Genomic DNA, 109,758 nt, shown 5'->3' with positions numbered 1-109,758 from the left:
CATTGACCCGGTCGGGCTGACCCGCGATGACTGGCTGGATCTGCTGATGACCCACCGTATCCAGCCGCGCTTCGATGGCGATGTCATGACCGTGGTCCACGACTGGCCGGCCAGCCAGGCAGCATTGGCCCGCATCCGCCCGGGCACGCCCCCGCTGGCCGAACGTTTCGAGCTGTACCTGGGCGCGGTGGAACTGGCCAACGGCTACCACGAACTGAACGACGCTGACGAGCAGCGCGCGCGCTTCCAGTGCGATCTGCAGCGCCGCCACGAGCGCGGCCAGGTGCTACCGGCCGTGGACGAGGCGCTGCTGTTGGCGCTGCCGTCGATGCCCGCCTGCGCCGGGGTGGCGGTGGGTGTCGACCGCCTGTTGATGGCGATGAACCGCACGCCGCGGATTGCTGATGTGCTGGCCTACGACTTTGCCCACGCGTGAGCGCGGCGCATGTTCCTGAACGTTGAAGACTGAACGGATTGCCGCGTTTCCGCGCTTGCTTCGGTAAGCGGGATGATGCTCTTATCACGGCAGATGCGGGACACTGGCATCGGAATTCGTCCACTCCTGTTGGGGAAGGCATTGGTCAAGTGGTTTGCGGTCGTGGCGGCACCGGTGTACTCCATCGCGCTTTGGGGTGCCTGGCTGCCGTCATCGGCGTCGGCCCAGCAGGCAGGCTATGACGGCGAAGTGGTGACCTGCGAATCGCGCGACATGGGCTGGGTGCACTGCGATATCGATGTGGACAACGGCGTCGATCTGGTGCGCCAGCTGTCGAGCAACAGCTGCATCCGCGGCAGCGAGTGGGGCACCGACCGCAGCGGCGTGTGGGTCACCCTCGGCTGCCGCGCCGAGTTCCGGGCGCGCCGTGCGCAGGGTGCGGCGCCTGCGGCAACGGAAGGCAAGCGCCTGGTGCGCCGCGTGGTGCGCTGCGAATCCAATGGCCGTCCGCAGAGTTGCCCGGTACGCCTGGATGGCGCGCCGGTGCGCCTGCTTCGCCAGTTGTCGGTGCTGCCGTGCCGCGAAGGCCAGGGATGGGGCTACAAGCGCAATGAAGTCTGGACCAGCCGTGGCTGCCAGGGCGATTTCGAGGTGGCCGACGAGGAGGGCCGCTTCGTCGATGTGCCGCGCCGCCTGACCTGCGAATCGAAGTCGAAGAAGCGCCGCTTCTGCGGCGCCAGCATCTCGGTGGGTGCTGTGGTCTCCGAGCAGCTGTCCAGCACGCCCTGCGAGGAAGGCAGCACCTGGGGCTGGAACCGCAACGGGATCTGGGTGGACGGCGGCTGCCGCGCCGAATTCTCGGTGAATTGAGCCGGGGCAGGCTCCAACCACGCGGGGCGTGGCCCTACAATGGGCCCATGAACACTGCCTCCGACATCGACTACGCCCGTTACGACCACATCCGCCCGATCCTGTGGACCGGCGATGCCTTGCAACTGCTGGACCAGCGCAAGCTGCCGTTCGTGGTCGAGCACGTGGTCTGCCATGACAGTGACGAGGTTGCCAGCGCCATCCACGCGCTGACCGTGCGTGGTGCGCCGGCGATCGGTATTGCCGCCGCGTGGGGCGTGGTGCTGGCGGCACGCGAGGTGCAGGCCGCCGATGGCGCGCATGCGCTGCAGCAGCTGGAGCCAGCCCTGCAGCGCCTCAATGCGTCGCGCCCGACGGCGGTCAACCTGGCCTGGGCGCTGGCGCGCATGCGCCGTTGCCTGAACGCCGCCGGCGCAGACTGGAAGGCGTTGCTGGAGGCGGAAGCGCAGGCGATTGCCGATGAAGACCTGGCCGCCAACCGCCACATGGGGGCGCTGGGTGCTGGCCTGATCGAGGCCGGCAGCGGCGTGCTGACCCATTGCAATACCGGCTCGCTGGCCACCGCAGGCTTCGGCACGGCGCTGGGCGTGATCCGCGCTGGCATGGCCCAGCACCGCATCGCCCGCGTGTTTGCCGGCGAGACCCGGCCCTGGCTGCAGGGCGCCCGCCTGACCGTGTGGGAACTGCAGCAGGATGGCATCGACGCTACCCTGATCGCCGATTCGGCTGCCTCGCACCTGATGAAGACCGGCGCCGTGCAGTGGGTGATCGTCGGCGCAGACCGCATCTGCGCCAATGGCGATACCGCCAACAAGATCGGCACCTACCAGCTGGCCATCGCGGCCCGCCATCACGGCGTGAAGTTCATGGTCGTAGCGCCGTCCTCGACGGTGGACATGGACACCGTGGACGGCAGCCAGATCGAGATCGAGCAGCGCGATCCGGGCGAACTGTACGGCGTGGGCGGGACCCGCACCGTGGCCGAGGGCATCGCCGCCTGGAACCCGGTGTTCGACGTCACTCCGGGCGAGCTGATCGATGCCATCGTGACCGAGCGCGGGGTGATCCTGAACCCGACCGCCCACAATATGCGCACCGCCTTCGACGGCTGAGGCGGGACAGGATCGAGGATGTCTGTAGAGCCGAGCCCATGCTCGGCTCAGCCAGCGAATCCGCCGCAGCCGAGCATGGGCTCGGCTTTACAGGGCGGTATGGGGCCCTAAGTTCCTGATTTGTGCCGGTAAAATCCCCATGAAGGGAGGCGGAAAACGGCCTGTTGTGGTAGTATCCACAGGTTGAATCGAGGTTCCGGCGCGACCCCCTCCCGCAGAGGGCTGCGCCGGACTGGACCGCTACCAGACAACGGAACCCGAATGGCAGAAACCGCCAAGGAAATCATCCAGGTCAACCTGGAAGACGAGATGCGCAAGAGCTACCTCGATTACGCCATGAGCGTGATCGTGGGCCGCGCGCTCCCGGATGCGCGCGACGGCCTCAAGCCGGTGCATCGTCGCGTGCTGTTCGCGATGAACGAGTTGAACGCGCACAGCAACAAGCCTTACTTCAAGTCGGCGCGTATCGTCGGTGATGTCATCGGTAAGTACCACCCGCATGGCGATCAGTCGGTATACGACACGCTGGTGCGCCTGGCTCAGCCGTTCTCGCTGCGCTACATGCTGGTCGACGGCCAGGGTAACTTCGGTTCGATCGACGGCGACTCCGCTGCGGCGATGCGATACACCGAGGCGCGCATGTCGCGCCTGGCGCATGAGCTGATGGCGGACATCGACAAGGAAACCGTCGATTTCCAGCCCAACTACGATGAAAAGGAACTGGAGCCGACGGTCATGCCGACCCGGTTCCCGAACCTGCTGGTCAACGGTTCGGCCGGTATCGCGGTGGGCATGGCGACCAACATCCCGCCGCACAACCTGAGCGAATCGATCAACGCCTGCATCGCGCTGATCGACAACCCGGACATCGACGTCGACGGCCTGATGGAATACATCCCGGGCCCGGATTTCCCGACTGCCGGCATCATCAACGGCACTGCCGGCATCGTCGCCGGCTACCGCACCGGCCGTGGCCGCGTGCGCATCCGTGCCAAGGCCGATATCGAAGTGGCCGACAACGGCCGCGAATCGATCATCGTCACCGAAATTCCTTACCAGGTGAACAAGGCGCGTCTGATCGAGAAGATCGCCGAGCTGGTCAAGGAAAAGAAGATCGAAGGCATCAGCGAGCTGCGCGATGAGTCCGACAAGGACGGCATGCGCATCTACATCGAGATCAAGCGCGGCGAATCTGCCGAGGTTGTGCTGAACAACCTGTACCAGCAGACGCAGATGGAATCGGTGTTCGGCATCAACATGGTGGCGCTGGTCGACGGCCGCCCGCAGTTGATGAACCTCAAGCAGATGCTGGAGGCGTTCGTCCGCCACCGTCGCGAAGTGGTCACCCGCCGCACCGTGTTCGAGCTGCGCAAGGCGCGCGCCCGTGCCCATGTGCTGGAAGGCCTGACCGTCGCACTGGCCAACATCGACGAGATGATCGAACTGATCAAGACCTCGCCGAACCCGAATGAAGCCCGCGAGCGCATGCTGGCACGCGTGTGGGAGCCGGGCCTGGTCGGTGCGATGCTGGGTGCCGCCGGTGCCGAAGCATCGCGTCCTGAAGACCTGCCCAAGGGCGTCGGCCTGGTCGAGGGCGGCTACCAGCTGACCGAGATCCAAGCCACCCAGATCCTGGAAATGCGCCTGCACCGCCTGACCGGGCTGGAGCAGGACCGCCTGACCGACGAGTACAAGCAGCTGCTGGAAGTGATCGCCGGGCTGATCCACATCCTGGAAGATCCCGATCGCCTGCTGCAGGTCATCCGCGAGGAGCTGGTCAACGTCAAGGCCGAGTTCGGCGACGAACGTCGCACCGAAATCCGCCACAGCGAAGAAGACCTGGACATCCTGGACCTGATCGCGCCGGAAGACGTGGTGGTCACCGTGTCCCACGCCGGCTACGTGAAGCGCCAGCCGGTCAGCGTGTACCGCGCGCAGCGCCGCGGCGGCCGTGGTCGCAGTGCGGCGGCGACCAAGGAAGAGGATTTCATCGAACAGCTGTGGCTGGTCAACACGCACGATACGCTGCTGACTTTCACCAGTTCGGGCAAGGTGTTCTGGCTGCCGGTCTACCAGCTGCCGGAAGCGGGTTCCAACGCCCGTGGCCGTCCGATCATCAACTGGATTCCGCTGGAACCGGGCGAACGCGTGCAGGCCGTGCTGCCGGTGCGCGAGTACGCCGATGGCCAGTTCGTGTTCTTTGCCACGAAGAACGGTACGGTCAAGAAGACCCCGCTGGGCGAGTTCGCCTTCCGCCTGGCCCGCGGCAAGATCGCGATCAATCTCGATGAGGGCGATGCCCTGGTCGGCGTCGGCCTGACCGACGGCCAGCGCGACATCCTGCTGTTCGCCTCCAATGGCAAGACCGTGCGCTTCGGCGAGGACAAAGTCCGCTCGATGGGCCGTACCGCAACCGGCGTGCGTGGCATCAAGATGCCGGCCGGCGAGGAAGTGGTCAGCCTGATCGTGGCCGAAAGTGCCGGTGGCATCGAGGACGAGAACGAGGACGACAACGGTGTCGAGGAAGCCACCGCCAATGGCGATGCGGTAATCGATAGTGCCGATGACGCCAGCGTGCAGTACATCCTGACCGCCACCGAGAACGGCTACGGCAAGCGCACCCCGCTGCCGGACTACCCGCGCAAGGGCCGTGGCACCCAGGGCGTGATCGGCATCCAGACCACCGAGCGCAACGGCAAGCTGGTCGCTGCGGTGCTGATGGGCTCGAATGACGAAGTCCTGCTGATCTCCGATGGCGGCACCCTGGTGCGTACGCGTGGCTCGGAAATCAGCCGCGTCGGCCGCAACACCCAGGGCGTCACCCTGATCCGCCTGTCCAAGGATGAGAAGCTGCAGGCGGTTGAGCGCTTGGATGCCTCGATCGATGAGGACGAGGACGAGGTGGCGGTCGCCACCCCCGCCACGACCGACGGCGCACCGGCTGCGGCCAGCAGCGAGGACGCCGCGCAGGAATGACCCTGCCGCGAGCCTGAGGTACCCGACGACGCCGGCCCTGTGCCGGCGTCGTCATTTCTGCGGATCTTCGTGGTGGATTCTCCGATCGCTGCGGTAGAGTCGACTGTCAGTCGACTGCTCTGCGCAGGGCGATGAAAAGCCCGCGCTGCGCGCGATAGTCGACCAACAGTCGACTCTACCCAGCCGACAATCACCCAGCCGACAATCACCCAGTCGGCAACCACCCAGCCGACGATCACCCCGTCAGGTCCACCCAGAAAATACGCGCGCGCTTCACATCGGCGGTGGGATAAGGGCGCATGCTGCCCCCGGAGATCGACGATGTCCGCCACGCCGCAGTCCGCTCCCGCCCGCGCCTCCCGGCATCCCCTTGTCACCGTGCTGTCGCTGCTGCTGGTCGTGCTCGGCCTGGTCATCGGCGGCTTGGGGGCGTGGCTGCTCAGTCTCGGGGGCTCGGCCTACTACGCCATCGCCGGGGCCGGCCTGCTGGCCAGCGGCCTCCTGCTGTTCGGCAACCGTCGCAGCGGCGCGCTGCTGTACGCGCTGGTGTTCATCGGCACACTGCTGTGGACCTGGTGGGAGTCGGGCAGCGACTACTGGCGTTGGGTGCCGCGCCTGGGCCTCGTTACGGCCCTGGGCATCGTGGTGGCGCTGCTGGCACCGACCCTGCGCGAACCGGTGTCCAAGCGCCTGTCGCGCAGCGTGGCGGGCGTGCTGATGCTGGTGTTCGTAGCTGCCTTCGGCCTGGCCTTTGCGCCGCATGGTGAAGTGGACGGGCACCTGCCGTTCCCGGAAGGCGCGGTCAGCGCCGGACTGGAACCTACGCGCGATACCACTGGCCTGCAGCCGGCTGACCAGCCCGCCGAAGGCGACTGGCCGGCCTGGGGGCGCAGCAATGCCGGCGCCCGCTACTCGCCGCTGCAGCAGATCACCCCGGCCAACGTGGCCACGTTGCAGCTGGCCTGGCAGTTCCGTACTGGCGACATGCCGAACAAGCGCTGGGGTGCGGAAACCACGCCGCTGAAGGTCGGCGACCGCCTGTACCTGTGCACCGCGCGCAACCGCCTGATCGCACTCGACGCCGCCAGTGGCAAGGAACTGTGGCGGTTCGATCCAAAGGTGAGGGATGCTTCGATTCCGTATACCGCCGCCTGTCGTGGCGTGAGCTATTACGAGCAGCCCAGCACGCCGACCATTGCCGATGCGGCGTTGGCCGATGCCGCTGCGGATCTGGCCCTTCCCGAGCCACCGCCAACGGTCACCCGCAGCGCCGCACCCGGCAGCCGTCCGGCGTGCTGGGCGCGCATCATCGAAGGCACGCTGGACGGGCGCATCATTGCAGTGGACGCGGACAGCGGCCGTCCGTGCGTGAATTTCGGCAACAACGGCCAGGTCGACATCACCCTGGGCATGGGCGAGGTCCCACCGGGCTATGTTTCGATCACCTCGCCACCGGCCATCGTGCGTGGAGTGATCGTCACGGGTCACCAGGTGCTGGATGGGCAGCGCCGCGATGCGCCGTCGGGCGTGATCCAGGCCTACGACGCGGTCAGCGGCAAGCTGCGCTGGGCGTGGGACATGGACCAGCCCGAGCGCAGCGGACTGCCGCCACGCGAGCAGACCTATACGCGTGGCACCCCGAACATGTGGACCACGGCCACCGGTGATGAGGCGCTCGGGCTGGTCTACCTGCCGCTGGGCAATTCAGCCGGCGACTACTGGAGTGGCTCACGCACGGAAAACCAGAACCGCTACTCGACCTCGCTGGTGGCGATCGACGTTAGCACTGGCAAGCCGGCCTGGCATTTCCAGGCCGTGCGCAAGGATGTGTGGGACTACGACCTCGGTTCGCAGGCCAGCCTGATCGACTACCCGACGGCTGCAGGCAAGGTGCCGGCGATCCTGCTGCCGACCAAGCAGGGTGACATCTACATTCTCGACCGCCGCAACGGCCAGCTGCTGACCGCTGCCGAAGAGCGCAAGGTACCGGTGGGTGGCGTCGAGCCCGAGCAGCGTTCACCCACCCAGCTGTTCTCGCTGTACCACACGCTGCGTCGCGAGCATGACCTGACCGAGCGTGACATGTGGGGCATCACCCCGATCGACCAGCTGGTCTGCCGCATCCAGTTCCGCAAGGCGTACTACGAAGGCTTCTACACGCCGCCGAGCAGCGAGCGCCATTCCATCGAATACCCCGGCTACAACGGCGGCTCGGACTGGGGCAGCGTGTCCATCGACACGCGACGCGGCGTGATCGTAGCCAACTACAACGACATGCCCAACTACAACCGGCTGGTGCCACGCGCGGAGGCCGACCGGCTGGGCTGGTTGCCGCGCGAGAAGATCCGCGCCGACAAGGGCGGTGGCGAGGGCGCCGGCGATCCGCAGGTCGGCACGCCGTATGCCATCGACGTCAACGCCGGTTGGCGCCTGCCATTCACCGGCCTGCTGTGCAAGCAGCCGCCCTATGGCGGCATCCGTGCCATCGACCTGCGCACCGGCAAGCTGCTATGGGACCGCCCGTTCGGCAGTGCGCGCGGCAATGGTCCGTTCGGCATCCGTTCCGGCCTGCCGATCGAGATCGGCACGCCGAACAACGGTGGTTCGGTAGTGACCGCCAGCGGCCTGATCTTCATCGCCGCCGCCACCGATGACCTGCTGCGCGCCATCGACCTGAAGACCGGCAAGGAGCTTTGGCATGCCAAGCTGCCTGCCGGCGGCCAGGCCAACCCGATGGTGTACGAGCAGGGTGGGCGCCAGTACGTGGTGATCATGGCCGGGGGCCACCATTTCATGGAAACCCCGAACGGCGATTACGTGATGGCGTTTGCGCTGCCCAGGTAGGGCCGACAGGTATGACCGGCTGGGTAGAGCCGACCGGGTAGCGTCGACTGTTGGTCGACTGCTCTTCTCTCCCACGCTGGAAAGCCCGCGCTTCGCGCGATAGTCGACTAACAGTCGACTCTACCCAGGCGACTCCACATCCCCGGACGCTGTATCGAGAGGATCCCTGATTCTGGCATTGGTAGTGAACCGATGCCGGAAATCCATGCGGGCGGGCATTCTCGAACTCATGCCAAGTCCCCAACTGCTTTCCGGGCGGCGATCCATCGCGGGCAATGTCTACACCATCACCATGGTGTGCCGGAACCGCCATCGCGTCTTCGATTGTCCTGCCAATGCCGACCTTGCCATGCAGCTCCTCGGATCGATGGATCGGGAAGGCCTGGCTGCATCACTTGCCTGGATCATCATGCCGGATCATCTTCACTGGCTGGCTCAACTTCGTGGTCAATCGCTGGGCTACTGCGTGCAGCGTTTCAAGGCACGCAGCAGCTTTCTAATAAACCGACGGCGAGGGAGCCGGGGGGCAATCTGGCAGGCGGGTTATTGCGATCATGCGATCCGCAGTGACGCGTCGCTGCACAGGCACGCTTGCTACATTCTGGCAAATCCCGTTCAAGCCGGTCTTGCCGCGCAGATCAGTGACGATCCGTATGGATGGTGCCGCTGGCCGTTGAGCGAGCTTGAGCCGGCAGGCGAGCGCGAATGGTGATGGCACCGGCCGGGTGGCGTCTACCGGGTAGAGTCGACTGTTAGTCGACTGCCATTCTAACCACAGCCAAAGAGCCCACGCTGCGCGCGTTAGTCGGCTAACAGTCGACTCTACCCGATCGACGTTACTCGGATGGTGCCGGTACCCGCACCATCTTCGTCATCAAGTGTTCCACCACGCCCGCCGGGTCCGCCGTGCGGCCCACATGCGTGCTCGACATCTGCACAACCGAACTGCGCTTGGCGGTAAGGAAATGGAAGCGCGCTCGCGCGGGCAGCTGCGCGATGGGGCCGGCGCTGGCGTCGCCGCGGCAGATGGCCACGATCGCATCCAGCCACGGCTGCAGCGCCTCCTGGTCCAGCGCCGGCGCGAAGGCGCGCAGGCGCGCAGGATCGATCTCGATGGCCGCCTCCAGATGACGCGCGCCAGGACAGGAGACGATCACCCCGACGTTGATGAATTCCTCGCGTTCCACCCGCGGTACCACGCGGATGACCGCATAGTCATACGTGTGCAGCGTGGGCACGGATGGCCTCCTGCACGAACACCGCACGCACTTTCAGGCGATGCTTGAGATAGTCGATGTAGCCTTGGCGATAGGCCTGCGGGCTTTCGAATGCCGGCTCGTTGACCAGCCAGCTGTCCGGCACCAGGCCGACGATGCGCTCGATCTCGGCATCGGTCAGGCGCGCGGCCAGTTCGGCATCCACCTCGGCGACGCGGCTGGCGAACGACAGCAGCACGTGGTCGCGGATCAGCACGAACGGCTTTTCGCAGGCATCGCCGGCGTTGGCCCAGTCGTGATGGAAATACATGGCGGCACCGTGATCGATCAGGTACAGCTTTCGATGCCACACCATCAGGTTGGGATTGCGCGTGGTGCGATCGACGTTGCTGGTGAACGCATCGAACCAGACGATGCGCGAGGCGAGGTCTGGATCCACCGGCATTGCCGCCGGATCGTAATTGATCGCGCCGGGCAAATAGTCCAGGCCCAGATTCAGGCCCTCGCTGGCGCGGATCAGCTCCTGGATCTCCGGGTCGGGCTCAGTGCGGGCGAACTCGCGGTCCAGCTCGACGAACAGGATTTCCGGAATCGGCAGGCCCAGCGTGCGTGCCATCTCGCCGGCGATCAGCTCGGCGATCAACGCTTTCGGGCCCTGGCCGGCGCCACGAAACTTCAGCACGGCCATGCCGTCGTCGTCGGTCTCGACCACGGCCGGCAGGGAGCCACCTTCCCGCAAGGGCGTGATGTAGCGGAGGGCATGTACGGTGCGCATGCGTGCATTCTAGCGTGGGTGCAGGTGCAACCCTCTGATCGGCGAGGACCGATTTCGGCCTTCACCTGTCCCTTCCGCCTGCGATGGCAGCATCGTGCTCCAGGAACCCTTGGGTTCATGGGCGTACTGGCACTCTCGATGCAGAGGCTCCAGGCTGGGTACCTGCTCGGCTGCCAGCGACGCGCACTGCGAAGCGGAAACCTCATCCACGATGTCCTGCAGGCTACGGAGGTGCACCGATGAGCGACGAATTCACTCCCATTCTGCCGGCCTTGGACGATGCCAAGGCGGAAGAAATGATCGGCAAGGTCGTACTGGTCGGGGTCACCCGCTATGGTGGGGACGGCCAGGTGAAGGGGCTGGAGCAGTACGCCGGCACGGTGCTGCGCATCAGCGCCGACGAGGGCGTGGTGCTGGCCGACGAGAATGATGGCCACGAGCGCTACCTGCCACCGATGCTGGACCAGTACCAACCGGCCGAGCCCGGCGAGTACCGCATGCGCACCAGCGGCATGATCGTGGTCGATCCCGATTACCTGGCCACCTGGGACCTGCACGCGCAGCAGTAGTGCCAGGCCACGCCCGGCAGGTGCCGGCAGTTCCGCGGCACCTGCCGGGGCCGCACTTTGCCCCATCCGGCCACTAGCCCTTCCGGCCCATTCACGACAACCCCTGCGGTGCTAGATTCGGGTTCATGCCCGATTCCGGGTACCCATTCACACCCAGGGGATAAGGATGCTGATCCGTCGAACCTCTCTGGCGGCGGCCGTTGCCGTTGCCACCGTCGGCCTGCTGGCCGCTGGCCCGGCGCTTGCCGACTACGCCAAGCCGCCGGAATACCTGCTCAAGGTGCTGAAGGCACCGCCGCCGCCGGCGCCGAACGTGGCCCCGGGCGGCCAGCGCCTGCTGTTGACTACCGCGCAGACCTACCCGTCGATCAGCCGTGTCGCCCAGCCTTACCTGAAGCTGGCCGGCGTGCGCCTGGAGCCGAAGAACCGCAGCCGCCATGACACCCCCGGTGGCTACGGCATTCCGGCCTGCGTGGCCGACTTCACCCTGGTCGATATCGGCAGCGGCAAGGAGACCAAGGTCAACCTGCCGCAGGGCTGCGCCACCGGCGCGCTGTGGTCGGCCGATGGCAGCCACTTCGCCTTCCAGAATGCGGTCGATACCAGCGTGCAGCTGTGGGTGGGCGATGCGGCCACCGGCCAGGTGAAGCAGGTGCCGAACGTGCAACTGAACCCGATCTTCGGCTACACCGTGCAGTGGCTGGGCGGCAGCCAGAATCTGCTGGTGAAGCTGGTGCCGGCCAACCAGGGCCCAGCACCGTCCAACGGTGGCGTACCGACCGGCCCGGACGCGCAGGAGTCGCTGGGCAGCAGCGGCGAAAGCAGCACCTACGAAGCCCGCGACACGCTGACCAGCGTGCATGACGAGAAGCTGTTCGCTTATTACGGTGCCTCGCAGCTGGCCGTGGTCGATACCGCCGCCAACAGCGTGCGTCCGGTCGGGCAGCCGGCGCTGTTCAACGAAATCAGCGCCGCACCCGATGGCGTGCACGTGCTGACCGAATCGATCAAGGCGCCATACTCGCATGCGGTGACCTACCAGCGTTTCGCCAACGACGTGGCCGTGCTGGACATCGCCAGCGGCAAATCCACGCCGATTGCCAGCCTGCCGCTGGCCGACCGCGTGCCGGTGCACGGCGTACCGGAAGGCCCGCGCGGTTTCGACTGGCGTGCCACCGATCCGGCCACCCTGGTCTATGCCGAGGCACTGGACAAGGGCGACTGGAAGGTCAACGTGCCGCACCGCGACCGCGTGCTGATGCTGAAGGCCCCGTTCAACGGCAAGCCGACCGAAATCACCCGTACCGCGCAGCGATTTGAGGGCTTCGCATGGACTGCCGATCCGGCCGTGGCGTTCCAGTTCGAGAACGACGAGAACCGCCACTGGATGCAGACCCGCATCGTCGATGTGGACCAGCCGAAGAAGGAAGGCCGCCTGCTGTGGGACATGTCCAGCGATGAGCTGTACGGCAACCCCGGCAACCTGGTCTTTACCCGCCTGCCGAACGGCGCACAGGTCGTGCGCCAGGAGGGTAATCACGTGTTCCTGAGCGGCCGTGGCGCCTCGCCGCAGGGCGACCGTCCGTTCCTGGACCGCCTCGACCTGGGCACGCTGAAAAGCGAGCGCCTGTTCCGCAGCAGCGCCGATGCCTACGAGCAGTTCCTCGGTTTCAGCAACACGCCGGGGCGCTACCTGACCTGGCACCAGTCGGTGATCGATCCTCCGAACGCCTTCATCCGGCAGCAGGGTGAGGCAGTGGCTGATGCGAAGACCGGCGAGGCGCAGTTCGCGTCCACCGCGACCGCGCTGACCAAGCTGGTCGACCCGACCCCGGAGGTGCGCCAGATCAAGAAGCAGCTGGTGACCTACAAGCGTGCCGACGGCGTGGACCTGTCGTTCACCCTGTACACGCCGCCGGGCTACAAGGAAGGCCAGCGCGTGCCGGCGATCCTGTATGCGTACCCGGCCGACTTCGCCAATGCCGCGCAGGCCGGCCAGGTGTCCGGTTCGCAGCAGACCTTCACCCGCCTGCAGCCGTACCGCCTGATGCTGCTGGCCGGCTACGCGATCATCGACAACGCCTCGTTCCCGATCGTGGGTGACCCGAAGAACGCCTACGACACCTACCTGGAGCAGCTGGAAGCCGACGCCAAGGCGGCGGTGGACAAGGCCGTGGACATGGGCGTGGTCGACCGCAACCGCATCGGCGTGACCGGTCACAGCCATGGTGGCCTGATGACCGCCAACCTGATTGCGCACACCAACCTGTTCAAGGCTGGCGTGGCGACCAGCGGTTCGTACAACAAGACCTTTACCCCGTTCGGCTTCCAGAACGAACGCCGCTCGGTCTGGCAGGCGCAGGACGTGTACCTGAAGGCCTCGCCGTTCTTCTATGCCGACAAGATCAAGCTGCCGCTGCTGCTGGTCCACGGCGAGGACGACGCCAACCCGGGCACCGAGCCGTTCCAGTCGCGCAAGCTCTACCAGGCGATCCGCGGCAACGGCGGCACCACCCGCCTGGTGATGCTGCCGAACGAACCGCACTGGTACACCGCATTGGAATCGAACGAGCAGCTGGTGGCGGAAATGCTGAACTGGTTCGACACCTACGTGAAGAACGCCAAGTAAGGGAACAGAAAGGCCACCTCCGGGTGGCCTTTCTGTCTCGGGATGTGAGTGGGCAGACGGCCTGGATCCGGATGCGCAATCGGGAATCGGGAAGCCACCTGCCATGCGGCATGCGGGGCCACCCGGGCTGCTAAGCTGGGAATGGAAACGGACCAGGAGACATCGATGCATCGCAATGGAATGCGCGCCATCACTTTTGTCATCGCGACGCTGTTGGCCGGGATGACACACGGAGTCGAAGCGCAGGCTCTGCGGGCAGATGACCGCAGCTACTTTGGCAGCGCCTCCCTTGAACGTGAGGCATGGCAGAACCTCGAGCGCAGCACCGATGCCCTCAAGGCCCTTCAGGCGCCGCCAGACGTGCGGTTCCAGCAGGCCGAGCAGCTGTATGGCGAGTGCCTCCGGCACCATGGCTACCTGCATCTTCAGGCAGCGCGCAATGCTGATGATGCCCGGCTGGCCAACACCCAGGGCGAAGTGGCCGGCACATGTGGACGCATCGCGGCGATTGCCAAGCAGGCATTACGTGATGCGCCCGCGCAGGCTGCCTGGATCGAGCCGCATGCCGACCTGCGTGAACGGGCGTTGCGGGAGGGTGTGCAGCCGGCCAATGCAGCGCTGGTGGATGCGGTCGACACGTTGGCCGACCCGGCGCTGGACAGCTTCGGGCGACTGCACCGGCAGCTGCTGCAATCGGCGCCCTTTGCGCGCTTCGAACATGAAGGCGGCACGTTTGACAGCCGCACCGATGCGCGAGCCCTTTCCCGCCTGCCGGACCGTTCACTGCGCGAAGCGGCATGGCGTGCTTACTGGCAGGGAATGGCGTCGCGGCGCAGCGAAATGGCAACGGTGCTGCTGGGCCTGGTCCGCCTCAACGAGCAAGCGTCGGAACTGCAGGGCGATGGAACTGCGCCTGACCGCAGCTACCGGCACATGGGCCTGGATCAGGCCGCCGTCGACGCGACACTGGCGGCGGTAGCGCGCCACGCGCCGCTGCGACGCAACTACCAACAGATGCAGTTGACCCATCTTGAGCGCATGGGCCAAGCCTCCCCAAGGATCTGGGACATGGGCCTGCCTGATGCGGGCTATATCCCTCCGCCGCTTGACCTGGCGCAATTGCGTGATGCGGCAGCGGCATCGATGCAGGTGCTGGGGCCGGACTACGTGACAGGGCTGCGCGGGCTGCTCGATCCTGCGGGCGGACACATGGATCTGGGTGGATCGGCAGGGCGGCGCGCGATGGATGCGTTTTCGATCAGCGCCCCTGGCGCGCCTTCGCTGCTGTTCGTTGGTCATCGACAGGGCGATCTGGAGGGGGATGTCCAGATCGCTCACGAAGCCGGCCATGCCATGCATGGGCAGTGGATGCAGCGCGGTGGCGCATCCTCGTTCCAGCGCAACGGCAACAAGTGGTTGACCGAGGCCTTCGCCATCTACAACGAACTGAAGTTCCGCGATCAGCTCTATCGGCAGGCCAGCGATCCACGTGCCAAGGCGTATTACCTGAAGTCGTTGCTCGATGACATCATCCTGCAGCTGTTCGTATCGTCTGAAGAGGCCGATCTGGAACAGTCCATCTATCAGCAAGTGGCCGCCGATGAGGTTGGCAACGCAGACGCGCTTGATGCGATGACGGTGAAGGTACTGGGCCGGTATGGCGGCGCATCGGAGCAGTATCCCGAGCTGCGCAGCACCTGGGTATCCAAGCGGCTGATGTATGAGGATCCGCTTTACCTGGCCAATTACCTGTATGCCGGATTGATTGCGGTGCAGCTCTTCGCACAGGACCAGCAGGATCCGGAGGGATTCAGGGAGCGCTACCTGGCCGTCCTGGGCGAAGGGTTTGATCGCCCGCCGCAGCAGCAGGTCGAGCAGTTGCTGAATGCGAAGCCCGACTGGCCACGCCTGGTCGAGCAGGATCTGGGCCTCTTCCAGCAGTACCTGGCGCAGCTGCAGGTACTGCACGCGGAAATCGAGCGCCAGCGCGGTCGCTGAACAGGCGACAGCCTGCTGCTGACCGGCACCCGGGTGATGTACGCGGTGCGCAGCGAGCCGGACGCGCTTTCCGCGGTCCTCGACTCGGCCAGCAATGCGCCGGCCGCGCGCGAAGCGAACCGGATGGTGCCCCAGGGTGACCTCGTGTCATTGGCCGTTGCGATCGCGTAACCGTATGTGATGCGGGTGCAATGGCGTGCGGAAGCTGCGATACGCTGCAGGCCTGTTGCTGTCTGCCATGGGTTTCACCAATGAAGTCCAAACGTATCGCCGCAGTGTTGGCGCTGGTGATGACGCCGATCCTGCATGCGCAATCACTCCCCTCCGAACTGGCGCAGCTGGGCATTGTTGCCGGCATGCCTTATGCCAAGGCCAAGCGCCTGATGGATGCGGCAGGGTGGCAGGCGAGTCCGGTCCAGGGCGCGCCTGAGTCACTCGAGGGCTTTCCGGAAGTTGGATGCCAGAAGGGCGCCAAGCAATGCGCAACAACCTTCGAAAAGGGCGGGCAGCAGGTCGCGATGCGGCTGGGCACTACCCTGGCAGGGCAGCCGTTCGTGCAGGGCGCTGATTGAGCGCCTGCTGCGCTCACGCCAGCGGCAGACTGTGCTGCGCGTGCGACAGGCGGTCGTGCAGCGCACGCACGTGCTCGGCCTTGGCATGGATGCGCGCGGTATCACCGAAACTGCGCAGGTAGGTGCACGCGGCAAAGCCAGCGCTCTTCTTTTCGTATTCGGCAATCCAGGCCAGACGGTCCGGGTTGTTGGCCTGTTCGGCTGACCACGCGGCCACCGGTGGGCGGATGCGGTATTTCAGGCCGACGCGCCAGGGCTTCGGTGTCAGTCGCGCACGGAAGCAATGCTGCAGCCGGCACATGCGCGCGTACAGGGCGTCGGTACCCAGCGCCTTGAAGAAGGCCTGCAGTTGCTCGTCCTCGGGCGAGAACGTGGCATGCATGACCAGCACGCGTAGTCCGGCTGGCGTGCGGTAGGCGCGCAGATGCCAGTCCGGATGCTGTTCGCTGAAGGCCGCGACCCGCTGCAGCGCCACACCTTCGGCGCCACCGGCGGCGGCCAGCCGCCGCCTGCGCTGCATCAGCATCGCGGCATTCACCAGCACTACGGCCGCCACGCCCCATACCAGTCCCACCAGCCAGTGCCACAGCAGGGTGCCGACGATGGCGCCAGCAAACAGCAGCGCTGCGGCGATGACAGCGGGCATCACGCAACCCGCCGGTGGCTGCGCATGGTCGATATCGGCGAACAGCACGTCAGGGGTATTGAGGCAGAGCGCACCGTAGCTGTTGCGGGTGATGATGACGTCGCCGTCGCGCTGCACGATCTGCTCGCGGATCGGAACGCCCTCCACGCCGTAGTTGCTGCGCACTTCGCGTCGCGGAAGCGCCTGCCCGGCGAGGATGGCATTGAGGGCTTCGTTGGCGCGGCGGTCGGCGTGCACCTGCGCCTCGGCAGGGCCTTCGTCGGACCAGCCGAAGCGGCGCACGACCACCGGCCGGCCACGGAAACGGGCCTGCAGGCGGGCTTCGGCCCAGTACGCGGGAACGATCATCATCGTGCGGTGCTCCATCTTCCATGGCAGGTGCCGAAGCGAGTCTGGCACAGCGCCGGTGCGCCCGCATCCGCCTGCTGCAGTGGGCCGGGCGGAGTGATAGATTGCGCGCTTCGCATGCACTCCACCAAGGACGGAGCGATGTTCATGATCCTGCGCGGCCTGTTGGCCCTGGCCTGTGCCGGGGCGGTAGGCGTGGCCACCGCAGCGGTACCTGCAGGGCCGCAGATCCTCACCGAGGATGTCAGCCGTTTCTATGCACTTTATGACAGCGCTGGCTGCAAGCCCAGCGTTGCGCAGCTGCGTGGATACCTGGCCGAGGGTTCGGCCGGCCTGGCCGAACTGGCGAAGGCGCGCCGGGTCACCCCCGAGCGCATTGCCGAGTCCATCGCCAACCAGCCGGAACTGTATGCGCAGGGACGAAGCTGCCTGGCCGAACTGCCAGCGGTGAAGCAACGCCTGACGCAGGTGTTTTCCAACCTGCAGGCGATCTACCCGCAGACCCGGTTCCCGCCGGTGACCATCACGGTGGGCCGCGGCCGGCCGGTCGGGCTGACCTCGAAAAGCGGCGTGATCATTGGCCTGGAAGCGCTGTGCGTGGCCGACTTCATGAATGCCAATGTGCAGGATCGCTTCGTGCATGTGATCGCACACGAATACGTGCACATCCAGCAGACCGGCCTGATCGACTTCGAGCCGGGTGACCCGCGCGCGACAGTGCTGCGTGTTTCGCTGGGCGAGGGCATCGCCGAGTTCATCGCCGAGCTGATTTCCGGCAACGTCGGCAACGGGCGCCACGCGGCCTGGACCCGTGGCCGGGAAGTGCATATCGAAAGCGCGTTCGCGCTGGATCTGGACAGCACCGATCTGTCGCCATGGCTGTACAACTACAAGCCGGGCTCGCAGGAGCCCTATGACCTGGGCTACTGGGTGGGCTACCGCATCGCCAAAGCCTACTACCTGCAGGCCAAGGACAAGCGTGACGCGGTGCGCGCGCTGATCCAGCAGGACAACCCCAAGGCGATCCTGGCTGCCAGTGGCTGGACGCCCGGCATGTGGATGCCGGCCAAGGTGACCGGCGTGGCAGCGCGCGCGGCAGCACGCTGATTGCAGGCCGGGGCGCTAGACTGCCACCGTGAACCGGGAGAGTCTCCATGCGTACTCCTGTAGTGCTTGCCGGAACGTTGGCCATCGCCTTCAGCATTGGCTTGACCGTTCCGACCGCGGCTGCTGAAACGGGCGCGGTCAATCCGATGCTGCTCAAGCCCGTAGAGCAGCTGCGCCCTGATGAGATTCGTTTCATGCAGCAGCGCCTGGCTGATTGGCCGCAGCTGCAGCACTATCGTGATGCCAACGCGCGACTGCCCGCGGCGGCGCCGGGCCAGCCACGCGTGGTCTTCTTCGGCGACTCCATCACCGAAGGCTGGGGCAGGGAAGGCAGCGCGGCTTTCTTCCCCGGCAAGGGCTGGCTCAACCGCGGTATCAGCGGCCAGACCACGGCACAGATGCTGGTGCGCTTCCCGCAAGACGTGCTGGCGCTGAAGCCACAGGTGGTGGTGATCCTGGCCGGTACCAACGATATTGCAGGCAACACCGGTCCATCCACGCAGGCGATGATCGAAGACAACCTGCACGCGATGGTGGACCTGGCCCGCGCACATGGCATCGCCGTGGTGCTGGCATCGGTGCTGCCGGTCAGCGATTACCCATGGATGCCCGGGATCGCGCCTGCGCCCAAGGTGCGTGCGCTGAACACGGCGTTGAAGCGCCATGCCGATGCACAGCAGCTGGTCTATCTGGACTACCACACGCCGATGGCCAATGCCGCCGGCGGACTCGATCCGCAGCTGGCCGAGGATGGCGTGCATCCTACGGCGAAGGGCTATGCGGTGATGGCGCCGCTGGCCGAAGCGGCAGTCAAGCGCGCGCTGCAGCAGAGGTCGCAGCGGCAGGCAGGCTTGTCGACCACCACGTATCGAAACTGATCAGCAGCGGATCTACCGCCCTGTACTGGGGCATCAGCCTACTGCGGCGCGGCGGAAAGCGCCCCATGCAGGTCGCCCCCATCTGTGCCTCAGGCATCGTCCTGCTTCAACGCCGCATCGGCCGCCAGCAGCGCCTCGGCGGCTGCACTGAGCGACGGCGACGGTGGGGCGACCACGCCGATGGCTTCCATCATCTTCGGCATGCCCAGGAACTGGCGCGCGCGACGGTCGTAGATGCCGGTGACCAGCAGCGCACGTGTGGCGATCTTCTGCTCGGACCCGATCAGCACGCGCTGCTCCATGATGCCGCGCGAGCCGACCCAGCCCACCAGGCGAGTTTCCAGGGTAAAGCGCTGGAACGGCTTGAGTTCGCGGCGGAACTGGATGGTGCCGGCACCAACAATCGGCGCCCACTTCTCGCGCAGCGCCACCCGCCCCAGGCCCATGCGCAGGATCAGGTCCAGCCGGCCCAGATCGAAGATGTTCCAGTAGCGGCCGTTGGTCATGTGCAGGTTGCTGTCCAGATCGTTGGGCAGCACACGGAACTGCAGGCGCGAGACCCCGAACGGGGCCTCCAGCTTCGGCCGGGACAGGCTGCAAAGCAGTAGATGGAGCAGGCGGAACCAGAGATTCATGGCTATGACGACTGTTATAGAACGGCCGGTACGCTAATCTATGACGACTGTCTTAGCAAGGCGATCGCCGTGAGTCCACGACCCTCTGATGCCCCGCAACGGGTGATTGATGCCGCAGCACTGATGCTGGCGCGGGTAGGCCTCAATGCCACCAGCATCCGTGAGGTGACCAAGCTGGCCGAGGCGCCGTTGGGCTCCACCTACCACCATTTTCCTGGCGGCAAGCAGGAGCTTCTGGCGCGCGCCACCTACATGGCTGGCGACAAGGTGGAGGCGCTTCTCGTTGAACTGTTGAAAGGCGGAGCCGTGCAGGGCCTGCAGCAGTTCCTGGCGATGTGGCGCGAGCGCCTGCTGCGCTCCGGGTTCCGGGCGGGCTGTCCGGTACTGGCCGCTGCCGTGGAGGAGCCGGTGGAGGCAGTGCCGAGCCAGCCCCGTGCAGCAGCTGCTGAAGTGTTCGCACGTTGGCAGGGGCATCTGGCCGCAGCCTTCATTGCCGACGGCCACGATCTGGTCGCCGCGGGTGGGCTGGCCAATCTGGTGATTGCCAGTGTGGAAGGTGCGGTGGCGATGTGCCGCGCACTGCAGGACATCGCCCCGTTCGACCAGGTCGCAGCGCAGTTGCTGAAGGCCGCCGCGCCACCTGAGCGCTAGAATGCACCCGAACGCGCTACTGCGTGCCCGGCAAGGATGTCCGCATGTTGCACCACCTTTCCCTCGGCGTTCGTGACCTTGATATCGCAGGCCGCTTTTATGACGCCGCGCTCGCCGCACTCGGGTACCGCCGGGTGTTCGAGGACGAGACCGCGATCGGCTATGGGGTGGCCGATGATGAAGACGCGTTGTGCCTGAAGCTGCGTGATGACGCCGCAGCGCCGGGCCCCGGCTTCCACCTGGCGTTCGCTGCAGCGTCCGCAGCGGCGGTGGATGCCTTCCACGCAGCAGCCATCGCCAACGGAGGCGCTGACAATGGAGCGCCCGGACTGCGCCCCGATTACGGTGACTTCTACTACGCCGCGTTCGTGGTCGACCCCGAGGGCCATCGCATCGAGGCGGTGACCAAGGCGCGGCCGGCGTGAAGCAGCCGGGCATTCCGGCGCCAGCCCGCTGAAGCTGCCAATCGCATGCCGTAGCCCGGCATGGCCCATACCAGGCCGACGATCGGCCAGCGCCCGTCCGCCCCTGGTACTCCCCAAGCTGTAGAGGCACGCGCAGTTTTCGATCCTGCCCGACTCTGCGCTATTATCCGCCGGGGGCCTCGGAACGTGGCCCGGCTTCAACCAACCCTGACAAGGACAAGCGCATGGATGTCGCTGCACGCAGGAACAGGACGTTGTTTCGTTGGATCATGGTGGCACTGCTGGCGGTACTGATGCCGTTTGCAGCGCTGGCACAGCCCGCAGCCGGGCAGGCCGATGGCGCCGAAGCCGCCACTGCCACGGAAGAGGCGCAATGTCGCGCCTGCAGCTATGAACGCATCGGGCCCAAAGTCGATATCGGGCTGGTTGCATTAGTGTCGTTGCTGGTGGTGGGTCTGCTGATCGCAGCGTCGCGGGAATGGGGCAGCACGTCGCAGCGCTGGACCTGCCGCACGCTGGCTCTGTTGCTGGTGGGCATCGGCCTGGCGTTGTTGTGGTGGGCTGGCAGCGTCGTCTACCTGGGCTACAACCCGTGGCAGGAAATGGCCGCCCCCGTCGGTGGCTCGCTCACCTCGACACTGCTCACTACCTCACCGAAGTGGCTGGCGGCGCTGGTGTTGATTGGTTTCGCGCCTTCCATCTGGAAGCGCAGCGAACGCCTGCCGGCCTGGCGTATCGGCTGACCCTGGAACGACGGCGCCGGGTCAGACCCGGCGCCGCCTGCGGCCATCAGTCAAAGCGCCAGCGCACGCCCGCATAGACGCCACGGCCTTCGCCTGGCGTCGAGCGCGCGACATCCTTGCCGGCGTCGTCGTAGCCCGGCGTGACCGTGGCCGCGTAGTGGCGGTTGCCGATGTTGCGCATCTCCGCCCAGGCCTGCCAGCGACCACCGGGTGCCTCGTAGCCGATGCGGCTGCCGAAGATCACGTGGCTATCGGCCCAGTAGCTGTTGGCGTAGTCCACCGCGATGCGCGAGGCGTATTCGCTGTTCAGCGCGGCGTACAGGCCGGAGGCATGATCGAAGCGCAGCTCGGCCTGGTAGCTGTGGCGCGGCAGGCCCGGCAGGCGGTTGCTGCCGAAGCGCGCATCGTGGCGGTAACCGAAATCACTGAAGGTGTACGCCTGGCGCAACGACAGGCGCCCCGGCGCGGCCCGCCACAGTGTGCTGTCCAATCCGGCTTCGATGCCACGGTGCACGGTGGGGCTGGCGTTGTTCTCTGCGATGAACAGGTTCGGTACCGGCTGCAGCTCCACGCTCAACAATTCATGGTTCACGTGGGCGTAGTAGCCGGTCAGTTCCCAGCGACCCAGCGCCGCGTCACCGCGCGCGCCCAGTTCCAGCGTGGTGGCGGTCTGGTTCTGCATCGGCACCGGCGCGCGCTGGCGGCCGGTAGACGGGCCATTGCCCGGCCCGAAGTACTGGTTCGAGCCCCAGATCATCGACCACGGGTGCGGCGCCTCCACCGAACGGCTGAGGTTGCCGAACCACTGCGTCTGCGCGCTGTGCTGCCAGGTGAAGCCCAGTCGCGGCGCGTAGTCCCAGTCGTGGTCGCGCAGGCGGCCTCCGCTGCTCGGCCAGGTCACCCGCACGTCGCGGCGGGTGCTGATCAGTGCCAGCCCGGTCTGCATGCGCAGGCGGTCGTTGAAGGTGAGGGTATTGCCGACGTGCAGCGTGCTGTCGGTGCCGTGGTGGCGGAAGTCACGCGTGCGCGTACCGGCGGCATAGCCGTTGCTGGCAAAGCGCAGCGACTCGCGCACATCGGCGTCCAGATCGTGGGTGACGCGCAGACCGATCGTGGTTTGGCTGTCCAGGCCGAACAGCCGGTGGCGGTGGTGGTAGTCCAGCGTGGCGTTGAGGTTGGCGTAGTCCAGCTGCTGGCGGTACAGGCTCTCGTTCAAGTCCATCGGGTACGTGTGGTAGACCAGCCCGGCCTGCAGCGAAGAATCCTCGTCGATCTGCAGCGTGGTGACATTGGCCACCCAGGTGCTGCCCGGCTGCGGGCGGCGCGCATCGATGGCCAGGTTGGCCGCGTTTGCCGCATGCGGATCGTTGCGGATCTGATCGCGGGTCAAGCGACCGGGCGTTTCGTGATTGGTTTCGCGGTAGCGCACGAAGAAACGTGTCTGCAGGTCGGGCGTGATCTGCCAGCCGATGTTGGCCATCGCGCCCTTGCCGTCGCCGCGCGCATGGTGCTGATAACCATCGAACTCGGTATCGGTGTAAGCTAGGAAGTAGTCGACATCACCACTGGCGCCGCCCCAACTGATGCCGCGCTTCTGGTAGCCACGGCTGCCGGCTTCGTAGTGCAGCTGCACGCCCGCCGAATCACGTCCGCTGCGGCTGACGTAGTCGATGGCGCCGCCCAGCGCGAGCGCGCCGCGCTCGAAACCATTGGCGCCCCGCAGCACTTCCACGCGTGAAAGCCACAGCGGTTCGAGCAGCTCGTAGGGCGTGCCGCCCGGGCCGGTCAGTGGCAGGCCGTCGATCGACACCGCAATGCCTGAGGCATGCGCGCCGGGGCCCCGGTTGATGCCCGAGCCCCGGATCGAGATCCTGGTGCCCTCGTTGCCCGGCGACTGCGCACTGATGCCCGGCTGGTAGGCCAGCACATCCGCGCTGGAGGACAGGCGGCTATCGGCCTTGGCCACGTCGATGACGTTGCCGGCGCCGGGTACGCGCTTCAGCGCCTCGCGCGCCTGCGCGCTGGCATCGGCAGCAGCGGAGACCTGCACAGCATCCAGCGTGGTGGCCTGCGGGGCTGCGGCGGCGGTGGAGGAAAGGCCGAGGGAAACGGCCAGGAACAACTGCGACGGGGTGGGGCGGTACGACGAGAGCGACATGCGGAAATGCTGTAAACCACAAAAGTTGTGCGAAAGTTAACAGGTCGGCGGCGTCACGTCACCCGTCGCTCGCGTATGGCCGCCCGCAACATCCATGTAGAGCCGAGCCCATGCTCGGCTATCGCGCGCAGCGCGGGTCTCCTGCGATCGCAACGAAGAGCAGCCAAGCATGGGCTCGGCTCTACAGCAGGGTTTAGGGCGAGGGCTTCGCCAGCGCCTTGGCCTTCGCATACAGCCGATCAGCCGCTTCCCTTTCGCCCAATGCCGCATGGCACTCGGCCAGGCTGTCCCACGCGTTGGCCGAATCCGGATACAGCTCGGTGTTGAGCGTGAACACTTTCAGCGCCTTGCCAGCACCAAGGCTTTCGCGAATGGCATAGCCATCGGCATTGATCGCGCGCTCCAGTTCGCCGGTGGGAACGCCATTACTGTCGCGCAGCCAGCTACGCATCAGCGGCTTCGCATCGGCGCTGTCATCCAGCGCATAGCCGATCAACCGCTCGGACAGCACAGCGTGCGGAAACTCCTGCGGCGCGGCCACCGCCATCGCGCTCTCCACCAGCGTGCTCGACCAGACATTACGGGCGCTGCCGTTGGTCAGGTAAACGAATACCCAGTAGCCGCTGGCCAGCGTGCCCTTGTAGGCCAATCGCGCACGTACACGGGTGCCGCCATCATGGCCGACCTGGGTGTAGCCGTCACTGCGGGTGGTGTCCCAGCCGGTGGAGAAGAAATTGCTGCCGCCACCGCTCAGTTTCTGCGGCTGCCAGAGTTCTTCCAAGATCGCCGTGCGCACCAGCTTGCCGGTGGCCAGTGCCTGCAGGAAGCGGTTCATGTCGCCCACGGTGGTCTGCAGGTCGGCATGGCCCCAGCCGTAGTCCGGCCAAGGGTCTTCATTGGCCGGCTGCAGTTGGCCGTCCTTGCCGATGTACGGCACCGCCGCGCGCGTGGCTGGCACGCTGGTGACACCCCACGAGGTGCTGGCCATCTTCAAAGGCTGCAGGATGCGTTCGCGTGCGATGGCCGGGTAGGGCTTGCGATAGTGCGCTTCCAGCAACGCCGTCAGCACCAGGTAGTTCGCCTGGGTGTACTGCACGCGGCTGCCGGTGGCGAACTGCATCGGCGCCGCGCCGGCCACCTTCAGTGCAGCGGCAAGATTAGGCGCCACACCGGTGTAGCCCTTGCTGACCCAGCGGTTCTCCACCCGGTCGTAGTACTCGCCGATGCCCGAACTGTGGTTGAGGAAGTCGCGCACCGGGATCGTCCGCCAGGCGGCCGGCAGGTCCGGAACATAACGGCTGGCCGGCGCGTCAAGATCCACCTTGCCTTGATCCACCAACTGCATCACCAGCGTGCTGGTCAGCAATTTAGCCATGGACTGCGCGGCGAAGATGGAATCGACGGCGGCAGGTGTGTGCGTAGCGCGATCACGTTCGCCGCTGGCGCCCTGGTACAGCACCTGGTCGTTGTGTGCGACCAGCACCGCCTGGCCGGCAATGCCGTAACGTTCACGGTTGGTCTGCAGCTGGGGGGCAGAGTGCAAACTCAAATTCCCATGAGCTGCTTCTGCCATGTCCAATGGGAAGCACAGGGCAACTAGGAGGATTCCATGAACTATCTTCACTTCGAAGTTCTTCCGTATGGGGTGGTGCAGTTTCGAAGTGGGGCCATAATTCGCTGTGTGATATCAGATGGGTGTTAAATTAGTGACTATCCTGATGGTGTTAGATTCTTGAGATCGGGTGTGTGCTAATCGATCAACCCGTGGCTTGGGCTGAGATTTCCCCATAAAGCACGCCTGCGTCTGAGGCGATTTTTGTTCGAGTCCAGAATACATTCTGTAGGGTGGCAAAGAAATCTTGGTCAATATTTGAGTTGTCGAATTTTAGGAGGCCCTTGGATTTGAGTCGGCTCACTATCGCTCTCCACATAAAAGAACTGTATGCTCTGACAAGGTTCTGGCAGATTCCGCAGATCTCATCAAACGCATCATAACTCGGCGAAACCATGACGCCGCTGGCTTGCCTAAGGCCAAGCTCCATAACATTCTTTCCGCCTAGGCGGCCGAACGAATGCACAGCGGCGTGGCGAAGGATGCATACTTTATGGAATTCGCTCAATGCATTCTTCACGGATTCTGAGTCATTTACATCTATGCCGGTGAGCTTTTTGGTCTCCGATGCGATTGTGGTTGAATTTGAAAAAACTAAACTGTCCACTAGTGATCGTGCGATCGATCGCGGAGAGTAGTAACGGGCGCTGGCAAAATTTACGTCAAATTTTGAGCATAGAGAGTGGGATTCTGGGCAGGATCGAAGTGTGTCTGAAAGGATGATCCTAAAATAGTTCTCAGTCAGTGATACGAGGCCAAGTAATGCAAGGCGAATAATTTCTCTATCTTTATAATTGGTCGCCGTGAATTTTATTAGCTCCTTTAGATTGTCTTCAAAGAAGTCTATTCCGGAGATATTGACCTCATCTTCAACCTCAATGCATCGGCTTACATCTAAATTTTGATGCTGTTCGCTCTCATTTGGCGTTCCGTACGGATCAGACACCTACATATTCCTCCGCAATATTTCGAATTCTGGCGCTCCATATTTTTCCGATGCGTGGAACCTTTAGAAGGGTCTGTGCCTCGTCCAGAATGATGTCTTGAATATAACGAATCTTAGTGGTCTTGATGATTCCGTCTATCTTCTTTCGCGGTATTGGAAGGATTTCTATTGGCTTCTTGAGGAGCTCCTCGTAGAGTGAGGCCTCGGTCAATCTGGAGCCGCAATTCATGCAGAACTTTTGCTCTGCAGCTGCTCGCTCCGTGCCGCAGGTGGCACAGGGAGGCAGGTCAAGTGACAAGTCGTTTACTACATCTTTCAACAAGCGAGAGGGGGAGATCTTGCAATACTCGTGAGCGTCAAAATTTGAAAGTGATCGAGTCAGCTCGGCTGTTGTGAAATTTTGTCCCAGTCCAAGGCCGCCGCCAGAGAAGATTACGGCGGAGTGCAGTTGGTAGCGCTGATAAACGCCAATCTTTCCTCTTGAGTGACTCTTGATTCTTCGTGCGAGTCCCGCGTACTCATAGAACTGAAGAATCTTCTCAAGATTTGCATTGAGTGGTTCCTTGATTCCAACGATCTGAGTGCGCTTCTCTGCTGGCTTTCCTCGATTGTAATCATTGGCTATTGAGATAAGTTCGCTCTTGACGCGCTCCCCTGCAGTTACAAATCTCTTGTAACGAGGGAGTCGATCTGCCAATGCAAGGAAGACGCCATCCACATATGAGGCGTATCCCTCGATTGCGCTGAGGACTCGGCGGCGAGTTATGCTCTTTGCTGTGCTTGCATCACCGATCACATCGGATAGCATGTTAAGGAAGCCGCGTGGTTGCCCGAACGCAGCGAGGGCAATTACATTTATATATTCCTCAAAGCTTGAGCCGAGCCGGACTATTATGGCGTCCCCTAGACGCTTCCTCACAATTTCCTGCATCAGAGGAAGGTAATACTCTTCTGAAGGGTCGTACCAAGCTTCTATGATTTCCGCTTCATGACCAACATTGAAGCTGTGGGAGAAAGATGTGATGCCGGGGTAGATTGCGGCCTTGCCGGCTACCTTGCGTGAACGCAGCTGGCGGAATATTTCGAAGAATTCTCGCTGCTGCTCTAATGAGAACGCGTGAGCCGCGTCGTCCATAAGAAGGACACACCTGGATCGACCGATTCGCAGGATGGTTGCCTCAAGGAATTCAATCATCTCGGACGGAGATGTCTCAATTTCCAGGGACTCAGGCACCACCCCACGCTCCAGATCCCGGATTGCCGATTTTGCAGCGTTGGCTTTGTAGGAAACTTCTTCGTTCGCAGGGACCTTCAGCTCACGTAGTGTTTCGCTAACTCCGACTAAGATCTTGAGAAGCACCCATTGTCGAAAAAGGCGGAGTGCATTCGCTTGAGTGTGGAAAAGGGGCTCAAGAGCTAGCGAGTGGGAATAATTGATGTAGACAGGCAGTGCGTGTTCGGATTCAAGGGTCTCATAATACGCAAGTTTCATGAGGGTCGACTTGCCGGAGCCTCTGGGGCCGAGGAGGAGCTTAACTCCAGGCCCCTTCAGCTTTTCAATTACACCCCTATCGAGATCAGTGAGGGCAGTCCATTGGTGAAGTTCATGTCTAGAAAGGCGCTCGGCGCGCTCTTCGAAAACATTCTGCTCAATCAAATCCTGGTTGGTGAAATTCAATTTGCTACCCAGTTATATTGAAGGCGTGCACAGATGTGCGCTTATTTCAAAGAAGACTGAACGATATATCTCTTCACGCGCCTTGTCATCTCTGTGACGCGATCAGCCCAGAATCCCCGGCAGATCCAGCCCCTTCTCCTTCGCGCACTCAACCGCGATCTCATACCTAGCATCGGCATGGCGCATCACGCCGGTGGCCGGATCGTTCCACAGCACGCGGCCAATCCGCTTGGCCGCCGCCTCGGTGCCGTCGCAGACGATCACCATGCCGGCGTGCTGCGAGAAGCCCATGCCGACGCCGCCACCGTGGTGCAGCGACACCCAGGTTGCGCCACTGGCGGTGTTGAGCAGGGCGTTCAGCAGCGGCCAGTCGGACACCGCGTCGGAGCCATCGGCCATCGCTTCGGTTTCGCGGTTTGGCGAGGCCACGCTGCCGCTGTCCAGGTGGTCACGTCCGATCACCACCGGCGCCTTCAGTTCGCCGTTGGCGACCATCTCGTTGAACGCCAGTCCGAGTCGATCGCGATCACCCAGGCCGACCCAGCAGATGCGCGCCGGCAGGCCCTGGAACTTGATCTTCTCGGCGGCCATGTCCAGCCAGCGGTGCAGGTGGGGATTGTCCGGAATCAGTTCCTTCACCTTGGCATCGGTCTTGGCGATGTCTTCCGGGTCGCCACTCAGTGCCGCCCAGCGGAACGGGCCGATGCCGCGGCAGAACAGCGGGCGGATGTAGGCCGGCACGAAGCCGGGGAAGTCGAACGCGTTCTCCACGCCTTCTTCCAGCGCCATCTGCCGCAGGTTGTTGCCGTAATCCACGGTGGGCACGCCCAGTGCGTGGAAGCCGAGCATGGCGCGGATGTGATTGGCCATCGAAGCACGCGCGGCCTTTTCCACTTCCTTCGGTGCAGAGACACGCTTCTCGTCCCATTGCTCGACGGTCCAGCCCTGCGGCAGGTAGCCGTTCACCGGGTCGTGCGCGGAGGTCTGGTCGGTCAGCAGGTCCGGCTTCACGCCGCGCTTGAGCAGTTCGGCCAGCACGTCGGCAACGTTGCCGAGCAGGCCCACCGACTTCGGCGTTCCGGCCTTGCACGACTCCTCGATCATGCGCAGCGCTTCGTCAAGATTGTCGGTCCAGGTATCCAGATAGCCGGTGCGCAGGCGCATGTCGATGCTGCTCTTGCGGCACTCGACGGCCAGGCAGGAGGCGCCGGCCATCACGGCAGCCAGCGGCTGTGCACCGCCCATGCCGCCGAGGCCGCCGGTGAACAGCCACTTCCCGGTCAGGTCGCCACCGAAGTGCTGGCGGCCCATTTCCACGAAAGTCTCGTAGGTGCCCTGCACGATGCCCTGCGCGCCGATGTAGATCCAGCTGCCGGCAGTCATCTGGCCGTACATGGCCAGGCCCTTCTTGTCCAGTTCGTTGAAGTGGTCCCAGTTGGCCCAGCGCGGCACCAGGTTGGAATTGGCGATCAGCACGCGCGGTGCATCGGCGTGGGTACGGAACACGCCCACCGGCTTGCCGGACTGCACCAGCAGGGTCTGGTCGTCGTCCAGGCGCTTGAGTGTTTCGACGATAGCATCGAAGCTCTCCCAGTCGCGCGCGGCACGACCGATGCCGCCATACACCACCAGTTCCTGCGGGCGCTCGGCCACATCGGGGTGCAGGTTGTTCATCAGCATGCGCAGCGGTGCTTCGGTCAGCCAGCTCTTGGCGTTGAGCGTGGTGCCGGTCGGCGCGGCGATGGTGCGGGACGGGTCGTTGCGGGTCATGCGGCGCTCCGGTTCGTAGCGAATTCAAGGCAGGCGTTGAGCACCTGCGCCAGGGTGTGGCGCAACGGTGCGGCGTGGTCGGGGTCGAGCGGGGTGGGCCAGCTGTGTTCGTCCACCTGGTCCGGCAGGGGCTCGTGCATGTAGCCACGGCAGGCAAGTTCCATCTGCAGGCTGTGCACGCCGCCGGCGATGTTGCTGTAGTGGCGGGTGATCCAGCCGCCCTTGAAGCGGCCGTTGCGCACCTGGCTCATGCCACTGATCTTCAGCAGGTTCTCCACCACGTCGCTCAAGGCGTTGTCGCAGGACGTGTCCGGTGCACCGGAGGGGCCAGCGGTGCCCAAATTGAACTGCGGCAGCTCACCGTCGAACAGGTGCGGGATGTGCGAGCGGATCGAGTGCGCGTCGTACACCACCACGGTGCCGTGGCGTGCACGCAGACGCGTGATCTGCGAAGCCAGCGCATCGTGATAGGGCAGGAAATACGTGTCGCGGCGACGGGCGATTTCTGCGTCGTCCGGCTCGCGCCCGGCGTTGTACAGCGGCTGGTTGTCGAAGGTGGTCAGCGGGCACAGGCCGGTGGTGTTCTGGCCCGGGTACAGCGACACGCCGCTGGGATCGCGGTTGAGGTCGATCACCGAACGTGAGATCGCCGAGCGCACCGTGGTTGCGCCCATGCCGCGCACGAAGTCGTACAGCTCATGCACCCACCAATCGGCATCGCGGCGCGCCAGCCACGGCGAGTGGTAGTCGCCGATCAGGTCGTGCGGCAGCTCGGTGCCGGTATGTGGAAAGCTGACGATCAACGGGGCGTCGCCCTCGTGCACCGTCAACCATTCGGGAAGGGGTGTCATGCCTGGGGCTCCACGGTCGGCAACAGATCGGACAAACCCTGCGCCAGCGCGCCGCTGCGCACAAGATTCGTGGCGGTCACCATGTCCGGATGGAAATAGCGGTCCTCTTCCAGCGTCGGCACCTGCGCACGCAGGGTGGCGCGCACGCTTTCCAGCGCGGCGCTGGAGCGCAGCGGCGCGTGGAAGTCGCAGCCCTGCGCAGCGGCCAGCAGTTCGATGCCGATCACGTTGGCGGCGTTCTCGGCCATCTGCATCAGCCGGCGTGCGCCATGCGCGGCCATCGACACATGGTCTTCCTGGTTGGCCGAGGTCGGGATCGAATCAACACTGGCCGGGTAGGCGCGCTGCTTGTTTTCCGAGACCAGCGCGGCAGCAGTCACCTGCGGAATCATGAAACCGGAATTCAAACCGGGACGCGGGGTCAGGAAGGCGGGCAGGCCGGACAGCGCCGGATCGACCAGCATCGCCAGGCGGCGCTCGCTGATCGAACCGATCTCGCACACCGCCATCGCCAGCATGTCGGCGGCGAAGGCCACCGGCTCGGCGTGGAAGTTGCCGCCGGACAGCGCTTCGCCGGTATCGGTGAACACCAGCGGATTGTCGGACACGCCGTTGGCTTCGATTTCCAGCGTGGTCGCGGCCTGGCGCAGGATGTCCAGCGCCGCCCCCATCACCTGCGGCTGGCAGCGCAGGCAGTACGGGTCCTGCACGCGCACGTCGTTGTCACGGTGTGATTCGCGGATGCCTGAGCCCTGCATCAGCGTGCGCAGGGTGGCGGCGGTGGCGATCTGCCCGCGCTGGCCACGGATGGCATGGATGCGCGGGTCGAAGGGCGTGTCGGAACCCTTGGCTGCTTCCACCGACAGCGCGCCGGTCACCAGTGCCGCCTGGAACACGGTCTCGATCTCGAACAGGCCGGCCAGCGCATAGGCGGTGGAGAACTGGGTGCCGTTGAGCAGGGCCAGACCTTCCTTTGCGCCCAGATCAATCGGCTGCAGGCCGGCACGCGCCAGTGCGTCGGTTGCGGGCAGGCGTTCGTCACCGATGTAGGCTTCGCCCACGCCCAGCATCACGCTGGCCAGGTGCGAAAGCGGTGCCAGATCGCCGGAAGCACCCACCGAGCCTTGTGCCGGCACCACGGGCAATACGCCCTTGACCAGCATCGCTTCGAGCAGCAGCAGGGTTTCCTCGCGAATGCCCGATGCGCCTTGCGCCAGGCTGACCAGCTTCAGCGCCATCATCAACCGCACCACGCTGGCCGGCATCGGTTCGCCCACGCCAGCAGCGTGCGAGAGCACGATATTGCGCTGCAGGGTGGCCAGGTCTTCGCGCTCGATGCGCACGCTGGCCAGCTTGCCGAAGCCGGTGTTGATGCCATACACCGGTGCGCCTTTGGCGACGATGGCGGCCACCGCCGCAGCGCTGGCGCGCACCACCGGCAGCGCGGCCGGGTCCAGTGCAAGCGGCGCACCGCGATAGACCTGCCGCCACTGGGCGAGAGTGACATGGCCGGGGCGAAGAACCAGGGTGTTGCTCATGTGTTGCTCCAGGAGGCAGGCAGGTCGGGCTGTCCGCGCACCACGCGCGCGTGCAGCGGGTTGAATCCAATGCGATAGACCAGGTCGGCGGGGGCATCGATGTCCCAGATCGCCAGGTCGCAGTCCAGGCCCACGGCGAGGCGGCCGATGCGGTCGCTGCGTCCGAGCGCGCGCGCCGCTTCACGGGTGAAGCCGGCGATGCACTCGTCCACGGTCAGGCGGAACAGGGTGGCGCCCATGTTCATCGCCAGCAGCGGGCTGGTCAGCGGCGAAGTGCCGGGGTTGCTGTCGGTGGCCAGCGCCAGCGGCACGCCGGCCGCGCGCAATGCAGCGATCGGCGGCAGGGTGGTATCGCGGGTGAAGTAGAAGGCGCCCGGCAGCAGCACGGCCACGGTGCCGGCGGCGGCCATCGCGGCGATGCCGGCGTCATCCAGATGTTCAATATGGTCGGCCGACAGTGCTCCTAAGCTGGCGGCCAGTTCGGCGCCATGCTGGTTGCTCAGCTGTTCGGCGTGGATCTTCACTGGCAGCCCATGCGCGCGCGCCGCTTCGAAGACCTGCCGCGCCTGCGCCGGCGAGAAGGCGATGTTTTCGCAGAACACATCCACCGCTTCGGCCAGGCCTTCCGCGGCGATGGCCGGAATCATCACGTCGCACACCTCGTCGGTGTACTCCTGTGCCTCGCGGCCCGGCGGAATCGCGTGTGCACCGAGGAAGGTGGTCACCACGTTGACCCGGCATTGCTCGCCCAGCGTGCGTGCAACCTGCAGCTGCTTGCGTTCGTCGGGCAGGGTCAGGCCGTAGCCGGACTTGATCTCGATCGTGGTCACGCCCTCGGCGCGCATCGCCAGCAGGCGCGGGCGGCTCTCGCTGGCCAGTTGCTCGGGCGTGGCAGCGCGGGTGGCGCGCACGGTGGAGACGATGCCGCCGCCGGCACGGGCGATCTCGGCATAGCTCACGCCCTGCAGGCGCTGCTCGAATTCGTTGGCGCGGTTGCCGGCGTAGACCAGGTGGGTGTGGCAGTCGATCAGGCCGGGCGAAATCCAGCGGCCTTCGCCATCGATGCGGGTGGTCGGCTTCAGGTGAGCGTCGCTGCCGGCCGGGCCAACGTGGACGATGCGGCCGTCGGCGCAGGCCAGTACGCCATCGCGGATGACACCCAGGCCGTCGCCGTCGAGGGTGATCAGGTGGACGTTGGACCAGAGGGTATCGACGTGCATGGCATCCACAACGCGGCTGTGCTTATATGTCTATACAATATAGGCGTCCATTTCGGGTTGTCCAGCCATGTCCGATTCGCGTTCCCCGCACAGTTTCCATGCTGCCCACGCCTTGCTGGCCGAGGGATGGGCCCGCGATGTCCGCCTGCAGGTGCAGGACGGCCGCGTCACGGCGATCCACACGGGGCAGGGCGCCCAGCACGACGACACCCGCGTCGGCATCCTGGTGCCCGGCCTGCCCAACCTGCACAGCCATGCCTTCCAGCGCGGCATGGCCGGCCTGACCGAGATCGGCGGCGGTGACGGTGACAGCTTCTGGAGCTGGCGCGAGCTGATGTACCGCTTCCTGGCCCACCTGCGACCGGACGCGGTGCAGGCCATCGCCGCCCAGGCCTACATGGAAATGCTCGAAAGCGGCTTTACCCGCGTCGGTGAATTCCACTACCTGCACCACGACGCCGATGGTCGCGCCTATGCCAACCGCGCCGAGATGAGTGCACGGATCGCGGCGGCAGCCGAGCAGACCGGCATCGGCCTGACCCTGCTGCCGGTGTTCTATGCGCATGCCGATTTCGGCGGGGCGGCGCCGAATCCAGCGCAGCGGCGCCTGATCCACGACGTGGAGGGTTTCGCGCAGCTGCTGGAGGCCGCCAAGCCGGCATTGGCCGCGCTGCCCGACGCGGTGCTCGGCATCGCACCGCACAGCCTGCGTGCGGTCACCGGCGAGGAACTGAGTGCGTTGCTGCCGCTAACCGACGGCCCGGTGCACATCCATATCGCCGAGCAGGTGCGCGAAGTGGAGGCCTGCCTGGCCTGGAGCGGCCAGCGCCCGGTGCAGTGGCTGTACAACCATGCGCCGGTGGATGCGCGCTGGTGCCTGGTGCATGCCACCCACATCACCGACGACGAGCGTGCCGCCATCGTGGCCAGCCAGGCGGTGGCCGGCCTGTGCCCGATCACCGAAGCCAACCTGGGCGACGGTCTGTTCCCGATGCAGGCGTTCGCGCGCGAGGGTGGCCGTTTCGGTGTCGGCTCCGATTCCAATGTGCTGATCGATGCGGCCGAAGAACTGCGCCTGCTTGAATACGGCCAGCGGCTGACCCTGCGCGGTCGCAACGTGCTGGCGCCGGATGCCACCCGCAGCACCGGTCGCTTCCTGTTCGAAGGCGCACTGCACGGTGGTGCACAGGCGCTGGGCGTGCCCGCTGGCCTCCAGGTCGGCGCCAGTGCCGACCTGGTCGAACTGGATGCCGGGCATCCCGCGCTGCAGGCGCGACAGGATGACGCATGGCTTGACAGCTGGGTGTTCGCCGCACGTAATGGCGCGCTGCGATCGGTCTGGCGCCATGGCCGCCAATGCGTGGCCGGGGGCCGCCACCTGCAGCGCGAGGCGATCACCACCGCCTTCGCCGCCGCCCTGCGCGGCGTGCTGGGCTGATCGCCTCCCGCTACCGAGACCCCATTACGTGAAGGCCAGCAAGTCCGCCACGCTCAACCAGCGTATCCGCAGCGATCTGGAAAGCCGCATCCTCAGTGGAGAGTGGGCGCCGGGCTTCCGGATTCCATACGAGCACGAGCTGATGGAGCAGTACGGCTGCTCGCGGATGACGGTGAACAAAGTGCTGACCGCGCTGGCCGAGAGCGGCATGATCGAACGTCGCCGTCGTGCGGGTTCGTTCGTGGCGCGGCAACCCCCGCACCTTGAGCAGGTGGCGCTGGAGATTCCCGATATCGCGATGGAGGTGGGCTCGCGCGGCCATCAGTACGCCTATCGCCTGCTGCAACGGGAACTGCGCCTGGCCGATCCCGGCAATGCCGGCGAGGTAGAGCTGGCGGGCCGCGAGAAACTGCTGGCGATGCGCTGCCTGCATCTGGCCGACGGCCGCCCGCTGGCGCTGGAGCATCGGCTGATCAGCCCGGTGGGGGTGCCCGAGGTGCTGGAGGTCGATTTCAGTACCACCGCGCCGGGCAGCTGGCTGCTGCAGAACGTATCGTGGACCCGCGCCCAGCACCGCATCAGCGCCTGGGGGGCGGACACTGCCACCGCCAGGCTGCTGGACGTGAAGCCCGGTACCGCCTGCCTGGTGATCGAACGCCTGACCTGGCGTGGCGAACAGCCGATCACCCGCGTGCGCCAGATGTTCCTCGGCGACGCCTGGGACCTGGTCGCGCGCTTCGCGCCGGGGGCTCGGTAGGGCGTATCCACGCATGTCGTGCAACACTGAATCCCGGTTGGGATTACGTGATGCGTGAGAACCTTCGGTCGATCCACGCCATGCGTGGATGCTGCCCCATCAATACGTAGCGCACTGCCGCCAGCGCACCGGCTCGTCCACACCGGGGCGGGCATTGAGCTGGATGCGCACGTTGCGCAGGGCGGGATAGTGCAGCACTTCCTCGCAGACCAGCGGCCACACCGCGTCCAGTTCGCCGGTGCGGTTGATCGCCAGCGTCTGCCGGGTCAGCCAGACACCGCTGGCGATGCCGGGCTTGCCAGCCAGGGCGCGGGCCAGATCGGCCTGGTAGCGATCCAGGGTGGCCGCATCCGGGTTGGGATTGCTGCGTGGGTCGGCCGCCGGCGCGGCCACACCCTGCGGCGACGAGGTCGCGGTGGCGGGCGTGCTCGGGGATGCTCCGGGGGCAGGTGCAGCGGTAGCGGCCGGAGCAGGGGCCGGCGCTGGCACTGGCGCTGGCGCTGGCACTACCGATGCGTCGGCAGTGGGTGCGGCGTCGTCCGCGCGCAGGCCCTGCAGGCCCAGGCCGACCAGCAGCCCCAGCGTGATTGATCCCAGGCCGGCGATGGCGATGCGGCGCAGGGCTTCATGGCGGGCAGTGGCGCGCACACGCATTTCAATGTCACCCGGCAGGTAGGGCTGCAGCAGCGGCCACAGGCGCGGGCCGTCCAGTACCTCGACCGCCTGCTTCTCGGCAGCTGCCCGGCCATCGCGCTCAATCCGGCCTTCCGTGAGCAGCACGCCACCTTTCGCACCGGCCAGGCGCGCGGCCGCCCCCAGTTCGTTCACTGCGGCAGTGCCGATACGGTAGGCCAGGCCGTGCTTGCATGACACCAGCCACTGGTTGGGACCGTCGCTGAGCAGGAAGTCGCTGCTCGGCTCGCGGGCATCTTCGGCCGGATCGACCAGCTCGCGCAGGCCACGCTGCTCGCGCAGCATGCGCTTGACGAGTACCGAAAATTCTCGCCAGTGCATCCCCGCCAGGGCCTGCAGGCCAAGTTGCATCTCCTTCTGCCGCCGCTTGATCCACCACAGATAGACAACAGCCAGGGAACAGGTAAGCAGGGCCGACAGCAGGGCCAGGATCCAGGGGAGCATGCAGGAGTAGGGCGGAAGGGGCGAAAGCGGAGAACGACAGTGTAAAGGTCGCGGTACCTGGCCGGGTCAGGAGGTTCCTGACAGGAAGCGTGATGGAACGCCCAGTTCGGAATACAGCAGGCACGAAAAACCCGCCAATCCTGAAGCCGTGAGGGGAGGGAACAAACGGCAGCCGAAGCGATTGGCGGGTTGCTCGCGATTGTCAATCAAAGTTTATTGCATTGCAACAATTGCGCTCAGGGAATGCTGTCCGGCGACTGATGGCTGCCCGGTGCAGGGGCGTCGGTACCCGACGCTGCCCGGTTTTCCAGCCTGGCCAGGCGCGCGTGCAGGGCATCGATGCGGGCTTCGAGCGCCGTCACTTCGTCGGCGGTGGGTACATGTAACCGCTTGAGCACGCCCTGCACCTGGTCATCAAAGGCCTTCTCGACCTTGTTCCAGGTGCCCGAGGCCTTCTCGCGGGCTTCGTCCAGCGAGCTCTCGACGTTATCACGCCAGCCCGGGCCCTGTTCGCTGCTGCGCTCACGGCGGCGGGCTTCCCAGGCTTCGCCTTCCTTCACCAGGCCGTCAAAGAAGCGGCTGCCTTCGGCCTGTGCACGGCCGAGAGCGCCAAGACCGGCCAGCCACACCTGCTGCGCCGAGTCACTCAGCTTGCGCGAAAAGCGCTCGGCCTGGTCACCGAAAGAGGCGTCGTCGTTGCGGCGGTCGTCGTTCTCGTAGTGGTTCATCGCAGTTCCCGTGGGAGTTGGGCCTGCCCCGAGAGTAGCGCGCCGTGGCGTTGCACGGCCGTGATGGCCGCGGCCGGGGTTCAGCCCAGCTTTTCCTTCAGAACGCGCTGTATCTCGCCTTCGACCATGCCCTTCATCGCCGACAGCAGGAAGCCCAGCTTGGCCGTCACGCGCACGGCGCCTGGCTGCAGTTCGATCGCGCCGTCCACGCCGCTGCCGGAGAAGTTCAGTACATCGGCGGTCCACGACGACTTCAGGCCGAAGCGCTCGGACAGCTTGGCGGCGACCTGCTCGATCGCGGCGCGCGCCTGCGCGTCGGGCAGGCCGTGGGCGTGGCGGACATCGATGGTGGACATGCAGGCTCCTGGCGCAGGGCGGGGATGATCAATGAGGGCGAGCATTGTGCGCATCGAGGGCCTCCGCGCCAAGCACTCATCCTGGGTTCTTCTTCGTTGGCGACCAACCTGCTAGGCTGCGCCGCGTGCAGAACCTGCTTGTTCACTTCAGCCAACAACAACAGCCCGACCAGCCGCTGCGGCCCGGGGTGCAACGCATCGTGCGCCAGGCCAACGGCAGTGTGCGGCTCGGCGATGCCGGCCATGGTGCCCTGTTGCTGGCGCAGTTCTGCCTGGATGATCGCGGCCTGTGGCTGCAGGTCGGCAACGGGATCCGCGGCATTCATGTGAACGGTCGACCGGTGCGGCGCATGGCGCTGCTGCGTGCGGGCGATGCGGTGTATGTGGACGGCGTGGAGATGGTCCTGCAAGGTGAAGTCGAGAGCCTGCTGCAGGCGCCTGCGCCGAAGAACGAGGAAGGCAGCGACGAGCAGCAGCGGCTGTTGCGCGGAGTTGGCGGCCTGCACCACGGCCGCAGCTTCACCCTGTCGCGGGCCCGCCTGATCGGCCGCGGCGGCGACGCTGACATCGCTATTGACGATCCGGCCTTCGCAGAACGACACGCCCGCGTGGAAGTGCATGGTGATCGCGTGCTGCTGCGCGATCTGGGCAGTGCCGACGGCACCTGCGTCAATGGCGTGGCCGTGCGCCATTGCTGGCTGCAGGCCGGCGACCAGGTGGTGTTTGATGGCCAGCACCGGTTTGTGCTGGAAGTGCCGCATGACCCGCGCCGGCGCCCGCTGCCGGATGAAGACGAGTCCAGCCAGGACGCCGAGCAGGCGCCGGTGCTGCCGGCCGTGCCGCGCAAGGTCCGGCGCTGGCCGTGGCTGCTGGTCAGTGCGCTGCTGCTGGCCGCGCTGCTCAGCCTGCTGCTCTGGTTCGGCGCGCGCTGACCCCGTATCCGCCGGGCATGGCCCGACGCTACCCACGTGGCGTGTGTCCACCCGCTTCCGGTAGGTGCCGACCTTGGTCGGCACGCTCCTTCGGCGGGAATGACGGCTGACGGCGTACGCCGACCAAGGTCGGCGACTACCGGCGCCATGCGGGCGGCCAATGGATTCCAATGAAACCAAATTTCCCTTGCGCCACAAGGCCGCAAGGCTGGTGCACTGCGGCATACTAGGGGTCTTGCCCCACAGGTGTGACATGACGCGCGCGTTCAACTTCAGTGCCGGCCCTGCAACCTTGCCGGAATCGGTCCTGCGCCAGGCGCAGGCGGAAATGCTGGACTGGCACGGGTCCGGTGCTTCGATCGTGGAAATGAGCCATCGCGGCGCGGAATTCATGTCCGTGGCCGCCGAGGCCGAAGCCGATCTGCGTCGCCTGCTCGACATCCCCGACGACTATGCGGTGCTGTTCCTGTCCGGTGGCGCCACCACCCAGCAGGCGCTGATCCCGCTCAATTTCGCCGCCCCGGGCCAGCGTGCCGACTACGTGGTCAGTGGCCACTGGGGCAAGACCGCGGTCAAGCAGGCCGGTGTCTACGTCGACGTCAACATCGCCGCCAGCAGCGAGGCCAACGGCTACCGCACGCTGCCGGCGCGTGCCGACTGGCAGCTGTCGCCCGATGCCGCCTACGTGCACATCACCGCCAACGAGACCATCCACGGCGTCGAGTTCCGTGATGCTCCCGATACCGGCAACGTTCCGCTGATCGCCGACTTCAGCTCGTCCATCGCCAGCGAACCGCTGGATGTGCGCCGCTATGGCGTGATCTACGCCGGCGCGCAGAAGAACCTCGGCCCGGTCGGCATCGCGGTGATGATCATCCGTCGCGACCTGCTCGAGCGCAGTGGCCAGCCACGTGCGGACATCTTCGATTACCGCTCGCACGTCGCCCGCGATTCAATGCTCAACACCCCGCCGACCTGGAACTGGTACCTGGCCGGGCTGGTGTTCAAGTGGATGCTGGCCGAGGGCGGCGTGGCCGAGTTCGCCAGGCGCAATGCCGCCAAGGCCGCGCTGGTGTACAGAGCCATCGACGGCTCCGGCGGCTTCTACCGCAATGAAGTTGCACATGCGGCCCGTTCGCGGATGAACATCCCGTTCTTCCTGCCCAACGCCGATCTCGATGCCCGCTTCGTGGCCGAGGCCAAGGCGGCCGGCCTGCTGGCGCTGAAGGGCCACAAGGTCGTCGGTGGCATCCGTGCCTCGCTGTACAACGCCATGCCGCTGGCCGGGGCCGAGGCGCTGGTCGCCTTCATGGCCGATTTCCAGCAGCGTCACGGCTGAGCAATGAACGGCGCGCACCGTCGGGTGCGGGCCCCGCAACAAGGAATTCCGATGGCAAGCAGCAAATCCAGCAAGAAGGCGCCGAAGAAGGCCGAACCGGCCAAGGACAGCGCGCCCGCCAAGGCGAAGGGCAAGGCCAAGGCCGCCTCGAACCCGGCACCCACCCTGGCGCCGCTGGCGCTGGCCGATGTGCGCTCGAAGATCGACCAGATCGACCGCGACATCCAGAGCCTGATCGCCGAGCGCGCGCGCTTCGCCCATCAGGTCGGCAAGGCCAAGGGCAAGCTCGCCGCCGCCGTCGACTACTACCGCCCCGAGCGCGAAGCGCAGGTGCTGCGCATGGTGGTGGATCGCAACGAAGGCCCGCTCAGCGATGAGCTGCTGGTGCACGTCTACCGCGAGATCATGTCGGCCTGCCTGGCCCAGCAGGAGCCGCTGAAGATCGGCTACCTCGGCCCGGAAGGCACCTTCAGCCAGCAGGCCGTGCTCAAGCACTTCGGCCGCTCCGCGCTGGGCCTGCCGATGGCCAGCATCGAGGAAGTGTTCCAGGAAGTGGAAGCGGGCAACGCCGATTTCGGCGTGGTGCCGGTGGAGAACTCGGGGCAGGGCACCATCCAGATCACCCTGGACATGTTCCTGACCTCCAACCTGAAGATCTGCGGCGAAGTGGAACTGCGCGTGCAGCAGTACCTGATGTCGCGCAGCGGCCGCATCGAGGACATCGAGCGCATCTATGCACATCCGCAGTCGTTCATGCAGACCTCGGCGTGGCTGCGCGCCAACCTGCCGAAGGCCGAGAAGATTCCGGTGTCGAGCAACGCCGAGGGTGCGCGCCGTGCGCGCAACGCCGACGACGCGGCGGCCATCGGCGGCGAGAGTGCCGGCCACGTGTACGGCCTGAAGAAGGTGGTCACCAAGCCGATCCAGAACGATGCCGACAACACCACCCGCTTCCTGGTGGTGGGCCGCAACATCTTCCCGACCTCCGGCCACGACCGCACCTCGGTGCTGGTGTTCATCCATGACAAGCCCGGTGCGCTGTTCGACGTGCTCAGCCCGTTCGCCCGCCACGGCATCAGCATGAACCGCATCGAGTCGCGGCCGTCGCACCACGGCAAGTGGGAGTACGGCTTCTTCATCGACCTGGCCGGCCACATCGACGACGCGCCGATGCAGGCGGCGCTGGCCGAACTTGAAGCGCACTCGGCGCAGATCAAGGTGCTGGGCTCCTATCCTGTGGCCGTGCCCTGAGTGCTGCTGGGGCGGCCCCGGCCGCCACCCCCTGATGCATCGCCGGCGGGCTGCCGGCGTTTACGGAATGATCGAACGATGAGCAACGCGCAACACTGGATCGCCCGCAAGGGCCAGCCCCTGCAGGGCAGCCTGACCATTCCCGGCGACAAGTCGGTCTCGCATCGCTCGGTGATGTTCGCCGCGCTGGCCGATGGCACCTCGCATATCGAGGGCTTCCTGGAAGGCGAGGACACCCGCGCGACCGCGCGCATCTTCAGCCAGCTGGGGGTGCGCATCGAAACGCCCAGCCCGTCGCAGCGCATCGTGCACGGCGTCGGCATCGACGGCCTGAAGGCGCCGGATGCACCGCTGGACTGCGGCAATGCCGGCACCGGCATGCGCCTGCTGGCCGGGTTGCTGGCGGGCCAAGCGTTCGACTGCACGCTGATCGGCGATGAGTCGCTGTCGGGCCGACCGATGCGCCGCGTCACCGGCCCGCTGTCGCAGATGGGCGCGAAGATCGACACCCAGGATGACGGCACGCCGCCGCTGCACGTGCATGGCGGCCAGACGCTGCGTGGCATCGACTTCGCCTCGCCGGTGGCCAGCGCGCAGATCAAGTCGGCGGTGTTGCTGGCAGGCCTGTACGCACAGGGCGAAACCAGCGTCGTCGAACCGCACCCGACCCGCGACTACACCGAACGCATGCTGTCGGCGTTCGGCGTGGACATCGAATTCTCGCCCGGCAAGGCCCGCCTGCGTGGCGGCCAGCGCCTGCGCGCCACCGACATCGTGGTACCGGCAGACTTTTCCTCGGCCGCGTTCTACCTGGTGGCGGCCAGCATCATTCCCGGCTCCGAGCTGCGCCTGAAGCAGGTCGGCCTGAACCCGCGCCGCACCGGCCTGCTGCACGCGCTGCGCCTGATGGGGGCGGACATCACCGAAGAGAATCCTGCCGAGCAGGGCGGTGAACCGGTGGCGGACCTGGTGGTGCGCTACGCCCCGCTGAAGGGGGCACGCATTCCGGAGGAATTGGTGCCGGACATGATTGACGAGTTCCCGGCGCTGTTCGTGGCGGCTGCAGCGGCCGAAGGCCGGACCGTGGTCAGTGGCGCCGCCGAGCTGCGGGTGAAGGAATCCGATCGCCTTGCGGCGATGGCCACCGGCCTGCGCGCGCTGGGCATGCAGGTGGACGAGACCGAGGATGGGGCCACCCTGCACGGCGGTGTGCGCCTGGGCAGCGGCACCATCGAAAGCCACGGTGACCACCGCATCGCCATGGCATTCGCCATTGCCGGCCAGATCAGCGATGGCGAAGTGCGGATCAACGATATCGCCAACGTCGCCACGTCCTTCCCGGACTTCGATGGTCTGGCCCGCAGCGCCGGGTTCAACCTGGCCTGATCGGCATCGCGACCACCGGGCCATGCCCGGCGGATCGCATTGCCCGGCAGGTGCCAATCTTGGTTGGCACGCTCACATCTCCCGGTAGGTGCCAAACTTGGTTGGCACGCTTTCCGCATAAAAGGACGGAGGCCGAAGCCTCCGTCTAAACATCACGAACCCCTCGTCCGCGATCAACGCTGCTCGGTACGGAAATCCACCGGGACCCGCACCACGCTGGCGACGGCACGGCCCTCGTGCATCGCCGGCTGGAACTTCCAGTTCTGCACGGTGTTCAGCACCGCGCGATCCAGATCACGACTGCGTTCGCCGCTGCGCGAAACGATCGCAGCATTAGCGACATTGCCGTGGCTATCTACACTCAGGCTGGCGATCACGCTGCCCTGCACGCCACTACGCAGCGCAGCGGCGGGGTAGGTGGGCATGCGGTTGCTGGCCAGCGGGCGGGCCTCACGATTGCGCGCTACCGGCGCGGCCTTCCGCGAAGCAGTAGCCGGGGCTGCCTGGCGCGCGGCAGGGGCCGCTGCATCAGTCACCGCTGCCTGCTCGGGGGCTGGAAGCATGCGCTCACCGACCGGCGCTGGCGCCACATCTTCCTGGTTGGAATGACGCAGCCAGAGCAGGGCGGCAGCAAACATCGCCACGATCAGCGCGATCCACATCCAGGGCGACGTGGGTTTGTGCTGCAGGCTGGAATCCTCCTGCAGCTGCGGCGAATGAAGGTCTTCGTGGGTGGTAACAGCCATCGCAAACTCCTTCCGTCAATGGACGACATGGGCAGTGTTGCCCGAGCCACAGACGGAAAGTGTCAGCGTTGCGTCAACATCACCGGCAGGGTTCAGCTTGCCTGCTGGGGAGCGTTCAGTTACTGCGTCTTGAAGTCGAACGGCACTTCAATGCTGCCAGGCACGGCCTGGCCGTTGCTCTGGGCCGGAGTGAATCGCCAACGGCGCACGGCGTCGGTCGCGGCACGGTCGAGGTCGCGTGAACCGCTGCGCTGGATCACCGTGGCGTTGTTCGGATAGCCGGTGGCGTCTACATCCACGCGTACCACCACGGTGCCGGTTTCGCCGGCGCGCAGGGCGGCGGCGGGGTACGACGGCGGCGGCGACTGACCGGCAATCGGCATCGGTTGGCTGTTGCCGGTCGTGGCCGGCGCAGCGCCCGGGTTGGCCGGGGCCGGCTCGGCGATCGGGGCGGGTGGTGGCGGGGCGGTTTCGACCAGCTTCGGCGCTTCTTCCTTGACCGGGGCCGGCTTGGCATCGGGCATGTCGCTGGAACCGGCCGCTGCGGCCAACGGTTCCGGGAGGGGCTCGACCTGGGCGGTTTCCTGCGGGGTCTGCGCGGCCGGGTCGGCGCGGAAGAACTCCTTGTCGCGGCCGGTCAGCCAGACCAGCACGAACAGCAGTACGCCCACGCCGAAGGCGATGCCGGCGATCTTCAGGGCGTTGCGCGGGATATGCACAGTGAACGACTTGGCGGACGACGAGCGGGGTGCAGACATGGACCGGACCAGTACGGAATGGCTCGATTCTGCCACGGCGGGAATGAACCGGGCGGCAGAAATCCGTATAACAAGCGATAATCCCGTTCCTGATACCCACCACGACACCTGCCATGCTTGATCCAGCCCTGCTCCGCCACCAGCCCGCCGACCTCGCTGAACGCCTGCGCACCAGCCGCGGCTTCGAGCTCGACGTGTCTGCCCTGGAGGCCCTGGAGGCTGATCGCAAGCGCATCCAGGTACGTACCCAGGAACTGCAGAGCCTGCGCAACAGCCGTTCCAAGGCCATCGGCCAGGCCAAGGCCAAGGGCGAGGACGTTTCGGCCATCATGGCCGAGGTTGCTGCCTTCGCCGACGAGTTGAAGGCCTCGGAAGTGGCGCTGGACGAACTGCGCGAGAAGATCGAAGCGATCTCGATGGGCATTCCGAACCTGCCGGCCGATGACGTGCCGGCCGGTGCCGATGAGAGCGACAACGTCGAGCAGGCGCGCTGGGGTACCCCGCGCCAGTTCGATTTCAAGGTGCTGGACCACGTTGAACTGGGCGCCCGCAACGGCTGGCTGGACGGCGAGACTGCGGCCAAGCTGTCCGGCTCGCGCTTCACCGTGCTGCGCGGCCCGATCGCGCGCCTGCACCGTGCGCTGGCCCAGTTCATGGTCGACCTGCATACCGGCGAGCACGGTTATGAGGAAACCAACGTGCCGCTGCTGGTCAACGCCGATTCGCTGCGCGGCACCAGCCAGCTGCCGAAGTTCGAGGACGACTTGTTCAAGACCGCCGTGGGCGATTCCACGCGCTACCTGATCCCGACCTCGGAAGTGCCGCTGACCAACATCGTGCGCGACGAGATCGTCGATGCCGAGCGCCTGCCGTTGCGCATGACCGCCCACTCGATGTGCTTCCGTGCCGAGGCCGGCAGCGGCGGGCGCGACGTGCGCGGCATGATCCGCCAGCACCAGTTCGAGAAGGTCGAGCTGGTCTCGATCTGTCGCCCGGAAGAGAGCGATGCCGAACACCAGCGCATGACCCGCTGCGCTGAAGTGGTGCTGGAAAAGCTGGGCCTGCCGTACCGCAAGGTGCTGCTGTGCACCGGCGACATGGGCTTCTCGGCCATCAAGACCTACGACCTGGAAGTCTGGCTGCCGTCGCAGGAAACCTACCGCGAGATTTCCTCGTGCTCGAACTGTGGTGATTTCCAGGCCCGCCGCATGCAGGCGCGCTGGCGCAACCCGGCCACCGGCAAGCCGGAGCTGGCGCACACGCTGAATGGCTCGGGCGTGGCCGTCGGCCGCGCGATGATCGCGGTGATGGAGAACTACCAGAACGCCGATGGCAGCATCACCGTGCCGGAGGCCCTGCGCCCGTACATGGGTGGCCTGGAAACCATCGCCTGACAGCCGGCGATTCGCGCCGCCGCCCGAGCATAGGCTCGGACGCTACAGATCCATGTAGAGCCGAGCCTATGCTCGGCTCTCCTTTATGGCCCTCAGCTTCTCCAGCGGCACCCATCCCGGTTCGCCGGTCTCCGGCACGCACCACGCCCAGCCATTGAGCGTGCGCATTCCTCGCAGCAGCTGCCCCGGATCCACATCCAACTCCCGCGCGCAGTAATCCTCCGTGGCATAGGCGTCACCCTGCGCATTGCGACCAATCACCGGCGCCGGCACGAAACCGGGCTGCTGCCCCTTGGCCTCGCACAGGAACCAGTCTTCCCAGCCCTCCGGGCCTTCATAACGTTCGCCCACCACCAGCGCCTGGCCACGGCGCAGGGTGATCGGGTGCGGAAATTCGCTGCGGTGCGCAGCCGTCACGATGTAGTTCATGACCCCAGCCTAGCGCGTCGCAAAAGAAAACGGCCCCGCATAGCGGGCCGCCAGGGTGGGCCGGGATGGGGGAGGGGATCCCGGCCCGCGTTCAGCGCCCAGACGAGGAGAGAGGGGCGCCGAACGCTGGGACGCGTTATGCGGCGACGGGTTCGGCCGCTTCGTGCGACGGCAGTGCTGCCAGCGCACCGGCGATGGCGTCTTCACGGTGCTGCGGCGAGTAGGCGATGCCCTCGGCGCGCACGAATTCGACCTCGTTGATGCCCATGAAGGCGAACACCTGGCGCAGGAACGGCTCCTGGAAGTCGGCCGGCGAGTCGGTGTAGATGCCGCCGCGGCTGCTGGCGATGATCACCCGCTTGCCACCGGCCAGGCCCACCGGGCCGTTCTCGGTGTACTTGAAGGTGCGGCCGGCCACGGCCACGCGATCGATCCAGGCCTTCAGGGTGGACGGGATGCTGAAGTTGTACATCGGCGCGCCGATCACAACGATGTCGGCCTCCAGGAACTGCTGCATCACCTGTTCAGCATCGGTCGCTTCAGCGGCGTCGGTCCTGGCCAGCGAGCTGCTGCGCAGATGCGGTACCGGATTGGCGTCAAGATCGCGATAATCGACCTGCAGGCCGTCGATCTGGCTGGCGAGGCGGGCGACCACGGCGGCCGACAGCTGGCGCGAGACGGAGTTGTCGCCAAGCACGCTGGCGTCGAGATGCAGAAGCTTCATGGCAGTCACCTATGTTCTGGAAGGAGGGGCGGGTTTGCCGCCGACGGAGAGAACGATAGGTTGTTGCAAAGGCGGAATAAAGGTGGTTGAATGCCACGTATTGTTCTAGATATGGAACTCGGGCATGCATGACCTGAATGATCTGTACTACTTCGCGATGGTGGTCGACCACGGCGGGTTCGCCGCCGCCGAGCGCGCACTGGGTATTCCCAAGTCGCGCCTGAGCCGCCGCATCAGCCAGCTGGAAACCGACCTGGGCGTACGCCTGCTGCAGCGCTCCACGCGCCGTTTCGCGGTCACCGATGTCGGCACCAGCGTGCATCGCCATGCGCAGACGATGCTGGCCGAGGCCCAGGCCGCCCGCGAAGTGGTGGACCGCCTCAGCGCGGAGCCGCGCGGCGTGGTGCGCGCCAGCGTGCCGGTGTCACTGGCGCAGATGCAGCTGCCCAAGCTGCTGCCCAAGTTCCTTGAGCAGTACCCGAAGGTGCGGCTGCAGCTGAACATCAGCAACCGCCGCGTGGACATCATCAACGAAGGCTACGACGTGGCCCTGCGCGTGCGTTCGCGCCTGGATGACGACGGCAGCCTGGTGATGCGCAGCTTCGGCCAGGTGCAGGAACTGCTGGTGGCCAGCCCCAAGTACCTGGACCGCGCCGGTCGCCCCAAGGACCCGGAAGAGCTGACCCAGCACGTCACCCTCAGCATCAGCGAAGACGAAGCCCGCCAGCGCTGGGAACTGCATGGCCCGGAAGGCGAAGTGCGCCGGGTCGACCTGCAGCCGCGCGTGGCCGGTTTCGACTTCCCGTTGCTGCAGAGCATGGTGAAAGACGGTTTCGGCATCACCATGCTGCCGGAAACCGTGTGCGCCGACGCCGTGCGCAACGGCGAGCTGGAAGTGGTGCTACCGGACTGGTCGCTGCCGCAGGGCGTGTGCCACGCCGTGTTCGCCTCGCGCCGGGGCCTGCTGCCAGCGGTGCGCGTGTTCATCGACTTCCTGGCCGAGCATCTGCCGCCGCAGCTGGAGGCTTCGCGCCTGGATTGCGGTGGCGCCTGTGAAAAGGCCAAGGAGCGGATCAAGGCCAGTGCACTGGGCGCGCTGGCGGTGGATGCGGGCTGAGGCACCTACCCGCAAATGCACCGCCAATCCGTGAAACGGTAGCGCCGGGCCATGCCCGGCGTTGCTGTTTTCCGGCCCCGGTCAGTTCCGGTGGAACAGCCGGTCCCAGAAGCTGCGGCGTTGCGGTGCGGCCGGTGGCGGTTCGGCCGCAACGACGGGTGCTTCCAGAACCGCCATCAACTCCGCGCTGCGCGGCTTCTTCAGGAACCGCGCGTAGTCCAGATAGCCGGTCACCTTGCTCATGTGCAGGCGCTCGGGCATCGCCGGTAGCTCGCCACCCTGTAGCAGCACCCGCAATGCCTGCGGGCGGTCCAGGCGGATCGCCTCGTACAGAGCGGTGCCGCCACAGCCTGGTTCGATCTGGTTGGCGCGCTGCGGCGCGTCCTTCAACAGGACGTGCAGCGCATCCGGGTCGTCGCGTTCAACGGCCGCTACCAGCCGTGCCAGCGCTTCAGCTTCGTCGGGTGGAAGGCTGTCGCGATAGGCTTGGTCGGCAATCTCGCGCTCGTCGCGTCCATCGCCGCCCTGGATGCACAGGAAATCGGTGACCAGAGCGACCGGAATGCCGGACGTATCCAGCGCCCAGTAGCTGGGATAGACACCGTCGCCCCAGCCGCTGGTGAACACCACCAGGCCGTGCGGCGAGTCCTCGCCCCAAGGGCGGTACTCGGCGCCTTCGTCGAGGCCGTCGTGGTCGATCAGGGCATCCGACCACGCATTGTCTTCGTCGCCATCGGCCCGTTCGATCAGCGCCAGCAGTGCCTGTTGGGTGTCGGTATCCATGAAGCAGCCGATGCCGGCGTCGACCGGGTAGCCGATGAAGCTGTCCTCATCCAGGCCGGTCAGGTCCTGCGTGGTCCAGCGCGCCATCTGCCAGTGCAGGGCAGACGCAGTGAGGGCTTCGCGGGGCTTGAACCAGACCACGGCCAGCGCCGGGCGGCCGCTGTGCACGATGATCTCAACCGGATGCCGGCCCAGCGGGGCGGTGTAGTCGGCCAGCGCTGGTGCTTCGGCCTGGACAAGCGGATCGCAGACCACCAGATGCCCGCTGCTGACCGGCAGATGGCCGGCGAAGGTGCGGTGCAGGGCCACAGCTGCCAGCTGGGTGTCGTCCAGCAGGGTGGTGCGCAGGTTGGCCAGGTCGAGGTGGGCCATGGGGGCTCCGAGTGCGGTGAAGGCCCCCACCGTGCCGGATGCGGAGGGCAGGGGCAAGGTGGTCTTGGGCAAATGGCCTTCACGTGCGAGAATATGCCGCTGCCCGGGCGACCGGGACCCGATTGGAGAGATGGCCGAGCGGTTTAAGGCACCGGTCTTGAAAACCGGCGAAGGGTCAAACCTTCCGTGGGTTCGAATCCCACTCTCTCCGCCAATCCTTAGTAAGTGTTTGTTTTTAAACGACATTTTTTAAGGTCTTGAAGGGCGGCTTGGGGCACAAATCGGGGCACAACTCCGATGCGATTACCAAGCTATCTCACTCGCTCTTCCACAGGTCGTTACCAGTTTCGCATGCGCGTTCCGACGGACATGCGCGGTATCGTCGGCAAACCTTTCGTCAAGCATCCCTTGGGCATCCAACTGCATAGCGCAAGAGTGGCTGCCTTGGCCATCGCGCAGCGTTATGCTCAAGCATTCGATGCCATCAGGGATGGGTGCATGACCAAGAAGGGACTCACGGTTGAGGATGTTCTGCGCAGCGTCGCGGAGAACGGCTCCCGGCGTTATGAAATTGACTTGCCGGGCTTCCGTCTTCGGACCACGGATGCGGCCGACCATGCTCGAGCAATGGAGGCGCTGGAAGAAATCGGCAAGTTCCACTTCCGTGATGCGGGTGCAGTTCCGGCGGCGGCTGGGCCAAACCCGTTGGAATCAGCGGCGGCGCAGCCCCTGCCATCTGAGACCATCAGCCTGATCGATGCGAAGCGAATCTGGCAGGATAAAGTCGCCGCCGAGGACATCGAGGTCAAAACGGTCGGCATCAAACTGCTTCCCGTGACAGAGCTGATCGAGTTCTTGGGCGCCGAGCGCGAGCTGCACACCATCACGCGGCCTGAGATGGCCCGCTTCTACGACCATTTGGCCAAGCGCGGGTTAACGCGTTCTACGCTCAACAATCGCCAGAGCTACCTCGCAGGAAAGAGAGGATTCTTCACTTGGGCAATGGCTTCAGGCTACGTGCTCAAGGGAGACAATGTCGCCGCAGGTCACGTCAGCGTTTCGATGGCGGAGAAGCGCAAGCGCAGAAAATTTGGCTTCCAGGCCTTTACCTTGGATCAGGTTCATCAACTCTTCGCGCCTGATAGCTTCAAGCAGCTTTCAACGGGAGCGCGCTGGGCGGCTTTGTTGGGCCTGTATACGGGCGCCCGGGCAGGTGAGGTGGGGCAGCTGTTTACCCTCGACGTCAAGGAAGAGGAGGGAATCCCGTGCATACGGTTTACCGATGAGGGGGAGGATCAGCGATTGAAGACCGATGTTTCCAATCGGGTCGTCCCGTTGCATCCCGACCTGATCAAGCTTGGTTTCTTGGACTACGTCGCCGAACGAAGGGAGAGCGGGGACTGGCGATTGTTTCCGCAGGCTGACAGTAAGGCGAAGAATGGTGCGGGGAACTGGATATCGAAGGCGTTCAGCTACTACCTCCAAAAGCACAGTGGTGGGTGGTCGAAAGCGAAACGTGGTTTCCATAGTCTCCGAAAGACCGTGATTCAGGAGATGCAGGGCAGCGGTGTGGCCTCTGAGATGCGAGCCCAAATCGTCGGCCACGAATTGGACGACGAACACCACGCGACTTACAGCAGGCCCTTTACGGTGAGTGAGAAGCTCAACGGTGCCGGAGGAACGCCAGCTTTGGGTGTCCTAGATTACGGAATCGACCTGGAGGCGCTGCGCACCCTGCCGGCGCGCAAGGTCGGGCGGCGAAGCAGCAATGCTGCCGCGCGCTCTTCAAAGGTCGGCCGTAAGGGGAGCGAGCCGAACTAATGGCCCTTACTGCTGCTGATGCTTACCGCCGCGCCATCGATCGCTTTCTCGGCAAGCTCTCTGGCACCGAAAACGTGGGCCAGATGGAGAAGAAGATCGCAGACCATTTGCGCCTAGCGAAACAGCGGCCCAAGGTGGACGTGGCGTTGAGCTTCAATGAGGCCGCTGGGGTGTTGGCGATCAGCACGGCCCAATTGCAACACCTCTTGAAGGAACACTCCCCAAAAGGGACGCTGTTCACGGTGAAGGGAACTCGCAAGCGCTCGACCACCCTTGTTCCGTTGATGGCCTGGGCAGCCGAGCTCAAGGCTAAGGGCCTGTGGAAGCCGTTGAGCGAACGGGGCGTTGCGATCGACACCCTCCTAACTGCAGAACTGCCGTTTCTGGTGGCCAAAGGGTCCAAGGCTAAGCAGTTCTTCCTGGAGCCACTGACTGACCAACCCATCAGCGATGCGTTAATTCGCCAGCTCCAAGCATTGGGCGTGCAAATCGGGCTTGGGATTCGGGTCTGCACGCTGACCGAGGCCTTCGCCCAGCCTTGGCAAAACCCTGACGTCAAGCGCCAGTGGGTGGACGCATTCAACAACGCAGCCCAAGCCCAGGCCAGCCGTCTGCGGGACCTGGCTCAGCAGCTCGACGCCTCGCGAGCTGGGGTGATCGAACAAGCGCTGCACGAACGCCTGCAGCCGGCGCCTCCAAAGATGCCCGACAAGCGCAATGGGCGAATGTAACGGCTGCTAACGGATATTGGAGGCCTCCAATATCCGTATCGATGGAGGCTCTCAGTTCGGATGATTACTCCAACGCCTCGGTGGTCGGGGCGATGGAGCAAGCCGATGGGCCTCGATATGTATGCGGTCAAGACCCGCACTGATGTGCGAGATCGCACTCAAGAACTATTTTTCTACTGGCGAAAGCATCCGAACCTTCATGGTTGGATGTTCAAGTTGCACAGTGCTAGGACGGGGCAGGTTGATCCCTTCGATTTCAACCAAGTTCCCGTATTCCTTGGATTGGACGATCTTGATGCGTTGGAACAGGCTGTGCTGAACGATGATTTGCCTTATACCCAAGGCTTCTTCTTCGGTGAATCGGATCCCGATCGAGCTGAAGAAGATCTGGACTTCATTGCGCAGGCCCGCGCATTGATCAACGACGGTTGGGACGTGTTCTACAACTCTTGGTGGTAACCCGCCGCCAGCAGCGCCTCTCGGGCTGGTTCAAGCCCAACTCCCAAAACCCATTCTTCAACGCGGCAACGCAGCCGTGCTGACGGAGCCTTGCCTGGAGAATCCTCATGCAGCCCAAGTCCAACGTTCTGCCGTTCAACGCAGCAACCCGCTCCAAGCGCCTCGTAGCGGCTAAACCCACCCGGCTCACCTCCGTTTGCTACAAGGCAAGCGACAAGGCCCACACGAGCGTCGATTGGTATACCCCGCCTGCCATCGTCAGGGCGCTGGGGGGAAGGCGCGGCTTTGACCTCGATCCTTGCACGCCCGAAGACCCGTCGCGGCTGCCCGCACCCACGGCCAGCCGGATGATCCCGCCGAGCCAGGACGGCTTGGCTACGCCGTGGCCCAAGCAGGCATTCGTGTGGATGAATCCGCCTTACGGAAAAGGGATTGAGAAGTGGTTGAGCAAGCTGGCCAACCACCCCGGCGGCGGTATCGCCCTGGTGCCGGTCAACATGGAGACGGGATGGATGCACGACTGCGTGCTTTCCCACCCCAACGCGACGGCGATCCTGTTCACCCGTGGGAGGCTGAGGTTTGTGCGTCCCGACGGAACCACCGGCACGGCAGCGCCGTCGGGATCGTTGGTGGTGACTTACGGCAAGCGCGCCGCCGATCACCTTCAGCAAGCGCAGGCGAGCGGTGCGTTGCACGGGAAGTTCTTTGCCATCCAGCGGGTAGGGCAGGTGGCCACGGCGAACCAGGAGAGCTCCAATGGCTGATCGCTGGAACGTTGTTGTCTTGGGCCGCGCGACGGCCGAATTGGAAATCCGAATCGACGCGGACTCAGAGGCGGCAGCCTTGGAGATTCTGAACTCGATGGGAGTGGCTGACATTCATGCCGGTGGCTGGCGTACCGAGTTGGAGGAGATCTACGGCTTTGTGGAGGTCATCAGCCCCGATGGTTCCGAACGCGAAGATCTCAACTGGCCTTGTCCAACCATGCGCCACCACCTCAACTATTAGGAGGAGCCGATGGGAACTTACGAATTCGTCGTCCGGGGTGACTACTTGGTGAGCAAGGTGATTGAGGTCTTTGCCCAGACCCAGTCCGAGGCAATGGAGGCATTCGCGCGACTGTCCTTGGCGGAGTTGGATGCCATCGATTGGCACCATGGCGCCCTTACGATTGAAGAACACGTGGTGGTGACGGAGGTGGAAAGCGGGAGGGAGTTTCAGCATCCGTTCTTGACCGATCGCAAGCGCGAGCAACTGGAGTGTTTGGCCGAAAATGAGTAGGAACTTCCGGCTGCTGGTCTTCCACTAGCCAGCAGCGATCGAAGGCCAGCAGGAAGACCAGTAGTGCAAGGTCGTTGAATCCCAAGGGATTTCTGCGACTAAAAGTGCGCTGCTGGCTTGCTGGCTTTCGATTCAACTCCCCTGTGCAAATGCGTCCAAATCGCATGGAAAGTGTTGGTATCTCAAATTTCAAAACCGATTCTTTTTTGACCCAGCAGACCAGCGGAACGGTTTTCTATGAATGCAAAGCTTTTGGAATCAAGGGTTTGTAGCTGCTGGTCTTCCTGCTGGTCTTCTCTTTCTGCTGGCTAATGGAAGACCAGCAGGGAAGGGAAAGCCAGCAGAACAGGGCTTCCGGAAAAAGTGCGAGAGATTCCGCAGTTTTCGTGTTTAGTCAAAAACCGTGGGTTGCGGAAAGCTCCTGGAGTGGTTGAGTGGAAGTGTCCCCCATGTGGGACACACCAAACCTTTCACCTTCGGAGTTGCCACCGTGAACGCCGCCACCCATCCCTCGTCGCCGCCGACTTACAGCATCCGCGCCAGCGTGAAAAAGCACGTTCGGATCAAACGCCCCTTGGCCGAACGCCTTCGTCTCGCCGCGGCCGAAAACGAGATGACAGAGAGCGAGTTCATTCGCCGCGCCTTGGAAACCGCTCTCCCGCGCGCTGCCTGAGCAAGCCTGTCCCCCCACAACGACAAACCCCCACCGGCCAGGGCGAGGGTTTGAGAGGAGCCAACAACAATGTCTACAACCAATGTGTCCCCAAAAGGGAAGGCTGTCAACCCGACGACGGAAGAGCCAAGCAACATCGTGCCATTCGAAGCGTCGCGCTTCCTGGGTGCGGAAGCCTCCGCCCGCAAGGTCAACCTGGAGGCAGAGGAGCACAAGCAGCTCTACCGCCACTCGGTTGATCGAGAGGGCCAGCGCAAGCCACCGTCGCTCCCCATCCTGTTTGCCCGCCGCACCACCGAATGCGTCGATCGCTTGTGGGCGTGCCAAGCCACCAGCGGCACCGGCGAGATCGTACACCATTGGAACGGTACCTACTGGCAAGCGATCAGCGACGCGGAAGGTGTGGGTGTGGCATCCGATTGGATCGACCGCAACGCCGATTTCGCGGGCAGCCCCAAGCTCGCCAAGGACTGCTGGGACATGGCTTCCCTTCGGCTGCGCCAGAAAAACCCCATGCCAGCCCAAGCCAAGCGGGCCATCGTGCCGGTGGCAGACGGCTACGTGGACATCCTTCCCGGCGGTTTCCATGTGCTCGCTCCTGATCCCGCCTTGGGCATGACCCACGCGGTCAGGGTGGCCTGTGGTGGCAGGCAGGGCCATGCATACAAGCCCCAGCCTTTGCCGGCTGACTCGCGATTCGCCAAGTTCCTCCGCCAAGCCCACGACGACCCGCGCGTCATCGACCTGCTCCAGGAGCAGTGCGGCATGACCCTGTTGCCGGGTGTCTACAGCCAGGCCGCCTGGTGGCACGGCGTCGCAGGTTCTGGCAAATCCACCCTGGCGGAAATCGTGGAAGCGATGCACCGTCAGGTGGCCCGCTGCAACCTTGAAACTTTGGGCGACCGCTTCAGCCTGGAACCCATGATTGGCGCCAGCCTGATCCTGGTGGACGAAGTGGAGTGCGAGAAGTGGGCCGAAGGTCGGTTCAAGACGATGGTCTCTGGCAATGGCATTGGCATCGACCGGAAGAACCAGAAGCAGCTGGCGAGCTACCATTCCACGGCCAAGTGGATCATCACGTCCAATTCGGCCCCCTTCATCCGCGACAAGAGCAACGGGGTGTGGCGCCGCCTCACCGTCGTGCACTGGAAGAAGGCGGTACCGGTCAACCAGCACGACCCTGATCTGGTCAAGAACATCCTGGCAGAGGAAGGCCAGCTTGTGCTGGACTGGATGCTCGAAGGCGCCCGACGCATCGTGGCCCGTGGTAGGGCGTTGTCCGACACCGACGCCGACATGCCCGAAGCCGTGCGCGCAGCGAAGCTGGCCGCCCGCCATGGCAGCGACCAGGTCATGGCTTGGGCTCAAGCCGAGCGCGTGGTGCGCATTGAGACGGATGAGTGCACGCTTTCCATGCGGCAGGTCTACGAGAACTACAAAAACTGGGGCTACCGACAAGGGCTGGCGGACATCGATCTCCTCACCGGTCGCCAGTTCTGGCGAGGCTTGAAAGAGATGGGCCTGGACGACGGCGCCCGCTCGAACCGTCGCATCAATGGCAAACAGGAAGAATGCGTGCGCCTGCGAATCAACGGAGCAGCCACCGTCGGCGAGGCCTGTGGCGATCTGCCGTTGAGATCATCGGCGACCGTGACAGCACTGCGCGTGGCGCAGGAGCGCTCTCAGTCTTTGGAGCCTTGGGAAACCGATGTGACGCCCACCCTCGAACAGCAAGGGGCTCGGCAGGAAGAGATAGAGCGTCGATTCGACCGCTTGAGCGCTCAGCAGCAGGCGGCTGAGATGGGAGCTCTCCATGCCGATGCGTTGAGGGAGGAGGCAGGGCGCACCAGAGCCAAGGCAATCCAACTCCAGCTGCAGGAACGTATCAATGAACTGGAGATTCGTGCGCTGTTCGGTGAGCCGTTGGCGGGCCGAGAAAGCAGCGAAACCCAAGGTGGCGGAAAGGTGGGAGATGGGGATGCGCGCCAACGGCGGTCGTAAAGGCGGGGCCAAATCCGTGTTCCCATCTTCCGTATCAGCTCTAGCCAATGGATTGGTCGGTGACGCTAACGGTCCAGCCCGGACTTGCCAAATCCGTATCCTGTCGCATGCTGAAACCATGACCCCTTCCGATGCCTTTGTAGACGACAGCATGGACCGCCAGGACTCCCTGGCGGCGTCCCCCCGTTTCACCGTGCAACGAACCCCCGAGGGCATCCGCGTGCAGCTCCAGGAGGGCGACGGGGGCCCCGGCACCGCTTTGACCATCGAACGGGCCTTGGCTTTGCTGGAGAACCTGTTGGAGCAGGGACGCGCCGTCACCATTCACGATTGAAGTTTCCAGCCTAACCCCCTTGGCGTTGCCGACAGGCGCCTTTCCTTGCCTTCCAGGAGAGCCTGCCCGTGTCCGATGCCACCCCCAACGAAAGCTTCCTTCAGCGCCATTCCCGCGACGTCGTCGAGCGCTTGATCCGCCAGATGGAGGAGGGCACCGGTCCCTTTCTCGAACCCTGGGACGCCCGCGTGGACCTCGGGTTGCCCATGAACCCCACGACTGGCAAGAGCTACCGGGGCGGAAACCTGCTCCACCTGTGGGCCCTTCAGAGCGCCTGGGACACCCAGGACAACCGGTGGATGACTTACAAGCAAGCCGCGGCCGTGGGCGCTCAGGTGCGCAAGGGCGAGAAGGCCAGCGTGATTGAGTATTGGGATTGGTCGCGGGTGGAGGAGGCCAAGAAGAGCGGGGACCCCGACCTCATCGCCAAGGCCCACCCCAAGGTCTTCTTCCCACGCGTGTTCAACGCGATGCAGATCGATGGGTTGCCGGCACTGGTCCTGCCAGCCGCGCGCCCAGAGCCCGACATTCACCAGGCCTGCGAAGCGGTGCTGAGAGACAGCGGAGCCGAGATCCACCACGACGGGGGCAACCAAGCGTTCTACCGTCCGATGACCGACAGCATCCACTTGCCCCAGCGCAACACCTTTCACTCGGCCAGCGGCTACTACGCCACCGCGTTGCACGAACTGGGCCACTGGACCGGCTTTCCCACCCGCCTCAACCGCGATCAGAAAGGGGCTTTTGGGAGCATCGACTACGCCAAGGAAGAACTGGTCGCGGAGGTGTCATCCATGCTGATGGGCGAACGCCTGGGCATTGGCCACGATCCCACCCAGCACGCGGCTTACGTGAAGTCGTGGATCCAAATCCTCCGGGACGATCCCCGGGAGCTCTTCCGAGCCGCGGCGGCGGCCGAGCGGGTGGTGGAGTTCCTGAAGGTGCCCGAGTTGGTTCGAGAGCCGCTCCAGAAGGTTGAGCAGCAGCGGCAGTCCGTGGCGGCCAATCTGCATGAGATCGAAAAACATGCCGCCAACGACCGGTCTCGATCGCGCTTCAAGGCAAGAGGGGCGCGCCTGAACTTGGCAGTTTGATTCGTGAACAAGCGACTGAACGCGCACCCGCCTGTCGGGAGGCAGCAGGGTGCGCGACAGTGGCTGACAAATTCTGGTTATTTATTCTTCGACAGCACGTCCATGCGCAGGAGCATCTGCTTGAGAACGTCGATGACGGAAACCTCGTCAGCATCCTTGGCCGGAGCCAGGGCAAGTGCCCAGTTGCGGACCGATGGGCTCAAGTCCTCTCCCAGTTCCACCACCAAGTCCTGAAGGTCGTCTAACGGCAGATAGGCCGTCGCAGCCAAGATATCATCGAGCTTTCCCGACAGGTCTTCTTCGTGTGCCTTCCGAAGTTCTCTCGCGGTGGCTCCGCGCTTTCTAAGCTCGGCGGCGTGCTCCACCTTGATCTCTTCAATCTTTGCTTTCGCTGATTTGCTCTTCTTGCGAACGGCGCCGCGAACAATGTCACGCACCAGCTTGGCGTCGTGCGTGTCTGTAAGGCTGGCAATGAGTGTGTCACTTTTAACGCGTGCCGGTCGGTAGACGCGGACCTTGCTGACCTCATCCCCCAGCACTCGCTGCGTCCACTTTTCCATCGTCTCCTTTGCCTTCTTTTGACCGGTTAGAGGCGACGGAACGTTCTTGAGGCGTGGTTTACCTTCGAAGTCCACCAGCAGGCCATAAGTCTTGAGGATGCGGTGGCTGTAGGTTGTGTCGGACATCCAATTTCCCCCTGTGAGTGATCCTGCAATTTTGCCAGTTCCGTAGACGGTTTGGCAGGTTGAGGGAGAGCGTTCCCACATCATCACAGGTTGAATGTCGATCAGGAACATTGCACGACAGGAGAGCTTGCCGGTTTCAGATTCCTTGCCAGACGCGGAGGGGCGAGAGAGAAAGGGGAAGAAATGGCCAGTCTGATCTACGTGCAGTAACAGAAATTCCGATCCGTGTGCTATCGAGCATGCGCGAACCCATCGTGCATCCCAACGTGTAGGCGCGGACTGCACCGCACTCCGCCGGCTGCTAGCCCTGCATGAACGGCCTCAGTGCGCTCGGGTTTGAGCGTCACGCCGCACTCTGGCTGCGCCAGCGGGGCATTGAGGTCAACGTGGCCTTTTGGTCCAAGGGCTTGAGCCACAAGTTGGTAAGAGCGGCCACCAAGGTTGCTAGCTTGGATGGCCACTTGCAGACATTGACGAAGCCTGCGCGACGTAGAGGGAAACCGCTTGTGGCAGTGGGCCAGGCAGAGCGGTTACTTCTTGGATGCCATGCGCTGGTAGAGCTTGTAGACGCCGAACATCGCCGCACCACCCGCAATTGGTGCAGCCGCGACCACCCCCAGTCCAGCAAGCATGCCACCGCCCACAACGCTCCCGACGGTTGCCAAGCCGGAGGTCACGGCGGCTGCACCGGCGGTCCCGGCCGCTGCACCACTGGTTACGCCGAGGATCGCAGAAGTTGCGCCAGCGACGGCTCCGCCGCCGGTCGAAATCGCGGCACCTGCGGCCGATGAACTCTTCTTCCTTGCCATACATTTCCCTGTTGGTTTTGAGTTGTGGGCAGAATCATCGCCTGAGCATCAATCTCTGTCCATATGCTTCATTTTGTCGCTTTTCCGTCAATTTAATGACGCGGACTGCAGTCTGTGTAACCGCGCTCCGAAGCCCCCCCCCCTTGCGCATTCCCAGAATCGATCTATGCATAGGTGAACCTACTCACGAAATGGAGGTGCACCTTGAAACCCATCGTTCTGGCCCTTGCATTGGCGTTGTCTGCTCCGGCCGCCTTTGCCGCCGATTCCACCTCCGCTCGCCGTTACGGTTCGTCCGAGGCCCTATCCGTCCAGGACGCCCGACTGGGCGAGGTCCTGATGGTTCGCACGGTTCAACTGACGTCCGACCAGCGTCTGAACGCCGGCTCCGCCATCGGGTCGGCCGTTGGTTATGGGGCTGCTAACCAGGTCAAGAACCGGGAATACCGCAATGCAGCCCGGGTGACCGGTGGCGTCATCGGTGCGGCTGCCGGAACCGCGGTTCAAAAGGGCCTCAGCGGCCGGCGTGCGGTGGAGATCTACGTGCGCGATCTGTCCGATCGCCGCCAGCGCGTCCTCGCGGTGGTCCAAGACGCCGATGTGGATGTGCGCGAAGGTGATCGGGTCTTCTTGGTGGGGAAGGGTAAGAAGACCCGGGTGGTGCCGCTTGATGCTTCGCCGGTGCGCATTGGCGATTATTCGTGCGGAAGCCCTTGTGCCATTGGCATCAATGCCCGGTCGGACAACAACAGCGCTCGCGTGCGCGTGGGGCCGTAAGGATGCACAAAAGCGAACGCGTTGGTGGAGGCGTGTATTGCGAAGGCACGGCTTGCGGGCTTCTGGTTGAGCTCATGAAGCGGCCATCCGTTGCCCACCGCCGCTCCGAAGTCGCCCGGATGGTCCGAGAGGGACACGGCCGCGCCGCCATCGCCCAAGCCCTGGGCGTTCCATCGCCCGTGGTGAGCGCCGATCTGGCCCACCTGGGGTTGCGTCAAAAGCCCCGGCGCCCACTGGCTGACCAACACGCTCTGGTGGTGCGCCTCCTGGAGCAGGGGAACAACGGCCCTGCAATTGCCAAGCGCCTGGGCGTGACCCGACAGGCAGTCCACGCTTACCTGCAGGCCCATGGCCTGCTCCCAACCCAGAGGAGGATCCCATGACCGTTATTCTGGTGGTCGTGCTGTTTGAGCTCGCCATGTTTGCGATCACCTTCGGAATCGCGTGGCTGTGCGCGTCCAAAGCCCGCAGCGCACGCAGGGGCTGGGAGGCGTTCCAAGCCGGCCAAGAGGACGCCCCATCCGTGGTTGCGTTGATGTGGCATTTGGCCGTGTTCTACGCGTGCTTGGCACTGCTGGCTTACCAGCTACAGCACGTGGTGAGCCAAGTCTGGTTGGATCCTTCCAACCTATACCTGTCATCCACGCTGGCTCTTGTCGTTTATTCGATCGCATGCGGGCTGCTTCACGGCAGCGGGCTGGCGCGGAGGCGGGCATGAGAACGAGTCACGGTCGGTTGCGCCCAGACCCCGTCGACGCCCGCCCACGCCAGGATGGGCTGTTCCAAGGCGAAGACACAGGCGAAGAGATTCACGAAGAGCGTGACCCGTTGCTTCAAGCGCTTTACACCGAATCGCTCCATGCCCGCGGGGACGTGGACGCTGTCGATCGCTTGCTGGATGCCCACCGAGAGGCGCTTGGGGAGCCCGAGCAAGTCGCCTATGCCCGTCAGCAAGACGAACGCCATGATCGGACGTTGCCATTGCCGAGCGGTGGCCTGCCGTTGAGGCCGTCCACGGAGCGCTACCTAGAGGAGCATCGGTCATGGAACCCGCCGACCGCCAAAGAGGCCGCCATCGCACGTTCCAGGGGTCCCACCATGGTGCTCGAAGGGAAGGCATGGCGCGCTGAAGACGACGTTGCCGAGGTTACGGTGGAGGCTCCCAAGGACGACCCGTGGCAGCGGATGCGTTGAGTTCGTGTCTCAGCTGGAGAGACAGTTGGGCACCATCATTGCTGCTAGGAACACGGTGTTCCCTTCGGCTATCCTGCCCAGGGTATCCATCACTGGTATTGCTAACAACAGGGGGCGTTATGGCAAGCGTGACAGTAAGGACGCGGGATGAGCTGGAAGCGGCCAAGAATGCAAAGGCGCAGCAGATTGTGGTTGTGGGCAAGTTGGCAGACGACCTGAAGAAGACGCGCAAGTTCGCCAAGCTTGGTGCCGTCGGTGTTGCAGCAATCGTTGCTGCAGTTGGGCTCGCTCCAGTAACGGCTGGGCTCAGCACGCTCAGCCTGGGGGCGGTCGCGACAGTCACTGGAGTCGAGATCATCGGCATCATCACCGCCGCAAGCCTTGGTCTCTCTTTGATCCTCGCAATCTACAAAGGCTACGATGTGGAATACGAGGCTGGCGGAAAGGTCATTTTCAAGCGCAAGGAAGGAAAGTGATGCCCGGCTTCGTTCCAGGGGCGCCTTACCTTTTTGTTTGCGAGAAGTGCAGTCATCACTTTCAGCGGAAGATCAACTTGGGGCTCTTCTGTCCGGCATGCAAGTCGCTGTCCGTGAAGCCTCGTTTGGTCTGTAAGTAGTGCTCGTTGGCCGCCAGAAAGTTGGCGGCCACTTCCAATGACCGGTCGAATCGGGTTTAACATCGCGGTCTCAGGTGCCCCGTAACCCTTTTGCTTCAAAGCGCTCCAGTATCGCCGTCACGGCTTCTGCGGCACGGTCCGGTGACGCATCTATGCGTTCCAAGCCCGTCATGGCGACGGGCAACGGCGCATTCGGATCGGTCGTGGCCACCACGGCCAGGACTCTTCCTCGGATGGTGTCTTCCACCGTGGTCCATTCGTCGGCGAGACGCTGGGGTTTATCGGTGAGAAGGACCACCATGACGGGGCCGGGTGTCAGCAGGCGGTTGGAGCGTCCCCGAAGTGCTGCGCTGTTGTGGACATGGATGGCCCGGCGGTGCCCATCTTCGGTCAGTTGGACCAGGACGCTGTGGCAGCTCGGCGCGCCCATCTCGTTGCAAACGATGTGGATGCGACCCTTGGCCCATTCCTGAAAGCCCACTGAGGAGGGCGCCAACTCATCGCTGGTAAAACAAGCCTCCACGAACCGTCGGCCTGCGAGGCTCAGTCCTTTCTCTTCGATCAGGCCCCAGCGTTCAAAGGTCTGGCGATTGATGCTGCTTTTCGACTGCAGTCCAAGGAATTCTTTTGGGTCCAGGTTACCCCCGCCGGTGCCAGGAAACACGTGGTGACGCTCGGTGATTAAAGCGCGTCGCAGAAGATCGACCTGGCCAAACGACAGGTCGCTCAGCGCCTTAATGAAGTGGCGCTTGAGATGGCCTGCGGTTTTGCCGGTAGCGATTGAACAGGCAAGGCGGCCATAGACGGTGGCCTTCTCGGCCTCGATGTCCATCTCCAATGCCCGCAGCATGGCCAGAAAATCTTCCGAGGTCATGGCCTCCGCGTTCTCGGGGAACACCTGACCCTCAAGCGCGGCACGGGTGAACTCCCGGTAGCGCTCCTCAGTGCGCTTGGCAAGCCAGGCGGCGATGAATTTTGGGCCCTTCGAAAGAAGGGCGAACGGACCGGAGATTTCCTCCAGGGGGGCAAGGTCAGGGTAGTCCATCGGGGTCTCGTGACGGTTTGCGGGTCCAGGTAGCTCATCCTCAAGCCTTCAAGCCCGTTCTTCAATCCTCCGGTTGAATTCCCCATTGGCAACGCGCGTGAGCTCGAACAGGTTGAGCGCTGGGAGCGCTGCAAGGCTAGTCTGCGCGCGAAGGTCGAGCATCCGTTCCGGGTGATCAAGCGGCAGTTCGGCTACACCAAGGTGCGCTATCTCGGCTTGATCAAGAACACGGCACAGGTGCTCACCCTGTTCGCGCTGTCCAACCTGTGGATGGTGCGCCGGAAGCTGTTGGCGGCACAGGGGTAACTCCGTCTTGAGGTGCCCGCAAGGGCACTTCGAGAGCGGAAAACATGGCAGTCCGCCGCGTCTGAAGGCCCAGGATGACTCCGGCGCTGAAAACCCACGACTCAGTGTGAATTGATCAGACCATCCCTATTTCTACTTTTGGCCGCTGCTAAAAATGGGGGGATTACCCGACGAGCTCCGCCAGGCCGCTTTTGACGAGCATTGGGACGACGAGACAAATTAAGATGAGTGGAAGGAGGACGCCCGCATCGACAGCGGCAAGACTACGAGGCCTTCCTGACGGCCGCGACCGAGTATCCGCTCCACTTCGCTGTTGCATGCGGCGATGCAGAATGGGCCGGTGACCTGCTCAAGGCTGGACGCACGCCTCAGGATCCCGATTTAGAAGGAACAACGCCCACGGATCTTCTGGGGCGGCCAGGTAATGATCAATCCGATCAGGTCATTCGTGCCCACAACCGATCCAAGCTTTTTGACGAGCTCCTTCCCGCTGCCAATGCTTGGAAGCCACCGGAAGGCGGATTTGGGGCCGACGCCAAACGTCAAGTCGGTGCGGCCATGAAAGCCCAGGGTGAGGAAAGGGAAGCCAGAAGCCTCGAATCCGACAACGGTTTTGACATGGAAAAAGAAAGGCGGCAAGAGCCGTCTTCTTCTATTTAATTCCCTTGCGAGGTTCTGATTTTCTGCTAATGGTGGGAGGTCAAAATACTATTGTGGAGGTGTGGGTTGAATATTTCGAATCTCAAAGACGTTCTTCTGAAGCAAATCGGGCTTACCAAAATCCCCGCTGATGTGAACGCAAGGGATGAAGATTGGCTGGATCAAACGCCACTTCATGATGCGCATCACCCGCGCGAAGTTCGGAGGCTGTTGGATGCTGGGGCTGACATCGAAGCGAGGGATGGCCTTGGAAATACGCCGCTTCATTCTGTGACAAGCGAGGGAGCCGTGATTGAACTGATCAAGGCCGGGGCAGACATCAATGCGCAGAATAACCAAGGGGAAACACCGCTTTTTAACGCGAGAGGGCAAGGGGATGCCAGGGCGTTGATTGCGGCCGGGGCAGACATTCATGCGCGCGATAACCGAGGGAAAACGCCCCTTTTCGGAGCGAGCGAAGGGGCTTTAAGGGAGCTCGTGAAGGCTGGCGCTGACATCAACGCTCGCGACACCCAAGGGAACACCCCGTTGTTTGGCGCACACAACGACAGTCTCAAAGCGTTGCTGAAGGCGGGAGCGGATGTCAGCGCGAGGAATAATGAAGGGCAAACCCCTCTCTTCCGAGCAACCGGGCAGACGGAGGCCCGCGCCTTGATTGCGGCCGGGGCAGACATCCTAGCCCGGGATAACCGAGGGCGAACCCCTCTCTTCGAGGCGAACACGGGCGCGCTTAAGGAACTTCTGAAAGCAGGCCTTGATCCCGCGGCGAGCGATGACCAGGGGAATCAACCGCTGCATATAGCCAGGGACCCCGAGGCGGTGGCCTTGCTCACCCGTGCAGGCGCAGACGTCATTGCACGGCGAATGGACGGCCAGGCGCCGATCCACCGTGCGATTTTTCCAGAGACGATTGAAGCGCTCGCCAAGGCAGGGGCGGATATGAACGCCCAAGACAACAACGGGAATACCTCTCTTCATGCGGGCCGCGATGCCACTGTCTGGAGTGCGCTGATTGAGGCGGGCGCAGATCCCCACATCCAAAACCAAAAGGGCGAAGCGCCGATCAACAGCGGCAAGCCATTTTTCAACGACTTGCGGGCTCAAGAGAGGGCCAAGCTCCTGGTCAGCCTGCTCCCGCCCGCCAACGCTTGGAAGCCACCGGAAGGCGGGTTTGGGGTCGATGCCAAACGCCAGGTTGGTGCGGCCATGAAGGCCCACGGGCAGGACAGCCAAACCCAGGAAGCCCCTCGCTTGCGAGCGCGCTTCTAAGCCCAAGGGAAAGGCGGCGAAAGCCGCCTTTTTCTTTTCTAGATCCCGTTGCGCAAACCAAACCTTTTGTTATGGGTAGTGCAACCCATTCATGAAAGGAGGCCTCATGCGCGTCTTGGTTCTTTCTCTGGCCCTTGTCGGCCTGCTCCCACTGACCGCCTCCGCCGCAGACACCACGCCCGCCCGTCGCTAATCCCGCGCCGGTGGAGAAAGCAAGTGAAGCGAGCCAACGACATTCGGGCCCAATACCAGCTGGCCATGGACGATGAGGGCATCCTCTTGGCCGCCTCGCACATCTTGGAGCGTCGCCTGCAGCGCCACGAGGCCATCACCGACCCCTCCAGTGCCAGCAACTACCTCACTGCCCGCTGCGCGCACCTGGATCACGAAGTGTTTGGCACGGTGTTCCTGGACGCCCGCCACCGCATCCTTGCCACCGAGCACCTCTTTCAAGGCACCATCGATGGGTGCGAAGTCCATCCCCGCATCGTCGCCAAGAAGGCGTTGGACCACAACGCCGCCGCGGTCATCTTCTTTCACAACCACCCCAGCGGAAACCCCGAGCCCAGCGCTGCCGACCGCGCCATCACCGACCGCCTCAAGCAGGCCCTTGCCCTTTTCGACATTCGAGTGCTGGATCACCTTGTGATCGCGGGCACCTCGCACGTGTCGATGGCTTCACGAGGGTGGGTGTGACCACCCCCTTTAAAGCAAAGACCTGCGGCGGAAGCCGCCGGCGGCCGCTGCGCGCCGGCATCTGAAAAAGCATCCGCATGGATGGAAAGCACCAACGCCTTCGGCGCGATAAGTGATGTTAGGAAAAACTGCGGCCTTAGCGCCGCATTTTTTGCTTTTAGTCAAGATTTTGTCCACTAAGGCCGTGGACAAATTTCCAGGGCGATCTACCTTGAATTAAGGGGTAGGCAATGCCGCCGACCAAGCCAAGAGGTGTCACATGAGCGCAACCGTCACAACCAACGAAACCAAGATGATCGCGTTGGGATTGAATCCCGGCTTGATTGAAAATTATGCAGCGGTCTCCTTGGAGCCCGTCAGCTTTGAAGAGGACGACAGCCTGGGCTGGGCGACCACTTGGACCGCGGTTCATGCCGTCGAGCTCCACAACGGCGGGAAGGTCAACACTTACGGACGATCCTTCCACGTCCCCCAAGCCAAGCCCGGTTACAAACACCTGCTCAAGTGCTGGCGAGAAGAGCAGGGGCGGCGCGCAGAACTGGCTAATGATGGGTGACGTGACTCCTCCGATGAACGGTTATTGGGGAGACGGAGAGCTCGGAAAGAGTGAGAGGGCATCCGTGCTTCACGGCATCCATTTCGTCAGTCCCTCGGTGGGTGGCCCGCTCTTCAATACGGTGTGGCTTCCCACGCTTGCCGACTTGCGGGCGCTGCTCACTGACGCCGACCTTTGCAAAGCAGCCGAAACCGAGGTGAGGGCGTTCATTGACACGTTCGTGGACCCGTTGCCCCCTGAGCTCGACGAGGTCATTCACCAGCCATCGATAAAACAGATTTCCAGCTTGCCGGATGATTGCGGGATCGGCGTGGGCGTTTTTGTGACTGACGCGTTTGCGTTCGTCCTTCAGCGGATGATTCAGGAGGCAATGGCTCAGCACCGTGCGCGTGAGCTGGATGGGTTATGGAGACAGTCAGCGGCCGGTGGCAAACGAGCCAGGCTCTGACCGCTGGCTCAATGCCCACCCTTGCGCGTTTTCAGATTCGAGGTATCGGTAAGGGGATGGCCCATTCTGGGGCTACTCATCCCCACTCAATCCCTCTCAAGGAGACGATACCCATGACACGCAAGACCTTCCTTCGCGCCCTTCTGCCCATCGCCCTGGCTTCGCTTGCAGTGCCCGCGTTCGCCGCCGACACCACCGCGGACCTGACGATTCAGGGCACCTTGACCAACACCTGCCAGCTGTCCGTGACCTCCATCGAAGGCACGGACTGGTCGGGCATCTCCGAAGCTGCCGCCCGCACCTCCGGGCTGAGCATCGTGTGCAACGCGGGCACGACTTACTCCATTTCGCCGGGCCAGGGGCAGAACTTCGGCCTGCTGTCCGGGTATGGGACCTATCGGGCTGTGACCAACGGCGCCGGGGCTTACATCCCCTACGGTTTCTTCAAGGACCCGCAGGGAAGCCAAGTATGGGGGGATGACACCGACGCGTTCACCGGCGTTGGCGACGGCACCGTCCAGAGCTACAACTACGCGGTGCGCTTCCTGGCCCTCAAGCAGGCCGTGGGCGGCAACTACACCGACACGGTCACCGTCACCGCCACTTACAACTGATCCCCATCGGTTGTCCCGACGCCCCCGGCTTGCCCCGGGGGCTTTTTGTTGCCGAAAAGATGAGTAGGTATGGGTTGACGGAATGGTATTCCGATCTAGTTTGAATGGAGACGCCCCTAAAGGAGACCCCATGACCCATTCCCAACGTTTTTTGGCCGTGGCCGCCGCGTCCTTGCTGTCCTTTTCGGCGTCCGCCGGTTCCATCTCCGTCGGCCCCACCACCCTGATGGCCGATACCTCGGCCAAGCACGTCGCCGTGACCCTGCACAACAGCGGCGACGCGTCGGTGCGTTACCAGGTGAAAGCCGTGGGGTGGGATCAGGCCACAGGGCAGAACGTGTTTTCACCCACCACGGATATCGTGGGGGCGCCCACCTTCGTGGACGTCCCGCCCCAATCCAAGCGCACCGCCCGGTTGATGAGGGTGGGCGCGCTGGGCGAGCGGCGCTACTACCGCGTCCTGCTAATGCAGCTCAGGGCTCCCAACGTCCAAGGCGTCCAGTTGCTGGTCAACCAGGACTTGCCCGTGGCCTTTGAGGTCGCCAACGCGCCTGTCCCCCAGGTGACCGTCCAGGCGGTGCCCAAGGGCTACCGGCTGACCAACCACGGCCAGACCGCCGCCCGCGTGTCGTCCATCGGCCCGGCTGGTGGCAAGCCGTGGCGCGAGGGTGCGTTGGGTTGGACCCTGCCGGGGGCCTCAATGACCTACGAGGCCCAGCCCGGGCAGCGCGCTGAAAACCTTTCAATCACCGTCAACGGCCAGCCCGTCACCGTCCCTGTGGGGCGGTGATCCATGCGTGGCCACGCCTTGGCGTTGTTGTTGCTGGCTGCATCGTCGGCCAGCGCAGCGGTGCCCGAAGGCGTGGCACCCGCGTTCCTGGTGCCGGTGATCGGCGGCAAGGCCAAGGCGGATCCGCTCACGTTCTGGCAGCAAGGCGGTCAGTGGTTCGCCGAGCCGGCCACGTGGCGCGAGGTCGGACTCCAGCTTCCACCGGGTCAAACGGATCCGATGAGCGCCCAGGCGCTGGGCGTGGGCTTTGCCGTGGACGAGGCCAGCGCCACGGTCGCTCTGGACTTGCCGGCAGACCGGCTCAAAGCCCAGCGCGTGGCCCGTGTCCGCGCCGAGCGCGGCCCCATCGCGCCGCCCGCTCCCGGGGTGCTGGTGAACTACAGCGTGGCGGGCATGGTGTCCGAGCAACAGCAGGCGCTCTCCTTGGGGCACGAAGTCCGCAAGGCGGGCCGTTGGGGCGTTGTCAGCACCAGCGGGCAGGTCAACACCGACGCGTCGGGCACCGGCTACGTTCGCGGCGTGACGCGCTGGCAGAAAGACGATCCCAACCGCTTGGTGACTTACCAGGCCGGCGATGTGTTCGCTGGTCCGTCGTCCTCTCCGGTCAACCTGGCTGGGATGCGCGTGGCCAAGGACCCGCGGGCGTTGGACCCGTTGACGCCCACCTATCCCGTCCCGATGCTCGGTGGCGTGGCGCTCGATCCGGCCACGGTGGAAGTCCTGGCCAACCGCGCCCGTGTGCTGCAGGGCCAGGTGGGGAAGGGGCCGTTCACGGCCGATGGCAGCGCCTTGGGCACCGGTGCGCAGCAAACCCGAGTGGTGGTGCGAGACCCTTACGGCCGCGAAACCGTGGTGAGCGATCAGCGTTTCTACGTCGCCCCCACGTTGCTCCGCAAAGGGCTCACCACCTGGGAAGTCGCCGCCGGCCGTGTGCGCCAAGGGGAGAGCGATTATGGAGCGTTGGGCGCGACCGGGGCGGTGGCTTGGGGCCTCAATGACCGGTGGAGCCTGCGCGGCACCGCCCAAACCTCATCGAACGGTAAGGCCAACGTGGCGTTGGGGGCCACCACGGTGCTTGGCACCTACGGCACGCTGGATCTGGAAGTGGGCACGTCAACCCAAGGCGGCCAACGGCAGGCCATGGCTTACGACTACCGCGGCCCGGGGTTTGGCGTGCGCCTGGAGCACGAGCGCCAACAGGACTACTGGCGCCTGCGCGCCTCCAATGCGGTGGAGGTGGAGCAGCGCACCCGAGGCTCGGTCTTCTGGCGGCCCACGCCCCAGTGGTCCCTTCGGGCCAGCTATTCGGACGTGCGCACGCCACGCTTTCGCACCGCTTACGCCGACGCCGGGCTGACTTGGCGTGGCTACGGGCACACCGTGGCCGTCTCCGCGTTGCGCGATCTGGAGCGCAAGGAAACCCGGGTGGAGGTGGGCTACAGCTACGATTTCGGCCGGGGCAAGGGCGTGAGCGTTAGGGCCCGGCAAGCCCCCGATGCCACCGCTTGGGCCGTCCAAGGACGCGCCCGTCCCACGGTGTTGGGAACCCCTGTCGGCTTGTCTGCTTCGGTGGACGAGGGAGCGGCTGGCCAGACCGCCCGGGCCAACGCCAACTGGACCACCCGGGCAGGGTGGGCCCAGATCAACGCCGAGCACGGGCCCAGCGGCACCTGGGCTTCCGGTTCGATGGCCGGTGCCGTCCACCTGGACCGCCAGGGCGTGACGTTCCTAGGTCCGGCCGAATCCTTCGCCGTGGTGGACGTGCCCGGCCAAGCCGGGGTGCCGGTGAGGGTGGGCGGCAGATTGGTGGGGAAGACCAACGCCCAAGGCCGCCTGGTGGTGGGCGAGGTGACCCCGATGGTGCCCACGGAGGTCCGCGTAGACGATCGGGCGCTGCCACTGGGCACCCAATTGGCCGAGATCGAGCAAGCCGCCACCGCTGGCCGCCAAGCCGGCATGCACCTTACCTTCCCGGTCCTGACCGAGGCCGCGCGCACCTTCCGCCTCACTGGCTCGGCCATCGAAGCGGGCACGGTGGCCAAGACGGCGACCGAGACCACCCAGGTGGGCTATGACGGGGTGCTCTACCTGAAGCAGCCGCGCCCCGGCCAGACGGTGGAGGTGGAAGGGGTCTGCAAGGCCACGTTGCCCAGCAACTTGGGCAACGCGACGGTCGCTCTCGATCTGGATTGCAAGTAGAAATTTGTCAGGACGGCGTGCTAGCACTCCAGCGGTGATCGTTTCGGACCCCATCGGGCAATGGCCGAATCGATGGTGTGTATTTTCCAGACACGGCCGTTGCTTTGAGGGAATCGGACCAGCGCCACAGATCAATGAGGTCGCCGACGGTGCGCTCGGAAATGTCAGCGTCCGTTTCCCCCATTTCCTCTGAGTGCTTGTCCAGTCGTGACTGGATTCGTTTGAGGATCTCCAGCGCGTCTGCATACAGAACACTGCCTTGATAGCCCACGGAGTTGAAGGCCGTCTGGAGCTGGTGCAGCCGGCGATTGATCTTGTGGCCCTCTTCCTCAAGCTTTGCTAAGCAAGAGGCGGCGGCGACCCGTCCATCCTTTGGAGCTGGCTTGGTGAGTCTATGCTCCTGAAGAAGCCGTTCGTAATTTGCGTAACCGTTGATGGCGCCTTCAATGGCTTGGGTGATCTCACCCAAGATAGGCGCGATGAAGACTTTGGCTTCGGTGCGCTTTCGGCGCTCCTGCCAATTCGCGAGCCATGCACCAGCTCCAACTGCAAGGAACGAACCTACGGCCGGGCCGACAATGACGTTGGCAAGCTCTGGAACCTTGCTGTGTTGTGCTCCCATGAGAATACCTGCAATCAATGCAGTGACGACCAAGACGATCGCCCAAGGATTGATGGACAGCCATTCGGGCAAGCTGATCTTCTGCGAGTCTGTGTCATGAGCCATGCGGTTCCCCTTAATTTCCGTTTGAGAGCCTGCGCGTTGTCATCCCCTGCGCAGTTTTTACTACTCTAACCTCACTCGACCCCAAGCCGGGCGAGAGGCAGGTGCTCCAAGAGGTGTCGAGACAGGGGGGGGGGGCAAGGCGAGGCCACTGTCTCAGGGGCTGAGAGGGGGCTCATATGCTGCTTATGAACAATGCTTGGGCCAACAAGCCGTGTCCTCTGGTGGTTTGGAGGTCGTGCGTAGCGATTGCCTGGTTCGCATGACGGCTCATCTACCGTGTGACTGCCGCCAGGAGGCTCATCACCTCCGGAGCACTACTGTCCCTGGTCCATGGATCTGAATCTGAAGGCTGGAAAGGGTAGTATCGCCGAAAGTATTGTTGTGATAAATGATTGATATGCTGGGCAACGGTAGACCTTCGGGGCTAACCAGGCTTCGTCGCTCGTCTTGCTGAAGGGCTCCTGCTGGTGGTGGACTACAACGGCGGGGACTGATCTACGGCTGGCCGGAAAATGGGAGGGCGCCTGGTCGGACAGTTGTGGGCCGAGCGCAGCGACGGGCGGGCCGTCTGCCTCATCGCGCAGTTGAGGGATGAAAACAACAGCAGCCTTACCGATCAGCTGCAGCGATCGGTAAGTAATCAGGATAACAGGGGGCAATGGAATGGCTGTCTACATCTCAAGTTTGGATGTTCTGAATTTTAGATCATGTGTTTCCACAAGCTTGCAGCTGACCAGCTTTACACCGCTGGTTGGGTTGAATAATTGCGGGAAGAGCAATTGTCTTACCGCGCTCCAATGGCTCGTGCGTAAGGCAAAGCTTGGTGTGGAAGATTTCCACGAGCCGACCCTGCCGGTGCAAGTGATGGGAACACTGCGTGGGATCACCGAGGCTGATCTGGCGGTCCTGGAGCAAAAGCACCGAAAGAAGATTGAAGGACACGTTCGGGACGGGGCGCTGATGGTTCGTCGCGAACAGCAGGTGCCTGGGGGCGACACCGAACTGACCGTGATGAATCCCGACACAGGCGACTGGGAGCCGAACCCTACGGGCATCGATAACGCCATCTCAGCACTCTTTCCAGATCCTATTCGCATCGGAGCAATGGAGAATGCTGAGGAGGACGCCAGTAAGGCCAAGACGACGACCACGATCGGCAAGCTGCTGGCCTCGATGCTTGCCGCTATCCAAGAGCAGCACGAGGAGGCCTTGACCCCGCACTTGGCAGCCATCCTAGGAATGATCTCTGCAGAAGGTGGGGATCGTTTTAAAGAGTTGGGTCGCATCGACGATTCAATCAATCGTAAGATTTCGGATCTTTTTCCTGGTATCCACATCAAGCTGGATTTCCCAGTGCCGGTCTTCAATGACCTCATTAAGGCGGGAACTGTCAAAGTTTACGAAGGGGAGGGGCGTGGACGTGCCTTCGGGTCATACGGCCATGGCGCGCAGCGCGCCATCCAGATGGCCATGGTCCGGCATCTGGCGGATCTCAAGCGTGGAGCAGCGGCTGCGGGCGGAGTAACGCTACTGCTGGTGGACGAGCCGGAACTCTTCATGCACCCCTTTGCAGTGGAGCAGGTGCGTGAAGCCTTGCGTGCGTTGTCAGAGGCTGGATATCAGGTCGTGTTCTCAACCCACTCTGCTCAGATGATCTTGGCCAAGGACGCGAAGAACGCTCTGCTAATGACGAAAAAGCATCCGGAGGGAACCAAAGCCCGTCCGCGCATGCAATCCGTCGTAGAACAATTGGTGGACAATCCCACGCATCAACTCCAGCAGCTATTCAGCCTGACAAATTCGTCTCAGATATTGTTTGCCGACAAAGTCGTGCTCACAGAAGGGAAGACCGAACTCCGGCTGTTGCCATCCATCTTCCAGTTGGTGGCGGGCAAAACCATGGGGCAGTCATCGTTGGCAATTGTTGCGATGAGTGGGGTCTCGGATACTCGTAAGTCAATGGAAGTTTTGTCTGCCCTAGGGTTGCCTGCGTGTGCCATCGTGGACTTGGATTTCGCTTTCCGCCAAGCAACAAAGCATGGTTTCCTGCAGGCGGATGATCCCGATGTTGCTGCGTGCAAGAACGTTCTCGCGAGGATGGCAGGCGCGGGCGTCGTGACTTTAGACGGAGCGTTGCCTTGCAAGGGGATTCAAGGGCCGGCTTCGAAGGCATTCGAGTTGCTTGCGGCCGATGACCAAGCAAAGCCCCACATCGCTGCTTTAATACAGAAACTGCGTGCTCAAGGCCTTTGGTTGTGGGGCGCTGGTGCCATTGAGCCTCACCTTGGGATTTCGGAGAAGTCGGAACACGCCTGGCTATCTCTCCAAGTCCGATTGGAGAGCGAGCCACTGGAAGATTGCTGCTCGGACGCAGATGGCATTCGATCCTTGATCGAATGGCTGGATGCCCCGCCTGCGGTTCAGCCGGCATGAGCGGCCGCGAGTGGAGCGCCTATCAGCTGGTGGATTCCGAACGGGAGCTCCGCGTCTCGGAGCATCGGTTCTACGTTGAGCAGGCCAAGACCCGCCTTCTGTCTCAGTTCGCCAACATTGAGGCGGAGGCCGATCAAGCGGAATCCGAGCACTGGGAGCGCAGCGGTCAGTCCTTCGACCCTGACTGGCACGACCCTGGCGATCTAGCGGACGCTGCGCGCGATCACGGCGTCGAGTTCTACCAGCTTCTAAGTGAGATGCATGATCGAACCCGCCTCAGTGTGGTGGCTGGCATGTATCACCATTGGGACAAGACATTTCGACGCTTCCTCGTTCGTGAGTTTAGGTGGCCCAAGTTGGTGATCGGCGACAACACGCGGCGCGCTCTTTGGAAGCTGGATAGCGCGAAGCTGGAGAGGTTGCTTGAAGCCATCGGCTTGGACCTTTCTGCTCTCGCCTGTTACCCACGCATTGATGCCATGCGGTTGGTCGTCAATGTGTTCAAGCACGGGGAGGGGAAGTCATTGGACGATCTCCAGCTGCGCTACCCGGAGTTCTTGCGAGCAAGTTCTCACGGATGGAACTTGTTCGACGACACCGACATGGAGGTGTCGGATGTTCACGTCGATGACTTTGCTGCGTCTATTGAACTGTTCTGGCGTGAATTGCCGGCTACCGTAAAGTTCGACGAGGCAAACCTAGATGTTCCAGACGATTTTGCAAAGGCCTGGAACAAAGACCTTGAGGCGCAGAAGGTATCTCGCTTTGTCAAACAGCACGACATTTAACCGGTGTTGTCTCTTTGAGTAGCCCGGGTGAGCGCTTGGTTCCATCGAAATAGTGAAATGGTGGAATCGAAGCGCTCGTGGCTCAGGGCGGAAGTCGGGGCTGGGGCGGCGGCGTTAGGTGCTCCGGAGCGCGATGTTCTAACGAAACTTTTCGTAGATGAGCTTTCCCGACCGTTCGAGCCCCGCATGGAGGATCGGGGTTTCCTCGGGGCCATGGTAGAACTCCAAGTCAACCGGGATGGGCAGTCGTTGCGCTAGTTCGGCCTCCCAGTGCTCGGAGTATCGGCTGAAGGTCGCGAACCCATCGCTAAAGTCGACTCCTGGTGCCGCTGAAAGATCAAGCTCCACCGCGATGTCAATGTCGCTGTCGGGGCGATGATCGCCTCTTAGCCGGCTCCCGAACAAGTGGATCTTCGCGATGATAGGTTCTTGGCGAGCCCATTTCAGCAGCACTGCTTCGATCACTTCTAGGTCCATTGCAACTCCAATGTCAGATCAGCTGTCCAGCTGGGGCGGACTTTATCATCCTATGATGCGTGCTCTTGGATCTGCTGCCGCGCGCACAGCAGCTTACCGGTCGGCCGGTGTCTGCCGGCGACAAGCTATTCGGTCTTCAGGTAAAGCATGGGCGTCCCATCTCCCCCACGGGCCTACCCCCGATCTAAGCGTGCCATAGTTCAGCAGGTGAAGCGGGCACTCGGCCACGTCCAGTGCGGCGGCGGCCCACTCGTCATCATCGCCCAAATGCGGCTCCTCCTTGCCCCCGTGGAAGAGGTTGTTGCGCACGCGGCGTGCCGCTTCGATCAAAGCGCGGGCATTGGATTGATGAAGGGGCAGGCGCTGGAAGACAGCGTGGTTGAGGCCGTTGATCACCGCCACCTCCTGGACCATCGGGCGATCACGTGGAGGTGTGAGGATTTGCTCGCGCGTGCTGTCCGACACCCGATCGAAGAAGAGTGGATCGTCCAGCCGTGACACCGCCTCATCCACCGCAGGCCAGTTCACCTGGGCCATTCGGTAGGGACCGGCCCGAAGAAAGCCTGGGTCGCTCTTGAGGCGAAACTCCAACTGCGCGAACGCCCGCAGCAGGTCGAACGCGAGGGGATCAGAGACGGGCATGGGTGCCTTCAAGGTCGGTGGAGGATGCGGGCTTCTGAATCTGTCGGCCAGAGGCCGCACATTCTGAGTTTAGCCGTCCCGAAGCCCTGGACACCGCGCCGCTCTCTGTTTGCATGGGGGAGAAGGAATACAAACGTATTCCAGAAAGGAGGGTGCATGAAGGGTTGGGACCGGGCGTGGGACATCCTGAGCGAGGTTGGTAAGTTCACCCTGGGGATGTCGGCGCTTTTTTGCGTCCTCTTCACCATCGCCGTTTTGACGGAGAAGCTGGAAAAGAAGGATGCGGTAACCAAGAGGGCGCAGGCGATCGAGGAGGCGATGCCCATGGCTGCCGAGATCATTGCCGTGGCCGACGAGGGCGTTCCCAAAGAATGCTCCGATGGAACGTGGGAAAAAGATGGGCTGACTTGCAGGCTGAACGAGGCGCGTGTGGCGGCAGCCGACAATTTTAAGGTGCTCTACCGGATGAACGTGCCGGGCACTGAGAAGATAGAGGCTTACAAGCTCTTCCAGAGGGGAGAGGATGAGGTTAAGCGCTACCAATGGGCGGTTTGCCTGAAAGGCGACAACAAGGAGTTGGTGGATTGGGAGGCCGACTACGCGCTTGGCGCTTATGAGTTTTCGAAGAACATTCTGGAACGTCCTTGCAGCCATTCCAGCCAATACCCTGAGGCGTGCAAGAAGGAAGGCCTCTGGTGATTGATCTCTCGTGCCTCTGTCGCCAGGACATCATCGCCCACGGCATTTCTTTCAGTGCGCTGTTGGGGACACCTTTGGACAGGCTTCGCTGGGGCGGTTCGTGCCTGTCTGTGTTGAAGTTGCGCGGACAGGTGACCGAGCAAGCCATGCGGCGCTTCGCGTTGGGCCAGGACTTCGATGGGATTCAGCAATTGTGGGAGGGCGCCGCTCATTACGAAAGTGCAGCGGGCTACCGGGTGGGGTTTCGCCTGCCGGAGGGATTTATCGATGAGTTGGCGATGGCTGACGCGGAACAACGCGACCTGCTGCGGTTCGCCCACCTTCGAGCCGTTGGACGTGCGTTGTTGTCGCTGGCATGCCAACGGGATCACCAGGTGCTGTTTGTCGCGTCCGATCGCTTGGGGGGCGACTGGACGCATCACTGGCTGTTCGCCACCGCCTGCGCCCCCGACGGAACCTGGGAGCGCCTGACTGAGGCCTTGCGCGTTGGGTTGGGCCCCGCGCCCGATCGCCAGGGCCACCTGGGCGGGGTTGCGCTGTTGAATTGCAGCGAGTAAGTCGGTGTTGGCCATGCGTCCTCCTGACCCACTGATTTTCCGCTGTAGCGGAAACGCGCAAGGGGAGGGTGACAGTTTGGCAAACTGTCGTGCAACCCCAGCGTTTTTCCGCTTTAGTCAGTAAAGCCCTCTGGACAGGATGTCCCTTTCTGCTTGCATGGATCTGAAGGGATACAAATGTATTCCATGGGGGGCTGACATGAATTTCGTGGCAAGTATAAAAAAGGGTGTGCGGGGATGGTTAAAGGATTTGCGTAACCCACCAAATCTATTTCAAGAGCCGATCTGGAAGGTTCGCGTGGAGTTCCTTGTATTGACGCTGCTGTCTCCAATCCTGATCCCCCGCTATGTCATTGAGAAACGCATGGGTAAATGGAGAAGGCATCGCCGGATGCCACCCATCTTTCAGCTATTCGACCGCGAAGGAGGGTTCCAGCTGAGGGAGCTTGAGCAGTTGATTGCAGATGGCGCTGATGTGAACGCTCGGGAGCGAAAAGATGGAAAAACGCCACTTATTCTTGCTGTTATGCAGGACAGTCCATGGGAAGAAAATGGGCGAAGGTGGCTCGAGGTTTGTCGCGTGCTGCTCGAAGCTGGCGCAGATCCGGACGCGGATTACGACTGTGGCGAGATAAGGCGGTCACCTATCTATTTCGCCTATCTGGCGGGCAACGTGGAGCTGCTCGACCTGTTGTTGCAGGCAGGGGCCAATCCGCGTTCGAAGGCTTGGTTGCAGTTTGTCAATGCAGAGCCACGTCCCGATGCGTGGCTCGAACAGCAACGTCCGGAAATACGCGATCGCCTATGCAGATGGGAAACGGAACAAGAGGCCCTGCGTTTGGATGCGACTCTCCCTGGCGCAACGAAAGCCGTTCCTAATAGTAGGGCACGGCTATGAGGGTGATCCCATGAACCTGCAACTCACCTGCCTCTGCCGGGAGGACGTGTTCGCCGATGGGTTCGCCTTCGCAGAACTGCTGGAGGCGCCCTTGGCCGCGTTGCGCTGGGGTGGTGCGTGGTTGACCCAGTTGAAGCCCGGTGGGCCAGTGACCGAGGAGGCCATGCGGCGCTTCGCTATGGGCCAGGATTTCGATGGGCAGCAGCGGTTGTGCGAAGGCGAGGGCCACCACGCCCGGGCGGCGGGCTACCGCGTTTCGTTGCGCCTGCCCAAAGGGTTCGCGGCGTTACTGGACACCGACGGCGAGGAGAGGGCACGGCTACAGGCTGCCCACCGCCATGCGGTTGACCAGGCGCTGTCGTTCCTGCCGTTCCAGCGTGATCACCGGGTGCTCTTCGTTGCATCCGATCGGTTGGAGGATGACTGGACGCACCACTGGTTGTTCGCCATCGCATGCGCACCGAACGGAAAGTGGGAACGGCTTGCGCTGAGCTTGCGGTTGGCGGCCAGCGAGGACGCTTATACCCACGCCATGGGGGCCTTCATGGAAGCGTTGCTGGAGACCAAACGATTGGAGCGCTTCTTCCGCCCAGCCCCCGTGGGCCGACTGAGGCAGAGGCTGTGACGCTGACGTCCAAGCCTCCCTTGACGGCCGTGCTGCCGAAAGTGTCCCTTTCTTCAACCTTGCGCCAGGCATTGGCCGCACGCGCTAGAGCAGCCGGGTGAGCGAGAGCGAAGCCGTGCGCCAATGGCTCACCGCCTACCTGGCGCGCCCCCAACTGCTGCGCTCTCCCGTTGCCGGCCCCAGGGACGACCGCTTGCCGCCTATCCGGGCTTCCCGAGACCTGGCCGACCGCGTCCGCCGCGAGGCGCAGCGGCAGCACGTGAGCGTGGCGGAACTCATCCGTCGGGTGGTTGCGTTCCACGCGTTTTGAGGCGCAACTTGGCCACGCTCGGCGGGTGCCACTTGCCCTTCGCCAAGCGTTTCTGCACGAACGCGCGGTAAGCCTCGGGGGAGGGCGGCGACTTGCGTTTGTGCCGGCGCATGTTGCAGAGCCAGCAGGCGGCAGCGATGTTGCCTACCACGTCCTTGCCGCCCTCTTGCTGGGCCACCAGGTGCTCAGCGGTGCAACGGAGCGGCGTGGCCGTTTTGGCGCTCAGGCCGAACGGCCTTAGTTCATCGGGAGAGGCGTTCCACATCGGCAGGCTGCAATAGCAGCACCGGCCCTTCTGGGCGAGGAAAGCCTCGGTTCTCAACCGTTGGAGTTTGGGCATGCTTAGATCTCAAAAAACAGGAAAAACCATCCCGTCGTCGCTTGTGCGATCGAATCGGGAACCTGTTGCCTTGAGCTAAGCAGGCAATACGCCGGGGGCATTTCCCCTCGCGGCAAGGGAGTTATCGCGCCCCAGGGTGGTGGGTGTCAAGATGGGGCCCGTTCGGGTGGCCATGCTAGGAACGATGGGCTATAACCGTTGGATTCCCTACCGGAGCGCTCCTTTGGCCCTGACCACCCTGAAATCCCTCAACGCCGAAATCAAACAGCTCTAAGCCCAGAAGAAACTGGTGGAGAAGCGCGACGGCGAGGTGCCCAAAGCCCTGGCGGTCCTGCAGAAGTATGCGAAGGTCCTCAGTCCGGCCCAGCGGCGGCAGGTGGCCAAGCTCATCGGAGAAACGATCGACGCCAAGCCGGCGCACGCCGCCAATGCTGCCCCGGGACCCCGAAAGGGCCGCAAGCTGGGCAAGGTCGCGCCGAAGTATCGCCTCCCAACCGGTGAGACGTGGGCAGGTCGGGATTTGGCCCCCAAGGCCTTCACCGCGTGGGCCAAGTCCGCCGAGGGCAAGGCGTGGGCTCAGGCCAACCCCGGAGCGAAGTTCCCCCGGCCCATGGCGCATCGAAGAAGGCACCGGGCAAGGTGGTCAAGAAGGCGGGCAAGCCGGTGAAGAAGGCCGCCCAGAAGGCCGTCAAGAAACTTGCGAAGAAAGCCGTCGCCAAGAAGGCCGGCAAGAAGGCCTGATCATGCGCGGCCTGTGCCCCAAGAAGAAGAGCCGGCTCTCGCCGCAAGGCAAAGCCATCGCGGCCGCCCACGTGCTGCTGGACAGTGCCGAGGGCCGATTGGACGAGAAGGCCGCCGGCAGGCGCTTGCGCGAGGAAGTGGGCCTCCAATGGTCCTACCTGACTTGCATCCAATACCTGTCAGGGCAAGAAGCCTTGGCGGCCATTGAATCGCTCCCCAAAGGGTGGGAGGAAAACGGGCGCACCCAGGGGCACCTGTTTGGGGCTGCAGTCATGGCTGCGCACACGGTGGCCAACCTGCGTTCGGACGGCAGCTCGTTGTGCGCCAGCTACTTGGCCCAAGAGCTCAAAGGGAAAACCGTGGAGCAGTGGCTGGCCGAGAAATTCGACGTGTTCCGGGAAGAAGTCTGACACCGGATGCCCATGGGCCCCTGATGGTGGCCCGAAGAGCTTTGGTTACCGTGGGTGTGCCGTCGAGGCCATCTCACCCGGCAACGGGGGACGGGGGCGAGAATCCCCATTCAAGCGCAGATCACCGCGGTCACACGCGAAGGGCCTTGGTTCGTCTGGCTTGCTGTTGCATCTGGTCCTGCATGCGATCAAATCAGGATGCAGCGGTAAAGGCCTAAGTCTTGATATCGAAACTGATGGGTGAGGGTGTGGTGCGGCAGAGGGAATTGAAGCTAGCTGCTGCCTGCCATTGGCCTCAGCGGCTAAAGCTGATCGGGCGTAGATGTCCGCCGGAGGCTTTTTCTTGGCGCCTCATCCGCGATCGATTGCGCACCAGCGCCGCATCTACTCGGTTGATTTTAGAAGCGGCGGGGAAACTGTGTCGAACGGTCAACGTGCGGGAGTTGACCCATCGGTAACGTAGCGGCCAGTGTCGGATGATTCTTCCGAAAGATTGGCAAGGCTAACTGATGGAAATAGGCACATTGCCTGAACCGTTCAATCAACTCGACTTGGCTGGGGTAGAGCGCCGATGCAGGGGTACCTTTGGGTGGATTCATAGGCAAACGATCGGCAGATGACTTTCACGCCGATGTCACGCGGTTGCGGCGATCTTCACCCCCAAGCGGACAGGGGGCCGCTGAGCGCCAATGGCCCGGGCGCTATGACTTGCTGCCAACCCGTGGGACTGTAGGACCCCATCATGGAACTACTTTTGTCTCTTGCTATGGTTATCTTGGCTTCCGCAACTGGTCTGGCGCTGCTCCAGCTTGTAATCGCGCTCTTCAAGGCGCCGTCCTGCCGGGAATGGTTGCGCCGCAGGAGAGCGAGATGATGCGTTCGTTTCACTACGCCTACCAGAAGGCTCGCGCTTGGCACAGCTCCGTAGCGACATCGATTTGGGCCGGAGTCCGCTATTCGTTGACGGGCGACACCGGCTATTTCAAGTCGCACGGTGGCTGGCGTCTGTCTCGCGTGCACCGGGGGTCTGAATCGGCGGAGCAATGATCGCTTCGGCTGAGCCTGTCGGGCCGCCAAAGGATTTAAGCCCTACACAGCCCGCTCGGTTTGTTTCGCTTACAGATCGGCCGTTTGTGGTGCGTGGAGCCCATCTACCCGGACGGCCAGAATGACGGGCGGCGCGCAGGCGTTGCTCTCACCGCTGCCGCTGTCGGATACTGATCCTGTCCATCGTTCGTAGCTCGCAATTCGCGCCGCCCACGGAGCCACAAGAGGGACGAATCGATCAATCAGGCCAACAACGAGCAGCCCGATGATACGTAGCAAGCTTGCTCACAGACGCGTTCTCGCCGAGGGCGGACCGATTCTGGTGTGGTTGACCTCGTTTAAAAATCATTACGTATTTACCGCCAGTGGCATCGGATTGTCTGGAAAATACGGTGTGGAGCTACGGCAGGACACGAAAGCAAGTCGGAGAGCCCTCCAAGCGCGCTTTGCGGGGTCGAAGTTTCACGAAGTGTTCGTGAGCGATGTGCCAGCTTCGGTGATCAGTGTCAACCGGTCTCTGACGTCGGCTGGGCCGCGAGACGGGATATTCTTCCTCTGCAACACAGAGGTCGTCCAAGCCGCGGTTCTCGCGCACCTCGGGGCCGTGATCCCTAGCGAGGTCATCGCTCTTGCAGCCAACTTGAGTCGGGGACGGGGCTAGCCATGGTGCACTCTTAAAGGTTCAGGAATAGCGCAACTGAAAACTGAAATTCAAGCTGGCCTGCGTTTTGTACACAGCTGATCCACGTTGGCCGGCTTGCACTGGTGCCGAGTGAAAGGTAGCCCGTAATGTCTAAGTGTGCGGTGGTGTTCGTAAGCGCGGCTGTGGAAGAGATCGGTGAGGAGCGCTTGCCCGAAGTCATGCGTGCAGGCCGAGAGTTCAATGCCAAGTGCGGCTCGCGTGCAGTTGTATGCTTCGACGGCAGCAGGTTTTTAACGTATTTGGAAGGCACAGCGAGTGCGGTGGCTGCGAGCTCCGTTTACACCCAGTCCTTCACCCTGCATACCGAAATCGTTGAGCTGGCGCGGGGATCCATCCAGCAGTTGCGGTTCCCTGCGCATGCATTGCTCTTCCTGCGGATTTCAGAAGCCGAGCTCAAAGCACTGATGAGGTCGAACTGGGTGAATTTCTCCCAACGCTTCGGAGGGAAATTCATCCCAGAAACGGGGATGGAGCGGCTTGCCGCATTGGTCGGCAATCGTCTCGATGACGTTCCGCAGTGATGGGTAACGGATTTCCTCTGTAGGCCGCCCGATTCACGTTGCACAGTGGAAGCAGGGGAGTCATGAATTTGAGGCATTCGACAGGGGCATGCCATGCGGTTGGAATTTACTCACAGCCACATCTACCCAGGGGCCACCGCGTCCCTGACAGGCGAGCAGGCTGAACTGGGCGAGAGAACCACCTGCTTGGTCGAGCTCAGTGACGGCGTGGTCCTCTCGACCAGCTGTCTGATTCAAGGGGGGGAGATCATGCTATTCATGCCGGACTACCTGACCGCCCGTGGGGCAAAGATTCCGGCGAAGGACTGGGTGCTGCGGAAGGATCTGGAAACAGGCGCCTGGAAGGCAAAATCAAAGGTTGCCGTGTAGCACTTGCTGCTCTTCCCGACCCGTCAGGTTGTTGGGTCTGAAGCAATCTTAGGAGCGTGTCATGCCAAACCGTGCGGTGGTTTTTGTGAGTGAGGCCAGCCCCTACCTTAGCCTTGGGCGGCTGGTTGAGTTGATAGCCGACGCGGAGCGGTTCAACAGACAGGCCGGCGTGACCGGGGTGACCTTGTGCGACGGGGCCCGGTTCCTGTCCTACCTGGAGGGTCCACCGGATGGCCTTCGCGTTGCCTACGCCAGGGCATCCGAAGTGCGCAGCCACCTGAACTTCATCGAGTTGGCACGCGGGCGTGTCTCGCAACGTCGGCTGCCGCGGTGGCCTATGCGGCTGTTTTTGGCCAAGGAGGGCCAGCTGCAGAGCATCGCGATGGCAGACTGGGCCAGCTTCTCTCAGCGGGGCGATGCGGACGCAATGAATTCAACGGCGATGGATCTCCTTGTGCGCTTTGCCGAAAGCAGAAGTCGTCCCAACTAGCTTGAACCAGCTGCTGACCGTGTGGAAAATTTGACCCGACCTTGTGGAACGGCAATCCACATGAACGTTCTCTTCGTGGACATTGAAACCTCCATCTGTGAGTTGGTTGGAGTCGAACTAAGAGAGCTCGGCTATGACGTCGAATGCTTGGAATTCAGCTCAGGAGCCTTGCGCGCAGCGCAAGCGGGGCACGTCGACGTCGTCATTCTGGATGTGCCCGCCAGCCCTGACGCCCGGCGCAGTGCATACAAGTTGGCAGACGAACTTCGGCGCGATGGCATCGCTTTCTTCTTTACCTCCACGCTTCATCCGAACGATGTGATCAGCCGGCACCGGGATCGGGGTGTTTTGTCCAAGCCCTACGGCGTCAAACAGATCGATTCCTGGATCGAGGCGCTTGGCAAAGATTGCAGAGGCGAACCGGCAGGCGCGCACGTGCGCTAGCTGACTGGCAACATGCATCCGCCCTTTGGAGTGCATTGGACCGCAAGCCTTCCTCTTTACAGTGGATACGCTGGAAGCGAACGTCGCTGCTGCCCATCAATGCGCGCTACTTGCATGATCAGAAGCACTGTCGTTCAGCACCGTCACTTTCAAGACGGCGACCAGATCGTTGTCCTGCAGACAGCGTTCAAGAACTGGCTCCTGAATACGTCGTTCGCCATTGGATTTCCCGACTCCAGCAATCGGCCGCTTTCTGATCGAGCGGAGCAGGCCAAGCGCGCGCTGTTGGCCACGGCGAGCGAGATCAAAGGCCACAGTTACCAGGAGGCCTTCGTCAGGTCTCCTTTCGCCGCGCTTATCTCCATTCATAGCGCGTTGAGTGCTTCAAGCCACGGCGACGCCGTGTTCTTCCTGTGCGCCGACGAAGCCACGTCGGAAGCATCTCCAAAAAACTGATGCTGGCATTCGCCATAACGACCAGCATGACCTTGGCGTTGGGCATCTTCACTATTGTCCGCGCGTCACATTCGAAGCAGGAGTTGTCCAGGATTGAGTCCGTCTGGGCGCCTGGCAGCTATGCCATCGGAGAGATGCGTGCGCAGTTCGGCGATCTCCGCATCTACGAAACCTCCCAGGTCAGCGAAGCCACTTCCGCTGAGGCCGTCAAGCAATACGAACAGCGGATCGTGGCGGGCAAGGCCAAGATCAACGAGCTGGTGAAGCAATACCTGCGGTCCTTCGCCGATGGCGAAGATGCCGCGTTGTTCAAGCCGGTCAGCGCTGCGTTGAGCGATTACTTTGTCATCCACGATCAGCTTCACGCTGCGCTCCTCGCTGGCGATGCCGAGGCCGCGCAGACGATCTCGGTGACAGAATCCAGGGCAAAGCGCGTGGCGCTGTTCGACGCCATGGATAAAGTCAGCGAATACAGCCTTCGCGGCATGAAGGCTGAACTCGCAACCAACGCAGCAAGCCTCAACAACCTGATGTCGATCACAGGCTTGGTCTTGGCGGTGCTGTACTTGGTCGCAAGCGTGCTGGGGTGGGCGATCAGCCGTTCGGTCACCCGGCCCATTGGTGAGGCGTTGCCCGCTATCCGCAGCGTGGCCAATGGCGACCTCAACGTGCGAACCGACTACCAGAGCCGCGATGAGGCGGGCCAGATGCTGCTCTCCCTCCGTCAAATGGTTGCCACCTTGGAGCGTTTTTCGAACGACACCAAGGTCATGGTCAAGCTTCACGAGGCCGAAGACATCTCGCACCGGATTCCGGAGGACCTGCCCGGTGTCTACGGCGAGCTGGCCAAGGGCATGAACACAATGGTGTTCGAGCACCTTGAGGCCATCCTGGATGCCATCCAAGTGCTCAACGAGTATGCGGCCGGTGACCTGCGGCGTGACGCGCGACGCCTGCCCGGCTCCCGGGCGTGCTCCACGAATCGATGGACGCTGCCAAAGCAAGTCTGCTGGCGATCAACACGGAGATCAAGCGGTTGGCAGTGTCGGCTGCCGACGGCGACTTCTCCGCCCGCGGTAACACGTCTGCGTTCCAGCACGACTTTGAATTGATGGTTTCGGACCTCAACCGTCTGATGGAGACAGCTGACCACAGCCTCAGCGCCGTCTCCACCTTGCTTCAGGCCATTGCCTCTGGCGACTTGACCCACCGCATGGAAGGCGACTTCCGCGGCGTCTTTGCGACGATGAGCGAAGACGCTAACGCGACCGTGGCTCAGCTGACCGATATCGTCTCCCGCATCCAGCAGGCATCCACGGCAATCAGTACCGCGTCGACGGAAATTGCCGCGGGCAATGGCGACTTGTCGCGACGCACCGAACAACAAGCGGCCAACTTGGAAGAGACGGCGGCGTCCATGGAGGAGCTTACCTCCACCGTGCACCAAAACGCTGAGCATGCACGCCAGGCCAGCGAGTTGGCCAGTGGGGCCTCGCGCGTGGCCGGGCAGGGCGGTGGAGTGGTCGGGAAAGTAGTGGAGACGATGGGGGGTATCGAAGCCTCGTCGCGCCGCATCGGGGACATCATCTCCGTGATCGATGGCATTGCTTTCCAGACCAACATCCTCGCACTCAATGCGGCCGTGGAGGCGGCTCGAGCCGGGGACCAGGGTCGAGGGTTCGCCGTGGTGGCCTCCGAGGTGCGCACGTTGGCACAGTGCTCTGCCTCTGCAGCCAAGGAGATCAAGGGGCTAATCGAGGACTCTGTGGCCAAGGTCGCTCAAGGATCGGCGCTGGTTGACCAGGCTGGCCAGACGATGTCTGAGATTGTCAGCTCGGTTGAGCGCGTGTCCAACGTCATTGGTGAGATATCTGCCGCCTCTCAGGAGCAGGCGTCGGGCATCGAGCAAGTGAACCAGGCTGTTTCTCAGATGGACGAAACGACCCAGCAGAACGCCGCGTTGGTGGAAGAAGCGACCGCCGCTGCCCGATCCATGGAAGACCAGTCGGTACAGCTGGCAACCGCCGGCGCGGTCTTCAAGGTGAATGAACGCGCGCAGGGAAAGACGCCAGCCACGGCCAGTGCAAGCTTGGCCAAGCCAGGTGCTGTGGACGGCTCCCGCCTTTCTCAAACCGCCTACGCGGGCAAGCCAACCCCGCCGAAGGCATTGCCAGCTCGTCCCGCACGGCAGGTATCTGCGGACGCAGCGCACTGGCAGGAGTTCTAACCGCCCTTCCAAGGCCAGTGCGAACGCATGGTCGCTCGCAGGGCATGGTTGACCGAAGTTGCCGCTGAAGTCACCGTGGGTGAGGCCGCCTGGATGGCGGCCTCAGACCCGCAAGCGCGCCGAAAGCTCGGCGCCTTGCGCCGTGAGGCGGCGAGGCGGCAATGGCATTGGCCGAGGTTACGGCCGCCCGATGGCCGCTCCGCTTTGGCAGTTCAGCGGCTCGGAGACGGGGGAATGCCAGCCAATGGTTCCCTCAGGATGCCCAGCCATGGCTCGACGATCTCCTCGAACGCGAAGACATGGTCCCGGTGCTGGTCCATCCCTTGGAGGTAGTGCCGAATGCTGCGCTCAAACTCGTCTGCGACGTTGGCGTTGCCGGCGTTCGTGCGAAGCAGGAGCACTGTGGCGGCTTCCAGCGCCGCAACACGTATATGCATGCGATTCATTGCTTCTTGAAGACGCAAAAATGCGTCCCTGACCTCGTCGTTCACCAAGCCCTCCGCGAGCAGGCACATCAACACAGAAGAGGATCAGTGGCTGCTGCTTGAGCCCGGGATCGTCAGGCGAGCACGGTTGGCGGCGATCAGAAGGGCATTGCCAATTCGCTCCGCTTGCGTCGGAGTCATCGTCGAGCCGCACATGGTCGAGTCACCGGCCGCGTTGCGAACTTGGTAAAGCCCGAGTGCAACCACTGCTGTTTCGGCGTCAATGCCGACTTCAAACCTGTCCAGTGGGAACCACGTTGCTCCGTCGAATTTCTCCATCGAGCGCCCCATGCACGGAATCGCGTTGTCAGCCAGAGATTACCGCAAAGCGTGGAACTTGGAACGCGCGCGAATCGGTTGCAACTGAAAGCGGCAGCACCGTGCAGCATTGGGCAATCAACCTGAATCGATCTCCAGCCGTTGCTGAATGGATAGGGCACGACCAGGGTCAATGACGGCGACGCGTTTGCCGTTCCCCAGCTGCACGCCCTGCGGGCAGAGCTCAGCGAATCGGTCGCTGTGAGCGGCAGGCTCGGCACGCCAGGCAGACAGGCTCTCGATGACCAAGACTTCGTCCACTGCAAGGGCGAACAGCTGAACCGCGGATTGAACCAACAGCATTGCTGGACAACCCGTCCCGACTGCATCGCCTCCGGTGATCAAGCCCAGATCAACCACAGGGACGTCTTGCCCTCTGATCGAGACTACAAACTGGCGGTCCCGGGTTCGGGTCAGCGTCTCTGGTCCGCGTATTTCCACGGCCGACTCGACATCCACACCGAACAAATCGCAGCCCACACGCACAATCACCAGCTCCAGCAATGGCTCTGATGAGGCCTGCAGAAATGGATCATAAGGCAGGGGAACGGTCATGGTTTCTGTGGGCAAAGACCAAAGGGCGATCGCATCATGCCCTTAATGTGTCCACCGTGGCAATTCATGCCCTAGGAAATCCGAGGCGTTCAGATTGGCAGGCCAAGGGCCTCACTCTGACAAGACCTGCCCGTCGTCCGAAGACGATGGGTTAGCGGTGGCTGTAGCGTTCGTGCCGGCCATTCGCTTCATGAACTCTTCCAACCTCATCCGGCTCACCGCTTGGTGGTTCTGGCAGTGTGGGCACACCATCACACCGGCGCCTTCCAAGTCCGTCAGGCCCTCGCCCGGTGCTAGCAGCGAGGTGAGACCACAGCTGCTACAAGTGGCCTCAACAGCATGCAGACGCGCCAGAGCGCCGTCGGAGGTCAGTTCTCCATTGACAAAGCGAAGCAAAAAAAACCCGGTTTAGCCACGGGTAGGGTCCTGAAATAGGCCAGAGGCAGTCAGCGGCCTCAGCGATCTCGCAGACTTCCTGAAAGCGATACGCACGCTGCAGGATCCTTCCGCGTGCTTCCATCCGGGACGGTTCGTCGGCTGGAAGACCGAGTATCAAACTCCCTCGGGTCAGGGCGCAAGGAGCTCGGCCAACTCAATGGCGCTGATGGGTCTGGAAAGCGCGAAACCTTGAATTTCGTCACACCCAAGGCCTTGGAGCTTGGCGACCTGACCGTTCGTCTCGGCTCCTTCAGCGACGGTCGAGTAGCCCAGATCATGGGCCAGACCGACGATCGCTTGGACCTTGAGCAACGCGCGTTGGTCTTCGGAAATATCGTCTATCAGCGACTTGTCGAGCTTGAGCGTGTGAATGGGCAACTCGGTCAGGTATCCGAAATTGCTGTAGCCGCTGCCGAAGTCATCCACCGCGAGCCGAATGCCTGACGAGGCCATCCGCTTGAGTTGCTCGCCCGGCAGCGAGTTGACCCGCAGCCATTCTCCCTCGGTGATCTCGACCTCCACGTCCTGGCAATCCAACCCCTGCGCGTGGATTTTGGCCACGAGTTCATCGGCCATTCCTTGCCGCGCGACATTCCGAGCGGAGAGGTTGATGGAAAGGCTCAACGCAAGGCCAGCACGCTTCCATTGCGCCAATTGTGCCAATCCTAGGCGCAAGCGAGCGGCCCCTGGGGGCACTGGTGGCCGCGGCCACCCAGTCGCGTTACTCAATCTCCCCCGATTGGCAGCAGGAGCAGATTTATCGCCAAGGGGACATGGCCGAGCTCAAGGCCACTGGGGGCAACTGGCGTCAACAGCTGATCCACCCCGAGGACAGGCCCGCGGTGGAATTGGCCATTGCTCATGCCCCGGAGTTGGCGTCGCCGTTGGAGGTAGAACACCGCGCCTTGTTGCCAGACGGCTCCGTCCGCTGGATACAGTTGCGGGCAGTCCCGTTGATGGACAGCGAAGGCAACGTGAGCGAGTGGTTCGGTGCAGCCTCCGGCATCACCGATCGCCGCGTGGCTCAAGAGCGTTTGCAGCAGTTGACCGCAACGCTTGAAGAGCGGGTGCAGGCCGGCACTGACGAACTGATGGCGATGGAGGAACGGCTGAGACAGGGCCAGAAGATGGAGTCCCCCGGCCAACTGGCCAGCGGCATTGCCCACGACTTCAACAACATGCTCACCGGGGTCTCCATGGGCTTGGAGCTGTTGGAGATGCGCGTTGGCCAAGGCCGTTTGGAGGACCTGGGTCGCTACGTGGAGATGGCTCGAACGGGGGCCGACCGAGCTGCAGCGTTAACCCAACGACTGTTGGCGTTCTTTCGCCGGCGGACGTTGGCACCGTCGGCCATCCACGTGTCGGCCATGGTGAACAGGACGCTCCACATCCTGGCCCGCTCCATCGGGCCCTCCATTGAGATCGAGACGCGGTCGGATCAAGTGGAGGACGTCGTGCGGGTGGATGCTCCGCAGCTGGAAAACGCCCTTCTCAACCTGTGCATCAACGAGCGCGATGCGACGCCGGATGGAGGGCGCATCTCGATTGAGGCCGAGCTCTCACACGTCGATGGCGGACTGGCGGAGCGTTTGGTGCTGACGCCTGGACCCTATGTTCGCTTGTCGGTCCGAGACACGGGAACCGGCATGGACGCGAGCGTTGTTGAAAAGGTGTTCGAGCCCTTCTTCACGACCAAGCCGATCGGGTAGGGCACGGGGTGGGGCTTGCCGATCTACGTATTCACGCGCCAATCCGGCGGTCAGGTGGCGGTTGACTCCATCCCTGGGGTGGGAACCACGATGCACCTTTATTTGCCGCAAAGCACGGCTGATACCGATGACCGAATCCAGGAAACGCCCGCGCTTCCCCCAGCCACGTCGCCTGGTCGCTCGGTCCTTCTGGTAGAAGACGAGACCGCCATGCGCACGCTGGTGAAAGAGGTGCTGAGCAGTTTGGGCCACCGCGTGAAGGCGGCTGCAAACGGCAGCGACGCCCTCACTGTGCATGCCAGCGAAAAGCACTTTGATTTGCTGATTACGGACGTGGGCCTGACGGGCTCGCTCAATGGGCGGCAGGTGGCGGACGCGGGCCGGCAGCGCCGTCCGACACGCCGGTGTTATTCATCACCGGCTATGCAGCAAGCGTCGCGGTAGGAGCCGGCCAGCTTGAGTCTGGCATGGAGATACTCACCAAGCCGTTCGCCGCGGGGGAGTTGGAAAGAAGAGTGACCGAGTTGTTGCTGGAAGCCGTCAAAGCGTCGAACGAACCGTTCCCAGCAACTCCAGCAGCGTGAAAGCCTCTTGAGCAGCATAACGTCGTTTTCGAGGAAGTGTGGGTCTGCGCCGGAAACGCCCCCGTGACCGGTGACCAGCAGGACCGTCACGGAAGGGTGGCGTGCCATGGCGTGCTTGGCGAGATCGTGCCCGTTCATCCCCGGCAGGCCCACGTCGGAGATGAGGAGATCGAAGGCGGGTTGCTGTGCCAAGCGCTCCACAGCCGCTTCAGCGTCTCCGACCGCAGTGATGTCATAGCCGCTGTCTTTGAGAACGTCCTGCATCGATTCGCGGATGGCGACGTCGTGCTCTACAAGAAGGATGCGAGGGTACGAGAGGCAGTCATAGCAAACCTGGTTGATCAAAAATTCGAGGAATCATGCAGGACGGGGAGTAAAGCGCTGGTGCATCCCTGTGATGACGGCAATCACGGGAAGGCGAGGGCGCCGTCGCGCCTTGACGCGGTTTTGCCGCGAGGGCTGGATACTCAATCCCCACCCCCTCCCGCCTGGACACTCCCACTATGGCCCGATCCGCCCCCGATTTGCCGGCAGCGTCGCCCCACGCCCTTCGCGTCGAAATCATGCCGCTGGAGTGCGGTGATACCGCGGTGATCGTCGAATTTGAATCCGAACCGCCCGCGTCGTGGCGAGCTCTTCTGACGAAGAAGTTGGCAGACGTGGAGGGGCTTGAGCTGGCATCCGCCCAGTTTGAGGGGCGGGTTCTCTACGTGCTGGGTGCGGAGGGGGGTAGGGGAGGAAGCGTCCACAGGGTGAGTCAATTGTTGCGGTCTCTTCCCGGACGTCCTGGGGGCTCAAACCTGCTGGATGAGCCTGTGAGCCGGGGCGTCCCGGGGCCGGAGCAGGCTCTAGCGACGCACGCCTGAGCGCGTTGTTCAAAAGACGAGTTAAACGCCCGGCCGGAAGATAGGCCGAGCTCGGTTCGATGGCGCTAGCATCGCAGATTGATCACGCAAGGCAGCTATGTACGTTGAGGTATACCACCGGGTGGGATTTTGGGCCCGGATCACCGGGGCGGAAGGTTGGCGCTGGCGGCTGGTGGCGCCACGCGGGCATGTTTTGATGGCTCCCCGGGAGACGTTCGCCAGTCGGCAGGCGTGCTTGGCGGCCTTGGCTCTGCTGCAGATCGGGCCCATTTCAGCGGTGGAGTCGGCCGGAGATGCCCCGAACGCGGTGGGCGCGGCCCCCTCACTATGTCCCGCCCTTTCAACGCCATGACGGCCACCCCAGGTTGGGCAGGTCACGGTCACATCGCCGGCATCCAATGAGGACTGGGTCTGATCCATCGGGGGGCATTTCGCTTGAGTGTGACTCCCCGCGTCGCAGGAAGGCGATCAGTTGAGGCCAGCGGCGTTCGCGTGCACACTGCTTTTGAACAGTCAGGGTTCGAGGGCCATGGGTACTTCCAAGCCGGGCAAAGATTTAGAACGGGTCACCTTGTCGGTGGGAGAGCACGTTTACACCTCCGAGATCTGGCGGCTCAGTGAAAGCCGTTGGGTTCTTCTCGCTGTCGAGGTCCATGGCGTCGGAGGGCGCTCGGATTTGAGCATCAAAGCGTCGTCGTGCCTCCATGCGTTGGACGCGGGAGAGCGGATTGCGTCTGAGATTCTCAACAACCCCTATGGCTGAATTGGCGTTGGAAGGTTCAATCGACTGAATGGATCCCAAGGACGGCAGATGAGCATTTTGAACGTGTTGCTGAGTGCCGATCACTTGGCTGTGACCGTCGATACCCTTGCGCAAGATGCTCAAACCGGGGCGCACTCAGAGGGCGCCAAGTTGCTTCTGCTGCCTCAGCACAACGCCGTCTTGGCCACGCGTGGGTCGGCCCAGTTCTTCCTAAGAATCTACGAGCTCTGTCTCCAAGCCAGTTTTCGAGCAGACTTCACGATAGAGCGGCTGTCCGGCGAGCTTGGCGGCGTGATTGATCGCCTCTGGCCAAACTACGTGAGCGCGGCGGCAGCCGCTGGCATACCCATCAGCGCTATGCACACCGAGTTGGTTTTGGGCGGCTGGTCGGCGCACGCCCAGCGCATGGTTGCCACCGCTTATGCAAAGTCCGAAGATGGCCGTCCCGCCGTGGTCCAAGCGCTGGTGGGAGGCTTGGCGTCGCCAGGAGAGCCCTTGCGGAATCAGCCAGCAGGCATGGGACGGGCGGAGTTGATGGCAGCAGGACGCTTGCAAGCCGCTTACCTCAACGGCGACAGCGAGCGGCCATTAGCGGGCGGTCGTCTGTTGGCAGCAATTCTCTCAAAGGGCCAAGCAACCGTTCTCGATCTGGGAGGTCTCTAGGGGGCAGGGCAAAGCGTCGATTTGCTCGGCCACGGACCTCAGTCCATGACGCAAGCCAAGCAGAAAGTCTGCATTGGAGCGTTGGCTGGGGAGGCACATGGATGTCGACGATCATGGGCATCAGGTGGGCCCATGCAAGGCGCACCGCGGTGGGATTGGCAGAACTGGCCACCAAAGCCCTGACCGCATACTCCAAGGCATTGGTTTCGCCCTCAGCGTTGGGCAGGCGCCTCTCGCACTCGCTCAGGCGGAGCTCCAACTTGACCAACGCCTCCGTCTCAGCCTTGTGCATACCCCTCCTCCATTGGCTGGCCACCGAATCGCGGTCTGGCAGCAGGGTGGCCCCAAGCTCAAGCGTTGGAAACCGGTGAGCGTTCCGCTTGACTGCACCGTCAATCGGCCCTTTCGGGCCAGCACACAGCGGTCCACTCTTCAATCAAGACTCGCCATGCGCGGGTGGTTAGGTTGGGGGCAAAGCTTTTCCAACCTCGCGCGTGCCACCGCCTAGCGGTTGTCACAGAGCGGGCAAGTGAGCACGGCGGCGCCGTCCAAGTCCAGCAGGCCATGCCCTGGAACCGATCGCAGTTGGCGGCCGCATTCCAGACAAGCGCAACTGATCCGCGTGACCTGCAAGAGCGAGCCGTCGGCCCGCCGCACACCCTCAACCTGATCGATGAAGAAACGTCTAATGTTGGGCATGAAGATGAACAAAAAGCTGAACAGAGCGGAATGCATATGATGCACCGCGACAACCCCACCGGAACCAGATGAGACAATTGGATTCTGAAGAATTCATCTACGGGGTCGTCCGCGCAGTCCGCACGCCAGATACCGCTGTCCGATCCCTCTATTGCCGTCGCAGGAGCATGATAAAGAGGCGGGCTGCACGGCGACAGCCTTAGGCACAGGGAAGTAACCGAGCGGCGCTGTTGGAAAGCGCTGAGCCAGTTCGTTAACCAGCAAAAGGCCAGACCGGCGGCCAGTCGGTTGCGACCACTGCTGAGGGTGTGTGTCGCGCGTTGCCCTAAAGAGGCCGCCTGCTAGGGGTGCCGATCACGACGATGCCCTGAACTGCCGGGGCGTCACCTAGGGGAGGGGGAGTCACCCCTTTGGGTTCGGCGGCGCCAACTGGGGTCAGCGCCATAGCGGAGATTTTCACGATTGTCGCGTCCATCGGACGCACGGACATCTTGCTAGGGCGAACGTCAAGCGCCAGTGAACGCGCTCGGGTCGACCCGTGCGCGAGGGCTACCCAACTTGGATGGCGGCAAGCGCGTCTTTGGTTGAGAGAGGGCAGCCATAGTGCCACCCTTGGCCAATAGCCTCTGGAGCAATCCGGTAGAGCAGCAAATCTTGCGCCTCTGATTCGACGCCTTCTGCGATGACATCCAGCCCAAGCTCACGTGCGATGCGATACATCCCTGGCAAAACGGGCCGCAGGGGGGAGTCCTCGTTGATAGCGGCCACGAACATGCGATCGATCTTGATTCCTCGAAACGGCGATTGGGCGAGGCGGGAGAAGTTGGCGCTGCCGGTCCCGAAGTCGTCGATCAAGAACCGGTATCCCAGAACAGAGAGGGCCTGCATGTTGCTCTTTGCGGCAGCGGACACGAGTTCTTCCCGCTCGGTGATCTCGATGCGAATTTGCTCTGGCAACACGCCAAAATCGTTGGTGACGCTGCCGATGTAGCGAACGACGCACTCTTGGGCCATGTCCACGGGCTCGGCATTGATGCTTACGTAGAGGTTCCTATGCTCCCTCAGCGCGGGGGCGAGATCATTCATGGCACGGGCCAGCACGTATCGAAAAAGATCAGGACTCAGGCCGAATCGGTGGGCGATGGGCACGAAGATGGCCGGCGGGATTTCATCGTCTCCCGGCGGGCGCCAGCGGCTGAGCGCTTCAAATCCCACGAGCTCCCGCGTGCCAATTCGACGCAGTGGCTGGTAGGCCAGTTCGATCTCGCTGCGCTTCAGTGCAAGCACCAACCGTTGCTGGATGGTTTGCCGAGCCGTGATTTGGTGTTTGATCAGCAAGAACGCGAGCAAAAGCCCTACCGAGGCACCCGCTGCCAGGATGGTGGTGAGCAACGCCGAGGGCAGTTCGGACACCACGTGCCTAGGGCTGGTAACGAACGCGCAAACGTCGGCCACCCGGCTGCAATGTTGAGCTTGGACGAGAGACGGGCTGCCGACGCGGCTGGTCGGGGACAAGGTGCGGAATGTAAACGATCGGTCCTTCGTTTCGATGCTGATGGAGCTGCTGCGCGCAGGGTCCAAGCTCTCGAAGGCAGACGGGGAGGACACGGTGAACGTGTCGCCTTGGGCGATCAGATTGGACCCGGTGTAGGGGGAGCCAACGAGATCCGACGCGTGCCAAAGCCGGACAGCGCCGCTGGAGAAGCGTGGGGCGGGGAGGGTGTAGGGGCGCGAGCGCCCCCAGAGAGCGCTGCAGACAAGGCGTCCGTCTCGGATGCGACCGATGTCGCTCATGTAGATGGAGCGGAACGCGATCTCCTTTAGTGAGTCGATGTCGGTGTCGGAGCAAGGCGGCTGTCCGATGCGAGAGGCTTGTTCGGCCGCTACGCGCCGGTCACGAGATATGGCCTCCGCGCGCGTCACCGCGGCTTCCGCCACTGCCTCCGCCCCTTCCTTGTCACGCACGTAGAGGATGGCTTGGGCGACCGCGAGCATCGCCAAGAGGCACACCGCCGTGGCTCCTATTACGGTCGAGACGTAGCGACGCCGATTTTCTCGAACGCTCAAAGCAACCCCCGATCTGAAACGCGCCATCGCTTCGCTTGGCTTCTCGCCTCATTTACCTTGTTACAGGTTTATCGGCAAGCTTTCCATGAACTTCAGCCCCAGCTCCACTGGCTTGCAAGCCTCGATCGAACAACCATGCATCTGCGTCTGAACTGTACAGCAATAGGCCGTGAGCCCGGCGATCGCCAGCATTGACACCTGCGGCGTCTGTTACGAAGATCAATACGGTTGCACGGATGGCGCAAGCGGGCACTTGGTAGCGCCTAGGCTTGCGAGAGCACGCCTGCGCTCTCCGTCAGACACGCCATGCCCTTGTGCTATGGTGCAAGGTGCGGACGGGACGGCTGTCGGCAGCGTCGGGTGGGCGATGGCGCTTTCTGTGCGGTCATGGGCGCGCTAGGTTGCTCTTTGATCAGCCAAGCGAGGAAGGCAAGGCGGTCCGGGAGAATTTCAGGTCGAACGCCCAAGCGCAAATTGCACTCGAATTCGTCGAAGTAAGCCATTCCAGCCGAGAACTCCGCGTTGTTCGGTCGCATCGATTTGGCACTGGCGATTGGATCATCCACGGTCCCGCAGCAACACGCCTTCAGCATCTCCATCAGCTGGGACTTACCCAGCTTGGTGAGTCCAAACTGGGCTGGCTTGCCCGGCTGGAACCAGACCAGGTCTTGATCACACAACGCCGTCAGCCTCGCTGGCGAGGGACGAAACCCCTGGGCAGCCATGCACAGGTCTGCGAACTGATCAAGATGAACGGTCATAGCAGTGGTCGTCTTTGCTCATGAAAGGCCTTTTTTCACTGTGATCCCCTGCGATCGAAGGCGCAAGCCTCTATGCGTTCAGCGTTGGCCGAGGCTTCGACCGTCTTTAGGGGCGGCGGCGGCCCTCAAACCGCTCGAGCGCTCCCTTGCTGGCGCACCCGTCCAGGGAGCCCCGAGGTGGGACCGGGAAGCCCATTGGCCGATGATCGCCAAGGTTCGGCCGGCAGGTTCATGCTCAACGCCCTGCCAGTCAACGGGGTGGTCGCGCTCCGCCTCCCGGAGCCCAAAGACGCCTGAACCCCACGGGGCCCTTCGGGGTCCCTTTCATTTCCTAAGAGAGAACGCCCGTGACGACCATCAACGCCCAGTGGTGCACCGCCTTCAACGCCGCTCTGCAAGCGCACTTCGCCCTCCCCATCCAGAACGCGGGGCTCACCGACACCGAGTTGTCCCGCTACAGCGACCTGCAGCCCAAAGAGGCTGCCCTCACCTTTGGCGAAGACCACGATCTGGAGCGCGTGGATCGCGGGTGGTTTGGCTAGCCGCTTTGGCTGCCATGCCATGCCAGACAAACGCCACTGGGACCAACTCGGCTCGGGCAGACTGTGAGGGGTGTCACGCAATCGGTAAACTGTGCCCGCGCCAAGGTAGGCGCTATCAGGGGCACCATGAAAAAGTTCGTTCTTCCTCTCGGCATCTTGCTGCTGTCAGGCTGCGCCACGTTTGCGCCAGCGCCGCCGCGGCAGGTGGCTTTGACCACCACTTTCGATCCCAGCGAAGTTGCTTGGTTCTCTGAGAAAGGCACTGGCGCCATCAACGGCCAAGCCTTCTTCCAAACCCGGGGTGGTCAGCCCAGAACCTGCGCGGGGTTGGAAGTCTCCTTGCAGCCCAAGTCCGGCTATGGTCGCGAGCGCCTGCTCGCGCTTTACGGCAGTGCCGAGAGCGGGTATACCACCGTGGGTTCGGCCAACGTGCAGTTCATCCCTGACAGCGCCGATTACAAGCAGGCGCGTAAGACATCGGTTTGCGACGCCCAAGGCAATTTCAGTTTTACTGGGCTGCCTGCAGGAGAATATTTCCTGACCACCGGCATCATGTGGTCCGTTCCCGGTCAAGAGTTCATGCCTCCGCAGGGTGGGCTTTTGATGCAAAGCGTCAAGCTCTCGGATGGGGAATCCACGCGAGTCATCATGACCCGTTGAGGTTGGCCGCCGCAAAAACACCACGCCTTCAGCCGGCAGGTGAGTGAAGTGGACTGAGTGGGGGGGCATTGCGTGCCCCCCGAGTCAGTCAGCCAAGAAAGTTGGATGCTCGGTCGCGCCCTTGCCCAAGGGCATTGAATTGTTGAGTCAACGCCTGCAGCCCCTGCTGCAAGGTCGTGTTGTAGGTGAGCGTCTGGTGGCCGGCATGGGCGTCGGCCATTCCCGCGAGAGCCATGTTCCAAGCGACAGGCAGTAGTTGGGGGCTCGGGTGGCTGGCAATGATCGTTCGCAGCCCATACTCCAACGCCTTGAGATATCCGCGATGGGCTTCCAGATCGACTTCGCAGGCATCCAATCGCGCTGCCAGGTCTTCTAGGGTTTGGGCCATGATCGGGCTCGACAGGGGGGAGATGAGGCCCGATAGTGGCAGAAAGCCGCCAGACTTTTGCGATGAGCATCCTCAACGTTCTGCTGAGTGCCAACCAGCTGGTTGTGACCGTGGACACATGGGCCGAAAACGCGCACAGCGGACAAGCTTCGGCGGGAGCCAAACTGCTCCTCATTCCCCAGCACCAACTGTTGCTGGCGACCCGTGGGTCAGCCCAGTTCTTCCTTCGCATCTACCAACTGTGCCTGGAGGCAAGTTTTCGGGCCGATTTCACGATGGAGCAACTGAGTGCTGAGCTCGGGCTCGTGATCGATCAGCTTTGGCCCAACTACATGAAGGCCGTTGCCGAGGCTGGGTTGCCGGCGGAACACTGCACCACGGAGTTGGTCTTGGGTGGTTGGTCGCCCAAGAACGGCCGGATGATGGCCACGGCCTATGCCAAGCACGACTTGACCGTTCCAGCGGTTGTCCAGCCCATAGGAGGACAGCTGGCGTCGCCCGGCGATCCGCTCAGGGAGCGGCCGCCCAGCATGGCCACCCAGGAGCTGCTGGTGGCAGCGCAGCTCCAGGCTCGATACCTCAACGCCAGCATGAGGCGGACCGTCGCCGGCGGACGGTTGCTATTGGGCTTTTTGAAGCCTGGCCAGGCGGTGGTCAAAGACTTGGGCCCGATTTAGCCCTGCCAATTTCGTCAGTCGAACCGTTCAAAGCAATGCCCCAGTCGAGCGCCGGCTGACGGGCAAGTGCAGCCGCGCCTGCAGCGTGATCGGGCTTTTCTCCCAATTTTTAGCTTTAGTCAAAATAACCCCCTTGTGGGTTTCGCGTGTCGGTGTATCCCAAACGTATGACGTTCGCGATGCGTGCGTCTGACACCGACCAACGAAACGAAAGGGGGGAACATGTTCATTGGATTCAGACTGACGAAGCGGCTTGTCGTCAACGCCGTGGTTGTCCTGGTGCTGGCGCGATTGCTGTTTATGGGCATGGACGGCTTGGACCGGTTTTCCGACACGTGGAACCGCACCTTTGGGGCGAGCATGCCCAACGCCAGCGGGTTGCGCGGCGCCGTCAACGGCGCACGCCAGGTTTTCCCGTCTGGGTTGGACGAGTATGCGCGCCAGGCCGAACGGGACGCGGCCCAAAGCACCTCGCTGTTGGACGTGTTTGCCAGCGTGTTCGGACGCGTGAAAAACGAGGAGGTCATGTTGCCCTCCACCATCAATTCCGCTGGAGGGGAGGGCTCGATCTATGACCGCTATGACCATTGATTTTGAGTGGCTGTCCATCCTCTCCGGGTGGTCCTTGCTCAACGACAGCGCGGCGCTGCTGCGCACCCCCGGCCAACGCTGGGCGGGCTTGGAGGGATTGCTCATCGGCTACGGCCTCATCGCTGGACAGTGGTTCGTCCTGGCCACCATGGCAGGGGCGCTGGCATGACCACCGTGGGCGCGGTGTTGGCCGCCGTCCTGGCTGCAGCGTTCCTGGCCACCGTGTTGGGCCTGGCTGGCATCTTCTGGGTCAATGCACGGCACGCCAGCGGGGCGCTTCGTGTGCGTTACCGCTTGCGTGCCCAAATCCTGGCTGGGCTAGTGCTGGCGTGGGTGCTCACCCTGGCGAGGCTGTCCACGTGAGCCGGCCACCTTACGTGCAGATGGCCGTCCGCGTGCCACAGGAGCTGAAAGACCGGCTGGAACAGGCGGCAGCCCGGGAGGGGCTGCATGTCAGCGAGATGGTTCGCTTGTTGCTTTGCGAGGGATTGGCGCGCCGTGCGGCGATCAACGGGCAGGGGTCTTCACGATCCGGTGGTTTCGCAGCGGCCGAATAAAGTTGGCCGGTGTGGACTTGTCCAACGGTTGGGCGCGCACTTGGTATTGCCCGCTCTCGCACAAGCGCAACAGCTCAGCTTCGTCGTGGATCTCGCGCTGGCCATCCTTGGTGTTGCCCATTTTGGCCACCCGGAACGCCACGTTTCCCGTGTCTCGGTCCCTCATCCGCACCGCGACGATCACCCTTCCATCGTGGCGAACCAGGTGGAAGGCTCGGGCAAAACGGTCGCCGTTGGACGCCCTAGCTGGTGAAATCGGGTCAGGCGGCGTGGCACGCTGGATCGGTGCCGGTGCCGGGCGAGGCGGAGCTGAAAGGGGCTGCGCTGGGGCCTTGTGACCCAACGCTTGGCGCGCCAGCTGCTTCTTGCGGCCCGGTTCGGTGGCGGTGTCACCGTCGATCCAGGCTTGAAAGGTCCCGTTGGCCGGGCTGGGGTGCGACGCAAACACCCATGTCCGGCCTTGGGCGCTGAAGGCTACCTCGTTGATTTCTTGGAAGTCGTTGAATTGCTGGCGCATGAGCGCCTTGACCCCCTTCATGTAGGCATCGGTGGTCCCCAACAAGACCACGCGCTCCACACTGTCAGGCAACGGGTCCAGGTGGCGTGCCACGCATGTTTTCATGGCTTCCAAAGGCAACGACGAACGCATGGCCTTGGGCATGATGGTGCCACTGCTGACCAGCTTGCCGTTGTCCATCACCGACAACCCGCAGCGCACCAAGGAGGCGGCGCCCATGTGGCGGCTTTCGGCGGTCAGGGCGTCGTTGATCGTTTGCCCACCCAGATCGATCCCAAGCTCGTGCAATACAGCTGCGAGGCGAGGGCGCATAGCACCCGCGAAGGCGACCCCATCGAAGCTCCCGTGTTGGGCGGCGGCAATTTGGGTGGCCCCCTTGGAAAACCCCAGGACCAAGGTTTTAGGGACGCTGGTTCCCCAGTAGCCGGGATTGGCACGGAGGTGCCAGCCTCCCTCCACACGCACATCAAGTCCTGGTGCATGGCATGCGCGGCACGCCTGCCAGCCATGGTGAGTTGTCATGGGGCCTCCGCAGGATCCTTGAAGGCCCATACAGTTAAAGCACGTGCGAGCGGTATGCAAGAGCTTTTTGTCGGCTAAATGTGGCGGAAAAATGGGATGGCATGGGATGGCGTGCAATAGCTGCGTGGCAGCACGGTGTGGAGTAGCCTGACACCATCATACGAAGGTCAATGGCATGGATGATCCGGCTGAGTTGAACATGGAAGCGTGGCCGGCTGAGGTGGCCTTCGTGCCCTACGTCGGCCGCGGCTACTGGAAGGGAGTTGAAGGGCGCCGCGTCTTGCTACTGGGCGAGTCCCACTACCGGGAGGCTGGGTGGACCGACGACCCCGTTATCACTCGTCCATTCACCCGCGAGACGTTCGGCGACATGGAGACTTGCAAGAGGACAGGTGGTGGCAAGTTCTTTGATGAGCTGGATCGCCTGCTGACTGGTCAAAGCAGCCCAAATGTTGTGGATGCCGCCCACGCCTGGCAGCACGTCGCATTTTGCAACTTGTCCCAGCGCTTTGCCGGCAAGAGAGCTGGACACCGTCCGTCAGGAACCGACTTCAGTCAAGGCGGGAAGTTGTTGGTAGAGGTGATCCTCCCTCTGCTCCGGCCAGAGGTGATTCTGGTGCTCGGCCGCACCGCTTGGCGAATGTTCGATCACGGGAAGCGGTCGGACCAGCCTACCTTCCAGGCTCGCCATGCCAACTCCGAGGGCAGGAGGCGGCGCTATCTGGAGGAGCGCCACGTATGGTCTCTCGATTATGGCAACGGGGGGGGCGTGGATGACTTGGGTCTACCATCCATCTTGGAACGTAGATTGCTGGGAAGATCGTGCCGCAGCTCTGAGGCATCTTTTGAAATACGCGAATGAAGGGCAAAGGATATGACGCACAATTCGTTGAAGGATGCGATCCGCGATGCGCTGGAGCCGCGTGCTGCCACGCGGCAGCCCACGGCGTTGGACATCGCACAGGAGGCCAGAGAGGCCAAGGCCAGCCTGGAATCGAACATGTCCTGCATGGCCCGCATCACTGTTCCCGCCGGCAGCGAGCGTCACCGGGCGGCTTTCCAACTGTTGAGGGCCTCGATGGACTACGGGCGTGCGTTGCTGTTCCTGTTGGAAACCCATCCCATCGATCTTCCAGCGGTGGCCTTGGCAATGCACCGCTCCCAGATTGAGCAATTCCTGCGGGCGGTGTTTGTCCAGTTCCTTGCCGACGACGAACAGCTGGCGGACTTTCTCCAGGAAGATCGGGGCCCTCGAAGGAAAAACGAGAAAGGAAAGTGGGTGGCTATTGCCCTCAAAGACCTGGCCGCGGACGTGGAGCAGGCCATTGCACGCATCGGGCAGGACGATGAGCCTCAGAAGCTGGCTCGGACGGTGACCAATTCGTGGGACCCTCTTTGCGGGCTGGTCCATGGCGGGAAGGCCATTCGGGTGATGTATCAAGATCCCAATGGACAGATCGGGGCGCACGTGCCGGCAGCCATTCTGTTTCAGACCACCGTCAACGCGGTGGCCACCACCAACTTGTGCGTCATTGCAGCACTGACGGCGGTTGGGGTTGGGGCCTTTGAGGAAAGCCCCGTTGTTGAGCAGTGCGCCAGCGGGATGTTGCACTACATGCAACGGAGGAAAGCCCGCATGGAAGAGCTGGCCTGGCCGCCTTAAAGGACCGGACGCGTATTGTCGTGCCGCTCTGTATCCCCACCAACGATCGCTGGCGGGGAGAGTTGCAATCGGAGGTCTGCGAATCCTCGGTTTAGGCGGCGTGCCTTCTGGCCAAGGGATTCCCAGGTTGAGTCTGCGGCGTCGGATGGAGGCTTTTCGTTGAGGATCAGCTGGGCCGATGCCTTGAATCTCTCAAGAAGTGCTGCTTCATGCCCCGGTGGGTCCAGTTCAACGCGGTTGCGGGCCTCCGCTGCGTTGAGCTCCAGCATGTTCAGTTCGATCAGTGTGGCCATGGCAATGGCGGACCGGGTGGGCTCCGTCCTATTGCGGCGGCAGAGGTGGGTGATCCATGTCCACATGGGGTCGATTCGTCCTTGTTCGCCGATGCCCTAATCCTTGACGGGCGGTAACAGTTGCTCGATGAGTGCGTTGCGCTTCTTCGCCGGCAGCTCACCCAAAACGCCCAGCAGTTCGGCAAAACGTTCCTGCTGGGCCACGCTCTGCTCGCCCAAAGCCAAGATCGCATCGGCCATCGCTGGGCTGGTCGCCAAGAGATAGGCCGGGGGCACCTCCAAGGCCTGGGCCAGCTCGAAGAGGGCTTCCAGGCTGATCGACATGCCCTCGGATTCATACCGAGAGATGCGGGCCGACGCAGCGTCCTTGTCCATCCCCATCCGCACTCCGACCTCGCGTTGGCTAAAGCCCCGCAGGACGCGGGCTTGGCGCAAACGCGCGGCAACCACGGCTCGGGGAGCGGGCGGGGCGGCAGTCACGGGCTGAACGGATGCAATGCAGGCATGCGGACAGGATGACCCAGAGGCTACGCCCCGGGTAGACTCTACGTGCCACGTAAGTTGGCCGCAAGATCCCAAATCTATTGGTGGGAACAGGGGGTTCCATGAAGAGGGTCAGAAGAACCGTGCTGATCGGGGCGTTTGCCCTGACTGCAGCGGCTGGAGCGCAGGCACAATCGAGGGCCGGATCGGACCTGCTTCGCCACATCGGCCGAGCCATCCAAGGCACGCCGAAGGTGGTCAGCGATAGGTCGCGGAGCCCTTACCTTGAGCCGCCTGGGACCTACTGGGACCTGGATCAGGAAGGCTTGGAAGGGGTTCAACACCTGCGGGCCGGAGTGACGGCTGTCGGAGGCGGGGGCGTGGACACCTGCGACATGCAGCTGCTGGCAATGGCCCATTCGGCCTATCGGATCGACGCCGACAAGCGCCAGTGGTGCCTGAGGCAATGGTGGCTGATGGACACGAAGGCCCACGGCGCCAACGGTGTCTCGGGCAATGATCCGGCTGCCATCGAGCGCCGTTATGGCCCGGCCTTCGACGCGCGCCTGCAGCGCTTCAAGGCCATCCGACGGTTTGCGATTCGTCCCACGTTCCAAGCGCTGGGCGATGTCGCCTATCGGGCCGACCGTGGCGTGCTGGAAGGATTCATCCCGATGCCTCAGGTGTCCGCGGCGGGACAAAGCGTCACCGGCAAGGGCTTTGTGCCGTGGGTTCACCGCACCTCCACGGGGGTGTCCAGCCCACCCAACGCCGGCCGCTTCCATCTGCTCATCCGAATGGACGCCCAAGAGGCCGCGAACTTGGCGCGACAAGGTCGCAGCTACCGCGACGATTTGGTGGTGTTCTCCGTCAACCGGGTCTGGGTGGAGGGAACGGTGCCAAAGATGGACGTGACGATAGAGAGGGTTCGGCTCGGATACCGCGATGAAACGATCGACGTTGATTTGACCCATACGCAAGGAGCTCCGGCATGAAAGCAACCCTCGTTTCCCTCGGCCTGATCACCGCAGGGTTGGCTGCCTGCAGCAGCAAAGCTGATCTTCCCACCATCGAACAAGTCGCCCACGCTTACGAGGCGCATGCCAATGCCAACCTCTCCAGTGAAATGGGCCAACGAATCGAGGTCCGGGGTTGGAAAGACCTCACCGCGGATTGCACCTCAACTGGTCCCCAGCGTGCCACGTGCGTGACCGGTGGAACGTTGGACGTGGTCGGGTTCCAGGGCGGGCAGCAGTTGAAGCCCGATCCCGTCCCCGTGCCGCCGGCTTACGACTTCGTCTTTGAGAAGCAGCCCACCGGCTGGGTGCCGGCCGGAGCCCAGAAGAAGGGCTGACCTTGCCAAGGACCGGAATCGCGGTATGCATTGAGGAACACCACTTTAAGGAGGTCCCATGTCTTACAACGCTCACCACACCCCCGGCGGTCACATGCAGTGGGGCTTGTTGGCCCCCGCCACTGTGATCCTTGGGGGAGCGGGCTTGCTGTTTCTTGCCGGGGCCCAAGAGATCGGCCAGAACGAGGGCTACGGCTGGCAGGCCGGCCTGGCAGCCGCTGGTGGGGCAGCCGTGCTGCTCTTGCTGGCGATTCTCTACGTGTTGAACTGGCGAGCGGCCCGCGTGCGCGCGGCAAGGGCCAGCGGGCTCCCGGTTTCGCCGCCCAAAGGTGGCTTTGGAAAGGGCGCCCTGGTGGGCTTGCTCGTCGTCGTTGCCCTGCAGCTGGCCAGCGTTGCTGTGGGCCTGCTCTACCCGGGGTTGGAGGAGAGCGAGCGAAACTTCTTCACCTCCGTGCCCCCGATGGCTCTGACGGCGCTCATGCCGGTGGCCCTCATCGTCGGTGGCATCGCAGGCAAGCTTTGGCGCTCCACCAGCCTGTAAGATCAATCCATGTCCTTTGGGGCCCCCGCGAGGGGGCCTTTTTTTGTGCCAAGAAAAGCTCAGTGCCGCCACCGGTCGCTTCGCGCCGGCTTCTGTAAAAGCGGGGGTAGGAAAAGAGCGGATGACGCCTTCGGCGCGATAAGTGATGTTAGGAAAAGCTGCGGCCTTAGCTCCGCAGTTTTTGATTTTAGTCAATATTTTGTCCACCAGAACCGTGGACAAATTTTCAGGGCGATCTACCTTGGATACATGGGAAGGCAATAGTGCCAACCGACAAACAAGGATCTCGCCATGAACCACACGATGCTCATCACAAACGACACCATCACCGTCAAGGAAGCTCACGAAGCTGCGCATGCCGCTGCCAGCACTTTGTTTGACCAGTTGTCTGGGTATACCTATTCGACCGGCGCGGCGGGCTATCCCGCGTTCCAGTCTTCCGCTGAAGACGCATTGCTGGCTTTCCTGCTGAACCGCAATTGGGCAGAGCTGGGACGCGAAGACGACGAGCTGCTGGCTGAGCAAACCGTCTCTGTCAATGTGCAGCGTCAAGAGGACGGGGAGCTCCTCTATGAAGTGGGGCTCGACATCGAAGGGTCGGATTACGGCACCAATTGCAAGGTCAAAGACCTGGCGACGCTGAACGAATGGTTCGATGAAGAATGGATCGACGTGGAGTGCGCGGAGTGAGACGTGCTGACAAAAGAATACTCGCGTAAGAACAACCAATGTCCTTTAAGGCCCCCGCCAGGGGGCTTTTTTTTTGAAAAAAACAAAGCCCAGAGCCACTGCCGGTCGCTTCGCGCCGGCTTCTGTAAAAGCGGGGGTGGGAAAGGAGCAGGTGACGCCTTCGGCGCGAGAAGTGATGTTAGGAAAAAGTGCGGCCTCAGTGTCGCAGTTTTTGCTTTTAGTCAAGATTTTGTCCGCTACAGTCGTGGACAAAACTCCAGTGCGATCTACCTTGAATTTGTGGATGGGCAATCGCGCCTTCCGAAAACCACCAAGGAAATCGACATGAAAATTCATCACCTCGTCAGCGACGGAAACCAAGCGGTCGCCATCACGCAATCGGCATCGAGTGGTGGTGGTTACGCGCACCCGGTGAAGCTCTCCGCCATTCGCTTCAACGTGCAAGACGCTGAAGCGGCGCTTGGCGAGCTCAACAAGTCTGGCCACCGTCACGAGAAGGCGTTCGAAGTGATCGAGCGTTGGGACGTCGATGCTCGCAACCAAGGGCCAAAGTCAAAGTTCGGTCGAACCCTTGCCGCCCTTGTGGACGAAGCGCAGGGCCACTTGAAGGGGCCGGTGATCTACGAAGCCAAAAGCATGCAGGAGGACACCGCGCGTGCGCTCAACGCCGCAGCGAAGCAAGCCAGGCTTTCGCAGGTCCTTCCTGCTACAGGTGGCCCGAGCATGATCATCGGTGGGGAAGTGTGGAACCCGCGCCAAGAGGCCCAGAGCCAAGCGCCAGCTCCGGCGGCGGCCCTGGAACCTCCCCGTCAGCGCGTGCGTCTGTGACCGCCGTCCAAGGAAAGAGAAGTGCTTAAACCCGTCCGTTCCCCAGACTTGGCCACCCTTCCGTCCTCCCGGGGCTACTCCCGTGATCTGGAGCGCTTGCAGGCGGCCGCCGCGCGCGTGCAGGTCACGCGAAACGAAGCCGTGCGCCAAGTGCTCGCCATGTATGCCGCCAAACCTTACCCACTGAGCAAGCGTCGGCTGGGTGGGGAACGGGACGTGCGGCTGGCCTACCTTCCGCTGCAGCGCAGCGTCTTGGAGGCGGTGGAGCAGGGCGCGGTGAACGCTGGGATTTCCACCGCAGAAGCGGTGCGCCAGATCATCCGAGACTACGTCCAAGGACATCTCATTCGGAACCAGGTTCGGGGCAGCCGCCATGGCTGACCGCCACCCACCACCGCCAGGAAGTCCGAGCGCTGAGCTGATTCACGCGTGCGTCGAGGGAAGCCTTTTCGGCGCTCTACAGGCCCTGCGGCAGGGCGCCAACCCCAACGCGTGGCGCCTCAACGAAGGTCCCGCGCTCCATTCCGCACTTGCCTGGCCCCGCATCGTCGAAGCCCTCCTGCAAGCTGGTGCGCACCCTCAAGAGAGGAACCACTGGTGCGAGCGCCCGCTGGAAAAGCTGGCGGCGGACTACCAGCTGAGCGACGACGCCGACGAGCGCAGCCGACTTGAACAGACGGCGTTGCTGCTGTTGCGGCTGGGCGGCAACCCTCACCGGGGCAGCCCGTTCTGGAACACGCCATCGCTGAAGGCGGCGATGCCGCACGTGGTGGCCACGGTGGAAGCCGAACAACGTGCTGTCCACCTGGAGCATGCATGGGCAGCCCGGGGAAGTGTCAGTGCAAAGCGGGCAAGGCTGTAGAGCCAACGGCCCAACGCCGCCACCGGTCGCTGCGCGCCGGCATCTGTAGAAGCAGCGGTGGAAAAGAGCAGGTGACGCCTTCGGCGCGAGAAGGGATGTTAGGAATAACTGCGGCCTTAGCTCCGCAGTTTCTACTTTTTGTCAAGATTCTGTCCACTACAACCGTGGACAAATTTCCAGGGCGGTCTACGTTGGGATCAGGAAGAACGCAACGCTCTACCCACCGACTGGAACCGCCGACATGACCCTTTCTCTTCTCGCCATCGCTGCCCCCATCGCCCTTCCTTTCAGCGTTAGGTTGGCCCAGCGCCTTGAACGCTGCATCGATCGTGCCCTTTGGGCGCACTGAGGGAAACGCCATGACCACGCGTGCCGCCCGCCACCGCTATTACGCATACGAGCGCCGCGATGGTTCTGTGTGTTACCTGCCAAAACTGTTGCACGAGGGGATTCAGCGCTACCCACGAACGATTGCGCACTACCACCTGGTGCAGTGGCTGGGAGTGTCCAAGTTGCTCAGCAAAGACGAATACAAGCAAATGGCGTGGCTGGGTTCACAGCGGGGCACGCTCCGAAACACCCATGATTCAGCGCAGGCTCGTCTCACCGGCTGACACCCAGGCAGGGCAAAATGGCTCCATGACCCACGCTGCCCCTCCATCCACCCTTCAGGCTCCGGCCTACGGCCTGCTGCTCGGCCACACCGAGTGCCATTTCTGCCACGCCCCGACCCCCACCGCCGCGATCTGGGTGCCCTCGCTCGAGGAGCACGACGACGAGGGTCTGGTGGATCAGGGGGAGGGTGCCGTGTTGCGCTACATCGAGCGTTTGGACGAGGACACTGTCGCTTTCGTGGCGGGCCACGCGCCCTGGCTTCGTTTCGCCACTACTCGAACGTCAGGGCAAACCTACCTGGCCCATCACTGCACCACCTGTGGGGCCCTTCAAGGGGACCACTTCGTGTTCTCGCCGGATGGTCCTTACTGGCCCCAGAGCGACGTCGAGCTTGCACGCCTGACGTTTGTCCAGGGCCTTGGCCCGCTCACCGCCCAAGCATCGGCAGGGCAGAGCACCTGGATGGACCGGGTCCCTCTGGCCTGCGCCCAGGCCTGACGGTATTCCCAAGTTCAACGCCGAATCGGTGTGCCGCCCGCGGCACCTCATTCAAGCCCTGTGCGCTGCGCGCGGCCCCAACGCCCGGCTTCTCCGGTCAAGGGCCATTCCAGGGCCCGTGTCCTCGCTTCGCTGCGGGCCGCGCCAGCCCTTCCATTTCCTCCCTTGACCGCGCCGAGCGGTGGGGCGGTGGGTTTCCCATTCCAAGACATCCGCACCGGATGCCCTGGACCGGGCCATTACTCACCAAGCGAGGAAACAACATGTTCGAGCCTTCCGACCTCATCCATTCCTACACCCGCGCCCAGGCGATCGAGGACGGCGTCTTAGTGGACGTGTCCGACGTGGCCAAAGAAGCCGGTTTCAAGTTGCCCGTGGCCATCACCCGCGCTGCGTGGGCACGCTACGTGGAAGTGCCCGCGGGACTGGAGGTGCGCGGCCAGTCGGTGGACGGCCGGCTCTGGGATGTGCTTTTTATGCTCCACGTCGCCATCAAGCGGCATCAGGGCAACGGTTCGGAGATCCACTACCAGCTCCACGTGGCTCTGTCCGACGCCGGCGACTGGTTGTCAAACGAAGCCCACCCGGAGGCCGGGTCTGGCCTGACGCGGTCGACCCATCGCCTTGTCACCTTGAAAGCACTGTGTGGGCCCGGGGACGCCCTGGAGCCGGTGGTCACCATCATGCTGCCCAACGAGGATTGAGAAGGGAGGGGGCAGGACATCGGCCCCCATCGTTTTCCCGTGCTGGTCCCGCCGCTACCATGGCGAGACGACAAGGGAGGAGTAGAGGATGGAAAAGTTCGATTGGTCGAAGGTGGAGTTTGCACGCACACCCTGGCGGAGCCGGGTTATCCCGGACGCGCTGCCCATCCTCATCCGGTGGGCGCAGGAGGGTGAAGCTCATTCCTACAGCGACCTGGCCCAAGAGCTGCACGACACCTTCGGACACGAGATCAAACCCCGCAAAGACCTCTACGGCACCGTCGCCGGGGGAGTGGCCCAGGCCCTGCAGTGGCTCAGCGAGCAGTGGAAGGAACCCATCCCGCCCCTCCACGCAATCGTCGTCAACAAGAACACGAAACACCCTGGCGAGGGGGCGATCACCATCTCGCCAGCTTACTTCGCGGGGAAGAAGCTGGACACCGAGGAAGAGCGCCGTGCGCACTTGCGAGAGGCGATGGAAGACGTTTTCACCTATCCCAATTGGGACCGGGTCGCCCGCGCTCTGGGAGCCACCATGCTGACCCCGTCCGCCGGGGCGGTTGAAGAGGTGGCAGCGGATGCGCCTCTTCCCCTTCCTAAAGTCCAGGAGGGGGGGGCGGCCAGAGAGCGACGAGCACAAAGCGTTGAAGGCGTGGGTGGCCAGCCATCCCGAAGAGTTCGTGGACTTTGGGTACTTCCCCATGGGGAGCAACGAGAAGTTGTTGAGCTCGGGTGACCGACTGGACGCGCATTTCGATAACGGAAGACATCGCCTGGCGGTGGAAGTTAAAACCAGCAAGTGCTCGGAGGACGAACTCCAGCGAGGCGTCTATCAAGCGGTGAAATACCGCGCCGTTCTCCGGGCCGAGCAGAAGGCCATCCGCCACGTGCCCAACGGGGAGGCGGTGCTGGTGTCCACGCGCGCTCCGAACGCGGAAACCCGTGCGCTCATCAAGCGGCTGCAGGTGCGTTTCCAGCAGGTGCCGCTGGAGGCGGAGCAAGAATGAAGCCTGAGGAACTGGAACAACGTATTCGCCAAATCGATGGATTC

Annotated in this window: 123 protein-coding genes, 1 tRNA gene and 2 pseudogenes (2 of these 126 only partly in view); 87 read left to right on the top strand and 39 right to left on the bottom strand. The window is 63.2% G+C overall.

Features of this window, described 5'->3' with window-relative positions:
- The 6 genes from epmA to R5H29_RS09435 all read left to right on the top strand — a co-directional run.
- Positions 1-436 carry the end of an EF-P lysine aminoacylase EpmA gene (gene epmA / locus R5H29_RS09460; protein WP_332329098.1) on the top strand. The gene continues 521 nt to the left of window position 1, outside the view, so the window shows 436 of its 957 coding nt (coding positions 522-957); its start codon lies beyond the left edge, outside the window; its stop codon occupies positions 434-436.
- 141 nt (positions 437-577) lie between these two features.
- Positions 578-1,306 carry a DUF3011 domain-containing protein gene (locus R5H29_RS09455; RefSeq protein WP_058981310.1) on the top strand — a complete coding sequence of 243 codons (729 nt, stop codon included), beginning with the start codon at positions 578-580 and terminating at the stop codon, positions 1,304-1,306.
- Between the two features lie 47 nt (positions 1,307-1,353).
- Positions 1,354-2,418 (top strand): S-methyl-5-thioribose-1-phosphate isomerase, encoded by a 1,065-nt coding sequence (gene mtnA / locus R5H29_RS09450; RefSeq protein WP_058981311.1) that lies wholly within the window; start codon positions 1,354-1,356, stop codon positions 2,416-2,418.
- A gap of 261 nt (positions 2,419-2,679) precedes the next feature.
- On the top strand, positions 2,680-5,394 hold the full coding sequence (gene gyrA, locus R5H29_RS09445; RefSeq protein WP_019660361.1) for a DNA gyrase subunit A: 2,715 nt from the start codon (positions 2,680-2,682) through the stop codon (positions 5,392-5,394).
- Positions 5,395-5,715: 321 nt separating this feature from the next.
- Positions 5,716-8,238 carry a membrane-bound PQQ-dependent dehydrogenase, glucose/quinate/shikimate family gene (locus tag R5H29_RS09440; protein ID WP_332329097.1) on the top strand — a complete coding sequence of 841 codons (2,523 nt, stop codon included), beginning with the start codon at positions 5,716-5,718 and terminating at the stop codon, positions 8,236-8,238.
- A 205-nt stretch (positions 8,239-8,443) separates the two neighbouring features.
- Positions 8,444-8,950 (top strand): REP-associated tyrosine transposase, encoded by a 507-nt coding sequence (locus tag R5H29_RS09435; RefSeq protein ID WP_332329096.1) that lies wholly within the window; start codon positions 8,444-8,446, stop codon positions 8,948-8,950.
- 124 nt (positions 8,951-9,074) lie between these two features.
- Here the strand turns inward: R5H29_RS09435 and R5H29_RS09430 are convergent, their stop codons facing one another.
- On the bottom strand, positions 9,075-9,476 hold the full coding sequence (locus tag R5H29_RS09430; protein ID WP_019660358.1) for a DUF3037 domain-containing protein: 402 nt from the start codon (positions 9,474-9,476) through the stop codon (positions 9,075-9,077).
- Positions 9,454-10,230 carry a HipA family kinase gene (locus tag R5H29_RS09425; RefSeq protein ID WP_155029802.1) on the bottom strand — a complete coding sequence of 259 codons (777 nt, stop codon included), beginning with the start codon at positions 10,228-10,230 and terminating at the stop codon, positions 9,454-9,456. The genes R5H29_RS09430 and R5H29_RS09425 overlap by 23 nt, the downstream gene beginning before the upstream one ends.
- 239 nt (positions 10,231-10,469) lie before the next feature.
- On the opposite strand from R5H29_RS09425, the gene R5H29_RS09420 reads away from it, so the two are divergent.
- The 5 genes from R5H29_RS09420 to R5H29_RS09400 all read left to right on the top strand — a co-directional run bounded on the left by R5H29_RS09420 (position 10,470) and on the right by R5H29_RS09400 (position 15,998).
- On the top strand, positions 10,470-10,799 hold the full coding sequence (locus tag R5H29_RS09420; RefSeq protein WP_021202747.1) for a hypothetical protein: 330 nt from the start codon (positions 10,470-10,472) through the stop codon (positions 10,797-10,799).
- A gap of 166 nt (positions 10,800-10,965) precedes the next feature.
- Positions 10,966-13,428, top strand: a complete 2,463-nt coding sequence (locus tag R5H29_RS09415; protein WP_332329095.1) for a prolyl oligopeptidase family serine peptidase — start codon at positions 10,966-10,968, stop codon at positions 13,426-13,428.
- A gap of 165 nt (positions 13,429-13,593) precedes the next feature.
- Positions 13,594-15,426, top strand: a complete 1,833-nt coding sequence (locus R5H29_RS09410; RefSeq protein ID WP_407073527.1) for a M3 family metallopeptidase — start codon at positions 13,594-13,596, stop codon at positions 15,424-15,426.
- A 36-nt stretch (positions 15,427-15,462) separates the two neighbouring features.
- On the top strand, positions 15,463-15,597 hold the full coding sequence (locus R5H29_RS09405; RefSeq protein ID WP_258009974.1) for a hypothetical protein: 135 nt from the start codon (positions 15,463-15,465) through the stop codon (positions 15,595-15,597).
- An 80-nt stretch (positions 15,598-15,677) separates the two neighbouring features.
- Positions 15,678-15,998 carry a hypothetical protein gene (locus R5H29_RS09400; protein WP_058981328.1) on the top strand — a complete coding sequence of 107 codons (321 nt, stop codon included), beginning with the start codon at positions 15,678-15,680 and terminating at the stop codon, positions 15,996-15,998.
- A 13-nt stretch (positions 15,999-16,011) separates the two neighbouring features.
- Here R5H29_RS09400 and R5H29_RS09395 read toward each other — a convergent pair whose 3' ends face one another.
- On the bottom strand, positions 16,012-16,995 hold the full coding sequence (locus R5H29_RS09395) for a hypothetical protein (protein ID WP_332329094.1): 984 nt from the start codon (positions 16,993-16,995) through the stop codon (positions 16,012-16,014).
- Positions 16,996-17,133: 138 nt separating this feature from the next.
- Here R5H29_RS09395 and R5H29_RS09390 point away from each other — a divergent pair, with 138 nt between their 5' ends.
- A complete protein-coding gene (locus R5H29_RS09390) occupies positions 17,134-18,099 on the top strand; it encodes a DUF2268 domain-containing putative Zn-dependent protease (RefSeq protein WP_332329110.1) in 966 nt (321 codons plus the stop codon).
- A gap of 47 nt (positions 18,100-18,146) precedes the next feature.
- Positions 18,147-18,977 (top strand): SGNH/GDSL hydrolase family protein, encoded by an 831-nt coding sequence (locus R5H29_RS09385; RefSeq protein ID WP_332329093.1) that lies wholly within the window; start codon positions 18,147-18,149, stop codon positions 18,975-18,977.
- 89 nt (positions 18,978-19,066) lie between these two features.
- Here R5H29_RS09385 and R5H29_RS09380 read toward each other — a convergent pair whose 3' ends face one another.
- Positions 19,067-19,612 carry a thioesterase family protein gene (locus R5H29_RS09380; protein WP_332329092.1) on the bottom strand — a complete coding sequence of 182 codons (546 nt, stop codon included), beginning with the start codon at positions 19,610-19,612 and terminating at the stop codon, positions 19,067-19,069.
- A gap of 69 nt (positions 19,613-19,681) precedes the next feature.
- Here R5H29_RS09380 and R5H29_RS09375 point away from each other — a divergent pair, with 69 nt between their 5' ends.
- From R5H29_RS09375 to R5H29_RS09365, 3 genes are all read left to right on the top strand, one after another.
- A complete protein-coding gene (locus R5H29_RS09375) occupies positions 19,682-20,263 on the top strand; it encodes a TetR/AcrR family transcriptional regulator (protein ID WP_332329091.1) in 582 nt (193 codons plus the stop codon).
- Between the two features lie 44 nt (positions 20,264-20,307).
- Entirely contained in the window at positions 20,308-20,688 is a 381-nt protein-coding gene (locus R5H29_RS09370; RefSeq protein WP_031269802.1) for a VOC family protein, read from the top strand.
- A gap of 224 nt (positions 20,689-20,912) precedes the next feature.
- A complete protein-coding gene (locus tag R5H29_RS09365; protein ID WP_021202757.1) occupies positions 20,913-21,431 on the top strand; it encodes a hypothetical protein in 519 nt (172 codons plus the stop codon).
- A gap of 46 nt (positions 21,432-21,477) precedes the next feature.
- Here R5H29_RS09365 and R5H29_RS09360 read toward each other — a convergent pair whose 3' ends face one another.
- From R5H29_RS09360 to hutI, 8 genes are all read right to left on the bottom strand, one after another.
- The gene (locus R5H29_RS09360) at positions 21,478-23,589 is read right to left on the bottom strand and encodes a TonB-dependent receptor domain-containing protein (RefSeq protein ID WP_332329090.1); all 2,112 of its coding nucleotides are present in this window, start codon (positions 23,587-23,589) and stop codon (positions 21,478-21,480) included.
- 193 nt (positions 23,590-23,782) lie between these two features.
- Positions 23,783-25,162 (bottom strand): serine hydrolase domain-containing protein, encoded by a 1,380-nt coding sequence (locus R5H29_RS09355; RefSeq protein ID WP_332329089.1) that lies wholly within the window; start codon positions 25,160-25,162, stop codon positions 23,783-23,785.
- A 184-nt stretch (positions 25,163-25,346) separates the two neighbouring features.
- A complete protein-coding gene (locus R5H29_RS09350) occupies positions 25,347-26,147 on the bottom strand; it encodes a hypothetical protein (RefSeq protein WP_332329088.1) in 801 nt (266 codons plus the stop codon).
- Positions 26,140-27,825, bottom strand: coding sequence for a hypothetical protein (locus tag R5H29_RS09345; protein WP_134955320.1), 1,686 nt, complete (start codon positions 27,823-27,825; stop codon positions 26,140-26,142). The genes R5H29_RS09350 and R5H29_RS09345 overlap by 8 nt, the downstream gene beginning before the upstream one ends.
- 102 nt (positions 27,826-27,927) lie before the next feature.
- On the bottom strand, positions 27,928-29,595 hold the full coding sequence (gene hutU / locus R5H29_RS09340) for a urocanate hydratase (protein WP_332329087.1): 1,668 nt from the start codon (positions 29,593-29,595) through the stop codon (positions 27,928-27,930).
- Positions 29,592-30,446 (bottom strand): N-formylglutamate deformylase, encoded by an 855-nt coding sequence (hutG, locus tag R5H29_RS09335; protein WP_171954501.1) that lies wholly within the window; start codon positions 30,444-30,446, stop codon positions 29,592-29,594. The genes hutU and hutG overlap by 4 nt, the downstream gene beginning before the upstream one ends.
- Positions 30,443-31,984, bottom strand: a complete 1,542-nt coding sequence (gene hutH / locus R5H29_RS09330; protein ID WP_164144602.1) for a histidine ammonia-lyase — start codon at positions 31,982-31,984, stop codon at positions 30,443-30,445. The genes hutG and hutH overlap by 4 nt, the downstream gene beginning before the upstream one ends.
- Positions 31,981-33,204, bottom strand: coding sequence for an imidazolonepropionase (hutI, locus tag R5H29_RS09325; RefSeq protein WP_332329086.1), 1,224 nt, complete (start codon positions 33,202-33,204; stop codon positions 31,981-31,983). Before hutI ends, hutH begins: the two co-directional genes overlap by 4 nt.
- A 67-nt stretch (positions 33,205-33,271) precedes the next feature.
- On the opposite strand from hutI, the gene R5H29_RS09320 reads away from it, so the two are divergent.
- Together R5H29_RS09320 and hutC are read left to right on the top strand one after the other, a co-directional pair.
- Positions 33,272-34,642: a formimidoylglutamate deiminase gene (locus R5H29_RS09320; protein ID WP_155029790.1), complete on the top strand. Its 1,371-nt coding sequence runs from the start codon at positions 33,272-33,274 to the stop codon at positions 34,640-34,642.
- Between the two features lie 28 nt (positions 34,643-34,670).
- Complete coding sequence (gene hutC, locus R5H29_RS09315; RefSeq protein ID WP_074724833.1) at positions 34,671-35,399, top strand: histidine utilization repressor; 729 nt, start codon at positions 34,671-34,673, stop codon at positions 35,397-35,399.
- Positions 35,400-35,498: 99 nt separating this feature from the next.
- Here hutC and R5H29_RS09310 read toward each other — a convergent pair whose 3' ends face one another.
- The 3 genes from R5H29_RS09310 to R5H29_RS09300 form a co-directional block, all read right to left on the bottom strand.
- Positions 35,499-36,536, bottom strand: coding sequence for a restriction endonuclease (locus R5H29_RS09310; RefSeq protein WP_332329085.1), 1,038 nt, complete (start codon positions 36,534-36,536; stop codon positions 35,499-35,501).
- A gap of 236 nt (positions 36,537-36,772) precedes the next feature.
- Positions 36,773-37,264, bottom strand: coding sequence for a phasin family protein (locus tag R5H29_RS09305; RefSeq protein WP_049471412.1), 492 nt, complete (start codon positions 37,262-37,264; stop codon positions 36,773-36,775).
- Positions 37,265-37,344: 80 nt separating this feature from the next.
- A complete protein-coding gene (locus R5H29_RS09300) occupies positions 37,345-37,620 on the bottom strand; it encodes a polyhydroxyalkanoic acid system family protein (protein ID WP_019660329.1) in 276 nt (91 codons plus the stop codon).
- 125 nt (positions 37,621-37,745) lie between these two features.
- Here R5H29_RS09300 and R5H29_RS09295 point away from each other — a divergent pair, with 125 nt between their 5' ends.
- The 4 genes from R5H29_RS09295 to aroA all read left to right on the top strand — a co-directional run bounded on the left by R5H29_RS09295 (position 37,746) and on the right by aroA (position 42,528).
- On the top strand, positions 37,746-38,552 hold the full coding sequence (locus R5H29_RS09295; protein WP_019660328.1) for an FHA domain-containing protein: 807 nt from the start codon (positions 37,746-37,748) through the stop codon (positions 38,550-38,552).
- A 253-nt stretch (positions 38,553-38,805) separates the two neighbouring features.
- A complete protein-coding gene (serC, locus tag R5H29_RS09290; RefSeq protein ID WP_332329084.1) occupies positions 38,806-39,891 on the top strand; it encodes a 3-phosphoserine/phosphohydroxythreonine transaminase in 1,086 nt (361 codons plus the stop codon).
- A 51-nt stretch (positions 39,892-39,942) separates the two neighbouring features.
- Positions 39,943-41,142 (top strand): prephenate dehydratase, encoded by a 1,200-nt coding sequence (gene pheA, locus R5H29_RS09285; protein ID WP_019660326.1) that lies wholly within the window; start codon positions 39,943-39,945, stop codon positions 41,140-41,142.
- A 78-nt stretch (positions 41,143-41,220) separates the two neighbouring features.
- Entirely contained in the window at positions 41,221-42,528 is a 1,308-nt protein-coding gene (gene aroA / locus R5H29_RS09280) for a 3-phosphoshikimate 1-carboxyvinyltransferase (protein WP_197575225.1), read from the top strand.
- A gap of 173 nt (positions 42,529-42,701) precedes the next feature.
- Here aroA and R5H29_RS09275 read toward each other — a convergent pair whose 3' ends face one another.
- Positions 42,702-43,274, bottom strand: a complete 573-nt coding sequence (locus R5H29_RS09275) for an energy transducer TonB (RefSeq protein WP_134735921.1) — start codon at positions 43,272-43,274, stop codon at positions 42,702-42,704.
- Between the two features lie 119 nt (positions 43,275-43,393).
- On the bottom strand, positions 43,394-44,032 hold the full coding sequence (locus R5H29_RS09270) for an energy transducer TonB (protein ID WP_332329083.1): 639 nt from the start codon (positions 44,030-44,032) through the stop codon (positions 43,394-43,396).
- A gap of 113 nt (positions 44,033-44,145) precedes the next feature.
- Between R5H29_RS09270 and serS the strand changes: the two genes are divergently transcribed.
- Complete coding sequence (serS, locus tag R5H29_RS09265) at positions 44,146-45,426, top strand: serine--tRNA ligase (protein ID WP_019660322.1); 1,281 nt, start codon at positions 44,146-44,148, stop codon at positions 45,424-45,426.
- A 66-nt stretch (positions 45,427-45,492) separates the two neighbouring features.
- On the opposite strand, the gene R5H29_RS09260 is transcribed toward serS, so the two are convergent.
- Both R5H29_RS09260 and R5H29_RS09255 read right to left on the bottom strand, forming a co-directional pair.
- Positions 45,493-45,855 carry a ligand-binding protein SH3 gene (locus R5H29_RS09260; protein WP_332329082.1) on the bottom strand — a complete coding sequence of 121 codons (363 nt, stop codon included), beginning with the start codon at positions 45,853-45,855 and terminating at the stop codon, positions 45,493-45,495.
- 136 nt (positions 45,856-45,991) lie between these two features.
- Positions 45,992-46,579, bottom strand: a complete 588-nt coding sequence (locus R5H29_RS09255) for an FMN-dependent NADH-azoreductase (protein WP_155029783.1) — start codon at positions 46,577-46,579, stop codon at positions 45,992-45,994.
- A gap of 124 nt (positions 46,580-46,703) precedes the next feature.
- Here R5H29_RS09255 and R5H29_RS09250 point away from each other — a divergent pair, with 124 nt between their 5' ends.
- Positions 46,704-47,696 (top strand): LysR family transcriptional regulator, encoded by a 993-nt coding sequence (locus tag R5H29_RS09250; protein ID WP_005410175.1) that lies wholly within the window; start codon positions 46,704-46,706, stop codon positions 47,694-47,696.
- 81 nt (positions 47,697-47,777) lie between these two features.
- Here the strand turns inward: R5H29_RS09250 and R5H29_RS09245 are convergent, their stop codons facing one another.
- Positions 47,778-48,851, bottom strand: a complete 1,074-nt coding sequence (locus R5H29_RS09245) for a DUF4241 domain-containing protein (protein ID WP_227844469.1) — start codon at positions 48,849-48,851, stop codon at positions 47,778-47,780.
- Between the two features lie 124 nt (positions 48,852-48,975).
- Between R5H29_RS09245 and R5H29_RS09240 the strand changes: the two genes are divergently transcribed.
- The 11 genes from R5H29_RS09240 (at position 48,976) to R5H29_RS09190 (ending at position 57,245) form a co-directional block, all read left to right on the top strand.
- Positions 48,976-49,065 (top strand) — tRNA-Ser (locus R5H29_RS09240).
- Between the two features lie 83 nt (positions 49,066-49,148).
- Complete coding sequence (locus R5H29_RS09235) at positions 49,149-50,672, top strand: site-specific integrase (protein WP_012480713.1); 1,524 nt, start codon at positions 49,149-49,151, stop codon at positions 50,670-50,672.
- The gene (locus tag R5H29_RS09230) at positions 50,672-51,403 is read left to right on the top strand and encodes a hypothetical protein (RefSeq protein ID WP_006375976.1); all 732 of its coding nucleotides are present in this window, start codon (positions 50,672-50,674) and stop codon (positions 51,401-51,403) included. The genes R5H29_RS09235 and R5H29_RS09230 overlap by 1 nt, the downstream gene beginning before the upstream one ends.
- 105 nt (positions 51,404-51,508) lie before the next feature.
- Positions 51,509-51,862, top strand: coding sequence for a hypothetical protein (locus R5H29_RS09225; protein ID WP_012480712.1), 354 nt, complete (start codon positions 51,509-51,511; stop codon positions 51,860-51,862).
- Positions 51,863-51,969: 107 nt separating this feature from the next.
- The gene (locus R5H29_RS09220) at positions 51,970-52,626 is read left to right on the top strand and encodes a DNA N-6-adenine-methyltransferase (protein WP_049400621.1); all 657 of its coding nucleotides are present in this window, start codon (positions 51,970-51,972) and stop codon (positions 52,624-52,626) included.
- Positions 52,619-52,870 carry a hypothetical protein gene (locus R5H29_RS09215; protein WP_006375905.1) on the top strand — a complete coding sequence of 84 codons (252 nt, stop codon included), beginning with the start codon at positions 52,619-52,621 and terminating at the stop codon, positions 52,868-52,870. The genes R5H29_RS09220 and R5H29_RS09215 overlap by 8 nt, the downstream gene beginning before the upstream one ends.
- A 9-nt stretch (positions 52,871-52,879) precedes the next feature.
- Positions 52,880-53,143: a hypothetical protein gene (locus R5H29_RS09210; RefSeq protein WP_006375902.1), complete on the top strand. Its 264-nt coding sequence runs from the start codon at positions 52,880-52,882 to the stop codon at positions 53,141-53,143.
- Between the two features lie 490 nt (positions 53,144-53,633).
- Positions 53,634-53,816 (top strand): ribbon-helix-helix protein, CopG family, encoded by a 183-nt coding sequence (locus R5H29_RS09205; protein WP_141098938.1) that lies wholly within the window; start codon positions 53,634-53,636, stop codon positions 53,814-53,816.
- Positions 53,817-53,885: 69 nt separating this feature from the next.
- Entirely contained in the window at positions 53,886-55,817 is a 1,932-nt protein-coding gene (locus R5H29_RS09200; RefSeq protein ID WP_164171073.1) for a DUF5906 domain-containing protein, read from the top strand.
- Positions 55,818-55,935: 118 nt separating this feature from the next.
- Positions 55,936-56,151 (top strand): hypothetical protein, encoded by a 216-nt coding sequence (locus tag R5H29_RS09195; protein WP_024956732.1) that lies wholly within the window; start codon positions 55,936-55,938, stop codon positions 56,149-56,151.
- 68 nt (positions 56,152-56,219) lie between these two features.
- Positions 56,220-57,245: an ArdC family protein gene (locus R5H29_RS09190; protein WP_164171071.1), complete on the top strand. Its 1,026-nt coding sequence runs from the start codon at positions 56,220-56,222 to the stop codon at positions 57,243-57,245.
- Positions 57,246-57,322: 77 nt separating this feature from the next.
- Here the strand turns inward: R5H29_RS09190 and R5H29_RS09185 are convergent, their stop codons facing one another.
- Positions 57,323-58,042, bottom strand: coding sequence for a hypothetical protein (locus R5H29_RS09185; protein ID WP_024956731.1), 720 nt, complete (start codon positions 58,040-58,042; stop codon positions 57,323-57,325).
- 419 nt (positions 58,043-58,461) lie between these two features.
- The gene (locus tag R5H29_RS09180; RefSeq protein WP_006375898.1) at positions 58,462-58,740 is read right to left on the bottom strand and encodes a hypothetical protein; all 279 of its coding nucleotides are present in this window, start codon (positions 58,738-58,740) and stop codon (positions 58,462-58,464) included.
- A 204-nt stretch (positions 58,741-58,944) separates the two neighbouring features.
- Between R5H29_RS09180 and R5H29_RS09175 the strand changes: the two genes are divergently transcribed.
- Positions 58,945-59,517 (top strand): hypothetical protein, encoded by a 573-nt coding sequence (locus R5H29_RS09175; protein WP_061478954.1) that lies wholly within the window; start codon positions 58,945-58,947, stop codon positions 59,515-59,517.
- 379 nt (positions 59,518-59,896) lie between these two features.
- Positions 59,897-60,235: a hypothetical protein gene (locus R5H29_RS09170; protein WP_032971199.1), complete on the top strand. Its 339-nt coding sequence runs from the start codon at positions 59,897-59,899 to the stop codon at positions 60,233-60,235.
- Here R5H29_RS09170 and R5H29_RS09165 read toward each other — a convergent pair.
- Positions 60,202-60,483 (bottom strand): hypothetical protein, encoded by a 282-nt coding sequence (locus tag R5H29_RS09165; protein ID WP_061478953.1) that lies wholly within the window; start codon positions 60,481-60,483, stop codon positions 60,202-60,204. The two genes, R5H29_RS09170 and R5H29_RS09165, sit on opposite strands and share 34 nt — an antisense overlap.
- 347 nt (positions 60,484-60,830) lie before the next feature.
- Between R5H29_RS09165 and R5H29_RS09160 the strand changes: the two genes are divergently transcribed.
- A complete protein-coding gene (locus tag R5H29_RS09160) occupies positions 60,831-61,187 on the top strand; it encodes a hypothetical protein (protein ID WP_006375896.1) in 357 nt (118 codons plus the stop codon).
- A 210-nt stretch (positions 61,188-61,397) separates the two neighbouring features.
- Here the strand turns inward: R5H29_RS09160 and R5H29_RS09155 are convergent, their stop codons facing one another.
- The gene (locus tag R5H29_RS09155; RefSeq protein ID WP_006375894.1) at positions 61,398-62,372 is read right to left on the bottom strand and encodes a hypothetical protein; all 975 of its coding nucleotides are present in this window, start codon (positions 62,370-62,372) and stop codon (positions 61,398-61,400) included.
- A gap of 84 nt (positions 62,373-62,456) precedes the next feature.
- Between R5H29_RS09155 and R5H29_RS09150 the strand changes: the two are divergent.
- From R5H29_RS09150 to R5H29_RS09110, 9 genes and pseudogenes are all read left to right on the top strand, one after another.
- Positions 62,457-62,678, top strand: a pseudogene (locus R5H29_RS09150) (transposase); the annotation flags it as partial.
- Between the two features lie 228 nt (positions 62,679-62,906).
- Complete coding sequence (locus R5H29_RS09145; protein WP_125892011.1) at positions 62,907-63,338, top strand: hypothetical protein; 432 nt, start codon at positions 62,907-62,909, stop codon at positions 63,336-63,338.
- Positions 63,339-63,404: 66 nt separating this feature from the next.
- On the top strand, positions 63,405-64,607 hold the full coding sequence (locus R5H29_RS09140) for an ankyrin repeat domain-containing protein (RefSeq protein WP_164171070.1): 1,203 nt from the start codon (positions 63,405-63,407) through the stop codon (positions 64,605-64,607).
- A 216-nt stretch (positions 64,608-64,823) separates the two neighbouring features.
- Entirely contained in the window at positions 64,824-65,303 is a 480-nt protein-coding gene (locus tag R5H29_RS09135; RefSeq protein ID WP_061478952.1) for a RadC family protein, read from the top strand.
- 259 nt (positions 65,304-65,562) lie between these two features.
- Positions 65,563-65,859, top strand: a complete 297-nt coding sequence (locus R5H29_RS09130; protein WP_049403041.1) for a hypothetical protein — start codon at positions 65,563-65,565, stop codon at positions 65,857-65,859.
- Positions 65,852-66,307, top strand: coding sequence for a hypothetical protein (locus R5H29_RS09125; protein ID WP_125892007.1), 456 nt, complete (start codon positions 65,852-65,854; stop codon positions 66,305-66,307). Before R5H29_RS09130 ends, R5H29_RS09125 begins: the two co-directional genes overlap by 8 nt.
- Positions 66,308-66,420: 113 nt before the next feature.
- On the top strand, positions 66,421-66,921 hold the full coding sequence (locus tag R5H29_RS09120) for a spore coat protein U domain-containing protein (RefSeq protein WP_164171068.1): 501 nt from the start codon (positions 66,421-66,423) through the stop codon (positions 66,919-66,921).
- Between the two features lie 130 nt (positions 66,922-67,051).
- Entirely contained in the window at positions 67,052-67,711 is a 660-nt protein-coding gene (locus tag R5H29_RS09115) for a molecular chaperone (protein ID WP_061478950.1), read from the top strand.
- A 3-nt stretch (positions 67,712-67,714) separates the two neighbouring features.
- On the top strand, positions 67,715-69,910 hold the full coding sequence (locus R5H29_RS09110; RefSeq protein WP_061478949.1) for a fimbria/pilus outer membrane usher protein: 2,196 nt from the start codon (positions 67,715-67,717) through the stop codon (positions 69,908-69,910).
- A 7-nt stretch (positions 69,911-69,917) separates the two neighbouring features.
- Here the strand turns inward: R5H29_RS09110 and R5H29_RS09105 are convergent, their stop codons facing one another.
- Positions 69,918-70,637: a hypothetical protein gene (locus R5H29_RS09105; protein ID WP_049430732.1), complete on the bottom strand. Its 720-nt coding sequence runs from the start codon at positions 70,635-70,637 to the stop codon at positions 69,918-69,920.
- A gap of 663 nt (positions 70,638-71,300) precedes the next feature.
- On the opposite strand from R5H29_RS09105, the gene R5H29_RS09100 reads away from it, so the two are divergent.
- Positions 71,301-73,070 carry an ATP-dependent endonuclease gene (locus R5H29_RS09100; RefSeq protein ID WP_082783310.1) on the top strand — a complete coding sequence of 590 codons (1,770 nt, stop codon included), beginning with the start codon at positions 71,301-71,303 and terminating at the stop codon, positions 73,068-73,070.
- Positions 73,067-73,858: a hypothetical protein gene (locus tag R5H29_RS09095; RefSeq protein ID WP_046272134.1), complete on the top strand. Its 792-nt coding sequence runs from the start codon at positions 73,067-73,069 to the stop codon at positions 73,856-73,858. The genes R5H29_RS09100 and R5H29_RS09095 overlap by 4 nt, the downstream gene beginning before the upstream one ends.
- A gap of 138 nt (positions 73,859-73,996) precedes the next feature.
- Here the strand turns inward: R5H29_RS09095 and R5H29_RS09090 are convergent, their stop codons facing one another.
- Positions 73,997-74,335: a nucleotidyltransferase domain-containing protein gene (locus tag R5H29_RS09090; protein ID WP_046272133.1), complete on the bottom strand. Its 339-nt coding sequence runs from the start codon at positions 74,333-74,335 to the stop codon at positions 73,997-73,999.
- 93 nt (positions 74,336-74,428) lie between these two features.
- On the bottom strand, positions 74,429-74,977 hold the full coding sequence (locus tag R5H29_RS09085; RefSeq protein WP_061478947.1) for a hypothetical protein: 549 nt from the start codon (positions 74,975-74,977) through the stop codon (positions 74,429-74,431).
- 156 nt (positions 74,978-75,133) lie between these two features.
- Between R5H29_RS09085 and R5H29_RS09080 the strand changes: the two genes are divergently transcribed.
- The 5 genes from R5H29_RS09080 to R5H29_RS22960 all read left to right on the top strand — a co-directional run bounded on the left by R5H29_RS09080 (position 75,134) and on the right by R5H29_RS22960 (position 78,066).
- Positions 75,134-75,676, top strand: a complete 543-nt coding sequence (locus R5H29_RS09080) for a hypothetical protein (RefSeq protein ID WP_061478946.1) — start codon at positions 75,134-75,136, stop codon at positions 75,674-75,676.
- Positions 75,673-76,233, top strand: coding sequence for a hypothetical protein (locus R5H29_RS09075; protein ID WP_061478945.1), 561 nt, complete (start codon positions 75,673-75,675; stop codon positions 76,231-76,233). Before R5H29_RS09080 ends, R5H29_RS09075 begins: the two co-directional genes overlap by 4 nt.
- 199 nt (positions 76,234-76,432) lie before the next feature.
- Positions 76,433-77,131, top strand: coding sequence for an ankyrin repeat domain-containing protein (locus R5H29_RS09070; RefSeq protein WP_157805965.1), 699 nt, complete (start codon positions 76,433-76,435; stop codon positions 77,129-77,131).
- Between the two features lie 10 nt (positions 77,132-77,141).
- Positions 77,142-77,756: a relaxase domain-containing protein gene (locus R5H29_RS09065; RefSeq protein ID WP_157805966.1), complete on the top strand. Its 615-nt coding sequence runs from the start codon at positions 77,142-77,144 to the stop codon at positions 77,754-77,756.
- 97 nt (positions 77,757-77,853) lie between these two features.
- Entirely contained in the window at positions 77,854-78,066 is a 213-nt protein-coding gene (locus tag R5H29_RS22960; protein ID WP_049462733.1) for a ribbon-helix-helix protein, CopG family, read from the top strand.
- Here R5H29_RS22960 and R5H29_RS09060 read toward each other — a convergent pair.
- Positions 78,032-78,406, bottom strand: a complete 375-nt coding sequence (locus tag R5H29_RS09060) for an HNH endonuclease (RefSeq protein WP_082783308.1) — start codon at positions 78,404-78,406, stop codon at positions 78,032-78,034. The two genes, R5H29_RS22960 and R5H29_RS09060, sit on opposite strands and share 35 nt — an antisense overlap.
- 743 nt (positions 78,407-79,149) lie before the next feature.
- On the opposite strand from R5H29_RS09060, the gene R5H29_RS09050 reads away from it, so the two are divergent.
- The 7 genes and pseudogenes from R5H29_RS09050 (at position 79,150) to R5H29_RS09020 (ending at position 85,814) form a co-directional block, all read left to right on the top strand.
- Entirely contained in the window at positions 79,150-79,557 is a 408-nt protein-coding gene (locus tag R5H29_RS09050) for a hypothetical protein (RefSeq protein ID WP_061478942.1), read from the top strand.
- 1,836 nt (positions 79,558-81,393) lie between these two features.
- Positions 81,394-81,828, top strand: a complete 435-nt coding sequence (locus R5H29_RS09045; RefSeq protein WP_006375649.1) for a BLUF domain-containing protein — start codon at positions 81,394-81,396, stop codon at positions 81,826-81,828.
- A gap of 93 nt (positions 81,829-81,921) precedes the next feature.
- On the top strand, positions 81,922-82,197 hold the full coding sequence (locus R5H29_RS09040) for a hypothetical protein (RefSeq protein WP_049452609.1): 276 nt from the start codon (positions 81,922-81,924) through the stop codon (positions 82,195-82,197).
- Between the two features lie 61 nt (positions 82,198-82,258).
- Entirely contained in the window at positions 82,259-82,687 is a 429-nt protein-coding gene (locus tag R5H29_RS09035; RefSeq protein WP_061478940.1) for a BLUF domain-containing protein, read from the top strand.
- 60 nt (positions 82,688-82,747) lie between these two features.
- Positions 82,748-83,131, top strand: coding sequence for a response regulator (locus tag R5H29_RS09030; RefSeq protein ID WP_046429004.1), 384 nt, complete (start codon positions 82,748-82,750; stop codon positions 83,129-83,131).
- Positions 83,132-83,245: 114 nt separating this feature from the next.
- Positions 83,246-83,587 carry a hypothetical protein gene (locus R5H29_RS09025; protein WP_125892003.1) on the top strand — a complete coding sequence of 114 codons (342 nt, stop codon included), beginning with the start codon at positions 83,246-83,248 and terminating at the stop codon, positions 83,585-83,587.
- Positions 83,587-85,814: pseudogene (locus R5H29_RS09020) on the top strand (methyl-accepting chemotaxis protein). The gene R5H29_RS09025 and the pseudogene R5H29_RS09020 overlap by 1 nt, the downstream one beginning before the upstream one ends.
- A gap of 212 nt (positions 85,815-86,026) precedes the next feature.
- Here the strand turns inward: R5H29_RS09020 and R5H29_RS09015 are convergent.
- From R5H29_RS09015 to R5H29_RS09000, 4 genes are all read right to left on the bottom strand, one after another.
- The gene (locus R5H29_RS09015) at positions 86,027-86,305 is read right to left on the bottom strand and encodes a hypothetical protein (RefSeq protein WP_125892001.1); all 279 of its coding nucleotides are present in this window, start codon (positions 86,303-86,305) and stop codon (positions 86,027-86,029) included.
- 39 nt (positions 86,306-86,344) lie between these two features.
- Entirely contained in the window at positions 86,345-86,578 is a 234-nt protein-coding gene (locus tag R5H29_RS09010; protein WP_125892000.1) for a hypothetical protein, read from the bottom strand.
- Positions 86,579-86,695: 117 nt separating this feature from the next.
- Positions 86,696-87,172 carry a chemotaxis protein CheW gene (locus tag R5H29_RS09005; protein WP_046272126.1) on the bottom strand — a complete coding sequence of 159 codons (477 nt, stop codon included), beginning with the start codon at positions 87,170-87,172 and terminating at the stop codon, positions 86,696-86,698.
- Between the two features lie 567 nt (positions 87,173-87,739).
- Complete coding sequence (locus tag R5H29_RS09000) at positions 87,740-88,264, bottom strand: EAL domain-containing protein (protein ID WP_235649995.1); 525 nt, start codon at positions 88,262-88,264, stop codon at positions 87,740-87,742.
- A 44-nt stretch (positions 88,265-88,308) separates the two neighbouring features.
- On the opposite strand from R5H29_RS09000, the gene R5H29_RS08995 reads away from it, so the two are divergent.
- Both R5H29_RS08995 and R5H29_RS08990 read left to right on the top strand, forming a co-directional pair.
- Complete coding sequence (locus tag R5H29_RS08995) at positions 88,309-89,319, top strand: sensor histidine kinase (RefSeq protein WP_082783306.1); 1,011 nt, start codon at positions 88,309-88,311, stop codon at positions 89,317-89,319.
- Between the two features lie 15 nt (positions 89,320-89,334).
- Positions 89,335-89,763, top strand: a complete 429-nt coding sequence (locus R5H29_RS08990; RefSeq protein WP_065427813.1) for a response regulator — start codon at positions 89,335-89,337, stop codon at positions 89,761-89,763.
- Here R5H29_RS08990 and R5H29_RS08985 read toward each other — a convergent pair.
- A complete protein-coding gene (locus tag R5H29_RS08985; RefSeq protein ID WP_332329081.1) occupies positions 89,727-90,248 on the bottom strand; it encodes a response regulator in 522 nt (173 codons plus the stop codon). The two genes, R5H29_RS08990 and R5H29_RS08985, sit on opposite strands and share 37 nt — an antisense overlap.
- A gap of 1,050 nt (positions 90,249-91,298) precedes the next feature.
- Here R5H29_RS08985 and R5H29_RS08980 point away from each other — a divergent pair.
- The 3 genes from R5H29_RS08980 (at position 91,299) to R5H29_RS08970 (ending at position 92,966) form a co-directional block, all read left to right on the top strand.
- Positions 91,299-91,532 carry a hypothetical protein gene (locus tag R5H29_RS08980; RefSeq protein WP_106468504.1) on the top strand — a complete coding sequence of 78 codons (234 nt, stop codon included), beginning with the start codon at positions 91,299-91,301 and terminating at the stop codon, positions 91,530-91,532.
- A 48-nt stretch (positions 91,533-91,580) separates the two neighbouring features.
- On the top strand, positions 91,581-92,195 hold the full coding sequence (locus tag R5H29_RS08975; RefSeq protein ID WP_032971128.1) for a hypothetical protein: 615 nt from the start codon (positions 91,581-91,583) through the stop codon (positions 92,193-92,195).
- A gap of 585 nt (positions 92,196-92,780) precedes the next feature.
- Positions 92,781-92,966, top strand: a complete 186-nt coding sequence (locus R5H29_RS08970; RefSeq protein WP_154344369.1) for a hypothetical protein — start codon at positions 92,781-92,783, stop codon at positions 92,964-92,966.
- Between the two features lie 477 nt (positions 92,967-93,443).
- Here the strand turns inward: R5H29_RS08970 and R5H29_RS08965 are convergent, their stop codons facing one another.
- A complete protein-coding gene (locus R5H29_RS08965) occupies positions 93,444-94,889 on the bottom strand; it encodes an EAL domain-containing protein (protein WP_235650041.1) in 1,446 nt (481 codons plus the stop codon).
- 389 nt (positions 94,890-95,278) lie between these two features.
- Positions 95,279-95,722, bottom strand: a complete 444-nt coding sequence (locus R5H29_RS08960) for a hypothetical protein (RefSeq protein WP_061478934.1) — start codon at positions 95,720-95,722, stop codon at positions 95,279-95,281.
- A 347-nt stretch (positions 95,723-96,069) separates the two neighbouring features.
- Between R5H29_RS08960 and R5H29_RS08955 the strand changes: the two genes are divergently transcribed.
- A complete protein-coding gene (locus tag R5H29_RS08955) occupies positions 96,070-96,264 on the top strand; it encodes a hypothetical protein (RefSeq protein ID WP_061478933.1) in 195 nt (64 codons plus the stop codon).
- Positions 96,265-96,390: 126 nt separating this feature from the next.
- Positions 96,391-96,924 carry a hypothetical protein gene (locus tag R5H29_RS08950; protein ID WP_061478932.1) on the top strand — a complete coding sequence of 178 codons (534 nt, stop codon included), beginning with the start codon at positions 96,391-96,393 and terminating at the stop codon, positions 96,922-96,924.
- Between the two features lie 88 nt (positions 96,925-97,012).
- On the opposite strand, the gene R5H29_RS08945 is transcribed toward R5H29_RS08950, so the two are convergent.
- Positions 97,013-97,312, bottom strand: coding sequence for a hypothetical protein (locus R5H29_RS08945; protein WP_100443809.1), 300 nt, complete (start codon positions 97,310-97,312; stop codon positions 97,013-97,015).
- A 62-nt stretch (positions 97,313-97,374) separates the two neighbouring features.
- Between R5H29_RS08945 and R5H29_RS08940 the strand changes: the two genes are divergently transcribed.
- From R5H29_RS08940 to R5H29_RS08925, 4 genes are all read left to right on the top strand, one after another.
- Positions 97,375-97,989, top strand: a complete 615-nt coding sequence (locus tag R5H29_RS08940) for a hypothetical protein (RefSeq protein WP_111008259.1) — start codon at positions 97,375-97,377, stop codon at positions 97,987-97,989.
- 222 nt (positions 97,990-98,211) lie between these two features.
- The gene (locus R5H29_RS08935; RefSeq protein ID WP_061478930.1) at positions 98,212-98,580 is read left to right on the top strand and encodes a hypothetical protein; all 369 of its coding nucleotides are present in this window, start codon (positions 98,212-98,214) and stop codon (positions 98,578-98,580) included.
- The gene (locus R5H29_RS08930) at positions 98,570-98,749 is read left to right on the top strand and encodes a hypothetical protein (protein ID WP_046272123.1); all 180 of its coding nucleotides are present in this window, start codon (positions 98,570-98,572) and stop codon (positions 98,747-98,749) included. The genes R5H29_RS08935 and R5H29_RS08930 overlap by 11 nt, the downstream gene beginning before the upstream one ends.
- Positions 98,746-98,943: a hypothetical protein gene (locus tag R5H29_RS08925; protein WP_046272122.1), complete on the top strand. Its 198-nt coding sequence runs from the start codon at positions 98,746-98,748 to the stop codon at positions 98,941-98,943. Before R5H29_RS08930 ends, R5H29_RS08925 begins: the two co-directional genes overlap by 4 nt.
- A 144-nt stretch (positions 98,944-99,087) precedes the next feature.
- Here R5H29_RS08925 and R5H29_RS08920 read toward each other — a convergent pair whose 3' ends face one another.
- On the bottom strand, positions 99,088-99,942 hold the full coding sequence (locus R5H29_RS08920; protein ID WP_125895665.1) for a hypothetical protein: 855 nt from the start codon (positions 99,940-99,942) through the stop codon (positions 99,088-99,090).
- A gap of 409 nt (positions 99,943-100,351) precedes the next feature.
- On the opposite strand from R5H29_RS08920, the gene R5H29_RS08915 reads away from it, so the two are divergent.
- On the top strand, positions 100,352-101,038 hold the full coding sequence (locus R5H29_RS08915) for a uracil-DNA glycosylase family protein (RefSeq protein ID WP_235649996.1): 687 nt from the start codon (positions 100,352-100,354) through the stop codon (positions 101,036-101,038).
- Positions 101,039-101,050: 12 nt separating this feature from the next.
- A complete protein-coding gene (locus tag R5H29_RS08910; protein WP_054172066.1) occupies positions 101,051-101,839 on the top strand; it encodes a DUF6988 family protein in 789 nt (262 codons plus the stop codon).
- Here R5H29_RS08910 and R5H29_RS08905 read toward each other — a convergent pair.
- Both R5H29_RS08905 and R5H29_RS08900 read right to left on the bottom strand, forming a co-directional pair.
- Complete coding sequence (locus tag R5H29_RS08905; protein WP_143568383.1) at positions 101,836-102,132, bottom strand: hypothetical protein; 297 nt, start codon at positions 102,130-102,132, stop codon at positions 101,836-101,838. The genes R5H29_RS08910 and R5H29_RS08905 overlap by 4 nt on opposite strands.
- A gap of 96 nt (positions 102,133-102,228) precedes the next feature.
- The gene (locus R5H29_RS08900) at positions 102,229-102,582 is read right to left on the bottom strand and encodes a helix-turn-helix domain-containing protein (RefSeq protein WP_082783312.1); all 354 of its coding nucleotides are present in this window, start codon (positions 102,580-102,582) and stop codon (positions 102,229-102,231) included.
- Positions 102,583-102,995: 413 nt separating this feature from the next.
- Between R5H29_RS08900 and R5H29_RS08895 the strand changes: the two genes are divergently transcribed.
- The 13 genes from R5H29_RS08895 to R5H29_RS08835 all read left to right on the top strand — a co-directional run.
- Positions 102,996-103,610 (top strand): hypothetical protein, encoded by a 615-nt coding sequence (locus R5H29_RS08895; protein ID WP_241776755.1) that lies wholly within the window; start codon positions 102,996-102,998, stop codon positions 103,608-103,610.
- Positions 103,607-103,969: a hypothetical protein gene (locus R5H29_RS08890; RefSeq protein WP_061478925.1), complete on the top strand. Its 363-nt coding sequence runs from the start codon at positions 103,607-103,609 to the stop codon at positions 103,967-103,969. The genes R5H29_RS08895 and R5H29_RS08890 overlap by 4 nt, the downstream gene beginning before the upstream one ends.
- Positions 103,970-104,027: 58 nt before the next feature.
- Positions 104,028-104,510 carry a hypothetical protein gene (locus R5H29_RS08885; protein WP_061478924.1) on the top strand — a complete coding sequence of 161 codons (483 nt, stop codon included), beginning with the start codon at positions 104,028-104,030 and terminating at the stop codon, positions 104,508-104,510.
- 291 nt (positions 104,511-104,801) lie between these two features.
- The gene (locus tag R5H29_RS08880; RefSeq protein WP_111008242.1) at positions 104,802-105,200 is read left to right on the top strand and encodes a hypothetical protein; all 399 of its coding nucleotides are present in this window, start codon (positions 104,802-104,804) and stop codon (positions 105,198-105,200) included.
- Between the two features lie 3 nt (positions 105,201-105,203).
- Complete coding sequence (locus R5H29_RS08875; protein WP_125895663.1) at positions 105,204-106,028, top strand: hypothetical protein; 825 nt, start codon at positions 105,204-105,206, stop codon at positions 106,026-106,028.
- A 48-nt stretch (positions 106,029-106,076) separates the two neighbouring features.
- The gene (locus R5H29_RS08870) at positions 106,077-106,409 is read left to right on the top strand and encodes a hypothetical protein (protein WP_061478921.1); all 333 of its coding nucleotides are present in this window, start codon (positions 106,077-106,079) and stop codon (positions 106,407-106,409) included.
- The gene (locus R5H29_RS08865; protein ID WP_012480707.1) at positions 106,402-106,890 is read left to right on the top strand and encodes a hypothetical protein; all 489 of its coding nucleotides are present in this window, start codon (positions 106,402-106,404) and stop codon (positions 106,888-106,890) included. Before R5H29_RS08870 ends, R5H29_RS08865 begins: the two co-directional genes overlap by 8 nt.
- A 359-nt stretch (positions 106,891-107,249) precedes the next feature.
- Positions 107,250-107,504: a hypothetical protein gene (locus R5H29_RS08860; RefSeq protein ID WP_061478920.1), complete on the top strand. Its 255-nt coding sequence runs from the start codon at positions 107,250-107,252 to the stop codon at positions 107,502-107,504.
- Positions 107,505-107,529: 25 nt separating this feature from the next.
- Positions 107,530-108,003: a hypothetical protein gene (locus tag R5H29_RS08855; protein WP_061478919.1), complete on the top strand. Its 474-nt coding sequence runs from the start codon at positions 107,530-107,532 to the stop codon at positions 108,001-108,003.
- A gap of 263 nt (positions 108,004-108,266) precedes the next feature.
- Positions 108,267-108,707 carry a DUF6573 family protein gene (locus R5H29_RS08850; RefSeq protein WP_044570520.1) on the top strand — a complete coding sequence of 147 codons (441 nt, stop codon included), beginning with the start codon at positions 108,267-108,269 and terminating at the stop codon, positions 108,705-108,707.
- Between the two features lie 88 nt (positions 108,708-108,795).
- On the top strand, positions 108,796-109,443 hold the full coding sequence (locus tag R5H29_RS08845) for a hypothetical protein (RefSeq protein ID WP_235649998.1): 648 nt from the start codon (positions 108,796-108,798) through the stop codon (positions 109,441-109,443).
- A complete protein-coding gene (locus tag R5H29_RS08840) occupies positions 109,430-109,714 on the top strand; it encodes a hypothetical protein (protein ID WP_235649999.1) in 285 nt (94 codons plus the stop codon). Before R5H29_RS08845 ends, R5H29_RS08840 begins: the two co-directional genes overlap by 14 nt.
- A protein-coding gene (locus R5H29_RS08835; protein WP_024956683.1) for a hypothetical protein crosses the window boundary here: on the top strand, positions 109,711-109,758 show its beginning. It continues 714 nt past the right edge of the window; 48 of the gene's 762 nt are visible here — the first part of the coding sequence; it begins with the start codon at positions 109,711-109,713; the stop codon falls past the right edge of the window. Before R5H29_RS08840 ends, R5H29_RS08835 begins: the two co-directional genes overlap by 4 nt.

The sequence above is a fragment of the Stenotrophomonas sp. A3_2 genome (assembly GCF_036624925.1).
In the GTDB taxonomy this organism is placed as follows: Bacteria; Pseudomonadota; Gammaproteobacteria; order Xanthomonadales; family Xanthomonadaceae; genus Stenotrophomonas; species Stenotrophomonas hibiscicola.
The sequence above is the reverse complement of the archived record's forward strand: the minus strand, read 5'-3'. Positions and strand labels throughout refer to the sequence as shown.

Coding starts and splice junctions, on each gene's coding strand:
- mtnA (WP_058981311.1), top strand. CDS start 1,354: ATGAACACTGCCTCCGACATCGACTACGCCCGTTACGACCACATCCGC.
- gyrA (WP_019660361.1), top strand. CDS start 2,680: ATGGCAGAAACCGCCAAGGAAATCATCCAGGTCAACCTGGAAGACGAG.
- R5H29_RS09440 (WP_332329097.1), top strand. CDS start 5,716: ATGTCCGCCACGCCGCAGTCCGCTCCCGCCCGCGCCTCCCGGCATCCC.
- R5H29_RS09435 (WP_332329096.1), top strand. CDS start 8,444: ATGCGGGCGGGCATTCTCGAACTCATGCCAAGTCCCCAACTGCTTTCC.
- R5H29_RS09425 (WP_155029802.1), bottom strand. CDS start 10,230: ATGCGCACCGTACATGCCCTCCGCTACATCACGCCCTTGCGGGAAGGT.
- R5H29_RS09420 (WP_021202747.1), top strand. CDS start 10,470: ATGAGCGACGAATTCACTCCCATTCTGCCGGCCTTGGACGATGCCAAG.
- R5H29_RS09415 (WP_332329095.1), top strand. CDS start 10,966: ATGCTGATCCGTCGAACCTCTCTGGCGGCGGCCGTTGCCGTTGCCACC.
- R5H29_RS09410 (WP_407073527.1), top strand. CDS start 13,594: ATGCATCGCAATGGAATGCGCGCCATCACTTTTGTCATCGCGACGCTG.
- R5H29_RS09405 (WP_258009974.1), top strand. CDS start 15,463: ATGTACGCGGTGCGCAGCGAGCCGGACGCGCTTTCCGCGGTCCTCGAC.
- R5H29_RS09400 (WP_058981328.1), top strand. CDS start 15,678: ATGAAGTCCAAACGTATCGCCGCAGTGTTGGCGCTGGTGATGACGCCG.
- R5H29_RS09395 (WP_332329094.1), bottom strand. CDS start 16,995: ATGATGATCGTTCCCGCGTACTGGGCCGAAGCCCGCCTGCAGGCCCGT.
- R5H29_RS09390 (WP_332329110.1), top strand. CDS start 17,134: ATGTTCATGATCCTGCGCGGCCTGTTGGCCCTGGCCTGTGCCGGGGCG.
- R5H29_RS09385 (WP_332329093.1), top strand. CDS start 18,147: ATGCGTACTCCTGTAGTGCTTGCCGGAACGTTGGCCATCGCCTTCAGC.
- R5H29_RS09380 (WP_332329092.1), bottom strand. CDS start 19,612: ATGAATCTCTGGTTCCGCCTGCTCCATCTACTGCTTTGCAGCCTGTCC.
- R5H29_RS09370 (WP_031269802.1), top strand. CDS start 20,308: ATGTTGCACCACCTTTCCCTCGGCGTTCGTGACCTTGATATCGCAGGC.
- R5H29_RS09365 (WP_021202757.1), top strand. CDS start 20,913: ATGGATGTCGCTGCACGCAGGAACAGGACGTTGTTTCGTTGGATCATG.
- R5H29_RS09360 (WP_332329090.1), bottom strand. CDS start 23,589: ATGTCGCTCTCGTCGTACCGCCCCACCCCGTCGCAGTTGTTCCTGGCC.
- R5H29_RS09355 (WP_332329089.1), bottom strand. CDS start 25,162: ATGGCAGAAGCAGCTCATGGGAATTTGAGTTTGCACTCTGCCCCCCAG.
- hutU (WP_332329087.1), bottom strand. CDS start 29,595: ATGACCCGCAACGACCCGTCCCGCACCATCGCCGCGCCGACCGGCACC.
- hutG (WP_171954501.1), bottom strand. CDS start 30,446: ATGACACCCCTTCCCGAATGGTTGACGGTGCACGAGGGCGACGCCCCG.
- hutH (WP_164144602.1), bottom strand. CDS start 31,984: ATGAGCAACACCCTGGTTCTTCGCCCCGGCCATGTCACTCTCGCCCAG.
- hutI (WP_332329086.1), bottom strand. CDS start 33,204: ATGCACGTCGATACCCTCTGGTCCAACGTCCACCTGATCACCCTCGAC.
- R5H29_RS09320 (WP_155029790.1), top strand. CDS start 33,272: ATGTCCGATTCGCGTTCCCCGCACAGTTTCCATGCTGCCCACGCCTTG.
- R5H29_RS09310 (WP_332329085.1), bottom strand. CDS start 36,536: ATGCTCCCCTGGATCCTGGCCCTGCTGTCGGCCCTGCTTACCTGTTCC.
- R5H29_RS09305 (WP_049471412.1), bottom strand. CDS start 37,264: ATGAACCACTACGAGAACGACGACCGCCGCAACGACGACGCCTCTTTC.
- R5H29_RS09300 (WP_019660329.1), bottom strand. CDS start 37,620: ATGTCCACCATCGATGTCCGCCACGCCCACGGCCTGCCCGACGCGCAG.
- serC (WP_332329084.1), top strand. CDS start 38,806: ATGACGCGCGCGTTCAACTTCAGTGCCGGCCCTGCAACCTTGCCGGAA.
- pheA (WP_019660326.1), top strand. CDS start 39,943: ATGGCAAGCAGCAAATCCAGCAAGAAGGCGCCGAAGAAGGCCGAACCG.
- aroA (WP_197575225.1), top strand. CDS start 41,221: ATGAGCAACGCGCAACACTGGATCGCCCGCAAGGGCCAGCCCCTGCAG.
- R5H29_RS09275 (WP_134735921.1), bottom strand. CDS start 43,274: ATGGCTGTTACCACCCACGAAGACCTTCATTCGCCGCAGCTGCAGGAG.
- R5H29_RS09270 (WP_332329083.1), bottom strand. CDS start 44,032: ATGTCTGCACCCCGCTCGTCGTCCGCCAAGTCGTTCACTGTGCATATC.
- serS (WP_019660322.1), top strand. CDS start 44,146: ATGCTTGATCCAGCCCTGCTCCGCCACCAGCCCGCCGACCTCGCTGAA.
- R5H29_RS09260 (WP_332329082.1), bottom strand. CDS start 45,855: ATGAACTACATCGTGACGGCTGCGCACCGCAGCGAATTTCCGCACCCG.
- R5H29_RS09255 (WP_155029783.1), bottom strand. CDS start 46,579: ATGAAGCTTCTGCATCTCGACGCCAGCGTGCTTGGCGACAACTCCGTC.
- R5H29_RS09250 (WP_005410175.1), top strand. CDS start 46,704: ATGCATGACCTGAATGATCTGTACTACTTCGCGATGGTGGTCGACCAC.
- R5H29_RS09245 (WP_227844469.1), bottom strand. CDS start 48,851: ATGGCCCACCTCGACCTGGCCAACCTGCGCACCACCCTGCTGGACGAC.
- R5H29_RS09235 (WP_012480713.1), top strand. CDS start 49,149: ATGCGATTACCAAGCTATCTCACTCGCTCTTCCACAGGTCGTTACCAG.
- R5H29_RS09230 (WP_006375976.1), top strand. CDS start 50,672: ATGGCCCTTACTGCTGCTGATGCTTACCGCCGCGCCATCGATCGCTTT.
- R5H29_RS09225 (WP_012480712.1), top strand. CDS start 51,509: ATGGGCCTCGATATGTATGCGGTCAAGACCCGCACTGATGTGCGAGAT.
- R5H29_RS09220 (WP_049400621.1), top strand. CDS start 51,970: ATGCAGCCCAAGTCCAACGTTCTGCCGTTCAACGCAGCAACCCGCTCC.
- R5H29_RS09215 (WP_006375905.1), top strand. CDS start 52,619: ATGGCTGATCGCTGGAACGTTGTTGTCTTGGGCCGCGCGACGGCCGAA.
- R5H29_RS09210 (WP_006375902.1), top strand. CDS start 52,880: ATGGGAACTTACGAATTCGTCGTCCGGGGTGACTACTTGGTGAGCAAG.
- R5H29_RS09200 (WP_164171073.1), top strand. CDS start 53,886: ATGTCTACAACCAATGTGTCCCCAAAAGGGAAGGCTGTCAACCCGACG.
- R5H29_RS09195 (WP_024956732.1), top strand. CDS start 55,936: ATGACCCCTTCCGATGCCTTTGTAGACGACAGCATGGACCGCCAGGAC.
- R5H29_RS09185 (WP_024956731.1), bottom strand. CDS start 58,042: ATGTTCCTGATCGACATTCAACCTGTGATGATGTGGGAACGCTCTCCC.
- R5H29_RS09180 (WP_006375898.1), bottom strand. CDS start 58,740: ATGGCAAGGAAGAAGAGTTCATCGGCCGCAGGTGCCGCGATTTCGACC.
- R5H29_RS09170 (WP_032971199.1), top strand. CDS start 59,897: ATGACCGTTATTCTGGTGGTCGTGCTGTTTGAGCTCGCCATGTTTGCG.
- R5H29_RS09165 (WP_061478953.1), bottom strand. CDS start 60,483: ATGGCGTTCGTCTTGCTGACGGGCATAGGCGACTTGCTCGGGCTCCCC.
- R5H29_RS09160 (WP_006375896.1), top strand. CDS start 60,831: ATGGCAAGCGTGACAGTAAGGACGCGGGATGAGCTGGAAGCGGCCAAG.
- R5H29_RS09155 (WP_006375894.1), bottom strand. CDS start 62,372: ATGGACTACCCTGACCTTGCCCCCCTGGAGGAAATCTCCGGTCCGTTC.
- R5H29_RS09130 (WP_049403041.1), top strand. CDS start 65,563: ATGAGCGCAACCGTCACAACCAACGAAACCAAGATGATCGCGTTGGGA.
- R5H29_RS09125 (WP_125892007.1), top strand. CDS start 65,852: ATGGGTGACGTGACTCCTCCGATGAACGGTTATTGGGGAGACGGAGAG.
- R5H29_RS09120 (WP_164171068.1), top strand. CDS start 66,421: ATGACACGCAAGACCTTCCTTCGCGCCCTTCTGCCCATCGCCCTGGCT.
- R5H29_RS09115 (WP_061478950.1), top strand. CDS start 67,052: ATGACCCATTCCCAACGTTTTTTGGCCGTGGCCGCCGCGTCCTTGCTG.
- R5H29_RS09110 (WP_061478949.1), top strand. CDS start 67,715: ATGCGTGGCCACGCCTTGGCGTTGTTGTTGCTGGCTGCATCGTCGGCC.
- R5H29_RS09105 (WP_049430732.1), bottom strand. CDS start 70,637: ATGGCTCATGACACAGACTCGCAGAAGATCAGCTTGCCCGAATGGCTG.
- R5H29_RS09100 (WP_082783310.1), top strand. CDS start 71,301: ATGGCTGTCTACATCTCAAGTTTGGATGTTCTGAATTTTAGATCATGT.
- R5H29_RS09095 (WP_046272134.1), top strand. CDS start 73,067: ATGAGCGGCCGCGAGTGGAGCGCCTATCAGCTGGTGGATTCCGAACGG.
- R5H29_RS09090 (WP_046272133.1), bottom strand. CDS start 74,335: ATGGACCTAGAAGTGATCGAAGCAGTGCTGCTGAAATGGGCTCGCCAA.
- R5H29_RS09085 (WP_061478947.1), bottom strand. CDS start 74,977: ATGCCCGTCTCTGATCCCCTCGCGTTCGACCTGCTGCGGGCGTTCGCG.
- R5H29_RS09080 (WP_061478946.1), top strand. CDS start 75,134: ATGAAGGGTTGGGACCGGGCGTGGGACATCCTGAGCGAGGTTGGTAAG.
- R5H29_RS09070 (WP_157805965.1), top strand. CDS start 76,433: ATGAATTTCGTGGCAAGTATAAAAAAGGGTGTGCGGGGATGGTTAAAG.
- R5H29_RS09065 (WP_157805966.1), top strand. CDS start 77,142: ATGAACCTGCAACTCACCTGCCTCTGCCGGGAGGACGTGTTCGCCGAT.
- R5H29_RS09060 (WP_082783308.1), bottom strand. CDS start 78,406: ATGCCCAAACTCCAACGGTTGAGAACCGAGGCTTTCCTCGCCCAGAAG.
- R5H29_RS09050 (WP_061478942.1), top strand. CDS start 79,150: ATGCGCGGCCTGTGCCCCAAGAAGAAGAGCCGGCTCTCGCCGCAAGGC.
- R5H29_RS09045 (WP_006375649.1), top strand. CDS start 81,394: ATGTCTAAGTGTGCGGTGGTGTTCGTAAGCGCGGCTGTGGAAGAGATC.
- R5H29_RS09040 (WP_049452609.1), top strand. CDS start 81,922: ATGCGGTTGGAATTTACTCACAGCCACATCTACCCAGGGGCCACCGCG.
- R5H29_RS09035 (WP_061478940.1), top strand. CDS start 82,259: ATGCCAAACCGTGCGGTGGTTTTTGTGAGTGAGGCCAGCCCCTACCTT.
- R5H29_RS09030 (WP_046429004.1), top strand. CDS start 82,748: ATGAACGTTCTCTTCGTGGACATTGAAACCTCCATCTGTGAGTTGGTT.
- R5H29_RS09025 (WP_125892003.1), top strand. CDS start 83,246: ATGATCAGAAGCACTGTCGTTCAGCACCGTCACTTTCAAGACGGCGAC.
- R5H29_RS09010 (WP_125892000.1), bottom strand. CDS start 86,578: ATGGAGAAATTCGACGGAGCAACGTGGTTCCCACTGGACAGGTTTGAA.
- R5H29_RS09005 (WP_046272126.1), bottom strand. CDS start 87,172: ATGACCGTTCCCCTGCCTTATGATCCATTTCTGCAGGCCTCATCAGAG.
- R5H29_RS08980 (WP_106468504.1), top strand. CDS start 91,299: ATGGGTACTTCCAAGCCGGGCAAAGATTTAGAACGGGTCACCTTGTCG.
- R5H29_RS08975 (WP_032971128.1), top strand. CDS start 91,581: ATGAGCATTTTGAACGTGTTGCTGAGTGCCGATCACTTGGCTGTGACC.
- R5H29_RS08965 (WP_235650041.1), bottom strand. CDS start 94,889: ATGCTCGCGGTCGCCCAAGCCATCCTCTACGTGCGTGACAAGGAAGGG.
- R5H29_RS08960 (WP_061478934.1), bottom strand. CDS start 95,722: ATGACCGTTCATCTTGATCAGTTCGCAGACCTGTGCATGGCTGCCCAG.
- R5H29_RS08950 (WP_061478932.1), top strand. CDS start 96,391: ATGAAAAAGTTCGTTCTTCCTCTCGGCATCTTGCTGCTGTCAGGCTGC.
- R5H29_RS08945 (WP_100443809.1), bottom strand. CDS start 97,312: ATGGCCCAAACCCTAGAAGACCTGGCAGCGCGATTGGATGCCTGCGAA.
- R5H29_RS08940 (WP_111008259.1), top strand. CDS start 97,375: ATGAGCATCCTCAACGTTCTGCTGAGTGCCAACCAGCTGGTTGTGACC.
- R5H29_RS08935 (WP_061478930.1), top strand. CDS start 98,212: ATGTTCATTGGATTCAGACTGACGAAGCGGCTTGTCGTCAACGCCGTG.
- R5H29_RS08930 (WP_046272123.1), top strand. CDS start 98,570: ATGACCATTGATTTTGAGTGGCTGTCCATCCTCTCCGGGTGGTCCTTG.
- R5H29_RS08925 (WP_046272122.1), top strand. CDS start 98,746: ATGACCACCGTGGGCGCGGTGTTGGCCGCCGTCCTGGCTGCAGCGTTC.
- R5H29_RS08915 (WP_235649996.1), top strand. CDS start 100,352: ATGGATGATCCGGCTGAGTTGAACATGGAAGCGTGGCCGGCTGAGGTG.
- R5H29_RS08910 (WP_054172066.1), top strand. CDS start 101,051: ATGACGCACAATTCGTTGAAGGATGCGATCCGCGATGCGCTGGAGCCG.
- R5H29_RS08905 (WP_143568383.1), bottom strand. CDS start 102,132: ATGGCCACACTGATCGAACTGAACATGCTGGAGCTCAACGCAGCGGAG.
- R5H29_RS08890 (WP_061478925.1), top strand. CDS start 103,607: ATGAAAGCAACCCTCGTTTCCCTCGGCCTGATCACCGCAGGGTTGGCT.
- R5H29_RS08885 (WP_061478924.1), top strand. CDS start 104,028: ATGTCTTACAACGCTCACCACACCCCCGGCGGTCACATGCAGTGGGGC.
- R5H29_RS08880 (WP_111008242.1), top strand. CDS start 104,802: ATGAACCACACGATGCTCATCACAAACGACACCATCACCGTCAAGGAA.
- R5H29_RS08865 (WP_012480707.1), top strand. CDS start 106,402: ATGGCTGACCGCCACCCACCACCGCCAGGAAGTCCGAGCGCTGAGCTG.
- R5H29_RS08860 (WP_061478920.1), top strand. CDS start 107,250: ATGACCACGCGTGCCGCCCGCCACCGCTATTACGCATACGAGCGCCGC.
- R5H29_RS08855 (WP_061478919.1), top strand. CDS start 107,530: ATGACCCACGCTGCCCCTCCATCCACCCTTCAGGCTCCGGCCTACGGC.
- R5H29_RS08850 (WP_044570520.1), top strand. CDS start 108,267: ATGTTCGAGCCTTCCGACCTCATCCATTCCTACACCCGCGCCCAGGCG.
- R5H29_RS08845 (WP_235649998.1), top strand. CDS start 108,796: ATGGAAAAGTTCGATTGGTCGAAGGTGGAGTTTGCACGCACACCCTGG.